The sequence below is a fragment of the Aliikangiella maris genome (genome assembly GCF_040719265.1).
Lineage (GTDB): Bacteria > Pseudomonadota > Gammaproteobacteria > Enterobacterales > Kangiellaceae > Aliikangiella > Aliikangiella maris.
This window is the reverse complement of record NZ_JBFDAH010000011.1, coordinates 1-115,343: the sequence shown is the minus strand read 5'-3', so window position 1 is coordinate 115,343 and position 115,343 is coordinate 1. Positions and strand designations below refer to the sequence as shown.

General features: G+C 39.5%; 71 protein-coding genes. 15 read left to right on the top strand and 56 right to left on the bottom strand.

The genetic code is table 11. The features are described from left to right. Positions 1-66 precede the first annotated feature (66 nt). The 3 genes from ABVT42_RS12070 (at position 67) to ABVT42_RS12060 (ending at position 3,414) form a co-directional block, all read left to right on the top strand. Positions 67-489: an EscU/YscU/HrcU family type III secretion system export apparatus switch protein gene (locus ABVT42_RS12070; protein ID WP_353895939.1), complete on the top strand. Its 423-nt coding sequence runs from the start codon at positions 67-69 to the stop codon at positions 487-489. A gap of 40 nt (positions 490-529) precedes the next feature. Beyond that, positions 530-3,130, top strand: a complete 2,601-nt coding sequence (locus ABVT42_RS12065) for a sensor domain-containing protein (protein WP_353895940.1) — start codon at positions 530-532, stop codon at positions 3,128-3,130. A 113-nt stretch (positions 3,131-3,243) separates the two neighbouring features. Beyond that, positions 3,244-3,414 (top strand): DUF6316 family protein, encoded by a 171-nt coding sequence (locus tag ABVT42_RS12060; RefSeq protein WP_353895941.1) that lies wholly within the window; start codon positions 3,244-3,246, stop codon positions 3,412-3,414. 70 nt (positions 3,415-3,484) lie between these two features. Here the strand turns inward: ABVT42_RS12060 and ABVT42_RS12055 are convergent, their stop codons facing one another. Both ABVT42_RS12055 and ABVT42_RS12050 read right to left on the bottom strand, forming a co-directional pair. Then, positions 3,485-4,651, bottom strand: a complete 1,167-nt coding sequence (locus ABVT42_RS12055; protein ID WP_353895942.1) for a cystathionine gamma-synthase — start codon at positions 4,649-4,651, stop codon at positions 3,485-3,487. A gap of 46 nt (positions 4,652-4,697) precedes the next feature. Then, entirely contained in the window at positions 4,698-5,681 is a 984-nt protein-coding gene (locus ABVT42_RS12050) for a PLP-dependent cysteine synthase family protein (RefSeq protein ID WP_353895943.1), read from the bottom strand. A gap of 638 nt (positions 5,682-6,319) precedes the next feature. Here ABVT42_RS12050 and ABVT42_RS12045 point away from each other — a divergent pair. After that, a complete protein-coding gene (locus tag ABVT42_RS12045; protein WP_353895944.1) occupies positions 6,320-8,320 on the top strand; it encodes an EAL domain-containing protein in 2,001 nt (666 codons plus the stop codon). A gap of 147 nt (positions 8,321-8,467) precedes the next feature. Here ABVT42_RS12045 and ABVT42_RS12040 read toward each other — a convergent pair whose 3' ends face one another. From ABVT42_RS12040 to ABVT42_RS12030, 3 genes are all read right to left on the bottom strand, one after another. After that, a complete protein-coding gene (locus ABVT42_RS12040; RefSeq protein ID WP_353895945.1) occupies positions 8,468-9,133 on the bottom strand; it encodes an SDR family oxidoreductase in 666 nt (221 codons plus the stop codon). 111 nt (positions 9,134-9,244) lie between these two features. Then, a complete protein-coding gene (locus ABVT42_RS12035; RefSeq protein WP_353895946.1) occupies positions 9,245-9,727 on the bottom strand; it encodes an FKBP-type peptidyl-prolyl cis-trans isomerase in 483 nt (160 codons plus the stop codon). A 93-nt stretch (positions 9,728-9,820) separates the two neighbouring features. After that, a complete protein-coding gene (locus ABVT42_RS12030) occupies positions 9,821-10,225 on the bottom strand; it encodes a GNAT family N-acetyltransferase (RefSeq protein ID WP_353895947.1) in 405 nt (134 codons plus the stop codon). Between the two features lie 303 nt (positions 10,226-10,528). Between ABVT42_RS12030 and ABVT42_RS12025 the strand changes: the two genes are divergently transcribed. Further along, a complete protein-coding gene (locus ABVT42_RS12025) occupies positions 10,529-10,903 on the top strand; it encodes an FHA domain-containing protein (RefSeq protein WP_353895948.1) in 375 nt (124 codons plus the stop codon). Here the strand turns inward: ABVT42_RS12025 and ABVT42_RS12020 are convergent. After that, positions 10,900-12,102, bottom strand: a complete 1,203-nt coding sequence (locus ABVT42_RS12020; RefSeq protein WP_353895949.1) for an MFS transporter — start codon at positions 12,100-12,102, stop codon at positions 10,900-10,902. The genes ABVT42_RS12025 and ABVT42_RS12020 overlap by 4 nt on opposite strands. A 536-nt stretch (positions 12,103-12,638) precedes the next feature. Between ABVT42_RS12020 and ABVT42_RS12015 the strand changes: the two genes are divergently transcribed. After that, positions 12,639-12,776 carry a DUF3149 domain-containing protein gene (locus tag ABVT42_RS12015; RefSeq protein ID WP_353895950.1) on the top strand — a complete coding sequence of 46 codons (138 nt, stop codon included), beginning with the start codon at positions 12,639-12,641 and terminating at the stop codon, positions 12,774-12,776. 45 nt (positions 12,777-12,821) lie between these two features. Here the strand turns inward: ABVT42_RS12015 and ABVT42_RS12010 are convergent, their stop codons facing one another. The 7 genes from ABVT42_RS12010 to ABVT42_RS11980 all read right to left on the bottom strand — a co-directional run bounded on the left by ABVT42_RS12010 (position 12,822) and on the right by ABVT42_RS11980 (position 24,217). Continuing rightward, positions 12,822-13,856 carry a polysaccharide deacetylase family protein gene (locus ABVT42_RS12010; protein WP_353895951.1) on the bottom strand — a complete coding sequence of 345 codons (1,035 nt, stop codon included), beginning with the start codon at positions 13,854-13,856 and terminating at the stop codon, positions 12,822-12,824. A 131-nt stretch (positions 13,857-13,987) separates the two neighbouring features. After that, complete coding sequence (gene lpdA / locus ABVT42_RS12005) at positions 13,988-15,409, bottom strand: dihydrolipoyl dehydrogenase (RefSeq protein ID WP_353895952.1); 1,422 nt, start codon at positions 15,407-15,409, stop codon at positions 13,988-13,990. A 72-nt stretch (positions 15,410-15,481) separates the two neighbouring features. After that, a complete protein-coding gene (gene aceF, locus ABVT42_RS12000) occupies positions 15,482-17,146 on the bottom strand; it encodes a dihydrolipoyllysine-residue acetyltransferase (protein ID WP_353895953.1) in 1,665 nt (554 codons plus the stop codon). A gap of 14 nt (positions 17,147-17,160) precedes the next feature. Then, positions 17,161-19,836: a pyruvate dehydrogenase (acetyl-transferring), homodimeric type gene (gene aceE, locus ABVT42_RS11995; RefSeq protein ID WP_353895954.1), complete on the bottom strand. Its 2,676-nt coding sequence runs from the start codon at positions 19,834-19,836 to the stop codon at positions 17,161-17,163. A 460-nt stretch (positions 19,837-20,296) separates the two neighbouring features. Beyond that, the gene (ampE, locus tag ABVT42_RS11990; protein WP_353895955.1) at positions 20,297-21,154 is read right to left on the bottom strand and encodes a regulatory signaling modulator protein AmpE; all 858 of its coding nucleotides are present in this window, start codon (positions 21,152-21,154) and stop codon (positions 20,297-20,299) included. 88 nt (positions 21,155-21,242) lie between these two features. Next, entirely contained in the window at positions 21,243-21,785 is a 543-nt protein-coding gene (ampD, locus tag ABVT42_RS11985; RefSeq protein ID WP_353895956.1) for a 1,6-anhydro-N-acetylmuramyl-L-alanine amidase AmpD, read from the bottom strand. 98 nt (positions 21,786-21,883) lie between these two features. Further along, positions 21,884-24,217 (bottom strand): DUF1631 domain-containing protein, encoded by a 2,334-nt coding sequence (locus ABVT42_RS11980; protein WP_353895957.1) that lies wholly within the window; start codon positions 24,215-24,217, stop codon positions 21,884-21,886. Positions 24,218-24,608: 391 nt separating this feature from the next. Here ABVT42_RS11980 and ABVT42_RS11975 point away from each other — a divergent pair, with 391 nt between their 5' ends. Next, complete coding sequence (locus tag ABVT42_RS11975; protein ID WP_353895958.1) at positions 24,609-25,175, top strand: retropepsin-like aspartic protease family protein; 567 nt, start codon at positions 24,609-24,611, stop codon at positions 25,173-25,175. A gap of 44 nt (positions 25,176-25,219) precedes the next feature. Then, positions 25,220-26,110, top strand: a complete 891-nt coding sequence (gene nadC / locus ABVT42_RS11970) for a carboxylating nicotinate-nucleotide diphosphorylase (protein WP_353895959.1) — start codon at positions 25,220-25,222, stop codon at positions 26,108-26,110. 87 nt (positions 26,111-26,197) lie between these two features. On the opposite strand, the gene ABVT42_RS11965 is transcribed toward nadC, so the two are convergent. The 28 genes from ABVT42_RS11965 to ABVT42_RS11830 form a co-directional block, all read right to left on the bottom strand. Then, entirely contained in the window at positions 26,198-27,259 is a 1,062-nt protein-coding gene (locus ABVT42_RS11965; protein WP_353895960.1) for an ATP-grasp domain-containing protein, read from the bottom strand. A gap of 667 nt (positions 27,260-27,926) precedes the next feature. Further along, a complete protein-coding gene (locus ABVT42_RS11960) occupies positions 27,927-30,032 on the bottom strand; it encodes a choice-of-anchor X domain-containing protein (protein WP_353895961.1) in 2,106 nt (701 codons plus the stop codon). Positions 30,033-30,328: 296 nt separating this feature from the next. Further along, complete coding sequence (locus ABVT42_RS11955; protein WP_353895962.1) at positions 30,329-31,129, bottom strand: alpha/beta fold hydrolase; 801 nt, start codon at positions 31,127-31,129, stop codon at positions 30,329-30,331. Between the two features lie 26 nt (positions 31,130-31,155). After that, a complete protein-coding gene (locus ABVT42_RS11950; RefSeq protein ID WP_353895963.1) occupies positions 31,156-32,049 on the bottom strand; it encodes an alpha/beta hydrolase in 894 nt (297 codons plus the stop codon). 79 nt (positions 32,050-32,128) lie between these two features. Further along, complete coding sequence (locus tag ABVT42_RS11945; RefSeq protein WP_353895964.1) at positions 32,129-32,806, bottom strand: 2-hydroxychromene-2-carboxylate isomerase; 678 nt, start codon at positions 32,804-32,806, stop codon at positions 32,129-32,131. Positions 32,807-32,816: 10 nt separating this feature from the next. Further along, entirely contained in the window at positions 32,817-33,842 is a 1,026-nt protein-coding gene (locus ABVT42_RS11940) for an acyl-CoA thioesterase (protein WP_353895965.1), read from the bottom strand. 124 nt (positions 33,843-33,966) lie between these two features. Then, positions 33,967-34,944, bottom strand: coding sequence for a beta-ketoacyl synthase N-terminal-like domain-containing protein (locus ABVT42_RS11935; protein ID WP_353895966.1), 978 nt, complete (start codon positions 34,942-34,944; stop codon positions 33,967-33,969). Positions 34,945-34,946: 2 nt separating this feature from the next. After that, positions 34,947-36,074 carry a beta-ketoacyl synthase N-terminal-like domain-containing protein gene (locus ABVT42_RS11930; RefSeq protein ID WP_353895967.1) on the bottom strand — a complete coding sequence of 376 codons (1,128 nt, stop codon included), beginning with the start codon at positions 36,072-36,074 and terminating at the stop codon, positions 34,947-34,949. Continuing rightward, on the bottom strand, positions 36,071-37,114 hold the full coding sequence (locus ABVT42_RS11925) for a beta-ketoacyl synthase chain length factor (protein ID WP_353895968.1): 1,044 nt from the start codon (positions 37,112-37,114) through the stop codon (positions 36,071-36,073). The genes ABVT42_RS11930 and ABVT42_RS11925 overlap by 4 nt, the downstream gene beginning before the upstream one ends. 1 nt (position 37,115) lies before the next feature. After that, positions 37,116-38,366: a beta-ketoacyl-[acyl-carrier-protein] synthase family protein gene (locus ABVT42_RS11920; RefSeq protein ID WP_353895969.1), complete on the bottom strand. Its 1,251-nt coding sequence runs from the start codon at positions 38,364-38,366 to the stop codon at positions 37,116-37,118. Positions 38,367-38,411: 45 nt separating this feature from the next. After that, positions 38,412-38,657 carry an acyl carrier protein gene (locus tag ABVT42_RS11915; RefSeq protein ID WP_353895970.1) on the bottom strand — a complete coding sequence of 82 codons (246 nt, stop codon included), beginning with the start codon at positions 38,655-38,657 and terminating at the stop codon, positions 38,412-38,414. A 70-nt stretch (positions 38,658-38,727) separates the two neighbouring features. Then, the gene (locus tag ABVT42_RS11910) at positions 38,728-39,519 is read right to left on the bottom strand and encodes an SDR family oxidoreductase (protein ID WP_353895971.1); all 792 of its coding nucleotides are present in this window, start codon (positions 39,517-39,519) and stop codon (positions 38,728-38,730) included. Continuing rightward, positions 39,509-40,507, bottom strand: coding sequence for a hypothetical protein (locus ABVT42_RS11905; protein ID WP_353895972.1), 999 nt, complete (start codon positions 40,505-40,507; stop codon positions 39,509-39,511). Before ABVT42_RS11905 ends, ABVT42_RS11910 begins: the two co-directional genes overlap by 11 nt. Continuing rightward, complete coding sequence (locus tag ABVT42_RS11900) at positions 40,507-41,742, bottom strand: beta-ketoacyl-[acyl-carrier-protein] synthase family protein (protein ID WP_353895973.1); 1,236 nt, start codon at positions 41,740-41,742, stop codon at positions 40,507-40,509. Before ABVT42_RS11900 ends, ABVT42_RS11905 begins: the two co-directional genes overlap by 1 nt. 16 nt (positions 41,743-41,758) lie before the next feature. Next, positions 41,759-42,244: a hotdog family protein gene (locus tag ABVT42_RS11895; protein ID WP_353895974.1), complete on the bottom strand. Its 486-nt coding sequence runs from the start codon at positions 42,242-42,244 to the stop codon at positions 41,759-41,761. After that, the gene (locus ABVT42_RS11890) at positions 42,241-42,648 is read right to left on the bottom strand and encodes an ApeI family dehydratase (RefSeq protein ID WP_353895975.1); all 408 of its coding nucleotides are present in this window, start codon (positions 42,646-42,648) and stop codon (positions 42,241-42,243) included. Before ABVT42_RS11890 ends, ABVT42_RS11895 begins: the two co-directional genes overlap by 4 nt. Beyond that, the gene (locus ABVT42_RS11885; protein WP_353895976.1) at positions 42,632-42,886 is read right to left on the bottom strand and encodes an acyl carrier protein; all 255 of its coding nucleotides are present in this window, start codon (positions 42,884-42,886) and stop codon (positions 42,632-42,634) included. Before ABVT42_RS11885 ends, ABVT42_RS11890 begins: the two co-directional genes overlap by 17 nt. 50 nt (positions 42,887-42,936) lie before the next feature. Continuing rightward, positions 42,937-43,689 (bottom strand): 3-oxoacyl-[acyl-carrier-protein] reductase, encoded by a 753-nt coding sequence (fabG, locus tag ABVT42_RS11880; RefSeq protein WP_353895977.1) that lies wholly within the window; start codon positions 43,687-43,689, stop codon positions 42,937-42,939. 2 nt (positions 43,690-43,691) lie between these two features. Beyond that, positions 43,692-44,849 carry a beta-ketoacyl synthase N-terminal-like domain-containing protein gene (locus tag ABVT42_RS11875; protein WP_353895978.1) on the bottom strand — a complete coding sequence of 386 codons (1,158 nt, stop codon included), beginning with the start codon at positions 44,847-44,849 and terminating at the stop codon, positions 43,692-43,694. Between the two features lie 13 nt (positions 44,850-44,862). Beyond that, positions 44,863-46,110 (bottom strand): beta-ketoacyl-[acyl-carrier-protein] synthase family protein, encoded by a 1,248-nt coding sequence (locus tag ABVT42_RS11870; RefSeq protein WP_353895979.1) that lies wholly within the window; start codon positions 46,108-46,110, stop codon positions 44,863-44,865. Beyond that, entirely contained in the window at positions 46,103-50,602 is a 4,500-nt protein-coding gene (locus tag ABVT42_RS11865) for an SDR family NAD(P)-dependent oxidoreductase (protein WP_353895980.1), read from the bottom strand. The genes ABVT42_RS11870 and ABVT42_RS11865 overlap by 8 nt, the downstream gene beginning before the upstream one ends. 24 nt (positions 50,603-50,626) lie before the next feature. Then, positions 50,627-50,914, bottom strand: coding sequence for an acyl carrier protein (locus tag ABVT42_RS11860; RefSeq protein ID WP_353895981.1), 288 nt, complete (start codon positions 50,912-50,914; stop codon positions 50,627-50,629). Continuing rightward, positions 50,908-51,642: an SDR family NAD(P)-dependent oxidoreductase gene (locus tag ABVT42_RS11855; RefSeq protein WP_353895982.1), complete on the bottom strand. Its 735-nt coding sequence runs from the start codon at positions 51,640-51,642 to the stop codon at positions 50,908-50,910. The genes ABVT42_RS11860 and ABVT42_RS11855 overlap by 7 nt, the downstream gene beginning before the upstream one ends. Before the next feature lie 48 nt (positions 51,643-51,690). Then, positions 51,691-53,064: a long-chain fatty acid--CoA ligase gene (locus ABVT42_RS11850; RefSeq protein ID WP_353895983.1), complete on the bottom strand. Its 1,374-nt coding sequence runs from the start codon at positions 53,062-53,064 to the stop codon at positions 51,691-51,693. A gap of 56 nt (positions 53,065-53,120) precedes the next feature. Further along, the gene (locus tag ABVT42_RS11845; protein WP_353895984.1) at positions 53,121-53,360 is read right to left on the bottom strand and encodes an acyl carrier protein; all 240 of its coding nucleotides are present in this window, start codon (positions 53,358-53,360) and stop codon (positions 53,121-53,123) included. A gap of 68 nt (positions 53,361-53,428) precedes the next feature. Beyond that, positions 53,429-54,382 carry a hypothetical protein gene (locus ABVT42_RS11840; RefSeq protein ID WP_353895985.1) on the bottom strand — a complete coding sequence of 318 codons (954 nt, stop codon included), beginning with the start codon at positions 54,380-54,382 and terminating at the stop codon, positions 53,429-53,431. A 904-nt stretch (positions 54,383-55,286) separates the two neighbouring features. After that, positions 55,287-55,853 carry a hypothetical protein gene (locus tag ABVT42_RS11835; protein ID WP_353895986.1) on the bottom strand — a complete coding sequence of 189 codons (567 nt, stop codon included), beginning with the start codon at positions 55,851-55,853 and terminating at the stop codon, positions 55,287-55,289. A 145-nt stretch (positions 55,854-55,998) separates the two neighbouring features. Beyond that, a complete protein-coding gene (locus ABVT42_RS11830) occupies positions 55,999-56,829 on the bottom strand; it encodes a ferritin-like domain-containing protein (protein ID WP_353895987.1) in 831 nt (276 codons plus the stop codon). Between the two features lie 1,360 nt (positions 56,830-58,189). Between ABVT42_RS11830 and ABVT42_RS11825 the strand changes: the two genes are divergently transcribed. The 7 genes from ABVT42_RS11825 (at position 58,190) to ABVT42_RS11795 (ending at position 69,598) form a co-directional block, all read left to right on the top strand. Further along, positions 58,190-59,443 (top strand): HlyD family secretion protein, encoded by a 1,254-nt coding sequence (locus ABVT42_RS11825; protein ID WP_353895988.1) that lies wholly within the window; start codon positions 58,190-58,192, stop codon positions 59,441-59,443. A 51-nt stretch (positions 59,444-59,494) separates the two neighbouring features. Next, a complete protein-coding gene (locus ABVT42_RS11820; protein ID WP_353895989.1) occupies positions 59,495-60,256 on the top strand; it encodes an ABC transporter ATP-binding protein in 762 nt (253 codons plus the stop codon). Further along, on the top strand, positions 60,253-62,682 hold the full coding sequence (locus ABVT42_RS11815) for an ADOP family duplicated permease (RefSeq protein WP_353895990.1): 2,430 nt from the start codon (positions 60,253-60,255) through the stop codon (positions 62,680-62,682). Before ABVT42_RS11820 ends, ABVT42_RS11815 begins: the two co-directional genes overlap by 4 nt. A gap of 268 nt (positions 62,683-62,950) precedes the next feature. Then, on the top strand, positions 62,951-65,371 hold the full coding sequence (locus tag ABVT42_RS11810) for an ABC transporter permease (protein ID WP_353895991.1): 2,421 nt from the start codon (positions 62,951-62,953) through the stop codon (positions 65,369-65,371). 297 nt (positions 65,372-65,668) lie between these two features. Further along, positions 65,669-67,078 carry a sigma-54-dependent transcriptional regulator gene (locus ABVT42_RS11805; protein ID WP_353895992.1) on the top strand — a complete coding sequence of 470 codons (1,410 nt, stop codon included), beginning with the start codon at positions 65,669-65,671 and terminating at the stop codon, positions 67,076-67,078. Between the two features lie 55 nt (positions 67,079-67,133). After that, the gene (locus ABVT42_RS11800; RefSeq protein ID WP_353895993.1) at positions 67,134-68,555 is read left to right on the top strand and encodes a sensor histidine kinase; all 1,422 of its coding nucleotides are present in this window, start codon (positions 67,134-67,136) and stop codon (positions 68,553-68,555) included. Between the two features lie 599 nt (positions 68,556-69,154). After that, positions 69,155-69,598 carry a hypothetical protein gene (locus ABVT42_RS11795; protein WP_353895994.1) on the top strand — a complete coding sequence of 148 codons (444 nt, stop codon included), beginning with the start codon at positions 69,155-69,157 and terminating at the stop codon, positions 69,596-69,598. A 128-nt stretch (positions 69,599-69,726) separates the two neighbouring features. On the opposite strand, the gene ABVT42_RS11790 is transcribed toward ABVT42_RS11795, so the two are convergent. From ABVT42_RS11790 to ABVT42_RS11720, 15 genes are all read right to left on the bottom strand, one after another. Further along, complete coding sequence (locus ABVT42_RS11790; RefSeq protein WP_353895995.1) at positions 69,727-73,179, bottom strand: hypothetical protein; 3,453 nt, start codon at positions 73,177-73,179, stop codon at positions 69,727-69,729. Positions 73,180-73,191: 12 nt separating this feature from the next. Then, the gene (locus ABVT42_RS11785) at positions 73,192-73,953 is read right to left on the bottom strand and encodes a metallophosphoesterase family protein (RefSeq protein WP_353895996.1); all 762 of its coding nucleotides are present in this window, start codon (positions 73,951-73,953) and stop codon (positions 73,192-73,194) included. Between the two features lie 2 nt (positions 73,954-73,955). Then, entirely contained in the window at positions 73,956-75,386 is a 1,431-nt protein-coding gene (locus ABVT42_RS11780; RefSeq protein ID WP_353895997.1) for a coniferyl aldehyde dehydrogenase, read from the bottom strand. A gap of 73 nt (positions 75,387-75,459) precedes the next feature. Then, positions 75,460-77,052, bottom strand: coding sequence for a GMC family oxidoreductase (locus ABVT42_RS11775; protein ID WP_353895998.1), 1,593 nt, complete (start codon positions 77,050-77,052; stop codon positions 75,460-75,462). Positions 77,053-77,120: 68 nt separating this feature from the next. Then, positions 77,121-78,077 (bottom strand): acyltransferase domain-containing protein, encoded by a 957-nt coding sequence (locus ABVT42_RS11770; protein WP_353895999.1) that lies wholly within the window; start codon positions 78,075-78,077, stop codon positions 77,121-77,123. Beyond that, positions 78,074-79,210 (bottom strand): ACP S-malonyltransferase, encoded by a 1,137-nt coding sequence (fabD, locus tag ABVT42_RS11765; RefSeq protein WP_353896000.1) that lies wholly within the window; start codon positions 79,208-79,210, stop codon positions 78,074-78,076. Before fabD ends, ABVT42_RS11770 begins: the two co-directional genes overlap by 4 nt. A gap of 143 nt (positions 79,211-79,353) precedes the next feature. Then, positions 79,354-80,601: a beta-ketoacyl synthase N-terminal-like domain-containing protein gene (locus ABVT42_RS11760; RefSeq protein ID WP_353896001.1), complete on the bottom strand. Its 1,248-nt coding sequence runs from the start codon at positions 80,599-80,601 to the stop codon at positions 79,354-79,356. 4 nt (positions 80,602-80,605) lie between these two features. Continuing rightward, the gene (locus tag ABVT42_RS11755) at positions 80,606-80,845 is read right to left on the bottom strand and encodes an acyl carrier protein (RefSeq protein WP_353896002.1); all 240 of its coding nucleotides are present in this window, start codon (positions 80,843-80,845) and stop codon (positions 80,606-80,608) included. 39 nt (positions 80,846-80,884) lie between these two features. After that, complete coding sequence (locus ABVT42_RS11750) at positions 80,885-81,676, bottom strand: enoyl-CoA hydratase/isomerase (RefSeq protein ID WP_353896003.1); 792 nt, start codon at positions 81,674-81,676, stop codon at positions 80,885-80,887. After that, a complete protein-coding gene (locus tag ABVT42_RS11745; RefSeq protein WP_353896004.1) occupies positions 81,664-82,923 on the bottom strand; it encodes a hydroxymethylglutaryl-CoA synthase family protein in 1,260 nt (419 codons plus the stop codon). Before ABVT42_RS11745 ends, ABVT42_RS11750 begins: the two co-directional genes overlap by 13 nt. A gap of 42 nt (positions 82,924-82,965) precedes the next feature. Next, positions 82,966-83,787, bottom strand: coding sequence for an MBL fold metallo-hydrolase (locus tag ABVT42_RS11740; protein WP_353896005.1), 822 nt, complete (start codon positions 83,785-83,787; stop codon positions 82,966-82,968). Between the two features lie 84 nt (positions 83,788-83,871). Beyond that, positions 83,872-85,341 carry a PfaD family polyunsaturated fatty acid/polyketide biosynthesis protein gene (locus ABVT42_RS11735; protein WP_353896006.1) on the bottom strand — a complete coding sequence of 490 codons (1,470 nt, stop codon included), beginning with the start codon at positions 85,339-85,341 and terminating at the stop codon, positions 83,872-83,874. 97 nt (positions 85,342-85,438) lie between these two features. After that, positions 85,439-102,427, bottom strand: coding sequence for an SDR family NAD(P)-dependent oxidoreductase (locus tag ABVT42_RS11730; protein WP_353896007.1), 16,989 nt, complete (start codon positions 102,425-102,427; stop codon positions 85,439-85,441). A gap of 185 nt (positions 102,428-102,612) precedes the next feature. Further along, positions 102,613-103,725 carry a MupA/Atu3671 family FMN-dependent luciferase-like monooxygenase gene (locus ABVT42_RS11725; RefSeq protein WP_353896008.1) on the bottom strand — a complete coding sequence of 371 codons (1,113 nt, stop codon included), beginning with the start codon at positions 103,723-103,725 and terminating at the stop codon, positions 102,613-102,615. 121 nt (positions 103,726-103,846) lie between these two features. Beyond that, on the bottom strand, positions 103,847-115,300 hold the full coding sequence (locus ABVT42_RS11720; protein ID WP_367023820.1) for an SDR family NAD(P)-dependent oxidoreductase: 11,454 nt from the start codon (positions 115,298-115,300) through the stop codon (positions 103,847-103,849). Between the last annotated feature and the right edge of the window lie 43 nt (positions 115,301-115,343).

The window sequence follows — 115,343 nt, the reverse complement described above, 5'->3', positions numbered from 1 at the left end:
ACATGATGCCATCGATTAAAATAAACTCAGTATTTAAATTAACCATACAATCAGGTTTATATTGTAATGAATAGTAAAAGCGCTGGCTCAACATCAGACACACCGCTTCATTCAAAAAGCCAGCAAAAAAACAAGCTACAAGCAGCCGCACTGAAATATGATGGTCAAAAAGCGCCTACGCTGGTTGCCAAAGGTAGTGGCGAGTTGGCGAAAAGAATTATAGCGAAAGCCGAGGAAAATAATATCCATATTCATCAAGATCCAATACTGATTGATGTATTAGCCAGATTAGAATTAGGCGATGAGATTCCACCATCACTTTATCTTGCGGTTGCAAAAATTATTGCTTTTGCATATTTCCTTCAAGGAAAACATCCAGATAACTATCACTCTACAGACCAACATTCAAACTTGTCCATAGAGCAGTCGGTTTCTGATGATAAAGCGATTGATTTAACTCAAAAAAATACTTCCGCTAAAAATGACTGAGACGCTATACTTAGCATAATTTAATTATAACGATGTATTAATGACGAACGATAACCTAAAACAACAAAAAGATAGTCAGCTTAAAGCAATCTATAGTTTGTTTATTCTGGCAGTGATGGGTTTCGCCATTTTATTATTACTTCAGGCTATTTCTCTTAGCAGAACGCAAATCAACTATCAGAATGAGCTAATGAACTCAGTAAGTCAGTCTATTTTAAAAGAACTGACACAAACCATGAATACTCAACGCTTAAAAATAGCCTTGTTTTTAAGTGCCAATCAAAAAGCTTTTGAACGACAAGCCAGTAATCCTAAAAATGTTGATGAGAAAGGTTATATTGATTTACTACATAAAATGCGCAACGAACTGCCCTCAAGCCGTTTATATACGATCATTTCGCCAAGCGGTATTAATTTACTCGAACATATTACAGGTAACTTTTTACCAGATTGCCTCGAAGAAGTCTCAGAGACGACTCAACTTGGACAACAACAGCGTTTATTTTTACATCGCAGTAAAAGTTCGGCGCACTACGATTTAATTCAACCTCGTCACCCCGGTAATCCGCAAAAAGGCTATATTTTTGTAGCCTTTAATATTGATTTTATTGCCAACCTGTTACAAAAGTATCAACTTCCATTTCAACAGTTGTTTTTGTTAAGAAATGATAAAACAGGGTTTATTGAGGTTTCATCAGAGACAACAACAGAATTGGTTGGGACAAACATTCTCGATCAACAAACTCTGGCTGATTTTGAACATTCGCTTTCCATTCCCAATACTCGCTGGAGTTTTGCGATTAGACTCGACCCACAAACTAAATCGCAATTACTCAATAAAGCGTTATGGCAGTCGCTCATTACCTGGACCATAATTACCCTATTATTATTTTTTGTATTACTTTCAATAAAACGTAACCTCGAGTCAAAATACATATCTCAGTTAGAGCTAAACGAGTCTCGAAAAAAAGCGGAAATTTTAATTAATTCAGTTGTCGAGGCAGTATTTTCAGTTGATCGAAATTTTAAAATTACCTTTGCTAACTCCAGTGCCAAAGCATTACTCAACATGACAACACCAGAATTACTTGGCAAACCTTTTCCTTCAGTGTGCGAATTATATAATTTGCAAGAAACACAAATTCAATCATTTAATCGTCTAATTGAAAATTTTCAAGACAACCAAATTCCAGAATATTCAAATTTGACTTTAAAATTACCTGATTTGACGCATATTCCTGTTGCGGTTAAATTTGCTTTAATTCACGATAATGAAGCACAAGTGAAGGGATTTGCTATCACGATTGAAGACTTATCAACTGCTGTTGAACTTTCAAAACGCTTAGTTTATCAAGAAAGTCGGGACAGCCTTACTGGATTGTTTAACCGACGTCATCTTGAGAAAACCTTAAGTAAAATTCTTGAGCACAGTAAACAGGGACTGACTAATTCTCGACCGGCTATTATTTTGATAGATCTCGACAAATTTCAGCTACTCAACACTTCATTTGGGTTTGAAGCAGGCGATGAATTTCTAAAACGATTTGCAATTTTATTACGCAAATCAATTCCAGGTAATGATTTACTCAGTCGTCTCAGTTCAGATGAGTTTGCCGTAATTATTAAGAATGCCGGTGATCAAGAGTTAGTCAGTATTTGTGAAAATATAAAGTCGGCTGTCAGAAAGTTCGAGTTTGACTGGCGAGGTGAAAATTTAAATGTCAGTATTTGTCTTGGGGTGGTAAAAATAGATGCTAATTTTTCAGACATCAATGATGTCTTATCAGCTGCCGATCATGCTTGTCGTCTGGCAAAAACCAAAGGCACAAATATTACTCAGTTTTACGAAACAGATGACCCCGAAATTCAGCTTAGAACGCAAGAAGTTACAAAGCTGACCGATTTGAAAAAAGCACTCAATCAAAATAATCTGCTACTTTATCGCCAGGCAATTGTTGGTATTGACACCAACAATAAGAGCCAACAGAAATATGAGATTTTAGTCAGAATCAAAGACCAAAATGACAATATTATTTTGCCTTCAAACTTTATACCTGTGGCAGAAAAATATGGTTTTATGGCTAAAATAGATTTTTGGGTATTAGCGCATACTTTTGAATATTTAGCCGCACAAGGCGAACGAGATAGCGCGTTATATAACATAAACCTGTCAAGCAAAACGCTAAGCGAGAAAAGGCTTATCGCTTTTGTTGAATCATTATTTAGTCAATTTTCCATTGCGCCAAGTAGAATTAATTTTGAGATTACCGAAACTTCGGCGATTTCTTATTTGGAAAACGCACTGGATTTTATGTACGCAATGAAATCCAAAGGGTGTACCTTTTCATTAGATGATTTTGGTACTGGCCTGGCTTCTTTTGATTATCTGAAAAAACTTCCTATCGACTTTGTTAAAATCGATGGCGTTTTTGTTAAAGACTTAGCAAGTAACCGCAATGATCGGGTATTTGTTGAAGCTATTCATAATATTTCAGCTCAATTAAAGATAAAAACTGTCGCCGAATATGTAGAAACAGAAGAAATATTTAATATTATCAAAGATATAGGAATTGATTACGCACAAGGCTACCACTTACAAGAACCTGAGTACTGGTATTCAATATCGAATAACAATGGCTAATGTCTTACAAAAATTAAGGATATTACTGATAGGAGATATACGGCAAATTGTCTATAATTTTTCCATCAGCTTAAGATAAGTATTTAAATAGCTAATCAGTACAGGAGACAACAATGGTAAATCAAGTCAGTCAACGAAATGATCGCGTCTATTATAAAGCAACCGGTTGGTTTTTCGCGACTCGTGAAGGACTGGATATGGGACCATTTCCTAGCAGACGTTCCGCCGAAAATGAAATATTCTGTTATCTACGCAGTATGCGTCGACTGACATCCAAAAGATAGTCCTTAAACATTACCAACAAAAAAAGCTGATAAAAACCAGCTTTTTTGTTTTCAATACCACCGAGAAAGTTTAAATTCTTTCCAGTGCCTGTTTGATGTCATCAATTAAGTCTTCAACATCTTCAATACCAACACTTAATCTAACCAGATTATCTAAAATGCCAAGTCGTTTACGTGTTTCTTTAGGTACAGAAGCATGCGTCATAATAGCCGGATGATTGACCAAACTTTCGACCCCGCCGAGACTTTCAGCCAAGGCAAAAATATTTAAGTTTTGCATAAACTGGCTGGCAGCCGCTTGTCCACCATTCACCAGAATTGAAATCATACCACCGTAGCCCTGCATTTGTCGGTTAGCTAACTCAAATTGAGGATGATCCGATAACCCTGGGAAGTAAACAGCGCCAACTTTAGGATGTGCAGTTAACCATTGAGCAATACGGATACCACTTTCGTTGTGGCGTTGCATTCTTAACGCGAGAGTTTTAACCCCACGCAGCGCCAGATAACTGTCAAATGGGCCAGCAATTCCACCAGCAGAGTTTTGTAAAAATGCCATTTGCTCAGCAATTTCCTGATTATCGCCTACTACGGCAATTCCCCCTACCATATCAGAATGCCCATTAATATATTTGGTAGCAGAGTGCATCACAATATCAAATCCCAATTGCAATGGCTTTTGATTATAAGGTGTTGCAAATGTGTTATCGGCAACAGCGATGATTCCATGCTTTTTAGCCAACGCGGCAACTGCTTCCAAATCGACTAACTTAAGCATTGGATTAGTTGGCGTTTCCACCCATATCAGTTTGGTATTTGGCTTAATTGCCGACTCTAATAATTGTAAATTAGTCATGTCCACAAAATCGAACTCAATACCTGCCGAACGCTTACGGACCTTGTCAAACAGACGAAAAGTGCCGCCATATAAATCATCCATAGCAATCACATGGTCACCACTGTCGACCAATTCTAAAATAGTTGCTGTCGCAGCCATACCGGAGGCAAATGCATAGCCACGGGTTCCCCCTTCAAGACTGGCAATACATCGTTCATAAGCAAAACGTGTCGGATTTTGAGAACGTGAATATTCAAACCCCTGATGCTCACCAGGCGCAGCTTGAACATAAGTAGAAGTCTGATAAATTGGCGGCATAACCGCACCAGTAGATGGATCGGGACTTTGTCCACCATGAATAACAAGACTGTCAAATTTTAATTGATTATTTTCACTCATAATTTTTCTCAGTTTTATTAAATTGTAATTTTGTTTGAAGGTGGGATTAGTCAATAAATCCTTGTGCTTTCATCCATTCATCATTGTAGAGCTTAGAAAGGTAACGGTTACCAGTATCGCAAATTAAAGTGACAACATTCTTTGCTTCAGTTTGTTGCTGGCAATAATCTAATGCAGCACGCAATAATGTTCCGGTAGATGAACCAGCCATAATACCTTCTTTAGCAAGTAATTCACGCGCGGCAAACATAGCGCGTTTATCAGGAATTGTATAAGCATGATCAATTAATGACAAATCACAAATTGATGGAATAAAGTCTTCACCAATTCCTTCGACCAACCAGCGACGAGGCTCTATTCTTTCACCAGTATTATGCAAAGGCGCCAAAATTGACCCTTCAGGATCAGCAAGAACAATATCGACAGCAGAACTTTGTGATTTGAGATAGCCGCCAACTCCACTTAATGTTCCGCCAGAACCAACACCACAGACAAAAGCATCAACTTTACCCTCTAGCTGTTGCCATATTTCAGGTCCGGTGGTTTTGCGATGGGCTTCAACATTGGCTGGATTAGCAAACTGATTGATAAAATACCCTCCTTTCTCTTCCGCGATTCGAGCCGCAAGATCTTGGTAATATTCAGGATGCCCTTTAACTACATCAGAGCGAGTACGGATAACTTTAGCTCCCATTGCAGTCAGATTATATTCTTTTTCCATGCTCATTTTATCAGGCATGACAATTAGTAGAGGATAACCTTTTTGTGCCGCCACCAACGCTAGTCCTAAACCAGTATTTCCAGCCGTTGCTTCAACGATTAGCTGCCCAGGTTTTAATTTACCTTCTTGCTCGGCGGTTAAAATCATGTTCAACGCAATTCGATCTTTAATTGAACCCGTTGGATTATTGAGTTCTAATTTACCAAATAAGCGACATTTCCCTGTATCCAGATTATTCAGTTCTATCATTGGCGTATTACCAATCATGTCAATAACATTTTTATAGAGAGTATTTTGCTCAACTGTCACAATAATTGCTCCATTAGTTACGAAATTTGCGGCTATATGAATAAAGAGAATACTTTATCACAATTGGTTATACACCCCTAGTATCAATACCTGTAAGTTATAAAAATTTAATCTGGCAGCAATCTCACGTTTGCCAGCAATGAAAAGAGGAACTTGTCACAAATTTAATGGGTTATATCCCCTTCAACTTGAGACAAGCATAAATTCATTTATGCTATGTACAAGGTTCTTACTTATGTTGGACTTGGAAAACTAAAAGCGTATAAAAATTATAACTTTTAGTCTGAATGTCCATATTAATTTGTAAAAACCGGACTTGTAACTTGCTAGCATGTGCTTATCCGTTCATAATTCATACAAAACTAAAATGACTGCATGAATTCTATTGATTTCTGCGCCTTTATATATGAATAATGACTAAACTAATAATAGCATTTAACCTGTCAGTAAATTGAATTGGGTTTTAGTCACGATCTGTCGATGTTTTGTGACTGATAATTCGAGTAAAATAATCAAGCAGTATCCAATGCGAAGACTGCCAGAATAAAATAACCAGAAAAAATAATATTTAAACTCTGATGTAACGGGCTGTGAAAATTAGAAATAAATCACTATCATTTAGAATTCAGCTAACTTTAATGATGACAATCATCATTATGTCAATGCTACTAATGATAAGTGCCCTATTCTATTTCAAAATATATGGCGATATTGAGACCTATATCACTCAAAAAATTTCCAGCGAAACACAATTACATGCATTGAATTCAGTTACCAGTGTTGTAAATAAAGATGATAATCTGGCTACCGAATATACTCAGCAATTAAAAGATCACGAAACTATTGATGTTGCTGCAGTATTTTTAGCCAACAGCAGTTTATTAGGATATACCTCAAAAATTCCGGGTTCTCCAGTTCCAGAACTCACCTCAACTCAACGCATCAGTTTAACTAAAACACATTTAATTGCTGTAGAGCCGATTATAGATGATCGCAAAATCATTGGTTACTTTTACACCAGTCATGAGCTCACTCGCTTATTTAATAATAAGCAAGATTATATTGTTTTTATCATTTTAGTTTTCTTTGCAAGCCTGGTGATTGCAATAATTACAGCGGGATTTTTCCAAAAACTATTGACACTACCTATTCGGCGTATGGTCAGACATATCAATGCAATCTATCAATCGAATAATTTTGAGAAACGCTTAAAATCAAAGCGCAATGATGAAGTTGGACGTCTGATAGCAGAATTTAACCAAATGCTTGACGCAGTTCAAGAACGCGAAAATGAATTAACTATGCATGGGAAACAACTACAACGCTTAGTAGAAGTGAGAACAGAACAACTTTATCAAAAAGCACATTTCGATTCACTTACTGGACTCCCCAATCGCTATTTATTAGTCGATCGTTTACATCAGGCAATATCAAAATCTTTTCGTAATAAAACGAATCTTGCATTGCTTTTTCTAGACTTAGATCGCTTCAAAATTATTAATGATAATCTGGGCCATCAAAATGGCGATTTATTATTAAAAGAAGTCGCTAAACGTTTGTCAAAACTAGCGCGCGAAGGCGATACGGTTGCCCGACTAGGTGGTGATGAGTTTGTATTTTTATTAGAAAATCTTTCAACACCTAAAGATGCAGCGCGTACTGCGCGGCGCATTATTGATAGCTTTCGTACACCATTTCGTCTACAAGAACATATTTTACATGTCTCTACCAGCATCGGGATCAGTATATACCCTGATGATGGAACTGATGATAAAGTCCTTCTTAAAAATGCAGATATCAGTATGTATCACGCCAAGGAAAAAGGCCCTGGGCAATTTAGCTTTTATACACAAGATATGAATGAAACTTCAATGGAACGTTTAGCCATTGAAAGCAACTTGCGTCAGGCGATCGACAACAATGAATTTTATTTAGTTTATCAACCTCAAATGCGACTTAAAGATAATCAATTTAAAAATGTTGAAGCACTTTTGCGCTGGAATAACAAAGAAGTTGGTAATATTTCTCCCGGTATATTTATTCCAATTGCCGAAGAAACCGGTGTTATTAATCAAATTGATTTATGGGTAATTACCAAGGTATGTGAACAAATAAAAAGTTGGCAAGAACAAGGTTTAACCGATATAACCGTGGCGGTTAATGTATCTGCAGGCCACCTGATCAGCGATACCTTATTGGAACATTTAAAACGGCAAATATTAATCAACCAGATTCATGCCAGCCAATTAGAAATTGAAATTACTGAGGCGGTATTTGTCGAACATACAGAACGAACTATTGCTACTCTGCGTTCTATTAAAAAGCTGGGCGCCAAAATTGCCATCGATGATTTTGGAACCGGATATTCTTCCTTACAATATATTCAAAATTTTCCTGCCGATACATTAAAGCTTGATGGCATGTTTATTCGTGACTTAGAAAATAATGATTCCAGTCAGGGAATTGTTCGCTCATCAATTATTCTGGCTCACAGTTTAGGTTTGGAACTCGTTACTGAATGTGTTGAGAACCAATTCCAACTGGATTTTTTGCGCGAGCATCATTGTGATCTGGTTCAAGGTTACCTTCTTGCTAAACCAATGCTCCCGCATGAAATAATGGTATTGTGTAATAGTTAGCTCTTTACTGACGATAACCTGACAAAACATTTTCTTTTGCAGATAATAGAACAGTGTTGAGCAACATTTTTAGCAACCCTTTTAGTCATTGTTTTTAGCCATTCTTTTTAGTAATTCTTTTAGCTACCCAGTTGAATAGTCCAAGAGCTACCAAGGAAGAATTTCACCATTAGCATGCCAAAATGTTCCTGTATTTTCCGGTGTTAAACCTTCAATTCGTTCAAACAACCGCTGTGCTGCGCTTTCTGGCGAGACTTCACCGCCCCAGTTAACCATTTCGGTACTGACATAGCCCGGATGTAATATAGCAACAGAAATTCCCGAAGCACGTAAGTCAATTGCCAGTGATCGGCCTGCAGCATTTAAAGCAGATTTCGACATTCTATAACCATAACTTCCGCCAGAAGAGTTATCTGCAACAGATCCCATTCGGCTAGTGATTAATGCAATTTTGCTTCCTTTTTTTAGAGCGGGTAAAACTGCATCCACAATACGCAAAGGTCCAAGAGAATTGACTTGAAACATATTCAACGCATCATCGAAGTTAAAATCCGAAATTGAAGAGCGTCGCAATATACCGGCATTATTTATAACTATATCAATGCCACGATTTTGAACAGATTGACGCAAGTGTTTAATTGATTCAGACTCACTGACATCGATCCCTTGAATGATTTCAACAGGAATCGATTCAAGTGCTTGAGATGACTGCCGGCAAACAGCTATAACATGAAAGTCAGATGCCAGATAAATGTTACATAGTGCCAACCCAATTCCTCGGTTTGCCCCCGTAATAAGTACCGTTTTTTTCATACGCTTTCTCCTGCTTCACTCTTTTAATTTGGTAAAAGTATTCAATATGACCTAAATGAAAAAGCCCAAATAAATTTGGGCATCTAATATTCATCAACATCGATAATTCAATTAGTGATGATGTCCACCAACACCATGTGCGTGACCATGCGCTAACTCTTCATTAGTGGCTTCTCTCACATCGATAACATCAACATCAAAGGTTAGTGTTTTACCCGCAAATGGATGATTAAAATCAACCGTCACCATAAACTTGCCAACTTTTACCACTGTCACTTGACGTCTCCCCTGTTCAGTTTGAACCACTCCAATCATTCCTTTTTTCCAGTTTTTAGCTCCATGCAAATGTTTTACTGGAATACGTTGCTCTGCATCAGGGCGAATTTCACCATAAGCCTCTGCGGGTTCGAGGATTACACTAAACTTATCACCTACCTCATGTCCTTCCATTGCGGCTTCAAGACCTTTAAGTAAGTTGTTATGACCATGCAAGTAAGCCATTGGTACTTTATCATCAGATTCTTCCAGTGTATTTTGAGCACTATCAGATAATTTATAGTTAAACTGCACAACCTTATCTTGTTCTATTTTCATATTTTTTTCTCGGAATTATTACCTTAATGCCAGCTATTATACCTTGCTTAACTCCCCTTAAATAGAGATAGATAATCCGAAGTCATCGGGTTATTACAGCTTTTTCATAAAAAATAACTTATCTACTTGCATTATTGGAAACCCCTGGGGTAGCAGTTCACGGTTAATTTCAGCATAACCATGTTTTCGATAGAACTGGTGAGCGGCTAAAAACTTTTCAGTCGTTCCCAAATAAATCAACGCTATTGTTCCAACAATCCCACCATCGACTATGGCAACCCAAAAATTCCCTCCCTCTTTAATATAGAAATCATCAATCTCACTCAAATCCTTTTGCTCATTGGCAGTAATAGGTAAACCAAACTCATTTTGTTGAATATCAAGAATCAAGTTCATAATATTTTGATTAACATCATTCGCTTTAGCAGATTCTAATTGCCCCAAACTTGTTTTATTTTGTTCACTACTGATTAATTGAGAATAAGCCACAATCTGCATATTTCTTACCTTTTGTTATTTTGTTCAGATAAACACGGTTGTACTGTCAAGCAGTATCTCTTATTGCTTTTAATTCGGTAATTTAATTTTTCAGGTTGATACCCAATCAGCATTACAATAATTATCACCCGTTAACCACACGATATTATTAACAAAATAAGCAGATATCATCAATTCCGCATTTATAGTAGATAATCGCTATTGCTCACTATCAAATCGATTGAAGTCAACAGATTTACTCTTTCTGAATACTCAAAAAGTCAGTTACAATAAAGAATAAAATGCAAATATAACGGTGATCCGATGGCAATCCTTCTCCAGTTACTCGATGATAATATCTTGAATAAGTTTGAAATAGGCCCCCAAGGCATTACTATTGGCCGTTCAGTCAAAAATGATATTGTTCTTGATAATCCCTCTGTCAGCCAGCAACATGCTAGAATCCTCGGTAAGGAATTAAAAGATGGTGCCAGAATTTGTTTTATTGAAGACTTAAAAAGTACCAATAAAACTTTCGTGAATAATAATGCCATTGAGCAATGGCCACTCTCCGATCAAGATATTATTGTTATTGGTACTAAAAGTTTTAAGTTTGTCGATCCTGAAAATGAAAAACTGGCCTCAACAAAAGCTTTTAAAAAAAGCTGGATACCGGGCATGTTCTTTTTAGAAGACTAAACAGCTTTCACGCCAGAGTCAGTTTGTAACGCCTCAGTTTCAATATGCTGTTTTAATAATAACTCCCTGTCGATTAACTGAGAAAGCCCAAGGGAAACTAGTGCCATAGCGGCGCCTAAATAAAAAACCATGGCAGGATTGGCTAACCAAATCAGTCCAAATGCTGCTGGAATAACAACAGCGGCAATATGATTAATCGTAAAACTAACGCCAGATGAGGACGCAATATCTTCAGGTGCCGCTATTTTTTGGAAAAAGGTTTTAATTGCAATCGCCATCGCGAAAAATATATGATCAACCACATAAAGTCCTGCGGCAATATAGGCATTATCCACCAGACCATAACCTACAAACACTAAAATTAATCCACAGTATTCAATTGTTAATGCTTTTCGCTCACCGACTTTTCCAATCCAATGACCAATTTTTGGTGCAAAATACCAGTTGAACAGATGATTAACAATATACAGTGATGCAATATTAGATGCAGAGTAGCCAAATTTTTCCACCATCATGAATCCGGCAAAAACTATAAATATCTGACGTCTGGCGCCACTGAAAAATGTTAGTAAATAGTAAAGCCAATAACGCTTTCTGAGAATTAACTTTTTATGTTGCTCAACAGGCGCTGTAAACTTGGGAAAAGTCAGCCATAACCACAAAAATAAAATGAATCCAATTGAACCTATTATCAAATAAGCGGTGGAATAAGACAGCATTAATACAGCGAAAAACAACCAGATTACAGCATAAGTCACCAATGAAACAATGGCTTTAATTGAAATTAATTGCCCTAATACCGCTGGTGCTTCCGATTTGCTTAACCATTGAAGAGATAGCGAGTTATTAACTGTCTCAAAGTAGTGAAACCCGACTGACATTAAAACGGTGGTGGCGTAAAGTCCAATTTCAAAAGGAAACAGTCCGGTAATGGCAACACCAATACTCATTAAACATAAGGAAATGAGCGCCAAAGTTTGTTCACTAATAACCAACAATAAAAATACTGCGGTAAAGGCAAGAAATCCAGGAACTTCCCTTAAACTTTGTAACATACCAATTTCAGCGCCGGTAAATGCAGCCCGTTCAACAGCAAAATTGTTTAACATGGCCAACCACCCGGAGAAAGTGAGTGCCATTAAAACAGAAGTTAAAATGAGAAATGCTTTTTTACTACGATAAGATTCTGGAATGCTCAAGGGCCTGTCCTACATCGGTTATCCAAATCTGGTATCAGAGAATTTGAAATGACTATTCCAAAGCTATAAAACCTGATATCCAATACTCAATTTTAACTGATTATATCTATCTCTTCATGCGGTTACTAATGATAATCAGTGTAAATATAAATAACTATTTATGAGATATAAATCAATGAGTAAAACACTTTACTGACCGATTTATAGTCCCATTTTTAATCTCGCTTATAGTGTCATTTATAAATTGAGATTTTTTAGACTATTTGTCTTCAACAAAATGAAATAGTCATCAAATTTAATCAATTAGTCATAGAATTTAACTAAATTCGACACGTCACATTTTTCTTTCAACATTGCAAGTAAACACAACAAAACTAGTCTTTATCAGTTTGACCTAGATCACGGAGAAATGTCGCAAAATCGATTACATTAGTTTTAACTAATTTTGTTAATATGATTTGAAGGTGATATTTACCAAGTTTACTTGTCCCAAATATCATTTCAATCAAGTTCAATCCAATTGACAGGAGGTAGCAATGGGTGTTCTTAAAGAATTATTTACCAGCCCAGAAGGTTTAATGAGTTTATTTGTCATTTCATTTATGGTGTGTATGTTTATTTTATTGGCTTATTTAGCCATAAAAAAAATGAATCAAAAGCCACCGACACAATAATCGACTAACGGATTAATACTTTATTTTGCTGCTGGCTTACGTTGATTATTCTGTATACCAGCTGCCATCTTGTAGAGGTCGAATCCAAGGTTGTGAAAACCAATAAAATTCGCCCTTTACTTTCGTTGGCGCCGTACAATTGTAGCGCGAGCGCGCAAAAGGTATATCCTTTTCTGGTTTAAATATCCAGTTGTTTTCTGCTAGGCTAATCTTAGTTAAACGCCCCTGCCCCGATAAGTAGCATTGTATATCAACCGCTTTAAATGTGGGGTCAAGTTGTAATTGCAATTGGGGACGGTGTTGGTGATTAGTTAAAACATGCTCTGTCAGAATACGATTATTTTGATCAAGTAGCACAATATCAGTTATTGGTAATGCCTGTGTATTCACTTTTAATATAAAATCATTTATATCGCCATAATTTCCACCAAATGGAAAACGGGGAATAACTTGTTGGTCAACATTCACAGCCACTGCGCCTGAATGTTGGGCAAATCCGACAAAGCCAAGCGTTTTAAGAATTTTAGTCAAGGCTAAGTTAAACTCTCCATACGGATAAGCAAAAGCACGTATTTTTTGAGGAAAATGTTGCTCAATTAATTGTTGTGCTTGTAGTACTTCATTAGTAATGCGTTTATTCCATTGCGCGTCACTTTCATTGGCCAAGCGCCGAATCATATGCGGATGTGCTACTGAGTGATTTGCAATTGTAGCGCCATTTGCAGCCAGTTTACCGAGTGTTTCCCATGTCATTACTAATGACGACTGTTCTGTTATAGGCTGAGTATTTATAAAAACTGTAAATGGAAACCCGTAAGTTTTTAGAATTGGTGCAGCCTGGGTAGCAACCGATTGATAACCATCATCAAAAGTAATTAAAACTGTCTTTGGTGGAAATGGCTTTTGAGTCCTTAAATATTCAATAAACTGTGCTAAATGAATAACATTAAATTGATTGCTGGCCAAGTAAGCCATATGCTCACGAAATAACTGCGGGGATATACTCGTTGCAGAAGGGGTTTGCAGGTCAATATGATGATATTGTAACACTACCGCTGCATTACTATTAACAGCGAACAAAGCGGCCGCCCAATAGATAAAAATGCCAACTAACCTTTTTATCGACAATGTTTTATTGAATAATTTTTTCATAAGTTCAGATTGATAGACAAAAAAAAGAGCGAAATATTCGCTCTTTTTTAATTCAAATATTATTTCTTTTTTCGTGCAGGAGGCAAATCTGTACAGGTTCCTTCGTAAGCCTCAGCAGAAAATGCCAATGACTCAGAAAGTGTTGGATGAGGATGAACAGTTAATGCGATATCTTCTGCTTCACAACCCATTTCAATAGCAAGAGCCGCTTCACCAATAATTTCGCCTGCATTAATACCTACAATTGCAGCGCCGATAATACGATTGTTTGATTTATCATAAATACTTTTTGCAAAACCTTCGGTTCGCCCAGCACCAATTGCACGTCCACTCGCCGCCCAAGGGAATGACCCAACACCGTAATCAATACCTTTTTCTTTTGCTTCTTTTTCAGTTAAACCAACCCAGGCAATTTCTGGATCAGTGTAGGCAACACTTGGAATACATTGAGGTTCAAAAGCGTGCTTTTTACCGGCAATCACTTCAGCAACAACATGAGCTTCATGTGTCGCTTTATGCGCCAGCATAGGTTGACCAACCAGATCGCCAATGGCATAAATATTAGGAACATTAGTGCGTAATTGCTTATCGACCGCAATAAATCCTCGCTCATCAACATTAACGCCAGCTTTAGCAGCATCAACCAGATCACCATTTGGACGACGGCCAACTGCCGATAAAATACGATCATAACGTTGCGGCTCTTTGGGTGCTTTTTTGCCTTCAAAAGTTACCCACAGTCCATCATCTTTTGCTTCAACTTTAGTAACGCTTGTTTCTAACATGATTGACTCATATTGTTTACTAACGTAACGATGTAAAACTTTAACAACGTCTTTATCAGCTGCAGGCACTAATTGATCAAACATCTCGACAATATCAATTTTACTACCTAACGCACGATAAACAGTTGCCATTTCCAAACCGATAATACCGCCACCAATGACCAACATTTTTTCTGGCACATCTTTCAGTTCTAACGCACCAGTTGAATCGATAATTCGCTCGTCATCAGGCAAGAATGGTAATTGAACAACACGTGAGCCAGCAGCAATGATACAGTTTTCAAAGTTAATGGTTTTAACTTCGTCACTACCTTCAATAGATAAAGTATTAGATGAAGTAAATTTGGCAATGCCTTCAACCACTTTAACTTTACGCATTTTAGCCATACCGGCTAATCCTTTGGTCAGCTGACCAACAACACCTTCTTTATATTCACGGATTTTATCGATATCGATCGTTGGTTCACCAAAAGAAACACCATGAGACTCCATGCTTTTCGCTTCATCAATTACTTTGGCCGAATGTAATAAAGCTTTAGAAGGAATACAACCTACATTTAAACAAACGCCACCCAACGTTGAATATTTTTCAACCAAAACAACGTCTAAACCCAAGTCAGCTGCACGAAACGCTGCGGTGTATCCACCGGGTCCCGCACCAATCACAACAACTTGCGCTTTAATGTCATTACTCATAGTGTTTTCACCTTTTTCATTTGATTTGCCTGATGTGCATCGAGCACACCAGGAATTCCTAAAGGGTTCTGCTTATTTTAAAAGAACCCGTCGAATATCGTTTAAAGTCTGAGACAGATGAACTACAAACCGTGCCGCATCAGCACCATCAATAACACGATGATCATATGATAACGACATGGGTAGCATCAGCCGAGGTATAAATTCTTTGCCATTCCAAACCGGCTGCATTTTGTTCCGCGATAATCCTAAAATGGCAACGTCGGGCCATTTTACAATAGGCGAGAATGCAGTACCACCTATTCCTCCCAAGGATGAGATGGTAAAGCTACTTCCTTGCATGTCATCAGCTGATAATTTTTTCTCTCTTGCTTTGCCCGATATTTCCGCCAGCTCAGAAGCCAACTGGTATATACCCTTTTGATCAACATCACGAATCACCGGTACAGTCAGACCGTCGGGTGTTTCAACAGCAACACCTATATGATAATAATTTTTAAGAATAAGGTTTTCACCATCGTTTGCCAGCGAGGCATTAAACTTTGGCATAGCTTTTAAAGTATAGACCACGGCTTTCATAATAAAGGCAAGTGGCGTTAGCTTTACACCGTCGTGGGCCGCTTCGTCTTTGAGCGACTTACGGAACGCATCCAATTCGGTAATATCGGCATCTTCATGTTGGGTAACATGTGGAATACTAATCCAATTACGATGTAAATTAACACTACTGATCTTTTGAATTCTTGAAAGTGGTTTTTCTTCTACAGGTCCCCACTTTGCATGGTCAACTTCGGGCATTTGTGGTGTTGCAAATGCACCCGTAGCGGCAGTTGCTTTTGGTCTGGACAGTTCAAACTTAATATAATTTTGAACATCTTCTTTAAGCACTCGGTCTTTAGGTCCAGTTCCATTGATTTGCGATAAATCAGCACCTAGTTCGCGAGCAAAACGACGAACCGAGGGACTCGCATGGACCACACCGCCAGAAGCCCGCTTTTTCATTTGCGGATGCTCAGGTACTGGCGCAGTTTTCGTTGGTTTATTATTCATTTCAGGTGCTGAAGCTGTTACAGCGCTTGTATTACTTGACGCTGGAGCCGCGGGAGAGCTAGCAGCTGCACTTTTAGCCGGAGACGAACTACTAACCGTTTGCATCCGACCTATTTGATGACCTTGCGAAACTTTGTCACCAACTTTAACCGTTAATGCCAAAATCGTTCCAGCAGCAGGTGCAGGGACTTCCATAGTTGCTTTGTCAGTTTCCAGTACAATCAATCCCTGATCTTTGGTAACACTGTCACCTTCAGCAACTAATACTTCAATGACATCAACATCGCTGGCATCACCAATATCGGGAATCACCAAATCACTTTCTGCAGTTACCGATTCAACAGCCGGTTCAGCTGCATTAGATTCCGCAACAGCTTGCGGAGCACTCGCCGTTTCAGTTTCTTTAGGTTGCGCAGGCTCAGCAGCTTGAGGCGTGCTTCCACTAGCCGCAGCTTCAACCTCCAAAATTAATGAACCTTGAGACACTTTATCGCCTACACGGACATGGATTTTCTTAATAATACCGGCTTCACTTGACGGTACATCCATAGTCGCTTTATCTGTTTCAAGCGTGATTAATGAATCTTCTTTAGCAATTTGATCGCCTTCGGCAACCAAAATATCAATTATATCAACGTCACTGACATCGCCTATATCTGGGACATTGACCGAAATTAAATTACTCATTGTCAATCTCCTGCTTAGCTATATAGTGGGTTAGGTTTATTAATATCAATGTTATACCGCTTAAGCGCTTTAGTGACTTCTTTAACTGGGATTTCACCTTCATCAGCTAATGCTTTTAACGCTGCAACAACAATATAATAGCGATCTACTTCAAAGAAACGACGCAAGTTTTCGCGACTGTCACTACGTCCAAATCCATCAGTTCCCAAGACACTGTAACGTGCAGGCACAAACGCTCTAATTTGCTCTGCGTAAGATTTCATCGAGTCAGTTGACGCAATCACGGGCCCTTCTTGACCTTTCAAACAGCTTTCCACAAAACTTACCGTTGGCTTTTTAGATTCGGGGTCCATCAGATTTTGACGTGTTGCATTCATACCGTCACGCGCAAGTTCGTTAAAGCTGGTCACACTCCAGATATCTGCACTCACACCAAAATCTTCATCCAGTAAATCTGCAGCGGCAATCACTTCATTAAGAATCGAACCACAACCTAATAATTGCACTCTAGGAGGCTTTTTCTTGGCGCGAGTTTTTTTGCCTTCTTTGAGTAAATACATTCCTTTAATAATGCCCTCTTCACTTCCTTCAGGCATCTCACCATGTACATAGTTTTCATTGAGTGTTGAAATGTAGTAGAAAACGTTTTCCTGGTTTTCATACATACGACGCATACCATCTCGAATAATCAGCGCTAATTCATAAGCATAAGTCGGGTCGTAACTAATACAGTTAGGTATGGTTGAAGCCAGTAAATGGCTGTGACCATCCTGATGTTGTAAACCCTCACCATTTAAAGTAGTACGGCCAAATGTTGCGCCAATTAAAAATCCGCGTGCTTGCATATCACCCGCAGCCCAACATAAATCTCCAATGCGTTGGAAACCAAACATCGAGTAATAAATGTAAAAAGGAATCATTGGCAAATTATTATTCGAATAGCTTGTCGCCGCGGCAATCCAAGATGACATCGCGCCCGCTTCATTAATCCCCTCTTCAAGGATTTGGCCTTTTTTATCTTCTCGGTAATACATTACTTGATCAGAATCGACAGGTTCATATAACTGTCCTACCGAAGAATAAATACCAATTTGACGAAACATCCCTTCCATCCCAAAGGTTCTGGCTTCATCTGGAATAATTGGAACAATGCGCTGCCCAATCTCTTTGTCCTTTAACAAAACATTCAAGACTCTGACAAACGCCATAGTAGTAGAAATTTCACGACCATTTGAACCGCCGGTAATCGCACTAAATGCTTTAAGGGGCGGAATGGTTAAACTTTCAGACTGCATTCTTCTTGCGGGTAAATAACCGCCAAGCGCAGCACGTTTTTCTTTAAGATATTGAATTTCCGGGCTGTCATCACCTGGATGATAAAAAGGCAGCTCTTCCAGTTGTTCATCTTTAATGGGTACATTAAAACGATTTCTAAATTGTTTTAATGCTTCAACATTCATTTTTTTCACCTGGTGAGAAATATTTTTTCCTTCCCCACTTTCACCCATGCCGTAACCTTTAACCGTTTTTGCCAGAATAACGGTTGGTTGGCCTTTATGATTAACTGCCGCATGATAGGCCGCATAAACTTTTGTTGGATCGTGTCCACCACGATTAAGTCGCCAAATATCGGAGTCTGACATGTTAGCCACCATTTCAAGCAATGCTGGATCTTTACCAAAGAAATAATCCCGGGTAAATTTTCCACCTTTAGACTTATAATTTTGGTATTCACCATCAACGGTTTCTTCCATGATTTTTAATAATTTGCCATGTACATCCTGAGCAATTAATGGATCCCAATAACGCCCCCAAATCACTTTAATAACATTCCAGCCCGCGCCTCTGAATCCACCTTCGAGCTCTTGAATAATTTTACCGTTACCACGCACGGGCCCATCAAGTCGTTGTAAATTACAGTTAACAACAAATACCAGGTTATCAAGCTTTTCACGACCAGCCAGTGAAATAGCGCCTAATGATTCAGGCTCATCCATTTCACCATCCCCCATAAATGCCCAGACTTTTCGGCCTTCTGTATTTGCCAACTCTCTATCTTGTAAATATTTTAAAAAGCGCGCCTGATAAATCGCTTGAATCGGCCCAAGTCCCATTGAAACCGTAGGAAATTGCCAAAAGTCAGGCATCAACCAAGGGTGAGGATAAGAAGACAACCCATTTCCATCAACTTCTTGACGGAAATTCTTCATCTTTTCTTCTGGAATACGGCCTTCTAAAAATGCTCTAGCATAGATACCCGGTGATGAATGCCCCTGAAAATAAACCAAGTCACCTTCTTGTTGTTCATTCGATGCTCGAAAGAAATAGTTGAATCCAACATCATATAAAGTGGCCGATGAAGCAAAGCTTGATAAGTGTCCACCCAACTCTTGATTTTTTTTACTGGCCTGCAACACCAAAACAATCGCATTCCAGCGAATAATAGAGCGCAAACGCTGCTCCATTTCTTGGTCGCCCGGAATTAATGCCTCTTGAGAAGTGGGAATGGTATTTAAATAAGCTGTTGTTGCTGAATAGGGTAAATGGGCCCCGGAGCGACGGGCCATATCGATCAAACGTTCAAGTAAAAAGTGGGCACGTACTGTCCCCTCTTCTTCCAGTACGGCTTCTAATGCATCGAGCCATTCCTGGGTTTCTATTGGATCGACATCTTGATATTTATCAGACATGAGCTTCCTCGTTTATTAGAGTAATGATAATTGTTCAATGACTGCAAAGCATAATAAGAAAGAACACTGCCAACTCTTTACCCATGACAATTTATCACTTGTAAAATTGCTAACCAGTATAGCAGTTAACTATCATCAGGCTGTTTTAGTCAAACAACAGCAAACCGTACTTATATAAAAAGGAAGTCTGGAAATATCGATATCTATCTGAATCATTCGCTCGGATAGATTAGATTTCAAAGTTGATAATTTGCTTAAAATCGTGACTTCATCAAAAGTACAGAACAGCACCCATTGAAATATGTCGTGCAAATTAACACTTTCATTCAGAAATAGCAATATTTAGCCTGACTAATAAAATTTCAAAATAACAAATTCGTTTTGATTTTCATAAATCTGTCAAAATGCATTCATTAGATACACAATTGAAAACTTTAATTAGCAAGGCTAATAAAAATACCTACCAAAAAGCAAGTGGTGTTAGTGCCGCAGTGACCACCAAATATATGATGACAGTCCTATCTACCATAGCTAAAGCATCTTTATTTTCTTGAACATCGCCATTGCTAGCACGCATATCAGCATTTAACGCAGCCATACCTGTTTCACAAATAATCAGTCGGCTACTAGCCGTTGTATCAGTAAAATAGTCTCTGACGCGGTTAAACCCATTAACAAAATCACCACCGAGTAAAAATAAAATACTGGTCAAACGGGCTGGCGCCCAGTCAAACCAATGTAACACTTTGGCGATTAAGTCAGTTTGAGTCTCATCCTCGGCAAGCAAGCATAACTTTCGATATTCGTGCGCCAGTCGATAAATCAGTGCGCCAAATGGCCCAAGAAAAATAAACCAAAATAGCACCCCAAAGTAACGACTTTGACTCTCAGTCAATATCGCTCTTGTTGCATCGCGCACTAACTCTTCACTTTGTGGCAGTCCATCTAACAATGATTCTTGTTTAAGACAAAGAAAAGCGGCTTCGCTGTCTCCTCGATCTAGAGCCAAAAAGTAAGCATTAAACGTTTCATTCAGCGGCTTTGGTCCCAGTGATAAAAACAAGACGCCGCATGACATAATAAACATAATTAATGCATACAAACCACCATCAAACAGATTAATGAACAAATAGAGTAATAACACTGGCAATAGCAGGACGATCCAGACTTTTGTCCAGCCATAAAAAAATGACTGTTCGCCAAGTGCTTGAACAATTTTGCTCTGATACTGTTCAAACCAGTTAAATTTTCGGTATTTGCTCCCCCATTTGAAATAAAACTCCAGCGCAAATACCAGTAAAACTGAAATGAGTGTCATAATTAGTTTCCAGTTTATGTTGAAATTATTGTGGTGATTATTATAAATAAAATCTCTGGGAATTTCGTTATTAAAATGAGCAACTTACTCAGGATTCAATACCATCAAGGTAATAATGCCAGTCAAAACTTATGCCGGGATCTGTTTTTCTACCGGGTGCAATATCACAATGTCCAACAATCCTTTGGGGTGTTAATTGAGGGTACTCAGCAATTAGCTGCTGGGTGACTAGTTGAAGTGTTGTATATTGTGCCGATGTATAAGCTAAATGATCGGTTCCCTCTAGCTCGATACCTATTGAGAAATCGTTGCAGTTTTCATGTCCGTTGTACTCCGAAACACCCGCATGCCAAGCGCGTTTATCGAATGCAACAAATTGTATCAAAGCTCCGCAACGCTTAATAAACAGGTGGCTTGATACCCTCAAATCGCGTATTGATTCAAAATAGGGATCAAGCGAACAATTCAATTTGCCACAAAAAAAATCTTCAACAAAATCATTACCAAATTGCTCTGGAGGCAAACTGATATTATGAATGACCAGTAAGGAGATATCATCAGGATCTGGCCGCTCATTAAAATGAGGGCTTGGAATTTTTGTGGCTAATTCAAGCCAACCATGTTTAATCATATTGAAAAAATCAGAAAAACAGCAGGAATAGCCAAGAGATTAGCAGCTAATGAAATAGAATAACAATCTTATTAAATAGTTTGACGTTGCGCAGACCATTAGCCATCAGCTTTCATAGCACGCAAATTCGATATGACCGACTCTAAAGCCCGGTCGAAAAGTGCTTCATCATCGATAATTTTTAATCGGCCTTTTTGATATTCAGCCGCTAAAGCGTCGGTATAAAATTCAGCCATTTTTACGCCAAGCCGATTAACAAAAATATATTTACCTGTCGCTGTAATTTTAGCCGCAAGTTTGCAACGAACGGCTTCATCTTCGATCAGCAATTCAACCCATAATCCAGCTCGCAAGCCCTCAATAGCTTTAAAGCTGGCCGGTTTTAATTGAAAAGGCTTGGCAGGTTCTTCAGGCAATCCCAATTGTTCTTTAGAAAAGCCAATTTCGTGAATTTCAACTTTCTCTTGTACAGGTTCAGGTAATTGTGGCTCTTCGATTTTTTCATTCGCCGCTTTAGAGTCATGCGTGGTAATTGTTTCTGGAATTAACGGCGCTGGTTCCAGACGCAAAATTTCTTCTTTACTACCGGCTTCAATAATTTCCTGTGCTCGTTTAATGATTCGTCGATGAGTATCTTCAAGTTCTTCTAAAAAATGAGTTGCATCGATTGGCGACAATGAAACAATATCAAACCCTTTACGCAGATTTTTGATCAAAATGGGAATTCGACTAATTAATTTTTCGAGCCCTTGGGCAGACTCAACTGGTTGTACACTCCAAATCAATAACTGTGCTATTTTTCGGGCTTTTTCCCAACCCTCATCATTATCTTTAAGTCTTTCTAAAAACAGAACATTAACCCAGACATTTTTAAGAAGTAAGCGGGCGGCTTCAGGTACATGACGACCTCGGCAAATTTTTTCCAGCTCAGAATTAACAATTCCTCTGGCACTTTCAGCTTTTGCTTTACCTTCTTCAGCTTCTCGAGTGCGACGCTCAAAAATATCGGCACGCTTTTGAATTTTTGATTGAAACTCGCGAAAATCATCTAATAACATTTCAAATATAGAAATGTCGTCGTCAAAGTTATTAATGATTTCTTCACAAATTGCCTGTATCTTATCTCTCATGCGATGCGCTTCGACATCACTGGGATCCCACGAAATACCAGCACGAGCAATTTCATTTAGTAAAATTCGCGCACTATGGTTTTTATTCGAGAAAAAGTTTCTATCAACCAAGCCCACTTTAAGCATCGGAATTTGCAACCGCGCTAAAATTGATTTGATTTCAACATGTAAATTTTTATCATCTAAAATAAAATCAAACAACATGGAAACAATATCAATCATATCCTCATTGAATTGCCCGAGTTGTGTATTTTCAAGATTTGATGAAATATCTGACAGTTGATTGTCTAATTGATGGCGTATATTGACTTTGCCACTACCGACCTGAGGTGCATCAAGTTGTAGTTGAGTGAGAGCTGCCAGCAATTCGTTATTACCAATTTCTGGTAATTGGCTATTAGTAGATTGGTTTGCCGCAGATTGACTACTCGCGACACTAGTAATCGATGAACTACGTGCGCCTGCGAGCAAGTTTTGCATTAAAGATAATACCTGCTCTCCTGCACTTTTTTCAACGTTAGCCGAATGAACATCAGACTCATCATTTACCGCTCGTTCCATATAGGAATGATGTGGCGAGCTGCTTTTTTTCTGAATCGGTTTTCGCGAGCTCTTTAATTCAGGTAGCACACCTTTATCAATAAAAAATTGATTTACTTGATGATAAACATCAGGCAATTCAACCACGACAACTCGCTCAAATAATTTATAAATAACAAGCAGCGATTCAATTCCCATTTCAAGGGTAGCGGTTGCGGATTTAAATGCGTCACAAATAAACGCCGGTTCAAATGGATTATTTTCCTGCGTCACAGAATGTGAGGTAACAATTGTATCTAAGCGAGTACGGATTTGTTCAAGTGCTTCGTTATTTGTATTGCGAGCCTTTTTGACGATACTATCGATAGCAATGCCTTCCTCCAAATCACTATCATCTACTAAAGCGATATTTTCAAATGACAAAGAATCATCACCATACAAGTCTTCGCTGTGTTGTATTTTGCCAAGATTTTGACTAAACGAATGTTCAATTTGCTCATGAAAATTTCGAATAATGCGATCTTTTTTCATGCGCAACATACGCATCGCATCAAAATGAGCGTTATTATAACCACTGTCAGACATATCAAACAGGCAATCGTCCGCTTGCTCGAACATCCCCTGCAAGCTTTTATCTAAAGCCTGACAGCAAATTGAACGTGCTTTCTCTACTAAAACGGGTAAAGGACGACTAACCTTTCGCTTAGCAGCAACAGATTTTGATTTAGACGAAAAGTCTAATATGTGGCTTTTGTTACCCACAACGCTTACCTCTGAATAAGATAAGATTTGAGTGATGACTCAAAACTGACAACTGGGACACTCCAATTCAATATAGTCCAATTATTTTGAATACTATGTGACCTGTTACTCAATTTATCATTAAGTGTTACTTAAAACACAGGATAAATTTTCGACGAGTTCGTCGAAGAATTGTCAGCAAATTTTAGTTATAATGGCGCGACAGATTCATCACAAAAATAATATAAAAAATTTACAAATTAAAAGTAAAGTAACTAACGCAACCGAATAACAATACCAAATAACACTACAAATTATAGGGGTTGAGTTATTTTCGAGTACTTATCATAATAGGAAATTAAACAGATTTAAACAATTAAGATCTCGTGACAATTTAATAAAATGAGTATTTATGTCTTATCAATCTAATCAACCGCCAGAACATCCTAATGATGAAGCCAACCATCAGCCAAACAGTACTGAAAAAATTGGCCGTAATATGATGTTTATTGCCTGGGGATTTGCCATTTTACTGGCAACCTGGATTTTTGGCATGTGGGAACAAAAGCAGATCAACCCGAATACATCGCCAGTCAGTCATCGTGTTTCTGGGGCGACAGAAGTCGTACTAAAAGCCAATCGAGCCGGTCATTATGTTAGCGCGGGATTAATCAACCAAAAACCGGTAACGTTTATTGTTGACACCGGAGCGACTAGCGTTGCTGTGCCAGGCGAATTACAACAGCAATTAGGATTGATTAGCGGACGGAGCATGTATGCGGAAACAGCCAATGGCACAGCCCAGGCTTTTCAAACTGAAATTCGCCGACTGGATATCGGCGATATCACTTTGTATAACGTTCAGGCTTCAATTATACCAAACATGCGCGGCAAAGAAGTTTTACTGGGTATGAGCGTACTTAAACAACTTGATTTTGCTCAAAAAGGTCAACAACTCATCTTGCGACAAAACCACTAGCTGTTAAAATAGCCTGCTATTTTTTTAACAGGTGGAAAAATCCATTGAATGCTGCACAATTTCAGCAACTGCTGACCCATGAAATTAAACAAATGTGCCATATTGCGCTGACTGAAGATTTGGCTGGTGAAGGCAATCCAGATATTACCGCTGAGTTAATTTCACCAGCAACCACCGCAACGGCTACTTTAATTTCCAGAGAAGCAGGCATTTTATGTGGAACCGCGTGGGTCGAACAGGTATTTGAACTGCTTGGCAACGATGTATCAATTAGCTGGCAGACGGCAACCGGTCATCGCGTTAAAGATGGCGACCCTATTTCTGCTAATCAGACACTTTGCACTCTTAAAGGTAATGCCCGAAGCCTGTTAACTGGCGAACGCAGTGCGATGAACTTTTTGCAAACCCTTTCGGCAACAGCAACACGTACGGCACAATATTTACAGCAAATCAGCCATACTCAATGCCAACTCCTCGATACCCGCAAAACAATTCCGGGTATGCGCTTTGGACAAAAATATGCCGTCAGTTGTGGTGGTGGTACCAATCATCGTCTAGGACTGTCAGATGCTTATTTAATCAAAGAAAATCATATTATGGCCTGTGGTGGTATTCAAGCTGCACTCGCCACAGCAATTAATAATCATCCTGATAAACTACTAGAAATTGAGGTGGAAAATCTCGAAGAACTCAGTCAAGCACTTAATGGCAAAGCTCAAGTTATCATGCTGGATAATTTCAGTTTGTCAGATATGCAAGCCGCCATTCAAATACGTAACCAACACAGTAACCAGGCAAAGCTCGAAGCCTCAGGTAACATTTCGCTTTCTACAATCGCCAAAATTGCTGAAACTGGCGTCGACTTTATTTCGGTCGGAGCCTTGACTAAAAATATTGAAGCGATGGATTTATCAATGCGCATTATACTTGAATAATCATTCTGCTTGGCGCAACCTGAGTTAAGTGACTGCGGTTGCGACTTGCAAATCAAACAAGCAGCGTAATTAATAAAAACAACTTGATTAATGAAAACGACTTAACAAGCGTGCAAAAATGGGTCGCCAATCGCGCGTAATTATTGGCAACATGGTTTTATAATTTTTATCCAGCAACTTTTTTAATGGCACTTTAATCGGACCAAAGGTTATCGGCGTAAACCCATTAAAGTGTACCGCGTTACCTAACGCCATTTGACATGCCATATCAACAAAGTTAACGCCGGCTAAATGAGAAGCCAGCAAGCTTTGCCAATAACGCGAATTAATTTCTAAAATATAAATATCCTGAGTATGGGTATCTAAAATACAATCTATATGTGCAATTCCCGACCAATTTAGTTTTTGCATCAAGTCTTGAGTCATATTGAATAGTTTTTGATTTTCTACGAAACGAATTGACTGTGGAGGTAAATAAGGTTCATCTTTCTCACCAACCTGCTGTTGAATTGTATAGGCTTTTATCTCACCGTTCAGACATAAAACCGAAATATCAATATCGACACCCGCAATTTTTTCTTGGTATAAATAATCAGCAGAACACTCCCCGACCGTAGCTAAGTGGTCATTTAACTGCTGACTATTATGTAAGCTGACAATTCCATTGCCTCCCGATTGTCCACTAACCGGCTTGGCAATAAGCGGGAATTTTCCTTGGTAATTGTGTGGATTAACAAGCGACGGAACAGAAATATGATTGTTAACACAATATTGAGCTAACACCGATTTATTTAACGCAATATCCAGTGATGCCAAGGGGGGTGTATGAACCAGCTTTACAAACTGATCAAGCTGCTGCTTTTGTGTTTCACAAAATACAATTGATTTTTCACAAATTGGTAATAACAGATCGATTTTAATTTGAAGGTTCAACTGTATTAATTGTTGAATAACTTGATCAGGCTGTTCAAAATTTAAATCGGCATTAATAATATTTACACCACGAGAAAGCGACAAATTTGTTTTTTTACTTTCGCCGATAACGAAGATTTCATATTTTTTTGCTCTTTCGAGACACCTGATAACAGCCAACGCCAGACCATCCTGACTTTGTGCATTATAGATTACCGCTACTCGCACTTTTTGCATAAACAATAAAGGGGTTCCATTTAAAATAGCGGCGTATTCTACTCGCCATTGAAATCATTTTAAAGAGCGCACTGCCAAAAGTCGGCCAACTACATCATATCGTCATTTAACTTTAAAAGTATCAAATTGAGATAATTAATTGAGAGTAATTTTAAATTTGCAATTGAAGGTGGGAATGTCGAAAAGAAAGTGAAAAACAAACAGAAACCAAGAAGAGCTTCTGTTTGTTCAAAGTTAGATTTAGGAACTAAACTCGATCAGAATCGGTAGTAAGGACAATGAAAAAACCACTAGGGTTTTAAACATTGCACTGTTAAATAACCGATCACTGAAACTTGCTACTTTATTTTCAGTTATCATTATGTGGTCCTATTTTGATTTTATTTATTGTTACTATTATTTTTTAATTTATTTTATTGATTTAAATCAAAGCCTCCCTTGATTCCACTCCATCATACAATAAATAAAACACAATAGGGAAATGTGAAAAGTACCAATTTCATAAATTTAATGATATTTCAACCCGAACATTGCGATTTAGAATAACTTTTTTCTATTTAGCTACAATTTTTTGACTAAAAATCGAGCGTACCAGTCAAATCAAACAGGTACGCCTCATATTTTGGTCAATAAAAAGTCAAAAAAAGTGATAAAACCGTTAATAAACCTATCGTGCAGCGCGAGAATTCATACTACTGTTACGACTACTATCTTTATACTGTGCGGTATCTCGCATACCCGTTGTATGACACCACCCTTTTTTGTGGCCTTTGTTAACCGCACCCGAAAGCTGGCCAGCCCATTTTTCAGTGGTACCGTCTTCTGGATCATCTAATAATAAATCTGTTGCCAGATGACAATAATCGTATGCCCACCAGCGAGTATTAAAAGAAGTGGTATAATAATCAACATCAGCTCTGGCCCAATTAGGAATGGTCGATAACCAGTTTGATGCACCGTTATACGTCAGGTTATCATTGGTTCCACACCCTACCCCGAACAACTCACCAAGCACAGCGGCCATACCTGCCAGCGCAGTTCCCTGATAAGGCGTGCCAACAGACTGAATACGACGTCCATTCGTTGATTTGTCAAGACCAGTCCAATATTTTGCATAGAGCTCTAGCGCTGCTGCCCCACCCTGACTATGGGCTATCACGCCAAAGGTATCATAGCCTTGGGTAAAGTCTTTTAACTTTTGAGCAAACTGGCTGTGACTACGATTTTGTTTATAGTCTTTAAACTCAACCGCATTAGTAAATTGACCTGCATTCCATACCTGTCCTGAACAATAGCCATGCACCAATACCAACTTTGAAACCGCGGCATTGCTCACTTGTAATTTGGTTGGCATGCTGCCCATTAACATTGCCTGAGTCACCTCTTGTGCGGTGCCCCCCGCTAGACGAATATTAGTCTGGCTGGCCAGTTGTTTGGCGAGTGAGGCAGGCATTAACAGTGGGATTTGCTCAACAACAGAAAGCGGTACATAAGAGTCAATTGACTGCAAGCGAACGTTTTTCAGCCAGATTTGTGTTGTATTTGTCTTAAAGTAATCTCGTTGTAACCAACGCCAATCAAAAGACAACTGCACAAAACTACCTTGTTCATCCTGTTGTACCGCGACATTGCCACCAATCCAAGTAACGGGCTTTTGCTCGCCGCCCTCCGTTGCTACCCAAATTTCAGCCCCTAAGAACACATTGTCAACTGCCTCTTTCAGCTCAGTGGTTAGGCGAATCTGTCCACGCTCTTCTGACAGAAACAATAACTGTGCTGCTGCATTCGATAATTCAATCGTGTTTTTCTCTACCACATATAAATCGGTTGTAGTTCGAGAAAAAGATAAGCCATCGTCTCTCACTCCCGTTAATTGAACTTGACTGGTATAAACGCCTGCCTCATCGGTCGGCAGCTCTACCGAATATTGGCCATCACCCGCAACCTTATCGCCATTAACACCCTTGTCATTCAAGCTTAATTGGTAAACCTTCTTTGTTGGACTGGTAATGGTTGCAGTAACATGTTGTACCGATTGTTTAAGCACCGGCGCTTGCAGCTTTTCAGCTCTAAAATTTTCTACCGTTACATTTGCTGAAGAGGTTTTAACCGTATAAGCAACCAGATTAGCTTGCGCCTGCTTAACCAACACCTGTTGATCGACATAAGAATAAAGTTGATAACCAGAATCCCCTTTTACCATTAAATAACCGATAAGTGCGCCAGCTTGATTAGCTTTAGTTGAAGCTTTTGCCGTAAATCGAACATTCCACTGACCCACTGCGGGATTATCTAACTGTAACTCAACACCGGGAAACGCTTGCTGTCCCACCTGAATATTCTCAGAAAACCTCACTAGTGAAGGATGAGACTCACTGTTAATGACACGATTATCAGGAGACTGAAGCGTGAAATCCCATGCTTTAACCTGAGGAGATAAAAATACAATCGAAGCTGTTTTTGCATTATCGACAAAAATCTGTTTTTCGATTACCCCCTGTTGACTTGTTAACCCATTTTCAACAGATTGAATATCATTTTCGTATACAGGAATAACACTCGAGTGACTAAAAATACCCAACTCTGAGGGAGGGCTCAGGCGTTGTGCTTGCATCGCCTTTGCCGGTGTTGCTATGTGCTTGGAATACAATTCCGACTGCGCAGGTGAAGCGGCATCGGCCCATATTGGTAAGGATGAAATCGTAAAAACAATAATAGTTTTTAATAAAACACTATTGAATAATTTATCTGATAAACTACGCTGTGCGCTCATTAGTCTTCCTTTCGAATCAGTTTTCAGCTGGATAATCAAAATCGCTATACTATTTTATTTACCGAGAAAATAGCTCAATTAACAATCACAAGCTGTCAGTTATTATTAAATTTTTGGTGATTAGATGAATAAACGAAGATAGCAAATTTTCTTCATCTACTATGTGCCAGTTTAGTGACATTGAGGTGTATCTACTTAAAAGAAAAAGCGCACTGATTCTCAAAAACTACAATCAATAAAAAAAGAGCTGAAGCTCTTTTAAAAATATCTCAAAAATATAAAATAAATTTGTATAATTAATTCAAGTTGGTGATAAATCGTTCTAGCTCTATTTTTAATAACTTAAATTGTTCCATCGGAATGGCATGACCAACAGAAGGAAATTCAATTGCCGTTATATTTTTAACCAGCTGTTTAAAACGTTCTGCAGTATGCTTGGGACACAACACATCCGTTTCGCCAGAAATGCATAATACCGGAATATCAAGTGTTGATAAGTGAGATTCACCATTAAACGGCAAACAACTATGTAAGACACTTTCCCAATTCTTACGTGATTGTTTTTCAAAAGTCAAAACAGCCAGTTTTTTCAATCGATCCAAATGCGCTTCATTTTTCTCAAAAAATTCAGGTGAATAATAACTGACAAACATCAACTTTCCAAAAACCTCAATGTCAGAATCTCGCAGTACATCAATAAAGTGCGAAATAATCCAGTTTTGACGGGCAAATATTCGAGAACTAGAATTGATCAAACTCAAGCTAACCACTTTTTCAGAAAATTGACGTGAATAATATTGGGCTAACCAGCCTCCCATTGAATAACCAACTAAATGAACTTTTTCTGCATCTAAGGATTCTATTAACTGGTTAATATCGTTAGCGTAAGCATCCAGACTAAACTGATAGTCGGTATGACACTGACTATCGCCAGTTCCTAAATAATCAAATAACACACATCGATAGCTTTGTTTTAAATCCTTGATGACCGGATACCAATTACTAATACCCGAAGCAAAACCATTTAAAAATACAATTGTTTCGCCTTCACCATAGACTTCGTAATACAGTTCACCACCGTCGACTAATAACTTCATAATACATTAACTCGAGATTCAGTTTATCATTCTGTTTGTGTTAAAAATTTAACCAACTTATTTTCATAGTGCTCTGGCTCAAGCCGATAAGCTTGTAAGTGTGTTGAGTTTTGATACAACACCACTTGCTTGTCTTGGATATTTTCAGCCACTTTTAAGATGTCACCTTCCGGAAAAATAGGGTCGCTGTCATTAGTAATAAACAAAACTTTACTTTGAATTTTAGAAAAATCCGGTGGCCAGGTAGTTGCCAGCATTTTTAAACCGAAATATTGAAAACTCCATTTAACCAATGGATAAAACAACTTAAACCGAAAAATACCTGGCACCATACCTAAATCACGCCCTAAGGCATCCAAAAACTTTCCGTACAAACCTTCAACCTGATGACTTGGCCCACTATCAAGAATAATATTACAGGGTTGCTTTAAGTCACGGTTAATAATGTATAAGGTCGGAAAAGTCGAAAAAGAAAAACTGTATAAACTTAAAGTATTAATTTGCGGAAACTTTCCACGTGCAAAGTTAAGTGCGGACTCAATATCATCGGTAAATCGTTCACTCATTGGCCACCAAGCGCGATCTTTACTACTACCACCGTGATTACGCAAATCAAACAATAAAACACTAAAGCCTTCACTCACCAAGCGCTGTGCAATCTTTAATTTGCTTTCTTTAAATGAGCCTATTTCATGAGTAATTAAAACCAGATGCTCGGCACCTTCAGCTTCAAGATACAAACTATCCAATTCAACATTGGACTTTGAGGGGATACGAAATTTTTGAATATCATGTACTTTTTTATACTTTTTACCGCGAGGCTTAGTATAAGGATGATAAAGCTTATAAGCCAAAAAGAAACCAAACAAAATACACGAAATCCAGGGCAATACCAAAATCCCTAGTATTAACCAAACCATTAATTTGTCCCCCTCTTATCAATGACCTTCAATGACAAAATCAGTAAGCATAGATTTAATAAAAAGCAATTATAACTTTTTAGCCACAGCCTCCAGGGTGATCCGTTTCATAATATGGCAAAAATGACGCCGAATCATTGGTGACTTCGGGTAGTTTACCTTGTAGTGAACGAATAAACAGTTCAAAACGATCAATTCCCCAAAACTTATTAAATCCGTGAACAAAAAATGGAATGCCAAAGACGCCATCTTCATAAGCTTTCATCATTTCACCAACCGATTCCTCTCGAATAGATTCATCTAAGTAGGCATTTTGTGTCGCAATAGGATCTAGTCCACATGCCTTGGCAACTTCTGCAATAACAGTCACATCACAAATATCCTTTCCTTGATTCCAGCGAGTTTGATGAATTTTATCAAAAAATAATTTTGCCTTACCTTCACGCCGCGCATAAATATATGCCAAATGGGGTATTTCCCAATGTTGATTATCAGGTGATGGGGGCCATTTAAGATCGAGTTCCAACTTACCGGTGATACGCTTAATATCCTGCAGAATATATAGATGCTTGGCTTTTGACATCGGGGTATAGTAATGTTCGCCCCCCTCGTCAGATAACAAACTGCGTGAATCATCGTCTAATTCCCAAAAGGGAATATACTCAATCTCTAGCGGTTTCACTTTTTCAAGCCAACAGGCCCCCACCCATGAGTAGGGGCTGCGAAAGTGAAAATAAAATCGACACTTTTTTTTCATTTCAATGATTTTATTTTTTATTGACGTTGTTTAATGCATCCATCGTTACATCATCAAATGTCACCAGTTTCCACTCTTTACGGCTAACATTTTTTGCATAACCATGACTGATTTCACCAGTGGCAACATGTACCAAGTTACCATCACGCTCAACATAGCAATCCATAATATGGGTGTAAGTTGATTCACGGAAAATATAATCCATACGGAAAACAGTATAAATAGTCTCCTCCATAATCGCATCTTGAAGCATTGTGATTTTGGCAGAAGGAACAACAGGAATCCATTGACGAGTATCTAAATAGGTATAAATAGAAATACCACGATCAGCCCAGAACAAGTCAGCCACTTCTTCCATAATTCTCACATAACCAGACATTTGCATGAACTTGGTGTAGTGACAATAAATGTATGGAATGTGCCATTTCCAAACAAAAACATTATCTTCTGGCTTGTAAACTTGAGAAATCAATGAGTCATCAGGATTAACTTCACCTCGTCCCGCAGAAGGATCAAATAATGGCTCACGAGGCGCTTGAAAACGTCCAGTACGATCCAGTTTAGAAACGATGAAAGGTTGAACAAAATCGGGAGCTTGTTCAAAATCAGTAACCCCATCATGCTGTTTAAACATCACCGCAATAGTACCTGTTGCCGCTTTAATTTTTTTACCATCACGATCAACAAACATTCTGAAAGCAAAAACCATTTCTTTATTTTCAGTTTTCTTAGGTTGAACTTCAATATCCACTAAATCATCTAATTTCAAACCGTGTAAAATGCGAATATTATGATCAACCAGATCAAAACAAATACCATGATCTTCATATAAACGACGCGGAATAACGCCATGCTCACGATAATATTGAATAACCGCTTCTTCAGATAAGTACATTACATGCTTAAAACCAATGTAAGTATTAATGTTACAGCCTTCAAAACGTGGATACATTTGGAAAGTTTTAACATTGTCTCTTGACAGTAAAGTTTCAAATACTTTGCTGTCAATCACTTCTGCCTCTAATAATTTATTCATTTTATTTACCTTAATTTAACAATTAAATTTATCGACTAAATTGTCCCAAAAATTCTTAACACTTAGACAAATCAGCTAACCGACTTATCTCCGCTTCATCATGCTCAATCTGAGCGGTTTAAGCCTAACCATTTAAACTTAGCTGTAACGAAGATACACCATCACCAAATGTCAGGCCGTTACTGATTAATGCTTGTTGTTGATCATTTTGTCTTAAATAAGTCAGAGCGACCAAAGCTTGATAAACACCCAACGCACCATATAACTCTCCCGAGTTAGCTGACACATCAATACACTCGATATCAGCAAACGCATCAGCCTTTAATTGTGCAACGGCTTTTTCACTGCGAGAAGAAGATTGTGAAGGTGTAAACCACACATCAGGTTTACTGAAAGTTTGTGCCAGTTTTTCTGTAGATGGAGCAAATTGGTAATCACCAACCAAACCTAAAACATTATCATCATCAGCATTAACTGGCTCTAAAATCAAACAGGCGGCCAAAAGCCCCGTTTCAATTGATTTTCCTGTGACATTATCGGCATCACACTCACTTAACAATTGGCGAGTAATTGCATTATCAGGCTCAACACCAACAACAACCATTTTTTCGGCGCGTCCAGCTTTTAGCATTTGTCTGGCAATATTAATCGCATCAACACCAGAGGTTGAGCCATTACACAGCATCAAATTAACACCTTTAAAACCGTAGCGAATAGCTATACTTGAAGGAATTACGTTACTTGATGCAACCGGTAAATTCATTGGACTAGTACTATCAACATGCTGGTCATGAATAATGCCTGACTCTTGACAAACCGTATCCATGTTGCCCAGATTAGAACTAACGATAATACCAATATTTGCCCGCTGTTCTTTTTCTAGTTCTAATAACCCACAAGATTCGAGCGCTTTGTTAACGGCGCAAAGTGCCAACTTTGTTGCTTCATCTTTATAACGCAATCCCTTTTTACCTAAAGTGGCTGCAGGATCCAATTCGCCATAAGCAATTTTGCTATCTAATGCGTCTAAAATATTTTGATTGTTCCAGCCGGGAATTTCCCAACCAACCGCAGTAATTCCAATTAATTGATTATGTGACATGATTAACTCCTGGAAACAACAGCAACAGCATTAACGCCACCAAAACCAAATGCGTTAACTTGTACATTGTTAACCGACTCAGCAGGTAGGTTTTCAGCCAGCAATTTAATTTGTGGTGCACCTTCAATCGGATCAGAAAGCCCAAAAATAGGTGGCACTTGATTGTTTTGCATACTTTTAATTGCAGTAATAACACTAATTAATCCCGATGCACCTGATGTGTGTCCGATGTTTGGCTTAACACCAGTCACATAAAGATCACGAGTTCTATCAGCAAAGTATTGACCTGTCGCTGCCAACTCAACTTCGTCATTTAAAATAGTGCCGGTACCGTGAACAAATAAAGCATCAATTTCATTGGCAGAAACACCTGAACATTTGCTGGCATCATTCATCGCTCGTACCAGACCATTTTCTTCTGGTGCGGTATCTTGATAAGCATCACAAGAAAAGCCAACTCCTTTTAACCAGGCTTGAGGTTTGCTGGTTGGGTCTTTTTCCAGAACAACTGCCGCAGCACCTTCCCCCATTATCACGCCACGGCGATCCTGATTAAAACTACGTAATACTTGTGGGTTCATTGGATTAACTCGATCCAGTAAACCAAACATACTTTCGGTAATTGAATCAGTACCCGCGGCAATGGCGCAATCCAATTCGCCAGATTCAATCATGTCCTTCGCCATACCGAGTGCAAAATTCGATGCAGAACAGGCATTGCAGAAAGTATAAACTGGAATATCTTTAGGCAAATTTTCAGTTACTGCTTTAGCAAAATGTAATCGGTCAAGCGTAACCGGAACCTTTTTGTTATGCCATAGTTCAACAGAACGTAACTCTCTAAGTCCCGTACCAACAAAAATTGCACAGCGTTTACCGGACAAATCAATATTAGACTGCTCAATTGCCGCTTCAATTGCTTGTTGCAACCATTCACTGGCACGATAAGGTCTATCTTCACCATCAACACGATCATCAATTTCATAAGCATGTTGTGAGTTGAATTTGTTTGCATCAAATGATTTCAATGGTGCATTGCCATCTTTATGCTGACAAAGGGCATCATAAAATTCATCTGCATTGCTACCAATACAGCACTTTACCGCCAGGCCGGTAATACCAATACTCATTGTTGTTCTCCAGTTTTTAAAATAATCAAGCCGACTCTTCCGCGCGGATCAAATGTTACCGATATCGCGATTGAGTTTTCTTGTTTGGTGTAACTATTATCTGCAAGTAAAAGTGCTAACTGCAGACCACTTGTTGCTGATAAACAATCAGCCAGATAATCATTCGAACAAACCTGTTTTGCATTACCATTTGTTAACGCTTGATTTAACTGTGTAACGATTTGACTTTCTCGTGTAGTAAATTGATTAAAACAAATATGAGAAATCAATTGACTCTCAATTCGATGATTATCAAGAATGCGATGAATTTCTTTAGCCAACTTGTCAACTATCTCGTTCGACTCTAATCGATTAAAATATGCATAACGTTTGCTAAGCAATAATTGAGTATCAGTCGCAGACTGTGATTGGTTACCGACCCAAAACAGTGCACACCCTTCACCCAGAACCTGTTGGTGTGCAATTTCTTTGGGTAAGAGAGCTTGCGAATAGTCAGAATATTCTTCGACACCACCCACCAGAAGTTGCTTAACCCGTGTATTCTTAAAACAATTAGCGGCATATTCAAAAGCCGACACGGTAGATTGATAGCCACCAGAAATTGTTGTATTAACACCAGTAAACTGATGCCAGATACTAACTTGCCCTGCAGCACAATTCATTACCGTTTGTGGAAACTGAATAGGATTAATCCATTCAATCATTTCCTGTTCGTGAATATCACGAATAAAATCTACCTGACTTTTAATGCTGCCTGTAGCAGTTCCTAAAATAACACCAACTTCATTTTTATTAGCAAATGCTTGTAAGTGAGAATCAACAATTAGCTTTGATGCAGTAGTCGCGTAAGCACCAAGCTCGTCCATATTACGCACACCTTTTTTACCCAGGTAATCTTTGCGATTAAAAGCCTCAAACCTAAATGCTTCGTCAAATTGCAAATCATTATGCACAAATAGTTGATTAATTTTTTCTATAAACTTTTCTTTGCCGACCGCCAACGGAGAAACCACCGACCAATCATAAATATACATCGACATTTTAGTTATCTCCCATAGATTCGGCGAAGCGTTTAAACAGGACAATTGCGTTATTTCCGCCAAAAGCAAAGGCATTGTTTTGTACAACATTCAACGTTACATCGCGAGACTGATTAGCAACGCAATCAATCGCACACTCAGGATCTGCCTCAGAAAAATGTATTGTCGGTGGCATAAATTCATTTTTTAACGCCAGTGTACAAGCAATTGCCGACAAAGCACTGGCAGCTCCCATCGTATGCCCAAGCATAGATTTTATAGAACTCATTGGGGGCATATCATGATTAAAAATCTGTTTCATTGCCGAAGTTTCCACCACATCATTAATGGCAGTTGCCGTACCATGTGCGCAAATATAATCAATTTCCGCTGGTGATATATTGCAACGGCTTAAGGCATCTCGATTGCATTGAACAATGCCTTCTTCATTTGGCTGCATAACATGGTGGCCATCACAACTGGCGCCATAACCTAAAATTTCAGCGTATATTTTTGCGCCACGCTGTTTGGCGCTTGCTAAAGATTCAAGTATTAGAATACCAGCACCTTCACCGGGTAAAATACCTTTGCGATTAAGATCAAAAGGCATACAGCTCTCTGGCGCTAAAGCACCAATGCGATAAAAACCGCCAAAATTCTTGAGACACTGTGCATCACTCCCACCACAAATAACAAAATCAGCTTCACCACTTTGTATTTTGTCAAAAGCATAACCAATTGAGTAATTGCCAGCAGAACATGCGGTCGCAATTACCATCGAATCCCCTTTCAAATTGAACACATCGACAATCGAATCTGGAATCGCTTCAGCGGTAAGCAATCGAGGGAATAGGTTCGTATTTTTCTTATTACTGTTTTCAATATAAGCCAACGTATATTCATCAAATACAGCCGACTCGCCATCGGTTGTACCAATCACAACGTCTATATTTTTTTCTGACAATAGTGATTTATCAATACCACTATCCAACAACGCCTGCTGTGTCGCTACCACAGCCATTTGACTGCTGCGCCCCAAGGCGTCAAAATTAACCGGTTGTTCGGCAAGTGATATCTCATACTGGTTAGCATCAAAACCGCTCACTTCACAACCAATATGACTGGGAAATTTCTCAGTATCAAACGACTCAACTACAGATGCCCCATTGCAGCCATTTTTTAGTGCACTTAAATAAGCCTCTATACCGATCCCGATACTTGACACGACGCCAAGCCCACTAATTACAACTCGATGTTTATCTGATGTTTTCATATCAATTTATCTACTAAGAAATTTACCAATCACTATAAGAATTTATTAAGCTTCGACGTATTGATCGACAACTTCATAAATTCCTTTTAAGTTAACCATACGAACCAATTCATCTTGTGGAATCTTGGCTTTGAAATTTCTTTCCAAGCTAGCAAGAATTTCAATAGCACGTAATGAATCAGCATCGTGATCTTCTTTGAACAAACTGGTTTCTGTTATTTCATCTTCTTCAATTTCTAAAATATCGCAAACCATTTCTTTTATTTCTTCATTTCTTTCTTCAATAGACATGACTGCCTCCTTATTGAGTTTTAGTTAAGTTAAAATTTGAAAATTTTTATTTTCAGTTAAAGAGAATCGATTAGATGGTAAGAATTTCACCGCCATCAATATTTATGACATTCCCGGTCATCCAGGAATGCTGCATTTCGCTCAGGTCGCGCAATGCAATACCAATATCTTCAGGGGTCGACAAACGCCCATGAGGATTAAAACTCTCAGCACGATGAATCAGTGCTTTAAATTCGGGTATTTTCTTCAGTGAAGGGGTATCAGTCACACCTGCGCGAATCGCATTAACCATAATGCCAAATGGAGCCAATTCGGTTGCTAACTGTTTACAGTGTGACTCAAGCGCACATTTTGCTGCCGACACTGCCCCATAATTTTGTGAATACATCACACTACCGCCACTGGTCATGGCAAATATCTTTCCGCCTCTTGGCAATAATTTTTTCTCCCATAAATCCTGTGTCCAATAAACCAGGCTGTGCGCCATTACCGACAACGTCATGTCCATCTGATTTTTCTGCATTACCACTTCGACATTTTCCGTTTTGATAAAAGGGAGCAGCGTGCCAAATGCTAATGAGTGCAACATCAGCTCAACACCTTGCTCGCCGGTAATTTCAGCTATTTCCTCAACAATTGCCAAGCGCTCTTTTTTACTATCTGCATTTCGATTAAAAAATACAACACGTTCACTATTTTTTTCCAGTGCACTTTTGAGTTCATTAATTTCCTGCTCTCGCTCAGCTATATCAAAGTGTACGCCTAAAATATTCCATCCGGCTTCACTTAATGAGCGGGCACAAGCTTGTCCGATTCCACTTGATACACCTAAAATAAGACACCACTTGTTTTTAGTCGTCATTCTTTTCTCCAACATTTTTGATAATTTCTATCATCGATAATTGACCGGCAGGACTAATTGCAACAATCAACCCATCTTCTTCGTCATGGCAACGACGAGCCAGTTTTAAAACGGCATCAAGGCTGCCTAGCTTCATTTCCGGAGAATCAATTAATCCACGTGTTAATGGATTTCCCAGCTCAGCAAATATATCCAATAAAATTTCACTAACCGCATTACTGTGAGGCTCATTAATGCGTGACAAAGCAATATTAATTTTATTTTTACCCATTAAAACTGGCGACAATGCATCGTGCAATATTTGACGAAAATCATCTCGGTTACTGGTAGTTGGTGGTAAAAACAGACTTATGGTTTTACCGATTTGCGCAATCGTATTTTCATCCTTTGATGCCGATAAAGCGACAGCACAAGCGCCGCCAGTCGTTCTTACTGGAATACGGTTAGCCAAATAAAATTCACTGTCCTCTTCACAACTACCAGTAATCGCATAAGTAGCTCGTCCCGTCATGATTGCCGTCTTAGCCTGAATAATCGCTTCGAGTCCGGCAGTTATGGGATTCATCAAAGTAATATTAAAAGCTTTTGCTCGATTTTTAATAGATAATGCACCAGTGCCAACATTGGCACAGAAGTTTGGGGCCAACATGGGGTTAATTCCATCGGCACCGCTGGTTAAAATCGCTTCGTCCATTTGATCAAGTGTTTGGCGAGTACAGCTGTTACTACCTATAATAATTCCCTTACTCACCTCATCAATTGAATCAGTAAACTCACCTCGATTAGCAGGTAGTTTTTTGATCGCGGCTAACATATATTGAGTTGCCAGAGAGAAATATTTATAGCCTCGCCCACCTAAATCGAGCTTTGGCTCAAACCAGTTTTCTCTTGATAAATTTGCAACTTGATGATGCTCATATAAAACCAGATCTTCCACTGATTTAACACCAGGTACCATTGGCGCAACGCCTGCAATATAAATATTCATTATCGACCTACCACTACCGAAATATTATTTCCACCAAATGCATAGGCATTAACTAAAACTTGATTGATATCACGTTGCAATGGCTGCTGGGTTGGAATAGGCAGGGCAAAACCATCAGTGAGATTTTTCAAATGTGCCGTAGTTGGTACCAACTGATGCTTTAACATCAAGCAAGCGACTAATACTGAAAAAGCCCCTGACGCACCACCACTATGACCCAATCTAGACTTAATGGCAGTGACTGCTGGCTTATTCTCATTCGATGCAAATATCTTATTCAAAACCTGTGCTTCAAGCGCATCATTTAGCGGCGTGCCGGTCCCATGAGGTAATATGCAATCAATATCATCAGCCCTTAAGCCGCTATCGTTTAATGCTTGTAGTAGTGCGCGCTCTATTTGTACGCCACTGGGTTCTGGGGCAGTTGGCTGATGTGCATCACAGCTCCAACCTGATGCCTTATATTCGCCATAAGTTGTAGCTTGTCTTCGTTCAACACTTTCTGCTGACTCAAGCACAACAAAAGCGGCGCCCTCACCTAATACAGTACCATTGCGCGCTTCATCAAATGGCCGACACTGTCCTTCATCTAATGCACCTAAACGATTAAAACAAGACAAAACAATTCGTGATGAAGATTCAACACCACCGGCCAACATAATATCGGCTTCGCCCGTTCGAATTTTCTCAGCCGCCAAATCAATACCATACAAGCCAGAAGTACAAGCATTACTAATTGTTAAGTTAGGACCGAATAATTTGAATTGCTCAGCAATCATTGCAGATAATTCAAAAGGAAATTGTAATAAAGCATTAGCCTCTGTGTGATCCATTTCAGATGTATCAATTTTTTGCTGTGCGGCCGCTTGCGTCTCTCGTGAATCTTCTAAAGCAGACTCATCACCCATAGTTGTACCAACAGATAATCCAGCCAGTCTTAAATCAGTTGGTTGCAAAGCCGCATCTTTAATTGCCTGATAAACAGCACCCAATGCTAACTGATGAGAGCGCCCCACCGCTTTTTGATTCAAGCTATCTGATGTAGTCTGTGGTTGAGCAAATTCAGGCAAAGTATCGCTACAGCTAAAAATATAACGGTTGTTAATTCGATCAGAAAATTCCGCAAAGCCTTTGACTGGGTCATAGGGTTCTCCGAGCAGTTTCTGCCAAAGTTGTTCTACATTTTCCCCGCCAGGAAAAATTACTCCCAGACCGGTTATAAAGACTTTTTTCATCACACATCCAACCTTATTAACCAAATAACTCTTTGCTAGGTCTAATCGCAATAACAACGCTCTCGACTGTTGCAATAGACACTAATTCATCTCGCCCTGGACGTCTTGCTTTTACGGCGCCGCCAATAACAACGGTATCAGGTAATTCTTTGACAATCTCAACATGATGCTCCAGCACATCGCCGGGATAAGCATTTTCGGTTACCGCCACGCCCAATACTGAACCAGCTAACATAACATTATCGACATCAACATCGATTGACTCTCGACTACGCATACAAAGTAACGCACCAACTTGCGCAAAAGATTCAATAATCAATGACATGGGATAGCGCAAGTCAGCTTGACTCGCTTCATCTGTCACCTGTCGATAGCAAGGTTCATTTAATGTAATATTTTTAATACCAATACACTTGACGTTTTCTTCTAACAGCGTCACCGCATCAACCATTAAAAAAGGATATCGATGAGGCAGTGCTTTTCTTATATCAAAAGCATTCATACAGCACTCCCATAACTGACTTTTATTCGAGCAAAAATGGTTTCCGCATATGACAAGGTTGCCTTCATCAACAATTGACCTTTTTTCTCGGCAAATTCACAGTGACAGTTGACTTTCATACCGGGTGTTACTGGTGATAAAAATCGAGCGCTTAGAATTTCCGTCAATATATTCTTCATTTGTTTTTCGCGTAAATAGGTTTCACCCAAAAACAAAACATACTCAATCATCATTACACCAGGCAAAATTTTATTTTGCGGAAAATGTCCTTCAAAAACCAACACATCATCAGCAAACATCCGCTCCGCCGATATTGCTGAGTCAGCAATATCGAACTCACCGATTTGAAAATCGAAGTTAACCGGAAAAGGTCTTTTAACCTGGCTATTATTCGAAGTTTGCATTCTTCTCTACCAGCGCTTTATAAACATTTTCAACCGTTGTTAAATTTTTGATATCTTCTTCCTTAAACTTGACGCCGTATTCCTTTTCCATTGCAACCATAACTTCAAGACCCATTAACGAACTCAAACCCAAATCTTCCATAAAATGATCTGTGTTAGAAAACTCTTCTTCCAAATCTAAAACATCCGTTAACAGCTCTTTTAGCTCTTCAATGTGTTTTTCGTTGATAGCGACCATTATTTTATTCTCCAGTTACGTTTAAATTTAAATAAATCTTTACCAGCAAGTTATACGGTAATTCCACCATCAATTTGCAATATTTGTCCGGTCATATAACTTGATTTTTCCGAACATAAAAATGAAACCGCATGAGCAATATCTTCAACATTACCAATTCGTTTAAGCAATATTTTTTTCTCCAACAGCTTTTTGGCTTTATCTGTCATCCCACTAGTCATATCCGTTTCAATTAAGCCAGGTGCAACAACATTAACCCTGACGTTATATCGTCCCATTTCTTTCGCTAAAGCTTTTGAAAATCCGATAATTCCGGCCTTTGCCGCTGAATAATTGGTTTGACTTGGATTACCATAAACACCAGATACCGATGACAAATTAACGATAGAACCTTTTGCTTGTCGGATAAAAGACAAGGCGGCAGATCGACAAACGTTAAATACGCTATTTAAATTAGTATTAATCACCTTATTCCAATTCTCAGGATCCATCAGTGGTAAAGGTGAGTCAGCATTAATGCCTGCATTATTTACAACCACAGATACTTCACCAAAATTTTCTTCAATTTCTTCAAACATTTTTTTCACTGCGGCATAATCACTCACATCACATGCAACGACATAAGCTTTTTTACCCAGCGATTCAATTTGTTGTTTAACTTCATTCGCTGCATCAACATTACTGTGATAGCAAAAAGCAATATCAAACCCGTCTTTAGCTAACTGAATGGCAACAGCTCTACCAATACCGCGAGAGCCGCCGCTTACAAAAGCAATTGAAGCTGATTGATTTTCTTCACTCATGATTATTGTCCCGTTTGTAATGTCATAAAGGCATAACTACCAGCAGCATCAATCGAATTGATTAACACGGCGTTATTTCTTTCAGTTTTTGATAAATCATTGATATGCATTAGTCCTTGATACAAATTAAGACTGCCGCTGGCACCAAGTGAGTGTCCGAATACCGATTTATTATTCAACAACATAGTGTCACTTTTTATAGTGTCACTTTTTATAGTGTCATTGTTCAGTTGGGTGGTTTCGAAAGCTTGTGCCAATCCCGCTTGCTCAATGGCACCAAGTGGCGTGTCGGCATCAGCATCACAAACAACCGCTTCAATTTTTTCTGCACCACTGCGTTTTAACACTTTACTTAGCGCACCAGAAACAGCTTGAGCATTTAGTCCATTTGGACAAAACCCATACTGCCAGCCACTAATATCAGCATAATGCTTAAGTCCCGCAAAACGTTCATCACCTTTTCGATGTAATAAATAAAGACAGGTTGCTTCACTTGTGTGGAAATTTTTACCTTGTAACCTGACATAATCCTGATCTTTATCGGCTAACAGCTTTTTCTGAATAAAGGGATGATTCATTTCTGAACCTCCGGCAAAAACCACATCGGCTTTACCTGACAACAAATACTCAGCCCCTTTAATTACAGCGAGCAAGCCCGATGAGAAGCCACCATTAATGACTGCGTTAGGACCGGTAAAACCATATTCAATGGCTGGCTGTCCAGAAATGGAATTGAAAACAATACCCGGAAAATATAAAGGGCTTAGACCTAGGTAGTCATTTTCTCGTCCTTCAAAGCAGGTCTGTTTAAAATCAAAAATGCAACCAATTCCTGCAAACACACTTCCCAAAACCAGTCCAACGCGATCGGCTGGTAAGTCTTCTAGCGCAATACCAGCATCCCTCATCGCGGCAGTGACCATTGCGATAGAACGAATTGTTACATCATCTAACGGACGCAAATAACGTCGCTTGAAGTAATCAGCCGGTTTAAAGTTTTCGATAGTGTCTTTCAGCGGAACATCGTTGCCGGCATTAACCACTGAGTGATTTGCTGTAACATTTTCACCATGCGGTGTAATAATGCCGATGCCGGCAATACTAATTTGATCATTCATCGCTTCTAATGAGTTTTGTATAGATTGATTATTAGTCGACATTTCGAATATTTTCCTAGTTTTCTAGACGCGAAAATAATGTAGCAACATTACAACCACCAAAAGCAAACGAAATCGATAAGGCTCGATTAACCGGTATATGCAATGGCTCACAAGGAATATCCAGGCCGATATTTTCATCTGTTGTGGTAATTGGCGCGTTGGGTGGCACACAATTATTTCTAATAGATAACACCGAAGCGACACCATCGAGCGCGCCAGCCGCCCCCAGCGTATGGCCAGTTGCGCCTTTGATTGAGCTAACTTTAATTCGTGCCACTTCATTACCAAAAGCGCCATGTATACCACGAGCTTCCATCAAGTCGTTTAGCTCTGTTCCCGTACCATGAACATTAATATAATCAACTTCAGCAGGAGAAAGTGATGCCTCATTGAGACACAGGTTAATTAATTCTTCACAGCGCTCACCACTAGCAATTGGTGCCGCGAAATTTTTGGCATCACAATTCAATGCCCAGGCCGTCACTCCAACTTCAGGCTTTAAACCTCTGGCAATCGCACTTTGTCTTGATTCAAGTACCAGTATTCCAGCCCCCTCACCCAGCAACATACCTTCCCGATCTTTCTGAAATGGCGTACACTTTTCGCTTGCCAAAGACTTCATGGCATAAAATCCAAAAGTCGGTAATAAAGTGAATGCATCGGCACCACCACATAAAACAATATCGGCTTGTCCTGAACGAATGAGATTGACGGCTTCACCTATTGCATGATTGCCCGACGCACAAGCAGTCCCAACCACATACGATGGACCATTAAAATTAAAAGCCTGAGAAATACTATGGGCTATTTTTTCATGTCCATATTGAGCGAATGCGTTTTGATGTAATTGCATTTTGTGTACGTCAAAGTCATCGCAATTAAACCAGTCTTCATCGAAGGCATTTTGTTCAATTGAATCATTCGTACCGCAGGTTGTTCCCATAACAACAGCGACCGTATGCTTGGCTGGATCAATGTCAGCTAAGCAAGAATCTTCAACTGCTTGTGCTGCAGCATTAAGCGCTAACTGTACAGCGCGGTCTTGCTGCGAGAAAATTTCTCTCATTAATTCACTGGCAGGGGACAAAGTTCCCATATAGCCACCAAATTTAAATGGCGTTTGCTTTTCTTCAAGCATTGCCTGATGTTTTAAGCCCGTCTCGCCGGCCAGCAAGTTTTGCCAAAATTCATTAATGTTGTTACCTATACTGGCATTTACACCAAGACCACTAATTACAACTTCACAATTTGCATCAAACATCAGCAGTCTCCAAAGCATAATTGGCTGAAGGATAGTTTTGTTGGAAAAACTCGATCAGATTAGCTAATGTTGGATAATCTAATAACAGCGTTTGTGAAATACTGCCAAAACGATTTTCTTTTTCTATCTGAGTAATCAAATCCATTTGAGCAATTGAGTCGAGTCCTAAATCAGACAGTTCCAATTCCAAATCATCATCATTCAAATCGAGTTTTAAATTGCTGGCAAACAACCAGAATAGATAATTTTTAATTTCATCAAAGCTAGCAACCTGAGCATTTTCAGCTTGTTCTGCATAACTGACATCTGCCCCAGAATTATTCGTTGTTCGCTCCAAATCTGATTGAGCTCGCGAGGTTTTGGCTTCTACACTAGCAGGCATAGGCTTAAGTGCCATACGTCCATTCAACACATCAATACTGGTATTGCTGTATAAAACGCCCGCATGAAATGATTTGGCGGTAATGGCCTGCTCAAGTAATGCAATACCATTTTCATTGGGTAATGGATGCGTTAAAAAGTGATTAATATAACCCGGCAAGTGCTCTTCGCTAATTTTCATTCCGCCATCTTGCCAATAAGGCCAACACAAGCATGCAACATTTAAGGTGGAACTATTCGATGCCTGCGTAGTTTTTTGTATCGAGCGTTGAGCATGAAACTGCGCGACAAGTTGTTGCATTCCATCGAGTAAACCGTTGGCAAAAGCATAATCAGACTGTCCCCGATTTCCCATCAATGAAGTAATCGAAGAAAATAAAACTAACTGCTTGATTAAGTTTGAATCCAACATGGTGAACAAATTAAACAGGGTCTTCACCTTCGCTTGCATTACACTCGCAAAGCCTTGCCAGTTTTTATTCATTATCGTAGCGTCAGCAACGATACCCGCACAGTGCACGATACCAATATTTGCCTGTTGCCATGAATCACTCGAAAGTATACTTTGCAGTGCCTCAGGTGGATTTGATTCTCGAGTTAAATCACACTGTACATAAACCGCTGAACACTCTCTCGCTGCTGCATCATTTTTGGTATAGGCGGAAAAACGTTGTTGATGCGCAGAACTTTGTGGTGAACGTCCCAGCATAATCACTGAATATCCCTTGTTTAAAAGCATTTCAGTGGTTAACTGTCCCAATGCGCCTCCGGCTCCGGTAACAATCCAGTGTTTGACGTCAGTCTGATTAGCCGACTCAATTGTTACCGGTGAGTTCTCGAGATAAAAACGTTGCGCTCGGGCATAACGAATATATAACTGATTGGCCAGCTGTTCACATTCCTGACGTAAAATCGACTCTATTGGTTCTTCAAGTTGCGCAGTTTCGATATCAAGCATTCGATAACGTACACGATTCATTTCTTGATTCAGCGTCATGAGTAATGCTTTAACAGCATGACTAATCAGGTTGGCAACTGGTGTTCCCGCAGCAACAACCACAATAACTTCGCAGTTAATATTTGTGCCAGCCAATAACTTGGCTAAATTAAACAAACGCTGAGCGTGATATTCAATAACTGTTTGATAAGCTGAATTTAAGTCACCAAGTGCTTCAACTTGATGCGTTGCCAAATCATCAATCGTCAGTAAAATACGTGGCGTTGCATGAACCGCGCTTTCAAGCCATTGTATAAGCTCTCGCGATGTACTCTCTAAATTCTCATCGAGAGAAGCATCCCATATAATTTTTCGCCAGTATTGGGGGGTATTTAAATCAGTGAACTCCCCACTTTTGGTGAGTAAGGTGCAAACTGGTCGTCCAGGTGCGGCATTGTTAGCATCTTTCTGCTTGATTTTTTCAACCGCTACCGGCTGCTGATTGAATAAAAGTACATTGTTATCTAACGACTTATCTTGATAGACCCTTAAAACAAAATCGTTAATTCTCGCCAAACAAATGCCATTATCATCAATAATCTGGATGTCATATTTTTTAGATTCAGCATTTTTAAGTTGTGCAATCACGTTAACAAAAGGTTGAAGACGCGCAAAACGAATACAAGCGCCCATCTGAAATGGTAATACGGTTCCCTGCTTACCCTGACGGATAAATAAATGACTCATGGCGGTTTGAACCGCACCATCAAGCAAAGTAGGATTCAACCCATAACTATTATTAAAGCCATCAGTATCACTGTCGACAAACCAGTCATCCAGTTTTAATCGAGCAACCGCTAAGGTTTCGTTATACACATAATCTTTAACAACTTTAAAACGAGCAAGCTGAACAATGCGAGTTATGCCAAAGTTTTGGTATATCTGTTCTTCGGTCAGCTGATTTGAGCAAGCAGCTTTTAACGTAGCTAGCTCACTAGGTTCAACCGTCTTTGCTAAAGCATCAGAACTATCTATAGCTGGGTTGGGTGTTTTAATTTTTCCAGTAACATGCTTTACTTCACCAGCTTGTGAGAAAACTTCAAACCGATAATCTGTACCTTGCAGACTCACTTCAATTTGTAAATCAATAAAGGCATTTTCTCTTAAGTTAACCGGCTCCAAAAACCATACATCATGCGCCTGGACTTGTTCATTATTTAGATAAATTCGCGCAGCAGACATTGACATTTCAACGAGACAGACGCCAGGTAATACAGGATTCTCCTGAATCCAATGTTCATCCACATAATATTCCGTTCGACTCAGGCGTTTTTTAAAAATACCTTTATTCACATTTGAGCAGTTACTATCAATCAATGGATGAATGCGCGAAATAATTTGATGCGCAGACTCATTATGTGTTTTTTCATATAACCCGCTATATTCATGCAACCATGAACGTCTAGGTTCAAAACAATACTTGGGCAAATCAATTAAAGTAGCTGGGCAGTTTTGCGGTTGTAATGCAGCCACACTTATTGAATTATCTAACCAGTTTTGTACAGGTGTCGGAACTGGCTCTTGTAAATTTTCGGAAAAAACTTTTTGCTGCGAACCGGTACTTTGCAGAAATGCTTGAAGCTGAGCTTGCAACTCTTGCTGAGTGTTTACAATAAAAGCTACTCGGTACTCGAAGCTTTCGCGGCGTGTTAAGGTATAACTTAAGTTAATGAGGTTAACTTTTCTGTTAGTTAAAAACGTCAGTAACTCCTGACAGTAAGCCTTTGCACGTTCTTCATTGGTTGCAGAGACAGGAACAACCAACGGCATAATTTCAGCAATCAACTCTGCTGGTAGAATTTGATGAGCTTGTGGTGCTGTATAAGAGGCAATAATGCAATGGCTGTTAGTTCCACCAGCGCCAAATGAACTTAAACCTGCGATGAGCTCACCCGCTTCATTTTGCCAGGTTTGATTTTCAGTAACTAAGTAAAATGGCGAATTGGCGAAGTCAATTTTTTTATTCGGCTGTTGAGCATGTAAGGTCGCAGGTAGCATTTTGTGCTGCATGCTATATAAAATCTTAACTAAACCGGCAACACCTGCAGTTGCTTCACAGTGACCAATATTCGATTTTACGGTGCCAATTGCGCAAAACTGTTTTTTGTCCGTTGATTGTTGATAAGCCAGTTTTAATCCGGCAATTTCTATCGGGTCACCTAAGTCTGTACCGGTACCATGGCACTCAACATAGCTGATTTCGTCAGCCTTTACCTTGGCTTTATTTAATGCCGCTTCAATTACCGCTTTATGAGCCATTGGATTGGGAACAGTATAACCAGTAGCCTTACCACCATGATTGGTAGCTATGCCTTTAATCACCCCATAAATCCGATCACCACTTGCGACAGCATCCTGCAACCGTTTTAAAACAATAACGGCAACTCCCTCACTGGGAACATAACCATCACCGCCTTCACCAAAGCCGCGACACTTACCTTCGCTAGAAAGGAAGTTAGCGCTAGATAAAAACAAATACTTCGCCGGATGCAAATTAAGATTGACCGCACCAGCCAATGCCATATCGGTATCATTATTCAGCAATCCCTGAATGGCAATATCAATTGCGACAAGCGAGGAAGAACATGCGGTATCAACAGAAATACTTGGGCCTTTAAAGTCAAAAAAGTAGGATACGCGATTGGGAATTCCCCAATAGAGCGATCCAGCGCCTCGATAGGTATCATTTAAATAACCATATTCGTTTGCCAGCAGTGAGAATTCATTCCAGGTTACACCGGCATAAACGCCAACTTGCAAATTTTTATGACTGGCTTTACTGACATATCCGGCATCTTCCAAGGCTTCCCAACTACAGGTTAAAAATAACTTCTGCTGGGGATCCAGTTGTTCTGCTTCACTAGGAATAATTTTAAAGAATCGCGCATCAAATTGATCAACACCATTGATAAAGCCCCCCCACATAGAGGCAATTCGATTATCTGCTTTATTTTTGCTATACCAGCTTTGTACATCCCAGCGCTCTTTGGGAATTTCTGTAACCGAGTCACGTTGTTCAATGAGATTATGGTAAAAAATATCACCTCGATCAGCATCTGGGAATCGACACCCGATACCAATAACAGCAATATCATTTTGACTATTCGAATTCATGCGTTATACCATTTTCGCTTTAGATTAACTGGCCGAAGCAGCCGGTTGATTCGCCTTTGTATCTTTTATCCGATTAAAAATATGCTCTGCCAATAATTCGAAGTTTGGATATTCAAACAAAACAGTTGAAGACAAATCGCCATATAATTGGCATAACTGTTTATGAAACTCAGCATGAATCAACGAAGTTAAACCTAATGAAAAAAATGATTCATCGTCGGTAATAGTTTCCGTAGACAAATTCATACAATGCCCAAAAACCTGTTTAATTGAATCTTTAATTACATCTTGGCTATTCGAAGTCGCTAGCATGTTAAACCACCATCAACCACAATGACTTGTCCGGTAACAAACGAAGATTTTTCAGAAATTAAAAACTCAGCCACATTTGCAATATCATCAGCAACTCCGAAACGAGCTAGCGGAGTACGACGAATAATTTGTTGTTTTTTAGATTCGGCCATATTTACTGTCATATCGGTTTCAATATAACCAGGTAGCAATGCATTAACTCGAATATTGCGCGCACCTAATTCACGGGCTAGACTTTTAGTAAACCCAACAACACCTGCTTTGGTAGCGCTATAAACAGAAGTCCCCTTGATGCCACGATGACCAATGACACTGCTCATATTAATAATGGAGGCATTACCGGTTTGCAGCATCAATCGAGTGACCGCTCGTGTTAATATCATTAATGATTCAAGATTTACTGAAATAACTTTATGCATTTCATCATCGGATGTTGTCGCTAATAGTCGATCCAGATTAATGCCAGCGTTGTTAATCAAACCGACAACTTTTTCATCTTGCTTTCCTATGGCATCAACAAACTGCTTTACACCTTGATGATCAGTTGTATCGAGCGCCCGCCAGGAATACTGACCATCAGCACCATACTCAGCCTGCAACTTTTCAGTTTGAGCACTGGCTTTACGGCTGAAAGTTCTTACACAGTAGCCCGCAGCTAATAATTGCTGGCTCATTCTCAAGCCAAGACCCGAACTTCCACCACTGATAATAACAGTCTGTTTACTCATTATTTGTTCACTCTTAATTCGAAAATTCTGTTTACTTGCTATTAAGCATTAAGCACTTTTATCTGTTTCTTTTTGTTTAATATTCTTTCTAATCTTTTTGAAACGACCAGAAACCAACTCACCGTCAGCAATAGCAACCTCTCGAGGTATTTTGAATGCGTCCAGTTTATTCTGACAGTGCTCTCTAACTCGTCTTGCCAAATCTGAAATCAGCTCGTCGTCTTCTAGCTCAAATACCGCGCTGACTATTTGTCCAGTAATTGGGTTTTTCTTACCTTGAACAACAACATTTTTTACCCCGCGCATATCCAACAAGACACTCTCAACCTCAGATGGATAGACTTTTTCGCCACCAACATTGATGATCTCACTGTCTCGTCCCAATATTTTTGTATAACCATCCTCAACAATTACTTTATCACCAGTGTTATACCAACCATCTTCATCAAATGGTGAAGGTGCATTTAAATAACCAAGCATTGCCATATCAGACTTGACATATAAAATATCATCTTTAATTTTGATCTGAATATCGCCTTCTTTGATTGACATAAAGGTCGATGTATTTGACTTTGAACGCGTTGGAAAAATACCTAATTCCGTTAACCCGTAAGTTTGTTTCAACATTACATCGGGAAAGAATTTAGACATCGAGTTGAGTGTTGACTCAGGCATGGGTTCTGTTCCATAGGTAATCACTCGAATACTGGAGAGGTCATATTTTTCCCACGCACGAGACATAATCAACATATTTAGAAACGAAGGTGTGGTTGGTAAAACTTGAATTTTCTCACGTTCAATTAGTCGACAAATCGATTCAGGAGAACGGTCTTCAACTGAAAACATGCAACCGCCATTCATCAGAATTGACAACATGGTCGAGACACCGCCAATGTGATCGAATTTAAGAAAAACCATCGCATTAATTGGTTTACGCTTATCAGATTTGAAGTATCGACCAATTAATTTGTCAAATTGATGAACTGCAGCTTTACTATTTCCGGTACTTCCAGAAGTAAATAAAATTAATCCTGCCTTTTGTTCCTTACGTAGCGACTGTAAATAATCATGATCACTGTAGAAACCGGTTTCGGAATATTCAACACCACTGTGAATACCCGAACGAAAAGCAAATTGGACACCTGCAACTTGATGACGCTTCTCGATATCTTCCTGAAGCTCATCATCAATAGGGACAATAATATTTTTGTTTTCTAATAAAGCGAGGAGTAATGCCGTAACATCCAGTGAGAACTGTCCAATCACCGAGACAACATCCCCAGATTTGATACCAAGCTCGGGTAATTTTTTAAGCCACTTGGAAACGTCATGATGAGCTTGTTGATAGCTATAGCGTTCACCACGATGAACGATAAAGCATTTATCACCAAATTCAGCCATTCTTTCTAAGATAGTATTCATATTATTTATACCTTTTGAGTGGTTCACCCTCGACATCAACAACGCAACATTGCAGACTAGGCGTAAAGTTTTACCATCTCTTCAACGGTATTTACTTGATCCAAAGTTGCCCCATTGGCAAACGGATCAACACCAAGCTCTTTTTCCAACATAGCAACTAACTGTGCGATATCCAAGGAAGCGAAACCTAAATCGTTGAGTAAATTAGTCGAGGGTTGCACCTCAATTTTTTGATATCCAAGTTGCTCTTGAATAGCAACGATAGCATTTTTAACAACTTCAAAAGCATTACTCATAATTTTTCCAGTTTTATCATCTAGTAATTTAATGGGGCGTCTATAAACAATTATTCACGGATTTATTGTTATCGAATGAACAACCGTTTAATATCTTGCATTAGCATTTGATCTTTCATTTCACAGACAATTACCTTTTCAGCACGTGATATTGCCAGTAATTCCCCGGCATCATACATTTCTGTTTGAAAAACGATTCGGCAAAGATAATTAAAGCGAGGATTTTCCGGCCAAAGAGATTTTTGTAGCGGCTCAACAAAACATTTAGAGAAAAGTGACAACTCACTGCCTGCAAATGCATTGGCATAATAAAAAGTTTTTCGTTCCAGCAAACAAACGCAGTCTAACACCTCTTCCGAAATTCGATGCTGAGTAAAATAACGTAATAACTCACGCTCCCCCATTGCCATAATATCCGGCATCTTTGCAAACACCAGAGGATGCCCGGGATCGGTGTCTCGCCCAGACTCAAGACGATATTTAAACACCGGCGCAACGATGTTCATTGCGCTCGCATCGGCAAATTCTTTTGTCCTAATTTGCGCGGCGTCTCTGATTGACTCAGGAGGCATAGCCAGCTTTTCCATTTCGGAAATGGTTTTGGCATCAGGTACAGAGACCTGTTTTTTATGACTACGATAAATAGCTGGATCGAGTATAAACAAGCTATTGGCATTCATTGTTATTGGAAACTTTTCAGTATCAAGTGCAGACTGTGCTTGGTATTTTGACTCAAGAATCGTATCGCCGTAGCGCTTACAATCAACCTGCAGTTCCATTCGATCCCATAACTGATAACGGTTTAAAGTTTTTTGGATTGGCACCTGCAAATGCGTCATAAAATAGGCAGGATATAAAATATTACCTTTACCATCTTTAATTTGGCTCGGATTATTTTTTACATCCTTTGTTAAAAACTGGCTATGATAGTTTCCGAACAAAATCATCATTGCGAACTCATCAAGCACTCCTAACCGAACTTGACTCATTCCCAGTTCAACACTAACTTTAAACTCTTCCACAAACAACCCTTAATACCAATTCAAAACTTTAAAAATCTTGAAATTCAAAATTATTTCTTTAAAGGAATAATTTTTAAATGTTAAGCGGATACTACAGATCCAAATTAACTCAAGCAATACTTTTTTATCTTTCCATCAAAAAAACCAAGAGAGGTTATTTTCAAAATGTTAATCAGTTCAATCTTTAACTAAACAGAACCTAACTCAAACTTCAAAATTGATTTTTAAACAAAACCTGTTTTAGCTTTTTAGTTTTCAATCAAACAATTTATTCATAAAACCAAACTGAAAATTGATTCTCCCATAAATTTATTTCACTTATATTTAGCCTTAAAAAATATACCTTTCAATCACATTAAAAATCAAAAAAAACAACATTCAATTTTTATTAAAAACCAATACCAACTAGTCTCGTTATTTTTTTACTAGAAAAGCAAAAAGAAAAAAACACCACCCCTCAACAAAAACACTATAAAAATAGAAGAAAACAAGAAAACAAAAAAAGAAAATCAGCGAAGGTTTTCATTAAAAACCAATACCAACCAGTCTTGTTAATGGCGATAGGTTTTGAAACATTTAAAAACACAAGATAATTAGAAAACGAGAAAACAAGACTATTACGAACTAAAATTAACAAAGTCAAAAAAAGAAAAACATAAATTAGACAAACCAAATAGAACAATTGCCAGCGCTCAAAAATAAAATCTTAGCGCGAGCAATTTGATTTCCAGGAAATTAAGTTCAAGTAAGGGATATTAAATAACGCAGAACACCACTAATAGCACAACATCTATCCGCATGAGAAACTCTTATTACTTATTTAAAGACACGACATATCAAAAAACACCAACTACCTAATTTTCTAAATGAAATTCATTTATCCAAAAGCCTGTTCACCAGACACTCACCCATCGGAATTTTCAGCGAGTTTTTTGAAATTAGATATCTGTTTATGCATCATAAAAGTATCCCCTGGAGGTAACAGCGCTTTCATCATAGGCCCCCAAAAAAATCCCTTTGGATAAGCCAGGCGTAATTTAACAATCAGACGACAACGATTATCATCAACGGGAAATAGACAATAACTGACAACAATATCACCAAAGACTTTCATCCACCAGTCTAATTCAAATCGACTGCGAATAGTGACATGTTGATTATGTTGAAAACTAACCAGTTTAAATCCGGTCATAAAGACTTGACCTACTTCAAGCTGAGTAAGTGACTCAGTTAAGTATTGAGGACTTTGTTTACCGAAATTATCCAGCCAATCATAACTATAAGGTGCAATACGCATTTGGCATAACCAGGGAAATACCTTATCTACACTGGTCGATATATCGATTCCTCTAAAATAAACAGTTTGCGGTGGAGATTGAACAAGATCACATGGATACTCGCGTTGTAATTCTGACGGAGTCACTCCCCATTCGTAAAATCGATGCCAGCTTTTTTTTAAATACTGAAACAATTGGTCACCTTAAGCTCGTAATGCATATCAAACCATCTAGCCAGACAAGTTGAGTTTACCCGCCCGGCTAGAATCAATTAATCGTGGTTGAATACTTTATTCACCCTTTATATTATTCACCCTTTTTATTATTCACTCTTTTCTATTATGCACTTTGCAAGCGCAAATTACCTGCATATTCCTGTTCAACTTTTTCGATACTCTTAGCAATATGCTTTGGCGGTTTTGGCGGTTCGGTTAATTGTGGCTTGAAGAATTTATAAACTTTTAGCAATTGGTTTAGGATCAAGAACCAAGTTGAAAAGTTCGCGCCTTTACCCTTCTTACCAAGGTAATCAACATAGTTGGGCATTAATGATAATGCGTACTTTTGATAGGCCACGACACCTTCTTCCAAACATTGCTCAGCAAACGCAAGGCAGTTATGACGCTTGCCTAAACGCAACACAGCTTCACGCGTATAGGCCTGATGGAATTTTTCATCACGAATGACAACATCGAGTAACTCTGAAATTTCCGGATCGATTTCTCGGTGTAAATCGGACATCAATTGAAAACGTCCAATCGCCAGGTTTTCTAATGCATGTATTCCAGCAAACATGGTAATCAACTCTGATTGATGAATTGGCTTATCTTTTGACAACTTGTCAACCGTTGCAAGCCAGCCACGATTACAAAAGGCAGCAACCGTGTTAGCCCATTGTGGAATATCTTCGGGTCGATAGGCATTTCGTTTTTTAAGTAAGGTTAACCACATATCTGCATGACGATTTTCATCATCTTGATGTTTATCAAATAATGGCTCTATCCATTCATCATTTAGTTTACCTCGACAGGTATCCAAATCTGGTACTTCACCACCCGACTCCAGTTGTTGATAAAGATTATGGTACCAGACTCGACTTTCTGGACAAGCAACAACTTGTGTATAGTAATGCTCAACGGCTTTTTTTAAAAACTTCTCAACGAGCTTCATGATTGTTAATTCCTTTGTTGGATTCATTCGACGTATTATTAACGAACAAGTTCAATTACAAGTTAATTAATTTGAATTCTTGGCGTCAATGTTCAATTTTTTTTGATGCGTTTCGACATTGAATTTTCAAAACTACATTATCAGACAAAAACTATCACAAAAAGCCAAGCAGAAAAATCAAAGACTATGATATTTTTTAACTTCATCACCGAATTGAAACATAAAAAGAAATCCATTAGCAACCTTACACCCCATGTTCAAGTTAAAATACAAATTGAAAAAATATTGTTTAGAATTTACTGATACAAGCCAGTTTGTTTTTAACAAAAAAAAATCACTTCAAAAAACACCTAAAACTCCCTTCGTAACGAAAGGAAAAATCAAGAGAAGGCAATCAAAGAACGGTTTTTCGATCAAAATGGTTGCCAAACCACCAGTATAAAAGTAAGTCATTTAGATTATTCCATTTATCTAACCAGCCTCAAACGGAGTTATATTAGTGCTAATTTTCTCTATTCTTATAATTCAAATTCTTTTCGGTTGAATAAAACATAAAATAGCAATGAGCAAAAATTTACACACCTCTAATCGAAAAACATTGATCGAAAAACATTGATCGAAAATCATTGATCGAAAATCATTGTTCAAAAATCATTAAGACAAATATCGTTCCCCCACCATGTTGTATCGAATATTTTTATAAGCACTTAGACCGGACTCTTTTGCGGATTATTTAATTGTCACTCGAATCAATCTAGATCGAATCTTTTTTAATAATTTTATCCTAATCGTTTTTATTCTAATCGTTTTCATCCTAATCGTTTTTACTCTAATCGTTTTTACTCTAATCGTTTTTATTCTAATCGTTTTTATTCTAATCGTTTTTATTCTAATCGTTTTTATTCTAATGAATTTAAGTCGAATTGTTTTCATTCAAACCCTTTTGATCTTGATTATTTGTCATCGATTAAACAAACTCAATGTGTGAGTATCAAACATTGGTTTAAAGTTAGCAGTTATCCAACAATTCAATTCAGGCAAGATTTTTTGCTGACTCTATAAACTCGGCAGAATGTAGCGATGCGATTTCATTTTTGCTTAGCAAAAGAGTATGGGAACATCCTATATTCAGGAAAATCCCATATTCAGGAACATCCCATATTCAGGAACATCCCATATTCAGGAAAATCCCAAATTCGGGAACGTCATCTTAATCAACCTCATCCCGGTATTGGGAAATTTAACTCTTTAGAAGAATTCTAACTATATTTTTCAATAAGTTACATATCTGGCATACATTCTGCTTATTAACAGCATCTGGTTATTGGCTAGCCTCTTCATGTTTTTTTTGGGAAAGAGAATGGATATTGTTATAAAGAAAGATAAAAAAGTGTTTAAACAAAAGCAGTATGTGATTTTATTACTCATCGCTATTCCTGTTCTTTTTGCGATACGTTATTTATGGTACTTGAATCAGGCGGACTTTAGCGTTGAGAGAGAGACACTAGTGTTCGGTGAAGTGCAGCGAGGTAACTACACCGTTTCGGTTCGTGGCAGCGGCGTTTTGGTGCCAGATAATGTTCAATGGCTTTCGGCAGATGTTGATGCAACAGTAGTACGCATTGCCTTAAAAGCGGGCAATCTGGTGAGAAAAGGCGATTTAATCGTTGAGTTGGCAAATCCACAGTTAGAACAGCAATACGCCGAAGCCAAGTGGGACCTTGAAGCAATGCGGGAAGAATTTAAAGCAGCTCAGGTTGCCCAAGAAACTGAATTACTCACACAACAATCAACCGTCTTAAATACTAAGCTGGATTACGAAAAAAGTGTGCATGAATATAAAGCGCGTAAAGAGTTAATTAAAACTGGTGCCGTATCTAAACTCGACTTTCAAAAAGCACGAGTAGAAATGGATCAATCCGAACAACGTTGGCACTCCAGTGAAAAAGAACTAGCTAAGATGCAAGAAAATCTTGCTGCACAAAATAAAGCAAGAAAAGCACGCTTAAGCCAAATTGAAAAACGCGCGGAGCGCATTGCTCAACAAGTCGAGAATTTACAAGTTAAAGCAACAATGGATAGTACCGTATTAGAAGTACCACTAGAAGCAGGACAAAGAATTTTGATGGGGTCGAATTTGGCAAAGCTCGCCCGACAGGATTCATTAATTGCTGAGTTACAAATTCCAGAACTTCAAATCAGAGACGTTGCCATTGGGCAACGAGTGGTTGTAGATACTCGCAACAGTAAAATAGAAGGAAAAGTTTCGCGAGTCGATCCGGCGGTTATTAATGGCAACGTTCAGGTTGATGTAGTCTTCACTCAACAATTACCCAGTGATGCACGTCCCGACCTTAGCATTGATGGAGAAATTAAAATAACTGAGATTGACAATACATTATTTGTAGAGCGGCCTTTATTTGCCCAAAGCCAAAGCAAAGCGGCTTTCTACAAATTAACTGAAGGTGGCAATTTCGCAGAGAGAATAGAGGTTGAAGTCGGCTATGGTTCAGTAAACCAGATTCAAATCATTGCCGGACTGGAAGTTGGGGATAAAATTGTCACCTCAGATCCAACTCGTTTTGAAACCTATAACAAATTTCGAATTAACTAAATATGCCAAATCATTTAGCAGATAAAATAAACACTGAGCGGAGAGAGCACTATGAGTGAAACATTAATAAAACTGGAAAATTTAAAAAAAATTTTTTATACCGAAGAAGTTGAAACTCATGCACTAAGTGATATTTCATTCACCATAAAAAAAGGTGAATATGTTTCAATTTCTGGACCATCAGGTTGTGGTAAATCGACGCTTCTTTCTTTGCTTGGTTTGCTTGATACCTCATCAGAAGGTAAATATATGCTTGCGGGTCACGATGTATCAGATATTTCCAAGCGTGAACGCGCACGCATTCGCAATCAGGAAATTGGATTTATTTTTCAATCTTTTAACCTAATCAGTGATCTCGACGTTGAGGAAAATGTAGAACTACCACTAACTTACCGCAACAACTTAACGAAGAGTGAACGCAAAAAAATGGTTCAAGATGCGCTTGAAAAAGTCGACATGGCTCATCGCGCAAAACATTTTCCCAGTCAGCTTTCAGGTGGTCAACAACAACGAGTAGCGGTAGCCAGAGCCATTGCGGGAAACCCTTCTATCTTACTCGCGGATGAGCCAACTGGTAACCTCGATTCAAAAAATGCCGAAGCAGTAATGAAGTTACTCGACAAATTACATGCAGAGGGTGCAACCATTTGCATGGTAACCCATGATCCTCGTTCAGCTTTAAGTGCTGAAAGAAATATTGAAATACTCGATGGCAGAGTAGTTGCCGACAAATCCGTTTCTGCCGAAGCAGAAAGTGTTACTTCTGTATTCACAGGCGCAACTCAACAACCCAAACAGGAGTCGATCGCATGATATTTTTGGGCGATTTAAAGTACGCCTTGCGTTTGTTGTTTAAGCGCCCAGGGTTTAGCATATTAACCATTTTGGTCATGGCAGCGGGTATGGGAATTACCTTGTATTTATTCTCGATGATGAATCCATTGGTATTTAAAGCATTACCTTTTAAAGATGGCGACACGCTGGTTCAAATCAGTGGCTCCAAAAAGGAAAGAAAAGCACGTTTGTCAATAAACCTGCATGACTATCAAGAGATTAGAACTCAGGTAAAAGGATTGACTGAATTTAGCGCCTACACCAATAAAAATGTAAATGTCGCTGCACGAGACGGAGCCAGACGCTATAACGCGGTCGCGGCCGAACCAAATTTGTTTAAACTGACTCGAACCCAACCGGTTCTTGGGAGAGAATTTACCCAATCAGAGAATCAGCAAGGTGCAGAGCGAGTGGTCGTAATTGGCTACGACATGTGGCAGAATCAATATGGAGGCAATCCAAATGTCATTGACCAACTGCTATCGATTAATGGAGAGAACTATCGAATTATTGGGGTAATGCCACAGAATTATTTTTTCCCTAATAATGCCGATATGTGGCTACCTTTACGCGAAGATACCCGCCAAACCGCTCGTGAAAATGCCACCAGCATTTATGGTTTAGCCCATTTAAATAGTGAAAAATCATTGGCAGAAGTTAACCAGCAACTTAAAGTAATCATGCAGCGCCTTGAACAGCGTTACCCTAAAACCAATACTGATTTAGGTGCATATAGCGCATCACTACCAATGACCGTTGTTGGTGACGGAATTGTGATCGTTTACTCAATGCACATTATCGCTATTTTAATTTTATTTTTAGCCTCAATTAACGTAGGCAATCTGTTGTTGTCACGCGCCGTTGAGCGTGGCAAAGAAACTGCCATTCGTGTTGCATTAGGCGCGCCCCGCTCTCGCCTTATCAGCCAGATGCTTTGGGAAAGTATTATTATTTGTACATTTGGCGGTATTTTAGGATTATTGGCTGCGGCTTGGGGACTTGAAGTCACCGATAAAATACTAGCAACATTCTGGTTTGATAAACCCAATTTCTGGTGGAAGCTAGGGATTGATGGTTACTCCATGAAGATATTTTTTCTTTTTGTTATTTCAACTATTTTATTAACTGGATTATTACCGGCCTGGAAAAATTCGGGCGGTAACTTTAATGCCGTACTACGCGATGGCACTCGTGGTGCACTCAGTAAAAAAAGTGGCCGTTTAAATCGCATCTTGGTCATTAGCGAAATTTTTATTTCAATGACCGTATTAATTGCAGCCGGCGTTATTATGGTAGCAACTTATCTGGAAACTCATGCGGAATATGGTGCTAAAATTGACAATACTTTAACTGGTAGAATTTTGTTAACCGAAAGTCGGTATGATACACCAGAAAAACAGATTCAATTTATTCAAGCACTGCAATCAAACCTGGAAAGAGAAAACAGTATCGGTAACATTATGATTTCTTCTGCTTTGCCGGGAATGCGCAGTGAGTCTCAAAACATTGCTATTGAAGGTAAAGAATACGATCAAGCAAACAACCGTTTTCCTGAAGCCAATACGATTGTCATCACACCAGGTTCATTAGAGAGTCTTGGCGTTGCACTAAAATCAGGTCGTTACTTTAACTCAAGTGATAATGTTCTGGATAAGCGTACCATTATAGTAACCGATAGTTTTGTGAAAACTCACTTTAATAATCAAGATGCTATCGGCAAACGTATTCGCGTAGTTGATGAGGAAACCAATCAAATAAACTGGCTGACAATTGTGGGTGTTGTTGCCCACACCAGTCAAGGACTTCCTAATGAACATGCGGGTAAACGCCCTTCTATATTCAGACCTTACGCTCAATCGCCGCGCAGTCAGGTCACAGTGGCAATTCAAATGAAGTCGAGTGTGGTTGCAACCACCCAGACATTACGTCAGGTTTTGCAATCAATTGACCCCGAGCTTCCGGCGTTCAGAATTGAAACTTACGCCAGCTATATAGAGAGAAACAGTGCTGCGACTCAACTCATGAGTAGTATCTTCTTAATTTTTGGTATTGCCGCAGCTATTCTTGCTGCTAGTGGTATTTATGGTGTCATGTCTAACACAATTACTCAACGAACTCAGGAAATAGGAGTCAAACGTGCTCTTGGTGCCTGGGAAGAGAAAATTGTACAAGAGTTTTTAATGAAAGGATTCAAACAGTTGCTCTGGGGAAGCATTCCCGGGTTACTGGCAGGTTGCGCAATGGGGTTTGTCATGTCTAAAGCCTTGGGTACAGGTAGCATGGCATTAATTATCATTGCTATCATTATTTTAATGTTGATAGCCTGTGCGGTTTTACTGGCAACTTACATACCCACTAAGAACGCATTAAAAATGGAACCAAGTGACGCACTTCACTACGAATAATTGTGCCAATATAATAATGAACAACTCGTTGGCTTGTTCCTGCAAATAGGATTCAAGCCAACCTTATCTGACTAACACATCATATTCACTATTTTGTCTTTTAGTCGCATTTAACAGGTTTAAATAAATATTATGAATATCGATATCGATAAACAGGTTACTATTGCCCCAAATAAATAAACGGTGAAGCTGCTTTAATGAAATAGTTTTTTTTAAACAAGGATGTTTAATTTTTTTGGGCTATGATAAATCGAATAAGAGGTTAAAAATGTTATCTATCAATGATTTTTATTATGCGCTCAGACTACTTGCCAAAAAGCCGGGGTTCACAACATTAACAACACTGGTTATGGCAGCGGGTATTGGTTTAAGTGTTTACCTATTTGTATTTTTTAATACGATACTTTTCAAGGTTTTACCTTTTAAAAATGCTGAGTCGCTGGTTCATATCAGTCGTTCAGATAATAATGAGAGAAGTAATGGAGAACTAAATTTTTATGATTTCGAAGAAGTCAGAAAAAATTTGTCGGCGCTTAAGAACTTAACGGCTTATCAAAACATTAATGTGAACGTTTCATCTGACGATGGCGCAAAACGTTATAACGGATTATCAACAGAGCCAGGCCTTTTTGAACTCACAAATACTCTTCCGCTCATTGGCAGAACCTTTACTCAGCAAGATAACTTATATGGCTCACCCAATGTTGCAATTATCGGCTATGATATCTGGCAGACGCAGTTTGCCGGCGCTAACGATATACTCAATCAGCGTATGAAAATCAATGGTGAAAGTCATGAGATCATTGGAGTTATGCCACAGGGCTATTATTTTCCGAGTCGCGCTTTAATCTGGCTACCTTTAAGAGCCAGCGTTACCCAAAGCTCGCGAGCTAACGCTGCCACCGTTAATGGAATAGCTCATCTGCAAAGCTCAACAAACTTGCAAGCGATTAATCAACAGATTTCACTATTAATGCAGCGTATTGAACAGCGCTATCCAAAAACTAACCATCAGGTAGGTGCTTATATTGATACCATTCAAATGATAGATGCCGGCAGTGGATTACCGGTCGTTCGTTCAATGCAGGTGGTTGCTTTTTTAATTTTGATTCTGGCATCAATTAATGTCGGCAATCTGCTGTTGTCACGTGCAGTAGAGCGCAGTAAAGAGTCCGCCATTCGTGTAGCCTTAGGCGCACCTCGTAATCGGTTGATTGCTCAATTACTATGTGAAAGTATCATTATTTGTGGCTTAGGTGGTGCCATTGGACTTTGCGTCATGGCCTGGGGTCTAGAAATTACTGAGTCTATTACCAATACATTCAGTTATGATCGCCCAAATTTTTGGTGGCATTTCGGGATTGATGCTTACACTATTAAATTATTTTTAGCTTTTGTTATCGGTACAATTTTAGTCACAGGCTTACTCCCCGCCTGGAAAAATTCAGGAGAAGATTTTAATACTGTTTTAAGAGATGGTACGCGCGGTGCACTTGGAAAGAAAGCAGGAAAACTCAATCGCCTGCTGGTAATCAGTGAAATTTTTATTTCATTTACCGTGTTAATCGCCGCGGGTGTAATTGTACTGGCTGCGTATAATAAAACACATGAAGATAACGGAGCGAATGTTAAAAATATTTTGACGGCACAATTACAATTGAATGATAAAAATTATTCGACTTCACAATCGCGAATTCAACTCGCTCAATCATTACAGTCGCGTCTTGAAAATCAGCCAGGTATACAAGAAACACTCATGACTAGTGCGCTCCCGAGTGTGTGGGCACCGGCACCGACCTTTGCGCTCGAAGGCGCCGAGTACCAGGCGGCCAAAACAAACAATTACCCAAAAGCGCACTATATTGTGTTAACGCCAGGTGCTTTACTCAAACTCGATGTTGAATTGCTTTTCGGCCGCTACTTTAATAACAGTGACAATACGCCCAATAAAAACACCGTGATTGTAACGGATAGTTTCGTTGCCCGACACTCACCCAACGAATCCATTATCGGTAAACGCTTGCGTTTGGTTAGTAGCGAAAATCAAACACCGCAGTGGTTAACTATCGTTGGCGTTGTTGAACATACGATACAAGCAGGTGATGTCGAACTACCGGCTATCTTTCGACCTTTTTCCCAAGATCCCCCCAAAGAATTTACAATCGCAATACGCATGAACAGTGATCGCAACACCGTCACACAAACTTTAAGACACACATTACAGTCAATTGATACAGAACTCCCCGCATTTAGGGTCGAAACCTATGAAGAAAAAATTCAGCGTTTTAGCGCACCACTACGCTTTATCAGTAAAGTGTTTGCGATGTTTGCAATTGCAGCCGTTATTCTCGCTGCCAGCGGTATTTATGGAGTTATGGCAAATACCATCAACCAGCGTACCCAGGAAATTGGTATTAAGCGAGCGCTTGGTGCCTGGGATCAAAAAATATTGAGAGAGTTTTTCTTTAGTGGCATAAAACACCTGCTTTGGGGAGGAATTCCCGGTTTAATTGCAGGAAGTGCTATGGGTTTTGCCATGTCGAAAGTGTTTAATCTTGAACCCACTGCCGTAGCGATTATTGCGGGGGCTATGTGGACTATAGTGTTTGTGGTGGTGTCATTAGCAACATTTATTCCTACACGCAAAGCCCTCAAAATGGAACCGAGTGAAGCACTGCACTATGAATAATCGATAACAACTCTAGTAAAATCAGTTGAGTGGCTAAAATTGATAGGGTGCACCAGCTTTACAATGCGGTTTAAAGTGGTTGGTGGCCTGCTTTAACTAGTGAAAAAGTTTGTAATAGCAAGCAAAATCAAATTATCATTGATTATCTATCGACCAGCAAAAATCTCTAATAAAGATATTTTTGATTATCGCTTTGTTGGTCGAGCAAATTCTCTTTAAAATAACTTCTTTTAACAACATAAAGCGATCATTCGCGCTTTAATAACGATTGTAGCGGTAATCGCGTTAAGGTAATGCATGAGTCCTCAAATACTGATAACCGATGATGATAACGACATTCTTTCTGCATTGTCTTTATTACTTAAATCAGAAGGCTATAGTGTCAACACAGCAAACTCTCCCGAGCAGGCAATTGAAAAATTTCGCGCACACAATTTTGATCTGATAATACTCGACCTCAATTATGCACGCGATACCACCTCTGGCGAGGAAGGGATACAACTGATTGCAGCACTTCGGCAACTCGATGAGACTATTCCTATTGTCGTAATGACCGGATGGGGAACTATCGAGGTTGCTGTCAGTACCATGAAAAATGGTGCCAATGATTTTATTCAAAAACCCTGGGAAAATGATCGGTTATTAGCCATCATCGCTAACCAATTGAAGTTGGCTAAAAGCCACCGTCAATTCGCTAAGCTCAGTCAAGAAAACCAACTGTTACAGGCTGAGTTTTATTCACACAATGTCATTGCAGAATCCTCTGCCATGCAACAGATTATTGGAACATTGAAGCATTTGGCACAAAGTGATGTCAGTGTATTGTTAACGGGTGAAAATGGCACGGGTAAAAGTTTATTTGCCAGATTGATCCACGACAATTCTCCCCGGAGTAAACACTCAATGGTATCCGTCAATATGGGGGCGGTTACTGAATCATTATTTGAAAGCGAGATGTTTGGACATGTTAAAGGCGCTTTTACCGACGCGAAAACAACGCGCATAGGACGCTTCGAGCTGGCCGATGAAGGCACTCTGTTTCTCGATGAAATCGCCAACACACCAATTTCACAGCAAGCTAAATTATTACGAGTACTGGAAGACCGTCAATTTGAAAAGGTCGGTTCGAGCAAAACTCAGCATGTTGATATTCGATTGATTGCAGCTACCAATGCTGATTTACAACAAGCGGTAAATGCCGGTCAATTTCGTAAAGACTTGCTTTATCGGGTCAACACAATGACTATCGAAATTCCACCGCTCCGTCAACGCTCAGCAGATATTTTACCTTTAGCAAATAATTTTCTTACTCAAATTGCCAATAAACATAACAAACCACAATTAACCATAGCTCTCGATGCACGGCAAGCACTGCAAAATTATGCTTGGCCGGGTAACGTGAGAGAACTCGGGCACGTTATGGAACGCGCTTCAATACTCTGCCAGACAAATGAAATTGGGCGCAATGACTTACGACTCGATATCGAAGGAGAATTTACAGCAACACCAACAGCTAAGCTGGCATCGGTGTCGCAACAACCACAAGACACCAGTGCTGATTTACGCTCTCTAAATGAAATAGAGAAAGACATTATTATTAACCGGCTAGATTATTATAAAGGTAATGCTATTGAAGCGGCAAAATCACTTGGTGTAAGTCGCAGTGCTTTTTATCGTAAACTCGATAAAATCAAATCAGAGACTTAAACGTACCATCTAATTTATAAACACATAAACTCGCAATAACGGTAAAACATAGCGTATGTCAAAACGTCGGCCATTTGAACTACAGTTAATTAAGTTAACATTGATCCCATCAATCGTTCTACTTTCGCTGACACTCTCAACGCTATACTTTACTGACATTTCTATCTGGTTAATTATTCTAACTCTCATTATCAGTTGTGTAGTCATTATCTATACCAGTTACCAGGCCCATCAAAAGCTGGTTTATCAATTCAGAAGTCTCGACAACTTACTCGATGCACTAATTAAAGGCGACTACAGTTTGCGTGCGCGAGCAGATAATTCTAGTGGTGAGTTAAGTGATTTGATTACGTCAATTAATTCCCTGGCAGAAAGACTGAGTCACCAACGACGAATCTCTATTGAAAATCAATTTTTAGTCAGGACTGTAATCGAACATATCGATGTAGCAATCATTGCACTTAATCAATACAATCAAATCAGCTTCTATAATCCTGCAGCAGAGAGACTACTGCAATTACAACAAAGCAATATCAATCAACAATTGCTTGAACAATTGTCATTTGTTCAGTCTCTACATAGTGGCCATCATGAAGTGGTTGAATTAAAGCTGGGCAAATACCAGGGAAAGTTTAACGTTCATATTGAAGAATTCCGTGAATCGGGCGAACAGCACAAACTGTTATTTATTACGGATGTACGCACATTATTGCGCAGCGAAGAGCGTAAAGCCTGGCAAAAGCTAGTACGAGTTATCAGTCATGAGATTAATAATTCGCTCTCCCCTATTGCATCAATTAGTCAAACGCTGAATAAGTTAGTTTCCCAGAGCAAGATACTTTCTCAAGGCGCGACTTTCTCTCAAGTTGAAAGACAATCTCAACATAATCAAGCTAATGAGCTAAAACAAGACTTAACTCAAGGTTTAAAAATTATCTCACAAAGAGCTAATAGCCTTAGTAATTTTGTCAACAGCTATAAGCAATTAACGAGCTTGCCTGCACCCAATAAGTCACCAACTTCGATAAAACAGTTGGTCGATAAAAGCATTTCTCTTTTTAAACACTACCCTATTGAAATTAAAACGCTCGAAGATTGTATTATAGAGTTCGATTCTATTCAGTTAGAACAAGTCATGATTAATTTGATCAAGAATGCTATTGAGTCAATGCAACCATTACTGCAACAAACAAACCATAGCTCAGCAAATAGCAATAGCGCTGATTCACCCAAAATTGAAATTGAGTGGTATACGGAAAAATCCATATTTAAGCTATTTATTTGCGATCAAGGTAGCGGAATTAGTAACCCCGACAATTTATTTATCCCGTTTTACAGCACTAAAAAAAATGGCTCTGGCATTGGCCTGGTATTATGTCGTCAAATTATCGAAGCTCACGATGGCTATTTGTCATTACAAAACAGAAAAAATTGTGCCGGATGCGTTGTTTGCATCGAAATACCTATCATCGAATGACAAGTAAAAACTATTTGACAATACCGTTAAAATTAATCACCGCAGTTTGACACAGATACTTATCCTATAGTAATGTCAGTGACGAGTGTTAATTGATATTTTTATATTTAAAACAATTAAAAAATCTTGTTTTAAAGCAATAGAAACTAATTATTACCATCAATCTCAAATTATCTCTTTTAAAATATTACTGAAAAAATAGTACTGAAAAAAATATTACTAAAAAAATGACTGACTAAAGAAAGTATCTGTTAAATTCTATTTCAGTTAGGAAAAATCGCCGCCAATGAAACAAAGAAAGAAAATGAATGATAAAGAGATAGAACAAAAAAAGAATAAAAATTTGCCAACATTAATTACAAAAAGTGAATAATCTTCACAACTGACATAAAAATTAACAACAAGGACCAGGTGAATCCAAGAAACCACTTTATATTTAAAATCCAGCTATTTATAATTTGTCTTCTGCTGACTAACAAAACGTTTACAGTTCGACTCCAAACAAGCCAGCAATTTAAATATAAAAATTAATAACAAAGCAGTAAAAAAATCAATTAAAAGAAAACAATAACATTACTAACCTCTTAACTGGTGACAAAATGAAAATCTATGAAAGAATTGCTCGTTATCTGCTTGGCATTATCTACTTATTTGGTGCGGTAGATGGTTTTATGTTTCTCGTGTTTGATATGTATATTCATGGTAAACCACACGAAAGTTTTACCTTTTTAATTGAGTTACAAAAAACCACCTATTTTTGGGCCTTTATGAAACTATTGCAATTTTTAGGTGCATTAAGCTTATTAACCAATTATAAACCCGCTTTAGGATTAACCTTGTTAACCCCGATTAGCGCTATTCTCTGTCTGTTCTACATCTTTGAGCTTCAATGGTATATAGCAGCTAGCGTTATCACTTCAGCGACATTGGTCTTGTTTTGGGCTTACGCCGATAACTTTAAATCCTTGCTGATAAAACCTGTTATCGGCAAAAGTACAACACAAGAGGCAATAGTGGATAAACCCATCACTGATGGACAATAACAACTAAAAATTTCAGCTAAAAATTTATCCATAAAAAAAGGCTAAAAGAAAACTTTTAGCCTTTTTTCTACAAACAATATTAAACGATTCTATCTAACAAAATTGATTATCAATTTCGTATTGCGGTTTTAGCGATCAGCCATCAATGACTCTTCACCATTTAAAATATTGAGTAAATCTGGCGCAATATTTTCAGGTATTAGCGACTCAAAGAGCTCATTACCCAAAGCTTGTTGAATCTGCTTCAATCGTCCAGCAAGCGCAGTCATTAATTCAGGCTGAGGGTTTCTCAACAATTTCTCCCATTGCTCACAATATATTGGTAAAACTTCTTGATAATTTCCTTGTAGAAAGTTGAGCTCAGCTTTTAACTCAGAAATAATACTGGCAAACTTGCTGATATCATCATAAGCATTAATCATTTCAAATAAATTGGCAGCATGATTCAAATCTTTGCGCAATAATCGAGCATTCATAATATCAATCAACTGTGGAATCACAATTTCACTCGGCACCTCATCCGCTTGCAAAGTGTCAATAATTTCCTGTTCCACTGCTAAACATTGCTCTGTTTTTTCGAGCTTGCTGAAATACCGAGCCAGTGTTTTCTGGCATTCAATTATTCTTGGTTTCGCCTGATAATGTTGATAGCCCAGCAATAGTTTTTCTATGACAATAACTCCATTTTTCCATTGCTGATTAACCTGATAATAATTATCCAGAAACGTAGCAACCTGCTGAAAAATAGCGAGTAATTTTTCTTGTTTTAAATCAAAACTCATCAGCCAGGGTTGCCAATCTCTCACCAGTTTTTCGACGATTGGGTTATCGCCTTTATCTACCGATAACGTTTGGGTTGCCAGCATTAACCAAGCGAGTATTCGCTCAATACTTTCAGTAGATTCATCAACCATTTCACAGGATGGTAGTTTACTGCGCTTTAGTAATGAAAGTACCCATTGGTGACCTTCATCAACAATTTTTGCTTGCGCTAACAATTGCTCAAATGCATTTTTGGTGGCGACAAATGCTCTTAGTTCACCGGCGAACCATAACTTCTCCATATGTGTCGCCCAAACTCTGCGATTAATTAACAAATTATTCGTAAACGGCGAACCAGGTTGACTGACAACATTATTTGCTAAAAGCCTGACACCCTCACAAATAATCTGACTAAAAAGCAGCTCACAGATTTCTGAATTAAAATATTTTTCATCAGATAGAGAATGTTGTTTCTGATTTAAGATAAACTGACGAAACTCTGCATCCAATAAACGGCCATGAGGGTAACGAACAATCAGCCCATTATCTTCCCACTGATCTAACAATTGAGAAAATGGTTGCACCGATAATGAAAATAACTCAAACCATTGTTTGGCAAACGCTGGTTGTTCGGCGGCATCAAAAACAATCATTAACATTTCCAATAACAAGCCAGGCGTGTCAGCACAATGGCAAAGAAGGATTTGCCACGCAGCAGGTAGACTGTCCCATTGCCATTTAAAAAAAGCATCAGGTAAAACCTCTGCTACGCTTTGTGACGTACCAACAACCTCTTGTTTAAGCAATTTTGATAAATCATCCAGTGAATGCGCTTTGAGCATAGGTATTGTCTTTTCTGTAAGCCAATAGTTATGCTGTTGCAAAGCTAAAAATTGCTGCCATTTTTCAGGATCAAAAGTTGGCGCAAGTGATTGCTCTTCATTGTTTGTTACATCAGTCTGACCGAGTGCTTTAGGCATTACTCTGTTTGTTATAGCATGAGCTGCGATTAATGCTTGACCAACTAAGTCAGGCTTTAATGTGACAGTAGAATAATGAGCGAATGCAGCGGGTAGTAATTGCGGCTGGCCTAAAATTAAAACTTTTTGTCCCGCCTCAATGAGCTGGGTAATCAAGCCAACCAAATCACTCATGGCTGTTGCATCAATCAACTCACTTTTATCAGTTAAATGAGACTGGTTAAATAAACCAGCGTTGTTAGATTGAGACACTTGAATCTGATACGATATAAAATCATCAAACACAAATAAACAGCAATGCTCGCTGATTCCATTAAAAAAAGCGTCTCGATTATTTTCTTGTTTAATCACAGGTGCAACCATATCAAAAATATCTTGCACACTAAAAAAGTCCTGTTGATAACTAAAATAAAAACCCCACTGGATATTTTGTGTAGTTTTTAATTTTAATGCTGCACAATGTGCCAGGTGAGTTTTACCGCTACCAAATTCGCCACTAATAACCAATGGCTCAGCTAACTCAGTTTGTTCAAGTTGACTAACTACCGTCAGGATCTCTTTATCAAATTGGTTATTCAACAGTGGCGGTAAATAGCGCGACTTAAATCCATACAAACCATCTTGCGGCATCGGCTGTGCCGCAAAAGGGTCATTGGTATTCACCTGATGATTGACGATATTAAGTGTTTGCACCGCATAGTGAATTAACAACGGCCAACCACTAAAGGCGCGTGCTTGCGGCCCAATCAAGTGTTGAGAAGTATTTACCTGTAATTGTTTGCGCGCCTCAACCACAATTTGTGCCAAATTACCGCCACCCAGTAGCTTTTCATAAAACGCATGAAAACATTGTGCATTTACCCAAGGATTAGCAATGTGAGAAAGTCCGACAAGATTATTGATACCATTGGCAAATGCCAGATTGGCCAATTGCGCCAGTCGTTCGCCAGCACAGAGATGCGGCTCAATTTCGCAAAGATAGCCATAGGCTTCAAGGCACACCAAGTTAATCTGTTGTTGTACTAAAAATTGAAAAAAGTCCTCAGCTTTAATTTTTTGATCGGCCCCCAGACAAAAATAGTATTCTGCCTGTTGGTCAATATAGATATAACCACTAAAATGAAAAACACCATCATGAGATTTATTTTTGATCGCCTGCTGACATTGAGTCCAATCCAAATCATACAAGAGTTGTTCATTAACCTTTTCAAACTGCGAAAAATTCCAACTTAGCACGTCAGCATAATCAAATAGTGAGTCGGTCTGTAATGTTTGGCTAATAAATCGAAAAAACTTAAATTGACTGACCGACACATCGGTTTTGGCTGATTCTTGCACCTGACCAATACTCAGTTTTTGAGGTGCGGTAAGCGTTGCATTGTCATAGGAGTTTAATGGCTGTTTAATAAAACCGTTAACCACCGAGGATAGTATATAATTTGACTCATGCAGCACCAGCAATTCCCAGGGCTCAGCCAAAAAACAGGCTCTATCAGATTCAATACTCACCATCAGGTGTGGATAGCCCTGCGCTTCAATATGATCTTTGATAGCGATTTGCTGATAATCTTCACCGAGTAATTCATCACCTAGATATTGTCCTATTTTGATGAGTTTTTCAGAAACCTGTCGATCATCATGTGACTGCGGTTCAGTTAAATACTCAGCAAAATACCAGTCCACAAGCGCTCTAAAATTGCTGCTCAGTGGAGACTGGTAACTATCAATCATATACTTTTTTTGATAATCAACCCCTTCAAATATAATTTCAATTGGTGTGCCATTAATTTGTTCACTTGAAGTTGAAATATTTTTTTTATCTATAATTCTTAACTGCATGGAATTCTCTATTTATTTTTCATAAATACATAAAAGATTTTTACTGGCTATGCGCGTTTCATTCGGATAGCCGAAAGCATTATTTATATATTCGATACCATTGAGTGATATTTGCTGGTTAACATGACTATGACCATAGACATGAATATTTGGTTTCACTTGTCGGATTTGTCGATCGAGTTTGTCACTTCCCAAAACAGGATAGATATAACGTTGTGATAGCGGAATATAAAATGGCATCACATCGATCCGGGGTAAAAAATGCGAGTAGCTGACGACAAAATCATCAGGTTGGCGAATATCAGGTAATTTATTCTCAGCCAGAAAATAATGATTTACATCGGCCAGATTCCAACCATCAGGCCAGCGACAAGCTCTAAAATCAACCCAGCTTTGTAATATTTTTTCATTCGGCTCAGCAAACGAAAAGTCATACCATGAAAATAGTGGATAAACAACTAATCCGTTCATCCGCTGTGCGGTTATTTTAGCACCGCTGTCAACTGCAAGCTGACAAACAGCCTTAAACTTAGTGATAGAATCACGATACTGGTCACGACTTACCCAAAGTTCATGATTACCCGGCACATAAAATACCGCGTTAAACTTATCAACCAGCCAACTCAGGGTTTCACCCAGCAATGGCAAATTATCGGTTAAATCGCCAGCCAGGATAAGTACATCCTGTTGATAATCAAAATTCGATAATCGGGCAACCCATTTTTTATTTTCTAAATAATCAACATGCAAATCAGATACAGCAAAAACTCTCATTATCAGGATTTCTTGTATGGCGGTCTCATCTGTTTTGCGACAAAATTATATACTGACTTGGACTGAAAATATATCGCCTTTGCATGACTAAAATTTTTAAACCCATCAAATCCATGATAAGCCCCCATTCCACTGGCACCAACACCACCAAATGGCAAGTCATCTTGTGCTGCATGCATCAATACATCATTAATGGTTACACCGCCCGATACTGTACGCTTAAGTACTTGATCAATTTCGGTTTTATTATGACCAAAATAATACAACCCTAATGGTCTAGGTAGCTGATGGATACATGCAATCACCTCTTCAAATTTCTGATAACTTTTAACAGGTAATATCGGACCAAAAATTTCTTCCTGCATGACCAGCATGTCGTTCGTGGGATTTAAAATCAATGTTGGCAAAAACCGATAGTGAGGCTGATTTGAAAAATCTTCATTAGCAGGATTAAATTCGATAATTTCAGCTCCTTTTTCTCGAGCATCATTAACCAGATCAGTTAACCGCTGATAATGTCGTTGATTAATGATTGAACTATAATCAGGGTTATTTAACAAATCCTGATACATCATTTGCAGATTTTGCTGGGCTTTTACCACAAACTCATTCAGTTTATCTTCGGCAACCAATGCATAATCTGGCGCCAGGCAGAGCTGTCCGGCATTCATAATTTTGCCTAACATGGCACATGCAGCGGCAGTATTAACTTCAGCATCGCTACCAACAATCAACGGAGATTTACCACCTAGTTCGAGCGTAACCGGAACAAGATTTTCTGCCGCCGCCGTTAAAATGTGAGTTGCAACTGACTTAGCTCCGGTAAACAATAGGTGATCAAAAGGTAATCGACTAAATGCTGCCCCCGTTTCGGCACCGCCCTGAATCACCGCAATTTCTTCCTGTGCAAAATTTTCAGCAAGTAATTGCTCAATTAAATTTGAAGTGACAGGGGTAAATTCAGAGGGCTTAATCATCACTCGATTACCCGCCGCCAAAATGCCAGCCAAAGGTCCAAAAATGAGTTGTGTGGGAAAGTTCCACGGCGATATACATCCAACGATACCCAGTGGTTGATATTCAACACGTGCTCGTGCCCCCATTAATCCTAATGGAAAGATAGTTTTTCGTGATTCATTTTTCATCCATGCCTTAACATGCTTAATGGCATGTTTAATCGGTTCGATCGACGCACCAATGTCAGTAATACGGGATTGTTGAATTGAACGATGTCCAAAATCATCAGACATCGCTTCACATAAATCGAATTTATTCTCGCGTAAGATCTGGAGTAAGCGTGCCAAGCGATCAATTCTGACTTCAGCACATGGAAATGCTTCCTGATATAAAGACTGACGTTGCAACTCAAGAATTTGTTGCATTGATTGACTTGAATGAGCTTCAGAAACCTGAGTATTTGATGCTTCGTACATAAATTTTTCCTTCCATCAAAAGTCGATTTTTCACCATTAATAAATGGATGAGTGATTGATACCAATGCAAACATTAATGCCGGTATTGCTGCAAAATCATTTCGGCCCCTTTGGAGCCAATTGCCATAGCCGCAGCATTGGTATTACCGCTAATAATTTGTGGCATAATTGAACAATCTATGACGCGTAATCCGCTTAAACCGCAAACTTTCAATTGTTCGTCTACCACCGCCATTTCATCTTGCCCCATTTTACATGCGCCTACCGGATGATAGACATGACAAACATTGGCTTTAATAAATTCAACCAGTTGCTCATCTGAACGCAACTGTTCACCCGGATAAACTTCTTGTTTGCAATGACTGCGATAAGCATCTTGTTGCAAAATATGCCGACCAATTTTTAATCCCGCTAATAATCGCTCAACATCCTCATCATGAGACAATAAATTTAATTCAATTTTTGGCTTATCAAAATGATCGGCTGAATTTAATCGAACTTGTCCGCGACTTTTAGGATGCAGTAAAGATATGTGAATTGAATACCCATGCTTTTTAACTATTTGCTCATCAAAACCATGATCATTAAACATTGAAGCCAATGATTGAATCTGTATATCAGGTGCTGGTAAATCATCACGGGTTTTAAAAAAGCCACCCGACTCAGAAATCGGCTTTGATAACAAACCATAGCGTTTTTTTCTGAATTGCCAAAAACCTTTCATCACTTTGAACAAAGTAGCCAACGATAAATTAATGGTGTCGTTAATACGACTTTCGGTGGTGATTACAACATCAGGATGCTCTTGCAAATTTTGACCAACACCAGGTAAATGATGTATTAATGGAATATCATGACGCGCTAGCTCTTCGGTTGGTCCGACCCCCGATAACATCAACAACTTGGCTGAGTTAAAAGTACCTGCGGCAATAATGATCTCTTTGGCTGCCTTAACTTGATGATAAGTTTGGCCATCAAAATAACGCACACCAACCGCACGATTTCCATCAAACACAATTTGTGAAACAGCGCAGTCAGTCAGTACCGTGAGCCTTCGGCGCTCTCTAACCGGATATAAAAAAGCTTCTGCTGCAGAAACTCGCCGAGTATTATGCATTGTCATCTGATACATACCGACACCTTCCTGAGTGGCACCATTAAAGTCGGCATTGTAGGTGTACCCGGCTTGTAATCCGGCAAGAATAAAACGTTCAGCATGCGGATGTAACTCAGGGGTATATTGCACCGACATTTCACCAGCTTTACTATGAAACTGATCATTAAAATCCAAGTTTCGCTCGCACTGACGAAAATGCTTTAACATCGAGTCATATCCCCAACCGGCATTACCCAACGCTTGCCAGTTGTCAAAATCCCAGGCGTTGCCACGGACATACAGCATAGCATTGATCACACTGCTACCGCCGAGTCCTCTTCCCTGTGGACAATAAATTTCACGTCGGTTGAGATTATCATTTTCCTGACTCCAATACCGCCAATTATACTTTTTACTGTGATATAACAGCAGTGTTCCCATTGGTGTATCAATTAAGTTATTGCGAGTTTCAGCGCCTGCTTCAATAAGCAATACATTAAACTTTTTTGATAAGCGATTAGCTAGCACGCAGCCAGATGTACCGCCACCAACAATAATAAAATCATACATCCTGGTAGTTCTCTTCATAACTTATACGTTTTTGAATGATTGAGGCGGCAATTAAGCTATTTGATAGTTCAATTGAAAAAGGTAAAAACTTTTTCCAATGACTGATTATTTTTGCCAAATTGATTCATTACTTCAAGGTGATGACTCGAATGCTCACCAGGCAAAATATATTTTACAAAAGTTGCTAATGTGCCACTGGGTCCAACATCAATAAAATTAAAATCCCCTTGCTGTAAGAGTGTTTGAATGGTTTTTTCAAAAATGACAGGTTGCTGGGTAACTCGCCATAAATAGTCAGCATCAAAATGATTTACTGGCTGTGCCAGCAACGATGAAATTATTTTAATCTTGGGTGAGCACAAATTAATATCATTGATCAATTGTTTGAATTCAAACTCAATTGGATCAATTATTGTGGTATGAAATCCGTAATTCACTGGTAACCGCTGATGAATAACATCCCGCTGAGAAAGTAACTGTTGGGTAAAACGAATATCTTTTTCTAATCCAGTTACCACAAAGTTCTTATTAAAGTTCTTACCCGCCAAGGTACACCCCTGGAAAATCTGTGGTTGATTGTCGAGCAAAGAAACTGAGTCGATGACAGCTAGCATTGCTGCTGGCGGCGTTTTGGCTTGTAATAATTTTGCATACGCAATTGAAAACTGAATGCCTTCATCTAGCGACATTGCTCCTGAAACAACCGCAGCGGTAAATTCACCCAGACTGTATCCCAACAAATAATCCGGGTGAATATCTCGCTCTAGCAAAAGTTGTGTTAAACAATATTCAATGCACAGTAATGCCGGATTGGTAAAAACAATGTCGTCAAATAATTCGCCTCGTGTTTTATTTGAAAAATACAGTTGTTCAATTAATGATGAAGGTAAAAATGGAAATGCGATGTCATCACAATATTCCATCCAGTAACGAAACCGAGGATTGGTTTCAAACAGCTCTTTTCCCATACCAAAGTATTGTGAACCCTGGCCAGAATACATAAAAACAGTTGGTTTATTGATCATAAGGATTGTTGTGGAATTAATTCATCTAAATCAAAATAGCCATTATAGTCTTTCATATATACGGCCGCCCGATGCCCAAATAAAACCACCGCTTCAGTGCGGGTTTGCAAATTGGTGGCATCTACCCAAGTAGATTTTACTTTAGTTCCCACCGGATAAACCTTGTTCCATTGCTCAACTTTTTCATGCACCTGACTAAACTGTTTTGCAAAGATACTACCAACGGCATCATCAGTCGTTGATGAATCGGTAACCAGTTCGGTAGGCTCGGCACTCACAGAGCCGGGTTTAACGGTGGTTTCTCGCTTAATTTTAAGAATCATTTTAGTCAGCACATCCCCATGCCCCACTTCAATAAATTCGGCATCACCTAACCCAATTAAGTATTCAATCGTTTCTGACCAACGCACCGCGCTGGCTATTTGGGCCGCCAAGCTAGTAGCGACATCATCACCATAGGTCTTAGCCGTTACATTGGAAATAACTTTAGTGATTGGAGGTTGAATGTTGAAAGGTTTGAGGTACTCTGCAAATTCATCTTTTGCCTCAGCCATAAAACGGGAATGAAATGCACCACTGGTATTAAGCGGGATATATAGCATTTTGTCTTCACTAAAACAGTTTTGTGCCTGAATGATTTCTTCTTTTTTACCGGAAATCACTATTTGTGATGGCGTATTAAAATTAGCCAAATCAATATTAGATAGCTGATTATCCTTTAAGATCGTTTCGATCTTTTCTTTAGAGGCATTAATAATTGCAGCCATTCCGCCTTCTTTGGCTTGGCTCATTAATTCGCCCCGCTTTTTCACCAGCTTCAATCCATCTTCAAATGAAAATGATTGTGCAGCCATGAGCGCATTAAATTCACCCAGACTGTGGCCAATTAAATAATCCGCTTTTATTCCCTGAGCCACTTTATCAAAATAATTCAACGCATTAACCACATAAAGTGCAGGCTGTGTGAATTGCGTAAAATTTAATTGCTTTTGCGGATCGGCAAGGCACAAAGTTTTAATTGAATAGCCCAAAACTTCATCAGCCTGTGCCGTATATTCAGGATAACGATCAAACAGGTCTCCTCCCATACCGACGGTTTGTGAGCCTTGCCCCGGAAACATAAAAATTTTCATAATATCTCCTTAAATGGATATTTCAGTTTATCTGATTATTAATACACGCTTGTTATGCTGATTGACTAAGCGTGATGCAAATACCAAGTGGTTGAAACCTGATGATAAAACCGGTTTGTCGAACAGTTTTTCAATAAACGCCATTAAAAACGACTCAACACCAGTGCAGAATTGATACCACCAAAACCATAACTAAGCGTTAGCGCATGTTGCATATGATGGTTGATCGGTTGTTCACCAACCCAATGAAATGAATGGGATAAAGGCTCCTCCAGATTCAATGTAGGATGTAACTGACCCGCCTGCATTTGGAGTAAAGTCGCTATCACTTCAACACAACCTGCTGCGGTCAGCCCGTGACCCGTTATTGATTTAGTTGCATTGATAAACGCATGGTTAAGATCCGCACCGGCTAATGCAGATAACTCAACGGCATCCCCAGTCGGTGAACCCGTCCCATGCGGATTAATATAGTCAATTGCCGCAGCACTTAACTGCGCTTTTTCAATTGCGGTTAGCATGACTTGTTTTTCGGTGTGTTCACTCGGATCAGGGTTACGGTTTCCTGCCATTGCCGTTGCCCAACCAGAAACACGAGCATAAGCAGCTTGTTGTCTGGCCTCGGCACTAGCTACACTCTCAATAACCACGGCACCGCAAGCTTCACCATAAATGAATCCATCATGTCGAGTATCAAAAGGCCGACAGGCCTGCGATGGATTATCTGCAAACACCGTCGACCCCATTGCACCGACTGAACGTAATGCCTGACATTCCCAGTAAGATAAATCCATTAATCCACCAATAACAACAGCGCAATCAAGTTGCCCCGACAATACCAGCTGGATCCCTTGAATAATAGCAACTTGTCCGCTAGCTGATGCAGCTCCAACTGTTGTAACGCCGCCCTTAACCGGATAAAGCTCTGTACAACAACCAATTATGTCAGTGTCCATAAAAGCCATTGCATAAGTAGGTCTCAAGAAAGTTTTTTTTGTTTGAAATTTGTCCTGAATATTCACCAATTCACGTTGCTGTAAATTCGATCCGCCTACAATTAAGCCAATGCGCTCAGCGGCAACGGCATGTAATGCTGCTTCATGCCACACCTCATCAAGGCAGGCAATTGCAGCTTGTGTCGATAATGAAGTGGTCCTTAAAAATCCTTTACCAATATTATCGGGCAATTGTAATGATTCAATTTCGGCCCCCATAAATAACGGCATTTCAGATTGTGCAGAAGACTGATTGACTGCCTGTTCAGGTAACTGCCTGCCCGGTCTTTTTAAATAGTCAAACTGGTGCTGACCATTAAGTAATGCTTGTAAAAATGCCTCTTTTCCTTGTCCTATGGCGCTGCATATGCCAACGCCAGTAATACAAATATCCATCAGATTAAAATTTTTCTTGCAGCAAGGTCGCTAATTGCCCCATATTCTCAGCTTTGGCAATTTCAATTAATGGAATATTTAGCTCAATAGATTCCAATGTCATCATAACAATTTCCGAACGATCAATTGAGTTAGCGCCCAAGTCTTTTAGTGCATCTTCAAATTTAAAGTCATGACTTTCTAATTCGGGCAAAACTTCTTTAGCATGACCTACGATAACATCAAAAATTTGTTGCTTGTTCATAGTTTCTCCAATTTGTTTAAAAGATTAAAAAATAAATATTTATTCCCACGGAAACTGACCGGTTGATACATAACGGGATATTTTTTCAAGGTTTTCTTTATCGCTAAAAACAGTGCGATTCATTGCCACTGCATGATGCTTTATTTGTGGATCTGTCGCCGAAATTTGCTGTTGAAAATTTTTATAACGTTGAATAGTTTGTGGTGTAATCCGGCGAATTCTCAGTAAATGTTTGCGCAATAAGCTCTGGCTATTCTCTTCAAAGGCATCTACCAGCCCCCACTCTAATGCTTGATGAACCGAAACGGGCTGAGTCGCCAAGGTCATATAATTAGCTTTTGGATAACCAATCCGTCGGATTAAAAACGGCAAAACGCAGGCGGGAATTAATCCAAACAAAAGTTCCGATAAACTAAACATGGCTTTACTATCACTTAGGACCAAATCACAAGCAGCAACAAAGCCAACGCCACCAGCATTAACCTTGCCTCGTACATGCGCAATGCTGACAAATGGTCCGGTGGCAAGTAACGTCCAAAGTTCATATAAAGGAGTCGGGTCAACCGGCTCATAATTTTCAAACAATTGGTTATCAAAAGTAGCTTGAATTTCTTTAAAATCAGCGCCAAAACAAAATACTTCAGCAGAGCCTTCAAGCACGATAACTTTATAGCGATTCGCGCAATGCTGAACGACTTCACTGATTTCTGCGATGAGTTGCTCATTAATTGCATTATTGGCATCGGGCCGATTAATTTGGATCGTACAAATATCATTATCAAAGCGAATATTAATTGTCTGATAAGATTTTGTTTCAATTAAGACACCCATTCGTACTCCCGATGAAACTCTTTAATCTGTTTAAGAAAGAGTGTTGGCTTGGGTAAGTTCTTTCGGGCTTGCGGAATAAAGCTGCTGTCTAACACAAGATTTCTCGTACCAAAACGTAAAGCATTACTGCCAACCAACAAGGCATCATATTCATCCATCGTTAACTCATAACGACTGTCGAGTTGTTGCGCAATATTCATTTTAGCCAGGCGCGCTTGCCCTTGCTGATCGACCACACCACTGAAAAACTCCGAACAACAACCTGAACCATAAGAAAATACACCAATACGCTGAGGTGTATTAAACGAGCCATTTTCGATAGTACTCGCCAATGCCAGTGATGCGGTTCCCCCCATAATATTGCCTACACGCTGACAATAATTTAATCCTGGCGTCACTCGTCGCTGGAAATCTTCTTCAATTGTTGCCGGTTTAGCTTTTATTAATTTGCGCATCATGTTGCGGTGAGCACCTTTAACCATGCCACCAAATGGACAGTGGTAGGCAATATAAGTAAAGGTTTCAGCATAATTAGCGTCCTTAACCCGCTTTTGATACTCCAAATAAGCATTCTCACAGCAATCAAGATAAGACAACAGCGACAAGTCAGAGTCTCCGGCATCGGCATCGGGTGACGGACGACAGGTATCCATAACCTCATATCCGTAATAACCATTTGCCCCCACATCAACCCGAAAAATATGAGGCTGATCACTAATCAACATAGCTACCGCGCCCGAACCACCACTTGGCTCAGCAAACGACCAATCAGCAGTTAAAGCATCACCACCTTCTTCAACCATAAACCGGGAAATATCAGTCGCAATCACCAACGCTTTCGCACCAGGAGACGCTTGTGACAAAATAAAATTAATCGCGGTTTGAATACCGGCCACGCCTGAGTAACACGCATTTTTTAATTCAAATAAACGGCAGTTTCTATTTAATCCGAGTAAATCATGACAATAGGTACTCATTGACTTACCAAAATCAAATGATGATTCTGTGCAGGTTATCAGCATTTCAATCCGATCTTTTTCGTCATCTGAGAGACTATCGATAATTGGTTTTGCTGCATTCACCGCAAAAGTAATTGGATCTTCATAAGGCAGGGCTACCGTTTTTTCTTTCATTAATAAATTTTCAAAACGGCTGGTATCCAGATTACGGTGTTTTGCCAGCTTTTCTACATCGAGGTAGGTTGTACCGGCAGCAATATTCATTGCTTCAATTCCAACTAGTTTCATACTTTTTTCCTGATTATTATTAATTGCTAAAATTATTCGGTTTTAACTAAAGCCAAACAATCTGGCTTTACTCTGATTTTTGCGTAACCGAAACGCACTGAAAGATGCTTTGGTTTTAAACTGTAAATACATATTTTCGCGTAGCACATTAGCGAATAACTGACCGGGCTCACGTCCATAAGAATGCCCTGGAAAAATTCGCGTTTGCGGGGTTAACTGTTGCTTTAAGTAAGCCAGACTGTCGTACATTTGAAATGCCGCCGCTTCGTTGCGACATAAACCGCAGCCCTCAGCAAACAACACATCACCGGTAAACAAATGGCCATTGATCCAATAACAAATGCACCCCGGGGTATGACCCGGCGTTAATACAGGATAAATCGTCAACCCTTCGATAGTGAATGGATTGAGCAGGGTTGGTGCTGACGCATTCGAATTTAACTTTTCTGAATTTAAATTTTCTGAACCTAAATTTTCTACAGATAAGGCTTCACCGTTATTGTGCGTTAATGGTAGCTCTAGCGCTTGCAAGTTATGACAATCAAACTGTGAGTGTTCAATTTCAATCTGTGACATCCAAACCGGACACGCATAAGTTTTAGCAATTCGATCAGCCAGATGGATATGATCAGCATGTGAGTGAGTTAATAAAACACCACGCAATGTTACTTGATGTTGTGCGATAGTGGCATTTAACTTATCGAACTCCCAGGCCGGATCAACAATAACCGCAGCACGGGTTTGTGGATCGATGATTAAATAATTGTAATTAATCATCCATTGATAACAGACACGAATAACGACAACTTGAGCATTCACATCGGGATTAATGACAAATGGTAAATTGGCTTGATTAAAATTCATTTTATACTTGTTAGGCTATTTTTTAACTGATGATGTAAGATTGCGGAGGATAAACCACAAACCATTAAAAGATTTATTAAGTAATTAATCGAGTAACTTTTTTATTTGTGCACTGGCCAAATCGGCTGATGCCTGCATCAGTAGTTCTCCAATTTCTCCGACATGACGATTTTGCCAGCTTTCCAGGGCGGTACCTTTAACCCACTGATTAAATGCCCCTAATGCGGGTCCAGTATGCACTTGAAAATCAACCTGATTTTGCAGGTCGCCATTAAATGCCAAAATATTGCTGTAGGCGAAATACCATTTAATAACCAGCGCCATTTTGTACTTTGGGTTGTTTTCAGCTTTACTGATGCTGGCTTGTTGATTTTTCTTAACTCGATACGCTTTGACTTGCTGCCACACCTGTTCAAAGGTTTTCTGAAAGTATTTTTGTTCAATTTGCTGTTGCATTTTAAGTGGAACATTCTCCCACTGACCGTATTGATGATAAAGCGACACCAACTTATTAGCCCGACTGGGAAACAATACACCTTTCTTCAACACCTGTACTTTTGCACCAATTTCAAACATATCACCAGCAGGCGCATAATCGGTATCTTGTACATTAATTTCCTGTAGCATAGACTTCACCACAGAATTAGCCCCCGATTCAACAGTGCATTGGTTGATAGAACCCGTCAAAATAAAATCAGCACCCATCATAAAGGCGGCAACCACCGCAGGTGGCGCACCTATGCCCCCCGCCAGCCCGATATGTATTGGTTGGTTACAAGTATATTTTTGATAAACTTCATCGCGCAGTCTTAACATAGCCGATAAAAGAACGCTGGCAATTCCCTGATCGGTATGGCCACCAGAATCGGCTTCTACACAAATATCATCACAAACCAAAATTTGCTCAGCTAACCGAGCCTGTTCAGCCGTAATTTTATTCTCCCGCAAAAGCTGATTAACGATACTCGGCGGAGGCGGACTTAAAAATGCGCTCGCCACCTCTGGACGCGAAAGCTTACCTATAATTTTATTTTTACAGATAATCGTTCCGTCTTCATCTTGTGCTACTCCTGCAAGTCGATAATAGACCAGCGCAGGAGTAACTTGAGTAAATGAGGCCGCTTCAATCACCTGAATGTCCTTTTTTAAATACAACTCAACGGTTTGCATTTCTTGTTCGGGCCGATGAATATTCGCCAATAAATTCATACCAAACGCAAAAGCTCCATGATTTAATGCTTGTTGGATGGCAACAATATTCTCTTCTATTTCCGCAAGACTCATTCCGCCAGTACCTAAAAAACCTAAAAAGCCCGCTTTAGCAACCGCAACAACCAACGCCTTTGATGCAATGCCTCGATACATTGCCCCTGTTAAATAAGCATATTTAATTTGGTAGCGATGACGAAAACTCGGTGCACCAAATTTTTCAGGTGAAAGACCTCCAACAGTATTTTGCCCGGCGACGCTGTCATTAACCAACGCGTTAACTTGGGCACTTTTTTCAACAAGCCCCGGCTCAAGAACTAATTTTTTTTCAACAGAGGTTTCCATAATGTTCACTTTTCAATTTATTTTAACGAACCACTTATGACTTATGACTTATGACTTATGACTTATGACTTATGACTTATGACTCACCATAAAAAAATCATAAAGCCGATATGACCGGCGACTCATGAGTCGCGCTTGAAGCACTGACAAAAGCCTTAACATAAAAGCCCTCCATTTTAATGACAATCTCACCATTTAAATTACAGATACTGATATTAAACTTCTTCATATCCGCGGGCATTTTTGGTGACGCCACAGCTTCTACCAACACATAAACTTCAGTCGGCAAGGCATTTAAAATTGTCAAACTATCTAGTGCGAAAGGTAAAAATGGTGTCGATAATGATTGCTGCTTCACAAAACCTACAACCGTTTGAAATGCACCATCAATAATTGCTGGATGCAACAGGTAATCGGCAAACTCACTCAGCACAGCATCACTTAATGAGAGACGCGATAATGAGTAATCATGAGTTAATGATAGCGACACGATCGTTTGAAAAGATTCACCATAATTCAGACTCAAATCTTGTAGCTGTTGATAAACCTGAGTCTTATTCAGTTCAACTTCAGCGCTATCACGCATTGTCTGTAGCGGGCGATTAGTCGCCAAAGTTGCGCTATCAATTGCATCTAAAAATGATAAACGACCTTCGGCATGAACCACCACCTCACCCAGTGCATTATGTGAAATAATATCAAACTCGGTAGCCTGACCGATTGACTTAAGACGAGTATGTAATGGCTTGGTAGAATTGATATTTGATAAACAGTTGGAATGAGATGAGCAGCTTAATTGAGCAACCTCATTTGAAATTGGAAAGTTTAAGTTTGATATCGCGGCAGACTCATCATCAAAAATATAAGGATTTATCCAGACAATATCACTTATCTGAACCACCGTTTTTTGTGCAGCCAGACTTCCTGCAACACAAGCCATTTCTAGAAAGCCCGCGCCAGGAAAAACGGATTGACCATTTACATGATGTTCTCGTGCGTAATATTCATGTGCCGACAAATGGCTGGTAAAACAGATGCTCTCTAAAGTTGAGGTATTTTGAGCAATCAATGGGTGTAATTGTTGTGGTTGACTATTGTTATATTTAGCGAGCTTGGACTTTATTGATTCTGTTCCAAGCGAGTCCGTTTTAAGCAAGTCCATCTCAATCAAGTCAGAAGCAACCAGTTCAATCCAACACCGCTGTTTCGCAAAAGGATAAACAGGCAAAGCAAGCTTTTGAAAATATTGCCGCCCCAAAAAATCGGCCTGCCATTTAGTCCAGTCTATGAGCACTCCGTCAGTCCACATTCGCGCACATTCAGTCACCACTAAACCAGCATAATCATCTATGATAGTTCGCTTATTTCGTCGGTTTTCAGCAACAAAACAAATGGGTTTACCTAAATTAATTTCGGTGTACTTTGTGAGCGACGCCTCTATTAAAAGCTTGTTATTCACAAAGTTTTGCAAGCCTTCTATCAATTCAGCGGCACTGTTAGCAATAATCGCTAAACGCTCACTCATGGGTTCTCGCCCTACTTGTAAGGTGTAAGCGATATTATCAAGCTCATCCGGATTGTTTGCTTTTATAAAACCCATTAACTGATTAGCGCGTTGTTTGAGCTGAACAAGACTTTTTGCTGATAATGGAAAAATGTTATTTGGCCGCTGTGCAACACCATCAGATGTTTCAGCACTTAGTTTTTTTACATCGGACACTGATGATGCATCATCCGCTTTTAATAACACACAAGCATTTACCCCGCCCGCACCAAAGCCGTTTACTAATGCAAAACGCGGCTTATCAGCAGTGCCCTGCCAAGAATGTGTCTCGCTTTGTAATCGAAATGGCGTCACCGAAAAATCAATATCAGGATTTACCTGCGCTGCATTTAGTGTTGGTACTAATCGACGATGCTTCATTTGCAACAACACTTTAATAATGCTGGCAATACCGGCAGCCGATTCGGCATGTCCCATATTGGATTTAACACTGCCAATACCGCACCATGGCTGTTGTTTGTTCAATCCACCAAACGCCTGAGTCAACGCAGCCACTTCTAAACTATCTCCCATTTGGGTTCCGGTTCCATGCGCTTCAACATAACTGATTTGCTGCGGTGAAACTTGAGCGCTTTGCAAAGTTTTGCGTATTAAATTAGCTTGTGCGGTGGGATTAGGTGCAGAGTAGCCATTTGAACGCCCAGCGTGATCGACTTGCGATGCAGCGATTAGTGCATAAATTTGATCGCCATGCTTATCTGCACTAGCTCGCGGTAATAAAACTAAACTACCAACACCTTCAGCGGGAACAAACCCATCGTCACCCGCACCAAAACTGCAATTACGTCCTGTGGTAGATACCATTTTATTCCGACAAAATGCCTGATATTTCAGCGGATGCAAATACAAATTCACACCACCAACAATGGCCATTTGACACTCGCCACTGGCCAAACTTCGGCAAGCAAAATCTAGCGCGACCAACGATGAGGAACAAGCCGTATCAATCGGTAAGCTGGGTCCTTTGAAATCAAAAAAATACGAAATTCGATTAGCAATCGACCAAGGCATGGCGCTCGATGCAATCAGGTTCTCTCGCTCCCACTGCTGCGCAGCAAGCAAATGATAGGTATTAGATGTTACCCCAACAAATACACCAACATTGGCGCTTTTCTCTTTCGGATACCACTGCTTTAATGTTTCCGGCGAATAACCCGCATCTTCTATCGCATGCCAAACCGACTGCATAAACAATCGCTCCTGTGGATCCATCATATTCGCTTCGCTTTGGCTAATGTTAAAAAAGGGATAATCAAATTGATCGATGTGTGTTAAAAAGCCCCCCCAACGACAATAAATTTTACCTTCACTAGCCAATTCAGGATCGGCATCAAAATAACGTTGACAATCCCAACGTTCCGCTGGTACTTCATTAGTTAAATTTTTTCCACTTAATAAGTTTTTCCAAAATTGTTTCAGTTCGGTCGAGCCGGGAAAACGTCCATGTACACCAACAATTGCAATTTCCGTTAAAGAACTATCTTTTGGTTCGGTTAGTAACCTATCAGGTTGTCTGCTTTCCCTTTCGATATTGACTGGCTGTTCAGCCTGATGTTGGCTTATCTTTTGCTGCGTTTTCTGCGGCCAATCTTGCTGTTGCGAGTCTTGTTGTTGCGAGTCTTGTTGTTGCAAGTCTTGTCGTTGCGACCTAGCTTGGTAATCTGCCCGTTGATTTTCAGCATGACTAAAAAACTCACTCACCGTTTGCCGATTATTTTTTAATAAATAATCAGCTAATGCGGCAATGGTTTCATTTTCATAAAATAAGGTATTAGGTAACTCACCAAAATCTCGCACCAACTGTGTATTAAGCTGGCTAATCATGACACTGTCTGTACCATATTGACTCAGTTTTTCTTCCGCATCAATTTCGTCTATCGCTAGTTTAATCAGTTCGCCTAACTGAATTTTTAGAAAGTTAATTAATTCATCACGCAATGCTTTATTTGTTGGAGTTTTGGTTGTTACGGCTCCACTTGTTGCAGCTTTAATTGTTGTAGTGCGAATTTCATTGTCCAACCGTTGAGATTTGTTTACCGATAAATCAGGCGTTGTACTAACAGGATTTAACAAGCGTTGCTGGATAGTTTGCTCTTGACCGTATAAAACCATAATTTGAGACAAGCTATTTTGAGCCGCCACCCTCAAAGCACTCGCAAAAGCATCTAATGCGATAGCTGTTGGCAACGGCATTAACCCAGTTTTTTGCTGAATCAGTTGCTGAACATTTTCACTCACTTGCATACCACCCGCATGCCACAGCGGCCAATTAATCGATAAGGAAATACCACTAGCATTACCATTAGCAACCCGTTGCTGGCGTTCTGCCATAAATTGATCCAAATAACTATTGGCATAGGCATAATCAGTTTGCCCTTGATTACCAAACACCGCAGCAATTGAAGAAAAACACACCATAAAATCCAATGGTATCGCTGATGAAGCTTTATCTAGACAGCGTATACCGCGAATTTTACAATCTAGCACGGCATTACTTGTTTGCGGATTCTTGTGTCCGACTAACGCATCATCAATCACCCCGGCGCAATGAATAATCCCGTGAATGGTAGATTTTTTTTGCAGTGAACGAGTGATTAAACGCTCAACGGCTGATCCACAGGTCACATCTAGCGCGTAGTAATCAACTGACTGAGCATGTTGTTTTAATGTTTGCAGCGATTGCCTGAGTTGCTCGTCTAGTTCCGTTCTGCCAATAATAATTAAATTTGCCTGATAGCTTTTTGCCAAATATTCGCTAACGATTAAACCAATCCCTTTTAAGCCGCCAACAATTAAATAAACACCATTGTGTTTGAATACACACGATTTCGACGCAAACTGTTTCAACTCACCCGGTTTCGATCCAGTTTGCTCCGACATTGCACGTAAAGTTTTGACTTGGCGCTGACCAGATGATGATTGATTACAAGAATCCTTTTGCGATAGGTCATTGGTATAAGATAAATAGCCGACTTGAGCAAAAGGTTGGACTTCATTGGCATATTTATTCTCTAAAAATTCGGTTAACCAATCGACCGATAACCAATTCTCGTGTAAGCGTTCCGATGGATTATCGAACAAAATGCTTGTAATTTTAAACTGCGGATTTTCTGCTTTAACGGATTGGAAAAACCCATTAAGCGCACGATTAGCCAATCCTTCAATATTATTTTGCATCAAGTTTAGCCAATTAACAGCTTCATTCGCCATAGATATAGACGAGCCCTTAACCAATGCTAATGCTTGCTCAAAAACCGAATAATCTGCGAGCGTTTCTTGTTCGCTTTTATCTTTTTCAATTGCGCTGACATTTTTATCCACCATGTCGGTAAAATAAGTGACCCAATATTCAGGAAAAGCATCTTGTTGTTTCAATTGCGTAAACAATAGCGACCAAGCGTCGGTATCAGCAGGATTTATCTGAAAATGCAGATTTGTCCTGTTGTCTGACTCATCAACTTGAATCAATGCCGGGTTGTGCTCAAGTTGTTGATCGATAGAAACCACTATCACTTTTTTTGCGATAGGTAGATGTGATATTTGTTGCTTTATCGCCATCGCATCAGCGCGTCGCGCAGCAAAAACCAATACACTTGATGGCAATAGTTGCATTTGCCAATTGTAAGGTGTCAATGCCTTATCGACCCACGCAGGAGTCAACAGCAACGTATTTGCCTTCTCTCGTTCTGTCGATAACGCAGATTGATGAGTATCACTATTTATTGGCTTAACCCAATAATGCTCACCGGCAAATGGATAAGTGGGTAGCGCAATACGTTTTGGTCTTTGTTGATACAACTTTCGCCATTCCCATTGCACACCAGCGACCCATAACTGGGCTAATGGCACAAGTGACTGCTGCTCAAGAAGCTGTTGCAGATAAGTTTCACCCGCTTCACCATCGAGTAATAATTGACTGACTGAAGCTTGCTGTTTGACATTCCCACTAATAATTTTCTGTTGAACCAAATCAGCCCGCTGACTTTCGTTAAGTAAAGTCTCAGACATAGACTGCGTATTTTTGCCAACCGTATTTTGCCAAACGGATAATTGATGATGTAACTCATCAATTGAATCACACACAATAGCCAGTCGCTCATTTAAGGCAGTTCGTCCAACTTGTAGTGTATAAGCTATCTCGGTAAGACTAATCTGTTTTCGTAACGAGAAATGTTGCGAAGAAATATTCGGTGATTCTGATGACGATGACGATGACGATGATAAACAAGATACTAAAAAGTCAGCAAGTTGTTCAACCCGTCGATGTAAAGCCGATAAGTTTTTAGCTGATAATACTATCAAATGAGCTTGTTGCAATGCCACTGGTTGAGTTTGGTCAACATATTCCTGCACAATTAAATGTGCATTCGCACCACCGGCACCAAACGAGCTGATACCTGCGGTGAGCGGTTGTCCATTAACGGCTTGCCAAGGCTGTAACTGTGTATTAACGTAAAATCCAGACTGCTGCCAGTTGATGTGTTGATTTAGCGGTTCGGCATGTAATGAGGGAACCAGCCGCCGATTTCTCATTTGCAATAACACTTTTGTTAACGCAGCAATACCGGCCGCAGATTCTAAATGTCCGATATTGGATTTCACTGAACCAATAGCAATACTGGCATGTTTGAAATTACGCTTCATTAAATTTTGATTATCTGAATACTGTCTACTGGCATCAGTCTCATTTGAATTTAGCAGCACTTGTTCAAAAGCGTTTTGCAATCCACTGATTTCAACCGGGTCACCAAGCGCTGTTCCTGTACCATGCGTTTCAACATAATTGATTTGTGTTGCATCAACACCCGATTGAGTTATGGCTTGCTTGATCACTTCTGCTTGTGCGTTAGGGTTTGGTACGGTATAGCCATGAGTTTTACCACCGTGATTAACCGCACTGGATTTAATTAATGCCTCAATTTTATCGCCATCGGCTATCGCTTGTTGGCTATTTTTTAAAATCACGACACCAATACCTTCTCCGGGCACATATCCATCTCCGCCTTCACCAAAGCTGCGACAACGACCATCAGTTGCCGCAAAATTACCCTGACTTAAAGTTAAATATTTTGATGGGTGAATGGATAAATTAACACCGCCAGCAACAGCCATATCTATCTGTCCATGAACAATCGCCTCACAAGCCAAATGGATTGCGGTTAATGAAGAAGAACACATACTGTCCAGCGCAATACTTGGACCGTTAAAGTTAAAGAAATAGGAAACACGATTGGCAATCGAGGCAAATGAAGATCCAGCAGCAACGCCCTCACCCTGATAAATCTTATCGGCACCAATCAGTTCATATTGTCCCCACATCGCCCCGACATATACTCCAACACGATAATCACTCAACAGACTTTTGCTGTATGCAGCATCTTCGAATGCTTGCCAAACAACCTGTAAAAACAGTCGTTCTTGAGGATCCATTAACTCAGCTTCACGTGGTGAAATGTTAAAAAATAATGGTTCGAATTTATCGATATCATCTAAAAAACCACCCCATCGAGTATAGATTTTACCGGGTTTGTTTTTCTCTGCATCAAATAATAAACTCAGTGACCAGCGTTCTTTTGGCACCTCGGTAATGCAATCTTTTGCATTAGTCAGGTTTACCCAAAACTCATCTAACGTAGCCGCTTGCGGATACCTACCAGCAACACCAATAATGGCCACATCGGTGTTTACATTAATTTTTGCATCGTCAATATCGTGCTCATTCAGATTGTTTTTTTGGTATTGTCGCCTATCAATCAGCGAAGCATCTTGAAATGACATTTTATAAGATTGAGCCTGATTTTCAGCAGCTCGTCTTTGTGGTATCGGACTAGAGGTCGCCGTTGGCGTATTTAACCTTGGCAAATTGACAGCATTCATCTCAGCAAGTTGCTGTGAAAAATGAGTTGCCAAATAATTAGCCAGCGCTCGAATAGATAAATATTCAAAGAATAATGTTTTTGACAATGCGCCAAAATCATTCTCCATCCGATTGGTTAAATTCAAGGCAATAATCGAATCCATGCCATATTTTTCAAATGAGGCATGCGGATTGATTTGCTCATCTGACAGTTTTAATTCTGTAGCAAAAAGCTCAATCAAATAAGATTCAGCCCATGTTAATCGTTGTTTATCATCCGCCTCAGCAGCAACTAAGACGGTTTGCGGTTTAGTATCTTTTAGTAACTTTGAGCCAGATAATGCGGATTGTTGATGGTTAGCGGTAGTATTGTTAGTCATAGTATGAACAGACTCAACCTGACTTTTGTTGCCCCGAATAAATGCCAGCATTTTATTAATTTGTCCGTTAGCAACAGCAATACGATTTAAGCGCGATTGACAAGCCTGGTAAAAAACCTGCAACCCTGTCATGGTCAGCATAGGTGTTATGCCAGTCGATTGAGCCATTAAGTCGATAGTCGCTTTATCCAGTTGCATCCCTCCATCTTGCCAATAAGGCCAGTTAATGACTAACGTCTTGCCAGAACGTTTTCGCTGACTCACCAATAACTCTCGCGCTTGAGCAAAATAATCCATAAAACCATTTGCACATGCATAATCTACCTGACCAATATTCCCCGCCACACTGGCCAGTGATGAAAAAAGCATGAAGAAGTCGAGTGATATATTTTGACTTGCAGCATCCAGATTAATCGAGCCCTCAACCTTTGGCGCCAATACTGTTTGAAATTCTTCGCTAGATTTATTCAGGATGAAATTATCTTTAACCATACCCGCGCAATGTATAATTCCTTTTAGCTGATCAGCATGTTTTTGCAATAACTGATTAACGGCCACCGCATCTGTCACATCAAGTGCCACATAAGTGACTCGTGAAAAATTATTCGAGGGCGCCATCAATGCATTGCTATTCGCCATTTTATTATTGGCAACATGATAAGATTGCTCAGACAAAACGTCATTTTCTTGCAATGATTGTATCAGCGCTTGTTTCGTATCATCCAGTGCAGCTCTACCAGTTAAAATTATTTTAGCCTGACGGGTTTGAGTAAGAATTTCTTTAGCAAAAGTCACGCCTAACCCACCGAGCCCACCAGTAATAAGATAAGTCCCATCATCTTGAAAGAGATATCGGTTATCGCTGCGTAACACATCAATACATTCATGCTTTAAAAATTCAACTTGCCAATCGAGATAACGACGTGATTGTTTATGATAACTAATCAAATAATCAGTCGACTGCGCTTCCCTAGTTAAAATCTCTTGCACCCTATCAGCAGTAATATCGGGTGGAATGACAATTAGCTGACAGCGACAAGCGGGACTTTCATGCATGACACTTCGAATAAGCCCCTGCAACCCCAGCCATATCGAATCTTCAGTGTCGGTTTGAATCAGTATTTGTATTAGTTGTGCTTGATTTTGCGCACGAATTAATTCGGTTTTGATATGTTCAAATAACCATAAGCTCACGGTTTGATAATTGCTCACCACAGCTAATTCATATGTTTGCGTTGCAGTAGTCGCAGATTGATTGGGTATTTTGTAGCTCGAACATAAATTAACATGCTTCAATTGCGCTTCAATTTCATCCCACCGATCAATGGCCGTCGCCACGACAGCGTAAACCGAGGTTTTAGATACATCAGGCACTTGTGTTGTTTTTGAATGAAATTCTTCTTTAGACCACTTATCTGTGGAATGACTATTTATAGAGAGACTATTTAAAGAACGACGATTTATAGAACGAGTATCCAAGGGCAGACTATCAGTAGATTGTGATTTCCATATAGGATTAAGCGTTAAGCATTTGATATCTTGCAATGTCGCCAACTTTGTTTCAACTGAATCGACAGTATCGAGCGGGACATCATTTCTCAGACCTTCAAGCCTATTATCGGCTGATAGATTATTTTGCTTTGTTGCCTTAAAAGTGACACCGACAAAACTCATTATCAAGTTGCCTGAAAAATCAAAAACATCAATATCAAATTTAACAATATTACTGTCGCCAGACACTTTAGCGGCTTTACGAATTCGGGCATTAATTTGTTGCGTTAATGGCGCTATCAATTGAATACTGTCGATCGCATAGGGAACCGCCAGTTGATAATGCCTGCTCACAAAGTTATCGCTCAACACAACACAACTATGTAAAACACTATCTAATAAACCGGGTTCGAACGACAATGATTGAGAAAGTGCCAAGTTATTATGTGGCGATTGCAATTCTACTAACGCTTCATGTTCGCTAACCCACACAGCTTTTATATTTTGAAAACGTTGACCATAGTAGATTCCCGCTGCTCGAAAATAATCGTAAATAGCTTGTGGGTTGAGCGTGACAAAAGAAGCTGACCGCTGCTTTAGTTGTTCGACCAACTGATTCCAATTAATCGAAGAAGGTTTATCCTGCAAGGCAATGATTGCCTCACCTTGACAAACCAGCATTTCACCCGCCTTCTGTTTCTCAACAAATGTAAATTCAACCTCTTTATCTCCTGTGAGCTTCAGCCCGGTACGAATTTGACAACGTTTTGTCACTACACAGGGGGTTGGCCAGTGAATGTTATTAATTACGCCCTGTAAGGATGACTGAGTCATTTCAAACGCATGACCCATCGCAGCCCAAAGCATTTCAATATAGATGACGCCGGGTATTACGCTCGATAATTGGTCGGTTAACATGACCTGATGTTGAGCAATCAACTCATGAGTGACAGCTAATTCTGTCAAATAGTGTTGTTGATAAAAACTGGCTTGGTTAATATGCAATAGCGGATGGATTAAAGCGTGTTGTAAACTCGGTTGCGCCGTCTGTAATGGACTGGGCTTGACGCAGTCTTTCCAATAACGCTCTCTGGCAAATGGATATAAAGGAAGAGACAAACGAGCGGGCTTATCTTCACTATACAATAAATACCAGTCAACATCTTCGCCTTGCAACCAAATATTGGCAATAGTTGACCACTGTTGTTGGGCTATCAGCGTCTCTATGGTATGTTCAACATTACTATTTAAACTGACCGGCTTAACAGCCTCATTATTGTTTGCGCTGTAATGACTGTCTTCAATACTGTCATCTAAATTTGAAAATAAATATTTATCATTTCCATCTTCGCTCTGTTGTAAACCTGACCGTAAATTCTCGCGCAATTCATGCAAATCGGTGACCACCACACAATACCGCCAATCCATCGCTTCACGACCAGTTTGTAATGTAAATGCTAATTTTTCGAGATATTCTTGTTGTAGGTGATGACTTTGTTTTGAGGAAATAACTGTATTTAGTTCATTGAACAGCGCTTGTATCTTTTCAATTAACGGTTGTTTTCTTTGTGCTGAAAGTGGAATGATAAAGACTTTATTAATTTTCGCTGTACCATACATTTCTGTTAACTGATTTTTGTGATTTATTTCGTCGGTAATTATTTTTTCAGCCTTTGTTCCATTAACTGTTTCTTGCTCAACCCCTAACTCACTCGATGCAGCAATATATTCGGCAACAATCACATGGGCATTTGCGCCCCCCATACCGAATGAAGAGATCCCTGCACATAAGGCAGATGGTTGCGGTTGAACTTTTGCTTTATGCCAAGCAGTTAACTGATGATTCACCTGAAATGGCGTTTTAGAAAAATCAATTTCAGGATTGGCTTCGGTGGCATAGAGCGATGCAACTAACTGACGATTTTTTAATTGTAAAATCACCTTGAGTAAACCCGCCATACCCGCCGCCGATTCACAATGTCCAATATTCGACTTAACCGAACCAATTCGACATTGGGCAATTTGTGGTGAACGATTGGCAAAGACCTGATTTAATGCAGCAATCTCAATAGGATCGCCGAGCGGCGTTCCCGTGCCATGCGCTTCAATATAATCTATATCATCAACTGATAATCTGGCATCATTAAGCGCCTTTGTAATAACCTGTGCTTGTGCTTGTGGACTGGGAACCGTATAGCCATTTGTTTTGCCCGAAGCATTAACGGCACTCGACTTAATGACCGCATGAATTACATCTTTATCTACCTCTGCTTGCTGTAGCGGTTTTAAAACAACCACACCCACACCTTCAGCATCAATCATACCATCAGCAGCCGCACCAAAAGGCTGACACCGCTGTCCCCGTGACATTGCCGACATTTCTGACAAACGCACATAGTGGATCGGATCGACAATGGTGTTGACGCCGCCGGCCAGTGCCACTAGACAATCACCTTGATACAGGCTTTGTAAAGCCAGATGAACCGCCGTTAACGATGAAGCACAAGCCGTATCAATCGCAATTGACGGACCTTTTAAATCAAATAAAAATGAGGTTCGATTGGCAATCGAAAAATGATCTGGCTCAGCGTTGTAGCCAGAATTCATAACGCCAGCAAATAACCCAACCTTATTTGATTGTGCCAGATTACCCGGTGTATATCCTGCTTGTTCAATCGCATGATAGCAGCACTCAATAAAAATTCTTTCTTGGGGATCCATCTTTTCGGCTTCTAATGGCGATATCTGAAAAAATAATGGATCGAATTTATCGATATCGCTTAAAAAACCTCCCCAGCGGCTATAGCTTTTGCCTTTTACGCCGGGTTTATCCGCATAGAAATCTTGCCAGTTCCAACGTTCTGCCGGAATTTCTGTCACCGCATTCTTACCATCCAACAAGTTTTGCCAAAATATTTGCAAATTGTTGGCGCCGGGAAAGCGACCATGCATACCAATGACTGCAACATCAAAAACAGAAAAATTATTTTTTGGCTGCTCTTTGCCGATCTGATTCAAATCAGATTCAACACCGTCCCCAACCATTGTATTTGGTGTAGTTTGTGAATGACTGTCAGCTTGTGAGTAACTGTCAGCTTGTAATTGTGGATTTTTCGCTGTGTGATTTTTATTTTTCTCATGACTTGTAACACCGGCACCAACTAATTTGGCTGATGAATCAAACCATTGCCGAGGGACTTGAACATCATTTGCTATAGGCATTAATAAATCGTTTAACTGCGGCGCATAATGTTTAACAAAATATTCAGCCAACATTTGAATATTACTGACTTCAAAAAACAACGTACTCGTAATACCACTAAATTGTTGACGTAACTTTTCTGTTAGCTGTGTAACTAAGATAGAGTCTAATCCTAGCAGCATAAAGTTTTTAGTTAGCGATACTTTCTGTAATGGCATTTTTAGTGTGTTGGCAATTTGCTGATGAAAATACTTTAGTGCGGCTTGCATTAATTGCTTTTCAACCACCGGCTTACTACTTACTTTGCTTGCACTAATTTCGCTTTTACTCACCCTATCCGGTGATGGTGCGTGCATAGCACGAGTTGCCAGTCCGTCAATCTCCAGTAACAACTGAAAAAATTCATTGGTGATAATAAAATCATATTTTTTAATGGCACTATCAACTTGATAGGTCTGTTGGGTTTTCACCAATATATGAATCGTAGCGGTCAGCGGCGCAAACCAAGTGACCCTGTCAACCGAAAAAGGCAACTCAATTTGTGTTAGACGATTACCCTGCGCTAACCAAAAAGCCGCACAACTTTGAATAGCACAATCGAGTAATCCCGGATGAATAAGAAATTGAGTCAAGCTGCTATCTATTGATGCTGGCAACTTTACCGTTGCTCTTAGCTGATTTTGATGTTGTACAATATCTATCAATCCGCGATGAGCAGGACCATAATAGATATTTAAAGATTCGAATAATTGATAGAGTTCGTGGCAATCTAAAGCTTGCCATGACTGACTTTGCATTAATAGATTTTCAATTTGCGGTAAACCAATAGCAGCATCAGGCAAACCTGATTGCTCAATTAACGCACTAACTAAAACCTCTCCGCGACATAAGCATAGTTCGGTACTGCGATCCTCATCAGTTGCAGCATGATAAATAGTAAATTGATATTGATGTTGTTCAACGACACAGCCTTCTGGCCAATTAAATAACGAAATTTTTGGCTTATTTGATATGTTAGTTGTATCAGACATCACCATCAACTCGACACGAATATTGGTTGTTTCGGTAATAACTAACGGCGCCAACCAAACTACGTCAGTAAAATGTAATCGATTGGGCTGTGCAAAATATTTATCTGCCTGCTGTAAAGTGCGACAAACGAACTCGAAGTAGCCCACGGCGGGAAAGTACTTTTTATCAAATACCTGATGATCATTAATATAAAACACCGCTGGATCTATTGGGTAGATTTGTGCTGCGGCCTGCTGTTCGAACCATTCAGTGACTGGTAAGATTACAGGTTTAAAAGTACTGAAATTTGGCTTGAAATCTTGTTTATCAAATACATACAAGGGCATTCGCCAGTTTTTGCGTGGTTGAGCTTGTTCCAATGAAACAGGCCAACTAACCGATTCACCATTAACCGATTCACCATTAACAGATTCACCATTTAACCAGTCTTGAATATTTTTTCCATCCGCATCTTGTACCAAACGCTGATGATTTTTCGCTTGTAGAAAGTAGTGATATTTATCATCAATATTGCTCCATATCCCTAAGTCTTCACGGCTTAATCCGGATGTATCATTAATCGACAAGTCGGCCTCGTGAGTGATGCTTTGTTGTAATAGCAGCTTGAGTTGCTCTACTTGTTTTTGATGACTGGCGGCATCAATACGTATCACCAGGCGACAATCATAAACCTCTTTGGCTAATAAATTAATTCGGCATAGCTCACTCAAGTCGATGAGTTCAGCAAATTGCTCAATATAGTGAACTAATCGATTAATATAAGCCAACAATGAAGCTTCACTTTGCGCCGATATCATTAACCATTGCTTAGGTAGCATGCCGGCTGCGATAGTTTTTTCCGACGGAGCAATACTGATGAATTGCTCAGCTTCGTTAACCTCATTCGGCAAACTATCCGGATAAGGGATATCTTCTTCAAGTAGCAAATGAACATTCGAGCCTGATGCACCAAACGAATTCAAACCAATCAGCATTGGTTTAGTCTCAGTAATCAGTCGATTTTCGGTGAGTAACTGACAGTACGCTTGCTCAGCACCTAAGCGCGGATTAATCGTTGATTGTTCTAATGATGGAATGCGATAGAGAGTACGAGTTTTAAAGCTGAGTATTATTTTAGCGATAGCGGCTAAAGCGGAAACACATTCCATATGGCCCAGAATAGGTTTTAATGTTGAAATAACCGGTTGTTGTATAGCATTGCCTGTTTGCGCGACCAGCTCACTTACCGAATTAAACTCAACAAAGTCAGAAATTTCATTACCCATACCTTGCGCTTCAATACATAAAACATCTTCAATTGTTACTCCGGCATTGTTATAACAGGCAAGCATCGCCGCTTTTTGGCCTTTTTTACTTGGCGAAAACATCGACTGCCCATCTTTTCCGTTATACGTTATCGCTGATGACTTGATATGACCATAAACCACATGACGTTCCCTTTGCACTTTGTCTGCTCTGGTAAGTACCAGCGTCACGACGCCTTCAGATCGAATATAACCTTTTGAGTCTTCATGAAATGAGTAGCAGTTTGATTGCTCAGTCGTAATATTTAAGCGATTTAATGCTTGATAAGTTTCAGCAGAAAAATTAATTTTTACACCACCGACTAATGCGATATCAATGCTACCTTGATGCAGTAACTGCATCGCCCGATAAATACAATATGCACCGCTTGAACACATGGTATTGATAATTTCACTCGGCCCATCGAAATCAAAATAATACGACAGACGGTTTGCCAGGGTCGCTCCAGCATGATTGAGAATATAATCCTCGACTAATGCAGATTCGCGGTTAAAATCATTATAGTCACTACCCTCTGCGCCAATAAATACGCCAACATTTTTTGTTCGCAAATAATCGCGTGTTAATCCAGCATCTTCTAATGCATGATAGGCAGACATTAATAAATGTCGCAATTGCGGATCCATTAATTGCGCTTCAGCATAACTAATATTAAAAAACTCTGGGTCAAACCCATAAGCATCTTCAAGCAAACCAGAGGTCATCATTGGTGATCGATTATCGACCGCTTTGTTATCTTTATCACGCTTGACGAGAAAGTCGGCATTATAATTTTGATAAAGCGGCTGCTCATCAATAATTGCTTGCCAAAATTGCTCTAGCGTTCTTTCGCCTGGAAAGTTACCATCGATACCAATAATGGCAATTCGTTCATCTTGTAACTGATGAGGTTTGGTGTCCTGTTTTTGTTGCTGTTTTTGTATGGTCGCTTGTCTTAGTTTGCCATCTGTAGTTTGGCTGTGTAATTTGTCTATTGATGCAACAGATAGATGCTGTTGTGATTCACGCAATTCAGCTTCACCGGCAAACTGATAATACTTTTGAACATAATCGACATGATGATTGGGTTTAGTAATGGTCCGATCATCCTCAGCCATTTTTTGATAAACTCTGAGCCGCTGCCCCGTATCATTTTCCAGTAGACGATAATTACGATTTTCTTCCAGATAGGCCACAGCCGAACTCACGCCAGGCGCATGACAATCATCAAAAGCCATAATACCGCCAACCTCAAGCAGTAAATCACTATAAAAATAATCAATCACCACGTAGTCATGCATATGTAGACCATCGATAAATATAAAATCATATTTTTGTTGCTGCTTAACCAGCTCGGGTAAAATATCGTAGTCTTTAGCTTCCAATAGATTGAAATATTGGCTCAGCCCGGCCTTATTAACTTGATCGATTCCAATCGATTCAAACTCAACCGACTGACAAGGATCGACAGCCGTATGTTCACCGCCGCCTTTAACATGGTGTGCTTGACAAATAAACAACGCTGACAAACCAAATGCCAGCCCTATTTCTAAACTTCGCTGACATTGATTCTCGACAATTATCTGATACAGTTTACAACCAATGTCTGACGATATCGCCCACGGAAAAACAAATCGTTCTGCACCGGATAAGTTAGCAACTCGGCCACTGGTATAAACCTGTTCTATTAAACTGTGATTAAAGTCGTCCGTTAAATGAAATAAATTAAATGCCCCAAATAGCAGATCTGAAAAAGGACGAATTAATGCCATAGGTTTTGCCGATTTATCTTTATCAATACCTTTGTTTTTTATCATGATATAAATCAAATCGGCTTGTAGGTTAATTAACGCACATAAATCATCAACCGACATAGTTAAAGACGAAGTATTGTGCACCAGACTTTCATGTGATGGCTCATCCAATGCGAAAGCAATATGATTATCAATGGCAAACACAAATAACATCGTACTTTTTAGTGATGGACTATTATCATTGACCAAGGCAATTTCGACACACCAATCTGCACCATAAAAATTCGAATTATTATAGGCATTTAACACCCCAACCAGTGATTCACCCAACAACTCAATTGAATCATTCACCGCAACACTATGATGTCGAGCCAGTAGTTGCTGTTTAACCGAATGAGCCTGTGCGGTTGACTGAGTAGGCTGACTGACAGTTTTCGGTTGAACATTGTTTTTCGTTTCAAGCTGGCGATTATTGGCGACCCAGTTTTTTATAAGTTGTAAACTCGCCTTTCGATTTTCCATGACTAACCTCAGTTTATTGACTGATAACTTTAAAGTGTTGTATTTATTTTATTTCGATTTAAACACTGCATTTAAGAGCAGCATCTTATGTATAGATTTATATCGCTTTTATTGTTTGCAATAGCTTTTACGCAAAAGCAGGTCACGACAAAGATATTTTTATAGTGGATTATGCTCTAACAAACTCACTGATTTTGTTTAACCAGTTGCTCCAGATAAATCAGCGAATCTTTAACCGCAGCATAATCAATACCAAAATCCTGCAAGAACGCAATATCATTGACCCCTACCTGCCTGGCATGGTCGATTTGTTTTTGACACATCGATAAGTCACCAAAAACACCACCAGTTTGAAAGTATCGCGCATAAGAGTAGTCGACCATTTTTTCCATTTCTTGTTGGTCTAGTTTTTTACCTGCTGCTTTCATGTGAGGTGCAAGACTACTGCGAATATAGTCCTTAAAAGGTTCGCGCACCACTCGATTTACCCACTCAGCATCGGGGTGAACGAAAGTATGCATCATTAAGGAAACAATACCCGCTTCAGGATCGAATCCTGCTTTAGCCCTCGCCTTGCGATAAGCCTTTATTTTTTTCTCTAATTCATTTAAGTCAATGCCATAAAGCATGGTAAAAATGTTGTACCCCATACTACCGGCATATTCAAACCCTTGTGGTGACGCCGAAACATACCAGATATTAATTTCTGGCTGAATGGGCCGCGGAAAAACTCGGGTGCTAAACATTTCACCATCGGGTCCGGCAAATTCAATACTCTCACCTCGCCACAATTTTTGAATCATGGGAATTCTTTCATTTCGTAAATTGACACGATCATGATAAGTATCGGGCGACAACACAAAATCGGCTTTATTCCAACCATTACCAATACCCAAATCCACTCGGCCATTTGACAAAATATCGACCATAGCCCAGTTTTCAACTATTTCTACCGGATGATGTAAAGTGGCGGTTACCGCTGCCGTACGCAAACGAATGTTTTTTGTTAACGGTGCAAAATAGGCCGCCATAATACTGTTGTTGGCGTAAATCGAACCAAACTCATAAAAATGTCGTTCGGGAAAATAAACCGCATGAAATCCGCTTTGGTCAGCAAACTCAACTAACTCTCTGGCAAAGCGATACTTATTTTGGTCAGTAATATCTTTTCTCACATCAGAGAAAAACAGATAACTAAATGTCATTGATTGACTGGCATTTTGCTTATTGTCAAATATTGATTTACTTTCGACACTCGCAAAAATATCTGCAATTTGCTGATTTTTATTTTGATTCATCTTTATCCCCGATATTTAAAAAACGATTATCAGTACACACTTTGAAGCGCTGAGGCATTAGACTGAAAAATCAGACTAAAACATCAAACAGAGACTCGAGCAAAAACACTAAACCCTTGCTTTAGGCGCATACCTGCGACAGTTTTTTTGCTAATAAATTAATCGTGGAATAATCGATCAGCCAGTTGGGTGCTATGTTAACGTTAAATTGCTTTTCTAATGCCGTGGTTAATTGCACCGCCGTAATCGAATCTAATCCATATTCCTGAAAGGTTTTATCAACATCAATAGCGGCTGCATTTATTTTCAAAATAGTCTGCATAGCTTCACTAAGTGTGCTTTTAATTTGATCAACCTGGGAAGAATCAGTATCGACAGATTTGCTTTTGGTTGCTATTGATTCAAGTCTGTTTTGGGCATTAGTTTCTGCTACCACTGAAGCACTTTGCTCGGCAAAATGATGTTGAGTGGCTGCCGCCCCCTCTTTTTTGGACACTGAATAATCAGTCGTATATGGCTTGGATTTAGCGGGCTTGACTCGATTATATTTTAATCCTGCCTGACCGCTATTAGCATTATCAGGCGCTATTGTCAGCGGTTTAAATGGCGGTTGATTATCCAAGGATTTTTTGTCGTACAAAGACTGTTTTTCATCCCAAATTTGAATCGCTTGAACAATCTGTGATAAGGCTGAATCACTGATGGAATCTTCAGGAATAGCAGAAATTTGTGCGATAAAGTCGGTTTTATCAATTTTTCCTGTAGTAAATTCTTGTACTAGCAGGTCAATATTGATTGTCGAACTTTCATTATTCAAAACCGATGCAGAGCTAGACGATAAACTCTGAGAAACATCTTGAAAATTTAATAAGGCTTTTACTTTATTGCGATCACTGGCAGCAATATAGCCAACCACATCCGCCACGCCATTTAAGCTGGCATCCATTAAGTGCATAGCTGATTGCGCATCAATAACTGACATGCCCATTTGTTCAAGCTGTTGAGTGCGAAGATTTAATTGTGCCTGATTAACCGCTCCATCAACTTCCCATTGCCCCCAACAGATAGCCAATGAACGACCACGGCGTTGTTGTTGTTTCACCAGTTGTTGGCGGTAATTAACAAAAGCATTTTGAAACGCGGTTGAGTAAGCATAGTCAGCCGATCCTTTTATACCAAACGCCGCCATTGATGAATAAATCATAAAAAAGTCTAGCGGTTGGTCTGCCATCATTTTGTCTATATTAATCGTTCCCTGAACTTTCGCAGCCATAATCTGATTAAACTCAGTAAAGGACTTATGAATAATCAGTGCATCTTTGACTCTACGCGCCATATGAATGACGCCCTGAATCACAATATTTTGTTGTGCCAGTTTTTGTTTTATTGCCAGTAACGCACTTTCATCTAAAATATCAACCTGATGATAAATCACTTGGCTTCCCAAAGACTCAATCGCAGCCAATTTATCTGCTACAACTTCGGCCGAACGGCTAGACAAGATCACCAGCCTTGCTTGATAGTGCGTTGCCAATTGATGACAAATTAATTGCCCGACATCACCCAGAGCCCCGACCATTAAATAAGTTGCCTGCTTTTTAAAACCAATGACCTGCGTACCGCTTTGATAATCAGTCAATTCATTCAGTTGTAGAACATAGCGCTGCTGCTCAATATACTGAATCATAGGTACACGCATAGCAGATAAATTAGCTGAGTGACTCTCTCCAGTTTGTTCAACAGAATTATGTAACCACTCTTCCAGTAATTTTCGAGCAATCGATTGTCTATCTTTCGTTGCAGTCATCGATAATGTTTGATAACAATGGTTTGGACACTCAAGCATTGCTGACTTAAACAAGCCACTTAAAGCCTGATACGCCAACTGCTCTTGGGCGTACAAAACACCATGATTAGTATAAAAGCAGTAGAGTGTTAGTTGTCGTTGTGATGCATTACTGATCGTTTGTTGTAAACATTCATAAATTACCTGTTGCTTATTTTCAATATTTATTGGGTCGTCTGTTTGACTTTCTACTTTATCCTTACTGTACTCATTTTTGGCCGCTGACGTCAGCGTTTGCATTTTTGAAATATCATCTGGCAGTAATATAAATAGTGTTACAGGCTGTTGACTCTGTTTCAGCAATTTTTCAAGTTGGTTTAACTGGTTGAACTGAACACCTGTAATCGACCAATGACTCGCAGGCAAGTCAGCAATCGTTAACAACTGTTGGCAAATACTTTTGAAGTTGTCATAATCGCTTACCTGATCACTGATAATCACAATATCTTGTGAGGGTTGAGTATGAATTTTGTGATACCAGTCTTGCTGATGTGCATCGAGCGGTTGTAACTGCCAAGATTCATTCAACACAACCCAGGACTTACCCGTTTTTTGGTTCAGTAATCCCTCCAACGTGGTATTCATTGGAGCACTAATCCCAATTCCCTTAACCGATAGACAAAGTTGCTGATGATTATTGTAAACCAATGCTAGAAAAGTTTTCTCTTTAGACGATGTAGCAGGCTGCTCTTCAACAACAACTAACCATTGATCCAAATTAGTTTGTGGTGTCATTTGCTGAGACGATTCAAGCATGTGGTATGTGTCACACTGCCAATTCAATTCATCAAACGCATAAATATCGGTAACCGATTCATTAACTAATTTTGCTGTTAATTCAAACAAACTTAATAACAGTCTGTTTAATAGTGAAGCTTGTGAAAAACCTTGCTGAGACAGACAGTCCTTATTAGATCTTGCAAGAGTCATGTCAACCTGAATGTCTTGATTGAAGCAGTCCGTTGCATTGGTTGTTAACAATTGAATATTGGCAGCAATCATTTGTTCAGTCTGAATAACATTTAAAATCTTGATATTATTTGGGGTCGCACTTGAATTGGCCATGCTGTCGTTCAATGCTTGCGGATACCCAATATTTTGACCGGCCAATTGTTCAGCGACCGGAGCAATATCCAAATTAACTGATTGAGACACTCGCCCAATATTTTGCGCAATTATTCCCTGACAATAGACAATCGATGATTCAGCAATTTCGGTACGACTTATTACTTTAAATTCAAAGCTATTTTCGATACTTGAATCAGACACCTTAAAGACCAGTTCAATAACACGAGCTTCATCACATGATATCGTATTGAGAAATACAACCTGCGACAGGCTCACTGCTGACTGAGTAGATTTTATTGCATCACTAAATGTCGCAATGACCCATTGTAATATGACCGACTCATGTAAATATCTTTCTTGATTGGTTAAAAGTTTCTCAGTAAATCGGTTGGGCTGTACCCTAACTTGATAAGCATGTCGATAAAAATCTGAAATATTCTCCCACACTGGATTGGCTTGCGAATTTAATTCATCACTTTGAGGGGGGTGATAAAGTCCACCATAACTGACACTATTTTGTGCCAGGCTATCAACCTCAAACCAAATTCGACTATTATCAAATGCATAAGTCGGCAGGTGTAATCGTTGTAAGGGCCCTTGAGGATAAAGTTGCTGCCATTGAATGTTTCCACCTTTTACCCATAAGGCCGCCAGCTTATGATATTTTTTCTTCGCCAGCCAGTTTTGTACAGTAAGCTGCCAATCTTCATCGGCGGTCAATTCACTAATATCTGACTTATTGTTTCTTACTCTGCCGGAATATACTGATTGCGCTTCAGTACCTTCAATTAAAAATGTATTGAGCGCTTCGATTAACGCATCGAAAGAATCCACAACCCAGGCAACTCTTTCCTGCATGGCATCACGCCCCACCTGTAAGGTATAAGCCAGATTTTGCAACGTTAAATTGTCACATTTCAAATCGGCTTTAAATTTATCATTCGTATCAGTTGCTGTTTCAGTTGCGGCATCCGTCATTGCTTCAGTCAGCGTCAATTGTTTTTGCAAAAACTCAAACAATTGGCGGACCATTTGCTGCAAACTTTGCGGTGTCTTTGCTGAAAGCGGAATAATAACCGATTGAGCACCCACCATTTTATCTTGTGCAAAAGATTTTTGCTGCACATGGTTTTCTTTCTGCACAAGATTATTAGCCGGTGGTGCGATATATTCTTCAAGAAGTACATGCGCATTGGCTCCACCAAACCCAAAAGAACTCACCCCTGCTCTTCGGGGAATAATTTGACCAGATTCGTCAGTCAGTCGCGACCAGTTTTCGTTTTGTTGCACAATATAAAATGGCGTATTTTGTAATTGTATATACGGATTAATTTTTTCACTGTGTAAAGATTTAACACGCATTGCCTGTTTAAATTGCAATAAAACTTTAATCACGCCGGCCACACCAGCAGATAATTCCAAATGTCCAATATTACTTTTAACCGATCCAATTCCGCAGTAGTAATGCTCATCCACGGATGTACTGTTACTGTAAGTTTGTTGCAACCGACTGAATGCAGCTTTTAAGCCATTTATTTCAACTGGATCACCGAGCTCAGTACCTGTACCATGCGCTTCAATATAAGTAACCGTACGCGGATCAATTTGTGCTTTATGGTAAGCCTGATAAATCAACTCAGCTTGCGCTTTAGGATTAGGTGAGGTTAAAGTGTTCGCCTTGCCACCATGATTTTCTGCACTGGCGCGAATAACACCGTAAATGGCATCGCCATCTTGTTGTGCATCGGTTAAACGTTTTAACAGTAACATGCCAATGCCTTCGCCACGCACATAACCATTAGCATCACTTGAAAATGTTTTACAGCGACCATCTTCACACAACATACCCGCTTTACTAAAGGCGATATGAGCCCAAGGGGTGATAATAATATTGACGCCACCAGCAATTGCCATATTGCAATTGTCGGCGGTAATTGCCTGTATTGCCCGGTGAATAGCAACCAAAGAGCTGGAACACGCCGTTTCGACTGGTTCACTCGGCCCATGTAAGTTTAATAAGTAGCTGATACGATTTGGTCCAACAGACGGCACCATGCCTGTTGAACTATAGCCTTCTATTGCAACACCAGCCTGATTTAATAAGTCTCCATAGCCACTGGTGGTAGTGCCAATAAAAATACCGGTATTTGTACCCGAAAGCGACTCACTGGCATACCCGGCATCTTCGATAACTTGCCAGACATAAGTCATCATCAAGCGTTGCTGTGGATCGATCAATTGTGCCTCTCTGGGCGTGATGCCAAAAAACAAAGGATCAAATTGATCAACACCGTCAATAAAACCACCCCATTTAATATTAGTTTTGTTGGGTTGTGTTTTTGGGTCGCCATAGAGTTCTTGCCAAAGCCAGCGATCACTTGGAATCTCACTAATACAATCTTTACCTAAAAATAAATTTTGCCAGAACTCAGCCAGATTTCTGGCTTGTGGAAAACGAGCACTAACACCAATGATTGCCACCGCCGAAGCTAATGAAGCCGCTGTGGTATGAGAGGGCTGACTAATATTTTGTTGTACCTGATTATCAGTCAATGTCGATAATTCAGTGTTCATTTTCGCATGATTTTTTCGCATCCAGGGCAAAGGTATTTTAATCATACTTTGCGCCGAACCTGCGCCTGACGATTCTGTGGTATGCACAATTTTTTCAGGTTGCACATCGATATGCATCTCGGTACTAACCGCTTGCCGCTCACCAATGGGGTGTTCTGATTGCCCGCCAAACTGCTTGACAAGTTGCACTCGATATTCTGTCAACAAATATTCAGCAAAGGTTTCAATAGTAGGGAATTCAAAGAAAACAGTTGGCGTGACGCCCATGTCATAAGTGCTATTAACCCGATTGGCAAACTCGGTAAAGCCAATTGAATCAAGACCATAATCACTTAATTCGGTTTCACAATCGAGCACGTCTATTTTAATTTTTAATTGCTCGGCAATCAGTTTTAATAGCGCTTGCTGTAACTGTTCAATTAACCATTCATCATTGGTATTTGAGGTATTCACACTCGCATTCCTCTGTTTATTATTATCAGTGACCGGTTTAATTACCGCTTGGGCAATCGCTTGATTTTGAGAATAGGCTTTTGCAATAACGCGGTCTTCCTTTGCTTGCGTTATTGGTTCAATAGTCTTAGCATTTTTTTCGACAGGTGTTTTTTCAAAATGGTTTTTATCGAGAGAGATATTTTCGCAAGCAGTCTGCGCTTCAGTCACCCCCAACAAATGATAAATTTTTTGCGGATTACCTTGAGTGACAACAACCTGAGCATAATCGCTCTGCAAACATTGCAGCAACACCTGAGTTGCTTTCTGTGCATTTAAAACCTGTAGGCCAGACTGTTGCGTCATCTGTTGCTTATCAGCATCAGATACCTGCATACCACCATCATCCCATAAAGGCCAATTAATCGAAATTATTTTGCCTAACGCAGACGCCCGTGAAGACTGCTTTTTAGCCGACAATAAAGACATATGCGCTAAGGCTAACTTATCCATCACACTATTTGCTATGGCATAATCAAACTGTCCCGCATTACCACTACATGCAGCAATCGAAGAAAACAACACCATAAAATCAAGCGACAAAGAAATCTGAGGTTGCGTTAACGCTTTCATCAACAATAAAGTCCCAGCCACTTTTGGTGCTAACACATGTTGTAATTCTTGTGCTGATTTGTTGCGAATAAAGTTATCTTGATTTAATCCGGCTGCGTGAAACACGCCATGTAGTTGGCCATACTTTTGCGCTATCCACTTGACTAATTCTGCAACCGCTTGTTCATTTGTAACATCAACACTACGATACACCAACTTGATTTGATTCGGTGGCAGATGTGATCGTCCTGACTCGTCTGACAACTTGCTGGTGATATCATTTAGATTAACTTCTGCACTGCGCCCAACCAAGACAATGGTTATGTTCAAAGAAATATTCGCAAGCATTTCGATTAACAGTCGACCAATCCCGCCCGCTCCACCGGTAATTAAATACACTCCATTTTGTTTAATTGGCGAATAATTGATTGATAAAGATCTGCTTGAAAACTGGCTGGCTGACGAGCTATTAAGTGAAGAAAGTTGATTAGATTTACGGTCAACATATTGTGGTAATGTAATTGCTTGATATTGAAAAACCTCAGGCTGCAGTCTATCGAAACGTATTAATTTATTCTCAGCGTAACAGCTGGCCGTAGCCAGTTGTACAATTTGTTGTTGAGCATTAGCATTACGATCAAGCAAAACCAACTGCACGCTAATTCTGCCATATTCTTTTTCTACCGACTTTAAACCCGCTACCAGAGCTTCTACAATCGAATGCCAATGACCCGGCATAACCAATTGCAGTTGTATAGGTTTAGCCGGATATTGTTTAATCAAAGATTGTATCGTGGCTAACAATTGCGAACAAATTTCGATAAAGCAACTTGTGAATGCCGTGTCAAATTCACTCTCTGCGGTAAACGAAGTATCCCAGGTATCGTTTTCATCAATTGAAATTACAATAACATGTGGTGCAGACTGTTCATTCAACAATTGAGTGAGACTTGTTAATCCTGCGGTTAGCACAATCTGTTTTGATTCAGCCGACAACGCAGATTGGGTAGCCTGAGAAAGCGATTGCCAAGTCGACGTAAAATAGCAGTCTGCTGAGTGGGCTAACAGGGTTTCTTCGGCGTGAGTCACGGACTTTTCCTGAATATTGCTCGACATTTTCCGACAATTTAATCCTTCTAAAACGCAGCTCAACTGACCATGCTGGTTATATAAGGCAATATTCAATTTTTGTACTTGGCTTGACTGACTAACATTATCTGCCAACTGAATCACGGCCCAGCAGTGCTCACCAACTTCACGGTAAATCGTCAAGTTATCTAGTCCAAAAGGCAAAGCAGCTTGTTCGGGTAATTCGTCATATAAACCAACACTGGCTTGAATCGCTGCATCTAACAACCCGGGATATAGCACAAACTGTTTTTGTTGTTGATGAAATTCTGCATCAAGTTTTAGCTCGGCCAAAACCAAATATTCTTTTTGTACTGTCTGATCTTGTTTTGCATTCTGTAATTGAGAAACATTTAATAGACAACGATTTAATTTAACCAATGTCCGATGGCTTTTACCATAATTCAAGCCAATATGGGCAAAGTGAGCATAACATACGTCGGCACTATAGGCAGTGTCATTAATTTGTTGTATTAGTGCATGAATATCAACTTTTGAATAATCCGCTTCTGCACTTTTCAAATCCTCATCATTCATCAGCGGATTAAGTTTAATCCGGCCCTGACAATGTTGTTGTGCAGCCTCATTTGTGCGCTGGCTTTCAACAACAAATGTCAATTGTTCTTCATCGATCACCTGCAATAAAACCCGCATCGTTTGCTCACTATCAATAAAAACAAACGGCGTAACCCAGACAATTTTTTCAAGCACTAATGGTGTTTGTGCGGCAACACCTAAAGCTGCGCAGGTTGCAGCCCGAATCATTTCAAGATAGGCAACACCTGGCATAACTTTATTACCTGCCACTTGATGATCTTTTAAGAAGTTTTCATGCCCGCTAAAAGTTGCTTCAAAAACAGGTTGAAAAACGGTAGAACAATTGCGATGAACCAATGGATGTAATTGTTGTAAATGCGTAGTTGAAATACTGGAAAAATGTTCAGCTTGATGAGCTGCTTCAAATTTAACGCCTGGTTGCGAGCAATTAGGCTGTACCCAGTACCTTTCTTTTGCAAAGGGATATAAAGGTAATTGCAAGCGCTGAACGTTTAAGTCCTCAAGGGTTATATTTTTGAGGCTTGACGGGTCGTTTGATTTTTGTTGTTGAGTTAAATAAATTTCACGCCAATCAAATACCCCGCCCATGGTCCACAGCTCAGCTAGCAGATGCCAACTTTGATCGTCGAGCAACTGTTTAGCGAGTGCTTGTTGTTGTTCAACGGATTCTGCTCGCGCACGCAATAACTGACGAGATCGCTTGGTATTTGCATAAAAAATATTTTTGGTTGATAACTGAGGCTCAGTAGAATTTTGATTTAATGCTTCTGCAACTTGTGCCAAACCACATTGCAACTCATCGAAAGATTCAACCAGCCAACAAACTCTTTCTTCCATTGCGCTGCGCGTAATTTGTAAACTTAATGCTAAATTAATCAGCAAATTATCATTTTTTGAGTCAGTTTCAAGCATATTTAAATACTGTGTCAGCTGCTCAATTTTTTGCAGTAACTGAGGAGAAGTTCGCGCCGATAAAGGCATCAAGACTTTTGTGGCCGGATAACCATCCACCAGTTTTTGATTCAACAAAGTCGCATTTGTTTTTAATGGCTCAGCAACAACCAGATGTGCGTTGGTACCACTGAATCCAAATGAGCTGATTGCCGCCATACGTTGCTGATCGGCCTTCACTTCCCAAGGTTGAAGTTGCTGGTTAATATAAAAAGGCGTGCTATCCAGTTGAATATGTTCATTGAGTTTTTCAAAATTGATGCTCGGAGGAAGTTGGCGATGCTTTAAAGCCAACATGAGCTTGATAAACCCGGCAATTCCTGCCGCTGTCAAACAGTGTCCAATATTGCTTTTTACTGAACCCAAGGCACAATATTGTTGTGCTTTCGCGCTGGATTTAAAGGCTTCTTTTAGTCCTTCAATCTCAATGGGGTCGCCCAATTTAGTACCCGTTCCATGCGCTTCAATTAGTTGAATCTGGTTTACATCTATAGCAAACCGCTGGTAAATATGCTCAATTAGGCGCGTTTGCGATTCTGCATTGGGTGCGGTGATGCCATTAGTTTTACCATCCTGGTTGACTCCCCAACCTTGGATTACCCCGTAAATATTATCTTGAGCCTCAACCGCATCAGCTAATCGCTTTAAAAGTACCACTCCAACAGCTTCGCCGGGCACAAAACCATTCGCCCGTTGATCAAAAGTAAAACAACGACCATCTTGCGATAACATCCCCGACTGCGCCGTTTTTATCAGCATATCGGGCGTGCTCATCACATACACACCGCCAGCCAATGCCACATCACTACTTTGACTATTCAAACTGTCACAAGCATTGGCAATGGCCACCAGTGAAGAAGAACACGCCGTATCAATGGACAAACAAGGTCCTTGTAAATTTAAAAAGTAGGCGATTCTGGCAGCGAGTATTGATGCGGCATCACCGGTAAAACCGTATGAGCTAATTTGCAGTTCTCGATCTAACAATCGATAATCACCACTAGCGCAACCAACAAAAACGCCACAGAGTTGATGATCAAAATCAAATGGGTCGTAGCCCGCATCTTCAATCGCATGCCAGCAGTTTTGTAAAAACAGGCGCTGCTGCGGATCCATATGCTCGGCTTCTACCGGAGAAATATTAAAGAACAACGGATCAAAGCAATCATAGTCTGCTAATGCCCCCATCCATTTACTATTGGTTTTGCCAGTTGGCGCAGTACTACCTGCCTGATAGAGCGTCGATAAGTCCCAACGATTGGTGGTAATATCTTGAATACAATTTTTTCCGCTGGCGATATTTTCCCAAAACTCAGTCAGGTTATCGGCTTGTGGAAATTGTCCTGCCATCCCGACAACAGCAATCGGCATTGCTGCCATGCTATCAATTTGTGTTGTCTTTCCACCGTGGCCATGTTGTGGGTTTTCTGTTTGACCGTTTTGTTTAATTTGCCATGACTTAAGTTGATGAGTTTCTATTAATAAATTTGAAGTATGTGTCCGAGCATGTTGCACCGGCGATATGATATCAGTGCGCCTACTCAAATCAGTCGTATCTTTTTGGCTTAACAAAGCTTGTTGAGAAACCGTTTTAGATAAATCTTCATTCGGTGTGTACGGCTTAATAGCTGGCAGTTGACTGACAATATGAGCAGCCATTTTTTGCAACGTAGAATATTGATAAACCACTGTTGCTTCTAGATCTAACTTTTTATCATGGCACTTGTCATTTGAGTTCTGGTTATTAAAAAACTCATTAATTTTACGAATCCAGGTTACACCGGTAATGGAATCCAGTCCGAGGTCAATAAACTGCGCCGTAGTTTCAATTTCATCAACCGCTAAATGTAATTCACTGGCCAGCAACTCACCTATTACCGCTAACACCACATTGCTGTCAGTGGCTTGTGGGTCAGTTTGTACGGCGTTAGCTTCCTTCTGTTCAGTTTTAAATGTTTCAGTTTTAATTGTTTCAGTCTCAGCCATTTCTGTCTCGGTGACAGACTGAACCGGCCCCAGTAGCCCACGGACATACTCTACCATTTGTCCCAACGTCGGATAGCTGTACACCTTGGTCGCTTCAATATCCAATTTAAAGTGTGCATTAATTTGTCGTATCCAGGTCACCCCAGTAATGGAATCTAAACCTAAATCTATCAGCTGAGCCTGCTCATCAATTTCCTCTACCGCCAGATGCAACTCATCAGCCAGCAGTTGTGCCACCACCGGCAAGACGGCAACCGGATGACTCGATATATTGGCAACACCGGTGTTAGTGGTTGCTGACTCATTTACCGATGATGGATTCACCAATGATGAACGCTCAGACACCGCTTGCTCACCGGCAAACCGCTGCTCAATCCGCGCCAATGTCTCACCTTGTCCCACAAAGGTCTGCTCATGCATCTGTACTTCCGCTGCATAAGTGGCCGCCAACTGCGCCTTAAGC

Coding starts and splice junctions, on each gene's coding strand:
- ABVT42_RS12070 (WP_353895939.1), top strand. CDS start 67: ATGAATAGTAAAAGCGCTGGCTCAACATCAGACACACCGCTTCATTCA.
- ABVT42_RS12065 (WP_353895940.1), top strand. CDS start 530: ATGACGAACGATAACCTAAAACAACAAAAAGATAGTCAGCTTAAAGCA.
- ABVT42_RS12060 (WP_353895941.1), top strand. CDS start 3,244: ATGGTAAATCAAGTCAGTCAACGAAATGATCGCGTCTATTATAAAGCA.
- ABVT42_RS12055 (WP_353895942.1), bottom strand. CDS start 4,651: ATGAGTGAAAATAATCAATTAAAATTTGACAGTCTTGTTATTCATGGT.
- ABVT42_RS12045 (WP_353895944.1), top strand. CDS start 6,320: ATGATGACAATCATCATTATGTCAATGCTACTAATGATAAGTGCCCTA.
- ABVT42_RS12040 (WP_353895945.1), bottom strand. CDS start 9,133: ATGAAAAAAACGGTACTTATTACGGGGGCAAACCGAGGAATTGGGTTG.
- ABVT42_RS12035 (WP_353895946.1), bottom strand. CDS start 9,727: ATGAAAATAGAACAAGATAAGGTTGTGCAGTTTAACTATAAATTATCT.
- ABVT42_RS12030 (WP_353895947.1), bottom strand. CDS start 10,225: ATGCAGATTGTGGCTTATTCTCAATTAATCAGTAGTGAACAAAATAAA.
- ABVT42_RS12025 (WP_353895948.1), top strand. CDS start 10,529: ATGGCAATCCTTCTCCAGTTACTCGATGATAATATCTTGAATAAGTTT.
- ABVT42_RS12015 (WP_353895950.1), top strand. CDS start 12,639: ATGGGTGTTCTTAAAGAATTATTTACCAGCCCAGAAGGTTTAATGAGT.
- lpdA (WP_353895952.1), bottom strand. CDS start 15,409: ATGAGTAATGACATTAAAGCGCAAGTTGTTGTGATTGGTGCGGGACCC.
- aceF (WP_353895953.1), bottom strand. CDS start 17,146: ATGAGTAATTTAATTTCGGTCAATGTCCCAGATATAGGCGATGTCAGT.
- aceE (WP_353895954.1), bottom strand. CDS start 19,836: ATGTCTGATAAATATCAAGATGTCGATCCAATAGAAACCCAGGAATGG.
- ampE (WP_353895955.1), bottom strand. CDS start 21,154: ATGACACTCATTTCAGTTTTACTGGTATTTGCGCTGGAGTTTTATTTC.
- ampD (WP_353895956.1), bottom strand. CDS start 21,785: ATGATTAAACATGGTTGGCTTGAATTAGCCACAAAAATTCCAAGCCCT.
- ABVT42_RS11975 (WP_353895958.1), top strand. CDS start 24,609: ATGTCTTATCAATCTAATCAACCGCCAGAACATCCTAATGATGAAGCC.
- ABVT42_RS11965 (WP_353895960.1), bottom strand. CDS start 27,259: ATGCAAAAAGTGCGAGTAGCGGTAATCTATAATGCACAAAGTCAGGAT.
- ABVT42_RS11960 (WP_353895961.1), bottom strand. CDS start 30,032: ATGAGCGCACAGCGTAGTTTATCAGATAAATTATTCAATAGTGTTTTA.
- ABVT42_RS11955 (WP_353895962.1), bottom strand. CDS start 31,129: ATGAAGTTATTAGTCGACGGTGGTGAACTGTATTACGAAGTCTATGGT.
- ABVT42_RS11950 (WP_353895963.1), bottom strand. CDS start 32,049: ATGGTTTGGTTAATACTAGGGATTTTGGTATTGCCCTGGATTTCGTGT.
- ABVT42_RS11945 (WP_353895964.1), bottom strand. CDS start 32,806: ATGAAAAAAAAGTGTCGATTTTATTTTCACTTTCGCAGCCCCTACTCA.
- ABVT42_RS11940 (WP_353895965.1), bottom strand. CDS start 33,842: ATGAATAAATTATTAGAGGCAGAAGTGATTGACAGCAAAGTATTTGAA.
- ABVT42_RS11935 (WP_353895966.1), bottom strand. CDS start 34,944: ATGTCACATAATCAATTAATTGGAATTACTGCGGTTGGTTGGGAAATT.
- ABVT42_RS11930 (WP_353895967.1), bottom strand. CDS start 36,074: ATGAGTATTGGTATTACCGGCCTGGCGGTAAAGTGCTGTATTGGTAGC.
- ABVT42_RS11925 (WP_353895968.1), bottom strand. CDS start 37,114: ATGTCGATGTATATTTATGATTGGTCGGTGGTTTCTCCGTTGGCGGTC.
- ABVT42_RS11920 (WP_353895969.1), bottom strand. CDS start 38,366: ATGAAAACATCAGATAAACATCGAGTTGTAATTAGTGGGCTTGGCGTC.
- ABVT42_RS11915 (WP_353895970.1), bottom strand. CDS start 38,657: ATGTCTATTGAAGAAAGAAATGAAGAAATAAAAGAAATGGTTTGCGAT.
- ABVT42_RS11910 (WP_353895971.1), bottom strand. CDS start 39,519: ATGACGACTAAAAACAAGTGGTGTCTTATTTTAGGTGTATCAAGTGGA.
- ABVT42_RS11905 (WP_353895972.1), bottom strand. CDS start 40,507: ATGAATATTTATATTGCAGGCGTTGCGCCAATGGTACCTGGTGTTAAA.
- ABVT42_RS11900 (WP_353895973.1), bottom strand. CDS start 41,742: ATGAAAAAAGTCTTTATAACCGGTCTGGGAGTAATTTTTCCTGGCGGG.
- ABVT42_RS11895 (WP_353895974.1), bottom strand. CDS start 42,244: ATGAATGCTTTTGATATAAGAAAAGCACTGCCTCATCGATATCCTTTT.
- ABVT42_RS11890 (WP_353895975.1), bottom strand. CDS start 42,648: ATGCAAACTTCGAATAATAGCCAGGTTAAAAGACCTTTTCCGGTTAAC.
- ABVT42_RS11885 (WP_353895976.1), bottom strand. CDS start 42,886: ATGGTCGCTATCAACGAAAAACACATTGAAGAGCTAAAAGAGCTGTTA.
- fabG (WP_353895977.1), bottom strand. CDS start 43,689: ATGAGTGAAGAAAATCAATCAGCTTCAATTGCTTTTGTAAGCGGCGGC.
- ABVT42_RS11875 (WP_353895978.1), bottom strand. CDS start 44,849: ATGTCGACTAATAATCAATCTATACAAAACTCATTAGAAGCGATGAAT.
- ABVT42_RS11870 (WP_353895979.1), bottom strand. CDS start 46,110: ATGTTTGATGCAAATTGTGAAGTTGTAATTAGTGGTCTTGGTGTAAAT.
- ABVT42_RS11865 (WP_353895980.1), bottom strand. CDS start 50,602: ATGAATTCGAATAGTCAAAATGATATTGCTGTTATTGGTATCGGGTGT.
- ABVT42_RS11860 (WP_353895981.1), bottom strand. CDS start 50,914: ATGCTAGCGACTTCGAATAGCCAAGATGTAATTAAAGATTCAATTAAA.
- ABVT42_RS11855 (WP_353895982.1), bottom strand. CDS start 51,642: ATGAGTAAACAGACTGTTATTATCAGTGGTGGAAGTTCGGGTCTTGGC.
- ABVT42_RS11850 (WP_353895983.1), bottom strand. CDS start 53,064: ATGAATACTATCTTAGAAAGAATGGCTGAATTTGGTGATAAATGCTTT.
- ABVT42_RS11845 (WP_353895984.1), bottom strand. CDS start 53,360: ATGAGTAATGCTTTTGAAGTTGTTAAAAATGCTATCGTTGCTATTCAA.
- ABVT42_RS11830 (WP_353895987.1), bottom strand. CDS start 56,829: ATGAAGCTCGTTGAGAAGTTTTTAAAAAAAGCCGTTGAGCATTACTAT.
- ABVT42_RS11825 (WP_353895988.1), top strand. CDS start 58,190: ATGGATATTGTTATAAAGAAAGATAAAAAAGTGTTTAAACAAAAGCAG.
- ABVT42_RS11820 (WP_353895989.1), top strand. CDS start 59,495: ATGAGTGAAACATTAATAAAACTGGAAAATTTAAAAAAAATTTTTTAT.
- ABVT42_RS11815 (WP_353895990.1), top strand. CDS start 60,253: ATGATATTTTTGGGCGATTTAAAGTACGCCTTGCGTTTGTTGTTTAAG.
- ABVT42_RS11810 (WP_353895991.1), top strand. CDS start 62,951: ATGTTATCTATCAATGATTTTTATTATGCGCTCAGACTACTTGCCAAA.
- ABVT42_RS11805 (WP_353895992.1), top strand. CDS start 65,669: ATGAGTCCTCAAATACTGATAACCGATGATGATAACGACATTCTTTCT.
- ABVT42_RS11800 (WP_353895993.1), top strand. CDS start 67,134: ATGTCAAAACGTCGGCCATTTGAACTACAGTTAATTAAGTTAACATTG.
- ABVT42_RS11795 (WP_353895994.1), top strand. CDS start 69,155: ATGAAAATCTATGAAAGAATTGCTCGTTATCTGCTTGGCATTATCTAC.
- ABVT42_RS11790 (WP_353895995.1), bottom strand. CDS start 73,179: ATGCAGTTAAGAATTATAGATAAAAAAAATATTTCAACTTCAAGTGAA.
- ABVT42_RS11785 (WP_353895996.1), bottom strand. CDS start 73,953: ATGAGAGTTTTTGCTGTATCTGATTTGCATGTTGATTATTTAGAAAAT.
- ABVT42_RS11780 (WP_353895997.1), bottom strand. CDS start 75,386: ATGTACGAAGCATCAAATACTCAGGTTTCTGAAGCTCATTCAAGTCAA.
- ABVT42_RS11775 (WP_353895998.1), bottom strand. CDS start 77,052: ATGTATGATTTTATTATTGTTGGTGGCGGTACATCTGGCTGCGTGCTA.
- ABVT42_RS11770 (WP_353895999.1), bottom strand. CDS start 78,077: ATGATCAATAAACCAACTGTTTTTATGTATTCTGGCCAGGGTTCACAA.
- fabD (WP_353896000.1), bottom strand. CDS start 79,210: ATGAAAATTTTTATGTTTCCGGGGCAAGGCTCACAAACCGTCGGTATG.
- ABVT42_RS11760 (WP_353896001.1), bottom strand. CDS start 80,601: ATGGATATTTGTATTACTGGCGTTGGCATATGCAGCGCCATAGGACAA.
- ABVT42_RS11755 (WP_353896002.1), bottom strand. CDS start 80,845: ATGAACAAGCAACAAATTTTTGATGTTATCGTAGGTCATGCTAAAGAA.
- ABVT42_RS11750 (WP_353896003.1), bottom strand. CDS start 81,676: ATGGGTGTCTTAATTGAAACAAAATCTTATCAGACAATTAATATTCGC.
- ABVT42_RS11745 (WP_353896004.1), bottom strand. CDS start 82,923: ATGAAACTAGTTGGAATTGAAGCAATGAATATTGCTGCCGGTACAACC.
- ABVT42_RS11740 (WP_353896005.1), bottom strand. CDS start 83,787: ATGAATTTTAATCAAGCCAATTTACCATTTGTCATTAATCCCGATGTG.
- ABVT42_RS11735 (WP_353896006.1), bottom strand. CDS start 85,341: ATGGAAACCTCTGTTGAAAAAAAATTAGTTCTTGAGCCGGGGCTTGTT.
- ABVT42_RS11730 (WP_353896007.1), bottom strand. CDS start 102,427: ATGGAAAATCGAAAGGCGAGTTTACAACTTATAAAAAACTGGGTCGCC.
- ABVT42_RS11725 (WP_353896008.1), bottom strand. CDS start 103,725: ATGAATCAAAATAAAAATCAGCAAATTGCAGATATTTTTGCGAGTGTC.
- ABVT42_RS11720 (WP_367023820.1), bottom strand. CDS start 115,300: ATGCATGAGCAGACCTTTGTGGGACAAGGTGAGACATTGGCGCGGATT.